Here is a 115,343-nt window from a genome sequence, read left to right as displayed (position 1 = left end):
AAATCGGTGATACCACAGAGACGGCTGAATATGAATTGTATGATTATCAATACGGGCCTGTGGAGGTAAAGAACATCGCCGAGGAACAGCCGGAAGTGCGGGCGATGCTTCAAGCCATTCTTGCACGGCATCCTGCTCCGGTGCCTTCGCGACCGCAAAGTCCGCGCAGGGAATAGTGTGGGGGCGCTTTGGATTCGCAACGCAACTGTAACGCTCCCTGCGGTCCGCGTCACTAGGTTGCTTTTGCGAATCCAAAGCGCTGGTGGGGGGTGTGGCAACTGTATGTGCCGGGATCGTTTCCGGTTTTCACCGGTATTACGTACTTTAGCGACTCGGGCATCAAAAAGTTGCCGGTAAAAAAATTCTAAATGGTTTCAATAGGAAAAAGACGTTACCAGTTGATGGTGGGCTTGTGCGTAATCGGCGTAATCGCATTTTTGTCTACCGCATATGCGCAGCAAGCCGCTAATCCCGTAACCTATCGGCTCATCGAAAACATAGGGTATAGATCGGGAAATAATAGCGATGTCTATGCCAAAGAACGGTGTGTTTTGGATATTTATTATCCCGAAAATAGGGAAGACTTCCCAACGGTGGTCTGGTTCCATGGCGGCGGAATCACCGGTGGCGAGAAGTTTATTCCCGAGGAGTTGAAGGACAAGGGCATTGCGGTCGTCGCGGTTAATTACCGGCTAAGCCCGAAAGTGAAGTCGCCGGTATATATCGATGATGCAGCGGCGGCCATAGCTTGGACGTTTAAGCACATTGAGGAGTATGGTGGGGATCCCAATAAGATCTTGATCTCCGGTCATTCGGCTGGAGGCTATTTGGTTGCCATGGTGGGGCTCGATAAATCCTGGCTGCATACGTATGGCGAGGATGCCGACCGACTGGCTGGGATTATCGACTTCAGTGGCCATGCGATCACGCACATGACGGTTCGAGCAGAGCGTGGAATAAAAGATACGCAACCCATTGTAGATGAATTGGCGCCGTTATATCATGTGCGGAAGGACGCGCCTCCTCTGGTACTGATTACGGGCGATCGTGAATTGGAGATGCTCGGCAGATACGAGGAAAACGCATACTTTTACCGCATGATGAAGGTTGCCGGACATCCCGATGTACACCTCTATGAGTTGGACGGTTTTGACCATGGCGCCATGGCTGCGCCGGCTTTCCATATCTTACTCCATTACGTTAAAGAATTGACAAAAACGACAAAATAAACTGATGAATAAGCCAACTGCAATTGCTGTCCTTTTAACATTTGCCTTGCCGCTTTTAATCTATGCGCAGGAAATAGGCAAGTCTTTTAACAACCCGCTGGACGTCGCCTTTGGCGATCCGTACGTTATCTATGACGATGCGACGGAGCGCTATTATATGTATGGTACCGGGGGAGGTGCCAAGAACGGTTTTGCAGTCTACTCTTCCAGTGATTTAGTGGACTGGAGGAGCGAAGGCCAGGTGTATTATGCCGATAACGAAAATGGCTGGAGCGATTCCACCGCGGCATGGGGTGGAGCGTATTGGGCGCCTGAAGTGTATGCACGGAACGGTAAGTTTTATCTATTCTATAGTGCACAATGGAAAGATAATCCGGGTAAGGAATTGGAGAACTTCCGTATTGGTGTGGCCGTGGCGGATAAACCCACTGGACCTTTTATCGACCTGCAAAACCGGCCCATCTTCGATCCTGGATACCCGATCATCGATGCCAATGTGTATTTTGCCGACGATGGCCGGGTATACCTTTACTATTCCCGCTGTTGTTATAAGCACGCCGTGAAAAGCGAGGTGGCCGACTGGGCGAAGCAGCAGGGCTGGTTTGACGAAATCGAGGAAAGTTGGGTGTACGGCGTCGAGTTGAAACCGGATTTTTCGGGTACAATCGGTGAGCCACGGCTGTTGCTGCGGCCGCCGGTTAAGCTGGATGATGTCCAAGCAGAGTGGGAAAGCCGCTCGGTAACCAGTCGCGAGGTGAACCGCCGTTGGACCGAGGGTTCTTTTACGTTCAAACGGGGTGATACCTACTACATGATGTATTCCGCCAATCACTTTGCCGGCGAGAATTACGCCGTGGGCTATGCGACGGCAAAACATCCGTTGGGTCCGTATACCAAGGCTGCCAATAACCCCGTTCTGGAAAAGAACACCGCAACAGGCGGGCACGTGTCCGGCACGGGGCACAACAGTGTCGTGTTCTTGCCGGATGGCCGGATGCTTTGTGTGTATCACGGCCGTACCGAGAAGACGGGCGATGAACGGGTGGTGTTTATTGACGAGATGAAAATCGATAAGCAGGGACTATTGACCGTATTGGGGCCAACTACCGCCGATCATTGACGATCCACGGGCCAACGGTCCGTTCGGAACGGAATTGCCGGCATACCCGCCTTGTTGAAAAGGGATGCAGTAGCGGTGTTATCGAAACCATAGCGGACGGCTACCGGGTTTTTGATTCCGGCATTCCAGAAAACCAACACGTTACCCCGAACCTTTACCTGGGCTTTGTGGAATACGCGATCTTTTCCCGCAATAAGGAAATGATGCTCGCTTGGGTTGACGATGTCGAGTCCGTTTTCCGCGTGGTCAAAGGCCACAAAAATGCTATCCTGATCAATGGACACGTGCTTATATATCGGATGTTGGTGTGTGATTTGCCGAAGACCGTAGTGTTGCGCGAGGGCGACGTTCGCCAAACGCATACCGACATCTTTTTTGTTGGTAGGGTGTACGTCGGTGGTGTCGGCAACTAGGTCAGTTGTCAGTACCATCGCGGTATTCGGCAACGAAAGTACGTTGGTTTGCGCTTCGCGTAGTAACGCTGCCGAAAGGGGCACGGGATAGCGGTAAGGAGCAATTTGTACCAAGTAAAACGGAAAGTCGTGCTGCCACTCACTTCGCCAAGTATGGATTAATGTGGTCAATAGACTGTCATAGTCAGACGAATATGGACCAACGTTGTTTTCCCCTTGATACCAGATTGTTCCCGCAATTTTGAACGGCGTTAAGGGAGCGATCATGCCATTAAAGGCCAACCCTGGTTTGGTTGGCCAGTGGTCGCTTGGTGTTATTTTTTCCGCGTTGTTCTTAAGCAGGGGACTCTTGGAAATTGCATGGGCAGGTGTCCACACTTCTGCTGATGTTCCTCCCCAAGCCGCTTCAATCAGGCCAATCGGAACTCCCAATGTGTCGGCGAGACGTTTGCCAAAAAAATAGCCAACGGCACTGAAGGTGTTCAGGGTGACGCTGTCGCAGACAGTCCAGTTTGCTTGGCAATCATCCTGACGATCGGAGGTACTTGTCCGGGGTATTTTGAAAAAGCGAATGTCGTTGCGATCAGCGCGAGGCAGTTCCTGTTGGATGTCTGTCAGACCCGATGTGCCATTCATGGCCATATTGGATTGTCCAGAACAAATCCATACTTCCCCAATTAAGACATTCGTCAATTCAATGGTGTTTTTGCCGCGGAATAAGATCGCGTAAGGGCCACCAGCACGGGGTGTGGCCATCCGAAGTTCCCAGCGGCCATCATCCGAAGCGATTATGCTATCGGTTTTTCCGTTCCATGAGGTAGTTACACGAACCCGTTCGCCGGGATCAGCCCAGCCCCAAAATTTTACCTGAGTATCTCGCTGGAGAACCATGTTGTTTCCCAAAAGATGTGGTAGGCGAATATCGGCAAATGACAGGGAAATGCTGCTTAAACATGTCCATGTGGCCGCAAAAAAAAGCTTAATGTTGGGGATATGGCTGTTCATTGCTCGTTTATTGATGGTATAGTTTGCGGTTTTATCGCACATATATCCGTGTTGGATACTGCAAATATAGGGTAATTTTTGTGTGTGAAATGAGATAGTGAGTAAATGTATGCTTATTTTATACATTTTTGATTTTTTGCGGTTTTATGTCTAAAAAATCGGAATAAATATTGCAAATATCTTATATATCGGTTATGTTTGTCGGAATAATGCCGGTTTGTATGATACGGCAAAAGTAAGCATTAACCAAATTATCATTTTATGAAGAGAGTATACGCGGCAGTTTGTATTTGGTCTCGCATGATACGGCCGACCCTTTTACACCTCGCGGGAGTAACTATGTTCCTGATGATTGCTATGCTGTCGTCAGCCCAAGAGGGAAAGCAAGTCTCGGGTCGGGTAACCGACGACAGTGGCCAGGCTATTTCGGGTGTATCTGTGGCGGTTAAGCATCGTTCACAGGTTGAGGTCGCAACCGACGATGAAGGACAGTTTTCAATCGTTGTTTCGTCGAATGACACGTTGCATTTTACTCATATTGGTTACGCATCGCAGGAAATTCCTGTAGACAATCGTATTGTGTTTAACGTGATTATGGTGGCTTCCGAGAGTATGATGGACGAAATTGCCGTAGTCGGTTATGGCACTCAGCGGAAAATAACATTCACAGGCGCGCAATCCACTCTTTCCATTCGCGAGATGGAAAAGACGTCCACGCCCTCGCTTTCGAACGCGATTGCGGGTAAGATGCCGGGTATCATTACCCGCCAATCCAGTGGTGAACCGGGCGCAGATGCCGCACAGGTTTTTATCAGGGGGTTGTCTACATTCGGAAACAACGCGCCGTTGGTATTAATTGATGGTGTGGAACGAAACATGAATCAGATCAATGCGCAGGAAATCGAAAGCTTTACGATTCTGAAAGACGCATCTGCGACCGCAGTCTATGGCGTCCGGGGCGCCAATGGTGTCATATTAATCAACACAAAACGGGGAACGGTTGGGAAGCCGACCATTATGTTCAGAAGCGAGGCTGCGTCGTTGACTGCATTGCGATTGCCCAATTACATTAATGGAGGTGAATATGCGCTGCTCATGAATGAAGCAAGGAATTATCAGGGTTTGCCTCCTCGTTGGTCTGATGAAGAACTCAATAAGTTTTTTGAACAGACGGACCCGTATTTATATCCCAATTCGGATTGGGCCGCAACCGTGTTGAATAAAGAGACCTGGCAGACAATCAGCAATCTAAGCGTCACGGGTGGATCCGAAATAATCAAGTATTATACAAACGTAGGATATACGGTGCAGAATGGTATTTATAAACAGGACCCAGCGAATAAATACAACACCAATGCCAATATCAAGCGATATAATTTCAGGAGCAATGTCGACGTCAACCTATCCAAAACGCTAACCATGCAGCTCGGGATAGGCGGTATTATTCAGAACGGAAATTACCCCGGGGCATCTGCTGGCCAGATATTCGACATGTTGCGTATTATCTCCCCAATTGCCTATCCCGTGCTCAATCCGGATGGTACACCGGGCGGCGCTTCTACATATGTAGGGGGGAATCCATGGGGACTGGCCACTCAATCGGGGTATTCTACACAAGACCATACCACGTTGCAGGCGACATTCGGCGGGCGGTGGGATCTCTCTTCGCTCATCACCGAGGGATTGTCGGTGCGCGGCCTTTTTTCTTATGACCGTTATGCGCTCACGAGCAATGTGCGGGCGAAAGAGTTTGAAGTAAAGCGCTATTTAGGCAAAGATCCGGATACCGGCGAAGATCTCTATAGTGCACCGTACCGGGAAGAAAAGCCGTTGGGCTATGGAATTAGCAATGCGGGTAATCGGGCGATTTACATGGAAGGTCAGGTTAATTATGAGCGGCAGTTTGATGCGCATTACCTGACAGCTATGCTGCTTTACAACCAACGAGACTATGTGGACCTTACCGCTGGCAGTTCGATATTGAACCTTCCGTTTCGAAAACAGGGGGTCTCCGGTAGGCTTACTTATGCATTCGATGACCGATATCTCGCAGAGGTGAATTTCGGATACAACGGATCTGAAAATTTTCCGAAAGGTAAACGGTTTGGCTTTTTCCCGGCTTTTTCTGCCGGCTGGGTGATTTCCAACGAAGATTTCTGGAATGTATCGGTAATCAATCACTTGAAGATCAGGGGATCACATGGAAAAGTGGGTAACGACCAGATTGGACAGCGCTTTCTGTTCCTGAATACCATCAATACCACCGGGCAGTCCTATTTGTTCGGACCGGATCAGCAGTTGTATTACGGGATGGAGGAAAATCAGATCGGGAATGATCGGATAACCTGGGAACGGGCCACGAAAAATAATTTGGGCATCGATCTGGGACTGTGGAATGATCGCGTTACCTTACAGGTGGATGCCTTCAACGAGCATCGTTCGGGGATACTGATGCGCCGATCGACGGTTCCTGATGTTGCGGGCTTTTTCCCGTGGTCCATTCCCTATGCCAACATTGGCGTGATGAAAAATAAGGGAATGGACGCGTTGTTAGAAGTTCGTAATTCCACAGCATCGGGATGGATGTATACCTTTCGTGGGAATTTCACGTTTGCCAAAAACGAAATCGTCGAAAACGATGAACCGGAACGTCGGTATCCCTACCTCTCGTCGAGGGGACTGGCCCTGGGGACGCATCACATGTATATCGCGGAAGGCTTATTTGCCAGCGAGGAGGAGATTAAAGCATGGCCCCGTCAGATTTTTTCGGTAACCCGGCCCGGTGATGTCAAATATCGTGATGTAAATGGCGATGGAATAATAGACTCGTACGATCAGGTGCCGGTTGGTTACCCCCGATTGCCGCAAATGTCTTTCGGATTCGGTGGCACCGTTGCGTACAAATGGTTTGATGTGAGTCTGTACTTTACCGGCGCGGCGCAATCAAGCATTTTTCTGAATGGTTACTCAATTTGGCCGTTTTATGACGGAGAGGGCGTCAACAACGTACTCCGCGAATATTACGACAATCGTTGGACGCCCGACCGGCCGGCCGCGCATTATCCAGCGATCGACAGGGGCAACAACCCGAATAATTTCCTGAATTCGACAATCTGGCTTCGCAACGGCAATTACTTACGGCTTCGCAACGCGGAAGTCGGTTTCAATGTGCCTGAGCAGATGACCCGCCGATTACACCTGAATGAGCTCCGATTGTTTGTTAATGGCATGAACTTATACACCTGGGATCATGTGAAGATTATCGATCCCGAATCAAACGACGGTACCGGCGGTTATCCACTGCAACGATCAATCAATTTTGGACTGCAAATCAAATTCAATTGACCACACTAACCACTATACAAATGAAGAAGTTCATTGCGCTTGGGCTGATCACAATTGCTCAGCTTATTAGCTCGTGCCAAAAAGGCTTTTTGGATAAGGCGCCCGAAGAGGATATCACCATTGAGGAAGCGTTTTTACAGCGGCGCTATGCCGAAGCGTTCCTGACCGATATCTACGCAGGGATTCCGAATGAAATTTACTTTACTGATATGGCTGAGATACAGCCGTTTGTTATCGCGTCGGATGAATTGAATGTGCCCTGGCCTGAAAAGTTCGCCAAGTTAATCAATCGCGGATCATGGAATGCCTTCAACGTAGCCGGACAGATTTGGAAGAACATGTATGAAGGAATCCGCAAGGCAAATATCTTTCTTAAGTACATCGAATTGACTCCCTTGGATGGTTCATTCACGCAAGTGGATAAGGATAGGTGGATCGGGGAAGCGATGTTTCTACGGGCCTTTTATCATTTCATCCTTATGCGTATCTATGGCCCGGTGCCAGTTATGGACTATGCCGCCAATTTAGATGACGATTTCCTGCAAATCAAGCGCCGCCCGTTGGATGGATGTGTGTCCTTCGTTGTCAGCCAATGTGACGAGGCCATCCGGCGCCTTCCGATGCGCGTAGTTGACAGCCGCCACTTGGGTCGCCCCACCGCGGCGGCCGCATTGGCTTTGAAGGCGAGGGTACTGCTTTACCATGCAAGTCCACTTTGGAATGGGAATCCAGATTATACGGGATTTGTCGACAACGAGGGTACGGCCTTGTTTTCAGCAGCCTATTCGCCTGAACGTTGGCGGATCGCTGCGGAAGCAAGCAAACAATGCATCGACCGTTGTGAAGAAGCCGGATACCAGTTATTCCGAACGGCCGGTAATGATCCGGTAGCCAATTACCAGCAATTGTTTATCACCAATAATAACGCAGAAGTACTTTTTGCGCGGAATAGCGGTCGTGACGGCTGGATGGAACGATGCGCGTTCCCGGGGAGTTTGGGAGGATGGAACGGCTGGAACCCAACCCAACGAATTATCGACGCCTACGAGATGGCCAATGGCTTGGCTCCGATAACGGGTTATTCGGGTAACGGCACGCCAATTATTAATGAGGCCTCCGGGTACCAAGAATCAGGTTATGCGGCATCGGATGATCCGTCAGGCAGGTGGCTGGCCGGGGTCCGTAATATGTATGTTGGTCGGGATCCGCGGTTTTATGCAACGATCAATTTCAATGGAGCCAGTTTTGGTGGCAGACGGCTCGAATTCTGGCAGACCGGTGCCGATGGTAGGGGAAACGCGGGCAGGGATTACAACACAACGGGTTACCTGTTGAAGAAATTTTTGGAACCTTCAGTGAACATATCGAGGGGCGAATACTCCTTGAAGACGTGGATTTTCTTTCGGTTGGGTGAGTTTTACCTTAACTATGCGGAGGCACTGAATGAGGCGGACGGCCCGGTATCCGATGTATATCGTTACGTGAATGCCATCCGGGATCGGGCGGGCATGCCCCCGCTCCCTGCAGGACTGTCGCAAGCACATATGCGCGAGCGTATCAGACACGAAAGGCGTATTGAACTGGCCTTTGAGACCCATAGATACTTCGATTGCCATCGGTGGAAAATTGCTCAACAGTCGGAAAGTGGAGCCTTTCATGGAATGAATATCGCAGCAGGTACGCATCTGCAGGACGATGCGTTTTACGAGCGGACGGTTTTTGAAACGCGTGTCTTTCAGGCGCCCACACACTATTTGTTTCCCATACCCCAATCCGAAATCGATAAAAACCCAAGCATTGTACAGAACCCTGGGTGGTAATTTGCTGTAGAAACCAGTTAACGTCATTGAAAATGAAGAAAAATGCAAATTTTGGGATGATAATCGCGTCGCTGCTGTTCATGGCAGGCTGTAGCGAAGAAGTCCGTATTGATGAAGATATGGCAACCGTGCAAGGGTTTGGCAAGGTGTATATTCCTCAAGCAAATTATCGCCCGCTTTCGGCGGCGGTGACCTTGACGGAAAATGAATTCCTGCTGAAATTCAATGTTTTTTACGGAGGGATGAAGAAAGCTGAGCACCGAATTCCGCTGTCATTCGTCACCAATGAGAACTTGGTCGACGAATACAACGAGAAATACGGAACAAATTATGCGAAGTTGCCGGAAGCGAGTTATGAGATGCCGCAATCGGTAGGTGCGATTGAATCCGGACAGAATTCAACGCCGCTCTTCAACGTCGTGATAAAGCCAAAAGGATATTTGGAACCCTTTAAGCCCTACTTGTTGCCGATCCGGGTACAGGCGGAGGGCACACCGGTCAACGAAGCGCTCCAAACGGTATATTTTGAGGTCATTGCCTCCTTTGGACCGGGGGAAGTACCCAGAGAAAATGTGTTATCGTTGGGAGGGGGCCAACCGGACCTGTTGATTCCGTTTGTCGATAACAAACTGGTTGTACGGAATGCGGACGGTAGGTTGCAGCTGTATACTGCTGACGACGCGGGGATATTTGGCAGTCCGACACAGATCGGTGAAGGTTGGCAGATTTTCAACCAGATCTTTTATTTTGAGCCGAATCGGATGGTGGGGATTGCTGCAGATGTCGTGCAATATCAAGTTGATGGTAATGGGGCGTTTGGAAACAGCCGAACTATTGGATGGGGCTGGAACATCTTTGAAAAGATTTTTCCGTACAAACATTTTTTGATCGGTGTCAGACCCGATGGTTTAACAACTGCCTATCCGTATAACGAGCAGGGCGACCTTGACGGAGCGAATATCCGCGATATCGCTTCGGACTGGAACCGATATATGCAACTTTTCGCTTACGGTTCTTCGCTATTGGGAATTGAAGCGGATGGTACACTATGGCAGATTCCTATGTCTGAAACAAATATGCCGCAGCAACGCGTTCAATTGGGAAGTGGGTGGGATATGTATGAGTCTGTGGTGGCGTCGGGAACTGATCTATTGGCGATCGATGAATCCGGTGATTTGTGGCGGTATAAATTTGAACCCCGGGGTTTTTGGCCTTTGGAGGCTGAATAATTCCTATTTAATTGCATGGAGCAAAATTCAAAAGAAGGGAATATAGTGCGATAAGAATCTGATTGTGACTGAAAGTATTCAGAACACGCAACTCGTCAGCAAACTAAAAGGATGTCTATTCGGTACCGTTATTTGCCCTTTTAACTGTTGTGATTTGCGTGTTTTTAAATGATTTTTTGCTTGAATAGTTATGTTGGGTTGCTTTCTTTGCTTTTTTCAAATAAAAAATTGCAGTTTGCTTGTTATTTTCGTTTTTGATACTATATATTTGCGTTTATTATGCGTGAATTAAAGCATTGATCTTCTGAAATGCGCATAATTATTGAGTTACTAACAGTTAATTATTAATCCACTAAATGTTATGAAAAGACAAAGGATAGTTAAATCCTGGAGGATTATGGGGGCTCTATATATCAAAATCGGCCTGTTGATGATGTTGATGCTAGCCTATGTTCACTTTAGTTCAGCGCAACCCATAAATCGGATCAGTGGTCGAGTGCTCAATGAAGCTGGTGAGGTGATGAAAGGTGTTTCTGTGGGATTTAAGCATAAGAATACAAGTACGTTTACTGATGAGCAAGGTCAATTTGTGATAGAAGCCGGGAAGCAAGATACACTTGTGTTTACCTATATGGGATTTGTTTCGCAGGAAGTCGCTGTGGAAAACAAAGAGCGATTGGACATTGTTATGGTTGAATCCCAAAATGCATTGGATGAGGTTGTCGTGGTGGGGTATGGAACGCAAAAGAAAGCGAACCTGACTGGTGCGGTAGCCACCATGGATTCCAAGCAACTATCCGTTGTTCCGGCTGCCAACGTGAGTGCGTTGATGGCTGGAAACCTGCCGGGACTAATGGCAGTTCAACGTAGCGGGGAACCAGGTAACGATGACGTCAGCTTCAATATCAGGGGATTTGGTTCAGCTCTTGTGGTAGTGGACGGTATCGTGGGCCGGAATTTTTCGAGGCTAGATCCCAATGAAATCGAAAGTATCACGGTACTAAAAGATGCTGCTTCCACGGCGGTATACGGTGTGAGTGGAGGGAATGGTGTGGTATTGGTTACAACGAAAAAGGGTACGGTGGGCAAGCCGGAGTTTAATTATACATTCAATTATGGGCTACAACATGTAACCAATTACCCTCGTTTTGTTACCTCGGAGGAATTTGCTATACTGAAAAACGAAGCAGCGGTAAACGCCGGAGGGTCACCTGTATTCACCCCGGAGGAGGTTGAAAAATTCCGTAACGGAAGTGATCCGTTGAACTACCCCAACGTTGACTATTACGACCTGTTTGTCCGCGATTATACGCCCCAAATCCAACACAACGCAACGGTGCGTGGCGGAAGTGACCGCATTAAGTACTTCTTTTTACTGGGTCAAACGGACCAGATGGCCATGTGGAAGGGGGGTAACCAAGATTACCGAAAGTACAATTTCCGGTCCAACGTGGACGCGCAGATTACCGACGGATTGCGTATTTCGCTCGATTTGGGCGCGCGCACCGAGAACCGCAATAATCTGGTGCAGGACGCTTACCTGATGGCGTCTTGGATGCAATATCAATGGCCGATCGTCAACCCGTATACACCCGATGGAAAGATCCAGAACAGCAACTATGGATTGATTGCTTACCTCGACCGGGATTTGACGGGTTACATCCGCAATCAAGTAAATGCCATACAGGGAAATTTGACGATTGATTATCAAATACCTTTTGTTCCGGGGCTAAGCGCGAAGGTAACGGGTGTAAGGGATCTGTATTTCGAAGACCGCAAGCAATGGATGAAGAAATATGGTCTTTATACCTGGGACCCGGCTACCCAGACCTCTACGCAAACCGGTGCCAGGGAAAACAATACATTGGACCTGAGCAATAGTAAGATGGTTGCATCCCGTATTCAGGCATCCTTGAATTACAGCAGGAGTTTCCAGGAAAATCATAACGTGGGGGCGATGGTACTGTACGAAGAAATGGAAGATATATCCACGTCACTGGGCGGTACACGGATTAATTATGTGGTGCCAATAGACCAAATTTTTGCTGGTCCGACACGCGATCAGACCAACAGGGGAACGGCGAGCGACAATGGCCGTCAAAGTATTGTTGGCAGATTCAATTATGACTATAAGAATAAATACCTCTTTGAATACAGCTTTCGCTACGACGGGTCCCCTCGGTTTCCGCCGGAATATCGTTGGGGGTATTTTTCGGGATATTCGGCAGGTTGGCGGATTTCGGATGAACAGTTTTTCAGCCGTTATACGTCCGTTGTGGATAACCTAAAGTTGCGAGCTTCGTACGGTCAGTTGGGTAACGATAATACCGGCAATTTTCAATTCATTACCGGTTATACATACCCAGTGCGTTCATACATCCTTGGCGGCTCGGCGGTTACAAACGGGTTTGTTGATGCCGGACTCGCCAATCCAAATATCACGTGGGAAGAAATTAATATGTTGAATCTCGGCCTGGATGTTGGTCTTTGGCGGGGATTGCTTACCATGGAGGTGGATGTGTTCAGCAGGTGGCGCAAGAACATCCTGGCCAAACGGGCGCTTCAAATCCCAATCACCTTTGGTGCCGCATTACCCGATGAAAACTTGAACGAAGATCTGGTCCGGGGATTTGAGATCACGTTGGGACATAACAACCGCATCAACGATGTTGCTTACAACATCTCAGGCAATGTTTCCTTTACCCGCGCAAAAATGACCCACGTGGAGCAGGGTGCGTTCAACTCCCAATACCACAATTGGCGCAATAACGAAGAGAACCGGTATACCAACCGGTTTAACGGGCTGAAAGCGATTGGCCAGTTCCAGTCTTACGATGAGATTAAAAGTGCGCCGATCCAGGACGGCTATACCAACTCGACATTGCGTCCGGGCGATATCAAATACGATGATTTTAATGGCGATGGTGTCATTAACACTGAAGATTATCAGCCTATTGGAAGAGGGTACAATCCTGAGATCAATTTTGGTATCAATATGGGGGGCAGCTGGAAAAACCTATCGGTCTCGATGTTATGGCAGGGCTCGGCTAACTTCAGTATGTATCAGGAGCATTACCTGATCCAGCCGTTTGCCAACGACATGAGTACCTACGCATATTTCATGGATAGATGGCACCTGTCGGATATCAACGATCCCAACTCGGAGTGGATTCCGGGGAAATACCCGGCTACCATCAACGATGGCGCGCCGAATAATAAGATGCTTTCCTCTTTTTGGCTACAGGATGCCTCTTACCTACGGTTAAAGTCACTGAATATTACCTATCGTTTTACCGCGAAGGCATTTTCTAAAATTGGTCTGAAAGATATGGCGTTTACGCTCAGTGGGTATAACCTGTTGACCTTCACAGGTATGGAGTATACCGATCCGGAAGCACCGACGGGGAGGTTGTCCTACTATCCACAGCAGAAAACCTATAATGCCGGCGTGAGCGTGACCTTTTAATTCCTTACAGAAATGAAAACAAAAACATTAGTCCTATTGCTCTCCCTTCTGCTTTCGTCTTGCATCAAGGATGTTTTGGACAGAAGGCCTTTGGACCGTATACCCGACGAAGAGGTTTGGATGTCTGCTCCGCTGATTGATCTTTACCTAGTAAGCTTGTATGACAACATTCCGATCGGTCATGCGAGAAACGGCAGTGTATTCGAATCCAACCTGACCGACGAAGCTTCTCACCCGTATGCAGGTGTGACGATTGTCAATAACTACGGCAACCAGTCGCTTACGTTGAATACGACCATGTACGAATGGATACGTCGGGCAAATGTGTTCCTGGAAAAAATCGGGACGAGCGTATTATCCGACGAGCAGAAGAAAGTGGTGACTTCGGAGTGCCGGTTTATCCGTGCGTACTATTACTTTGATCTCGTCAAAAAATACGGCGGAATGCCCTTGATTTTGGCGGCGCAGTCGCTGGATGACCCTGAAGGGCTTTTTGTGCCAAGAAATACCGAAGAGGAAGTATATGAATTCCTGCTGAGTGAGTTGGATGCCGCCACCGTAGACCTTCCTGAAAGCTGGGATGCCAACAATGCAAACCGAGCCACCAAGGCCGCTGCCCAGGCGCTGAAGGCACGGGCGATGCTTTATGCAGGGTCTATTGCCAAATTCGGGACGGTTCAACTGAACGGTCTGCTGGGTATACCTTCGGAAAAAGCGGATGACTATTTCAATGAGGCATATAAGGCGGCAAAGTATATCAAGGAAACCGGAAGGTTTTCGCTTTTCGATGATCTTTACGACCCGGTTACCCAATCAGGCAATCCCGCTGCGAATTTCGAAGCGATATTCCTCCAGAAAAACAACCAGGAAGTAATCTTTCAGAAAGCTTATAGTGCCGATAAGCTCCATAGTTACGATACGTACAACCTCCCGGATGGCTTCAAGCCCGGATGTTGTGGTAATGCGCAGGCTCCGCTACTTGCCATGGCAGAATCGTATGAATATGTTGATGGCACCGAGGGTAAGCTAGATTATGAGGGAAAGGAGTTCGATTCTCCAGATGAACTGTTCGCCGGGAAAGACCCTCGTTTCGCAGCGACCATTATGCGGTCGGAAACTCCGTTTATCGGCCGGAATGTACAGATTTATCGCGGAATATATGATACGGATGGCACGCTCTATCAAACCCGAAACGCACCGTTCGAGAAGGATCCGGGTACACTGCAGGTAGGGCGCGACGGGCCATATACGCTCGGAGATGTTGGGAAGACCGGGTTTTACCTAAAGAAATACCTGGACCCCGCCGGCGGTATAGTACCGGAGTCCCGTTCGACACAGAACTATATTGATTTCCGTTATGCCGAAATACTGCTTACATTGGCCGAAGCATCGTTTGAGGCTGGTATTGACCTGGCTGAATCGTTGGATGCCATCAACCTGGTGCGCAACCGTGCCGGAATGCCGGCGCTTACTCCCTCAGAGCTGACCCGTGAGCGCATCCGAAACGAACGTAAGGTTGAGTTGGCTTTTGAAGACAAGCGATTTTGGGATATCAAGCGTTATCGGATCGGTACCGATATTTTCCGCAATACGTATGTTTCGGGATTATGGCCGTACCTCAAATACACAGGAACGGGTTACAAGTATATTTTCAAGAAGGTCACAGGAGCTCCCTTAGATAATGGACAGCCCCGGGTTTTCCAGGAGCGCGATTACTATAGCAATCTCGCCGGTTATATCGCGTCAAACAGGCAAATTGTAAACAATCCAGGATGGTAAGCATGAAAATGAATAAGCAAAAACAAATCGTTATCGGCCTGATTGCGGCGATCGCATCTGCGGGTTGCGAGCTAGATAACTACAAAATGCCCGATTTGACTCTTTCCGGCAGAATCGTTGATGCAAGTACTGGAGAGCTGGTTGAGTCTGGGGGAATCAACGGTGGTACAATCGTGCAGTTGTTTGAATACAGCGATACTCAGCCCCAGAATCTGACAACGTTCCCCGATGGCACATTCGTAAATTCACGGGTTTTTCCGGGTAATTACACCTATACGGCAGTAGGCCCATTCACGTTGGTAAATCCTGATCGGGTAGCATTGGCCATTAAGGGTAATACCGATATTGATATCGAAGTATTACCTCATGTACGGCTAAAGATAACGGAGGTTACCGTCAATGGTACATCAGCTACTGTCAAGGTCGCCTACGAAAAAGTCAACGATACACAGACCCTTTCCCGGATCGGTGTGGCGTGGAACACGTATCAGAATCCGAACATATTGAGCGTCGGAGCAGGCAAATTTCAGGAAGAACAGGTGGAATCCCTGGACTTGGAATCCGGCGAGCGGGAGTATACCATTGATGGGCTGGCTGCAGGAGAAATAAACTATATCCGGGCGTTCGCGCGCACGAATAATCCGGGAAATTATTATAATTACAGTTCGCAAGTGACACAGCAAATTAATTAATTCAACAGATAAATGTTATGAAGAACAAATTCAATCGACGAGATTTTATTGGGACAGCAGCCATGGCAGGAGCAGGTGTAGCATTGGGAGGTCTTCCCAAGTGGTCATTCGCCAACGTTCAGGACGGCAAGCCTGCCATATTGGGCGGTAGCAAGGCCTATACCAGTGGCTTTAGTTCATGGCCATTGTTCGATAACCGCGAAGAGGAGGCGCTCATCTCCGTTTTGAAAAGCGGAAATTGGGGCCGCTTGAACGGTCGCGTGACGGCCGAATTCGAAAAAGCATACGCCAACCTCAATGGGGCCGGTCATTGTTTGGGCGTATCGAGTGGAACATCGGCGTTAACCACAATCTTAGGCGCATTGGGGATCGGCCCGGGAGATGAGGTGGTAATTCCCGTATACACCTTCATCGCAACTTATAATGTTGTGGTACTTAACTACGCATTGCCCATTTTGGTGGATACGGATATCGAAACATTCCAGATTGACGCTAAAAAAGCAGAAGCCGCAGTAACCGCCCAGACTAAAGCGATCATGCCCGTGCATATCGGTGGCACGCCCTTTAATATCGACGCATTCCTGGCACTGGGCCAGAAGACCGGTATTCCCCTTGTTGAGGATGCTTGTCAGGCGCACCTTGCAGAATGGAAAGGCAAAAAAGTAGGCAATTTCGGACTGGCTGGCGCGTTCAGTTTCCAATCGTCGAAAAATCTGAATTGTGCCGAAGGCGGAGCTATTTTGACCAATGATGCGGATTTTGCACGTGCGTGTTATACCTTCCACAACCAGGGGCAAGGTGGTACCGGTACGTCGTTTGGTACGGGGACGGGGACACGGGCGACAAACCTACGGCTTACTGAATTTCAGGGCAATTTGTTGTTAGCACAGATGACACGCCTGCAAGAGCAAGCAAAAACGAGGTCCGAAAACGCGAAATACCTGACCGAACTATTGACCGACATTCCGGGTATCGAACCGGCGAAGTGGTATCCGGGGACTACACAAAGTGCCTACCATTTGTATATGTTCCGATACCTGAAAGAACACTTTAACGGACTCAGCCGCGAGAAATTTGTAGAGGCGATCAGTGCAGAGGGAATTCCATGCAGTCCGGGCTACGGCCAGATGAACCGCGATGCATACGTCACCGGGCTGGCATCAAACCCACATTACTTGCGTATTTATGGAGAAAAGACCATGAAAGAATGGTTAGAACGCAATCAGTGTCCGCAAAACGATAAATTGACCAGCGAGCAGTCGCTATGGTTTTTCCAAACCATGTTGCTGGGAACACGGGAAAATATGGAGCAGATTGCAACCGCAATACGGAAAATCCAGAAACATGCCAAGCAAATCGCGAAGGCCTAATATCATGGCGCGGGGTTAAGTATTAAATTGAGAAAAAAGGAGAACACATGGAGTTAAGAGTTACGGAAAGCCCGTCTGTGCACAGGCATCTGGAAAAAAAATCAGTCGACGAGCTTATCGGATTAATCAATCAGGAGGATCAATCGGTTGCTTTTCAAATAAAGCAGGCCTTGCCGCAGCTTAGTCAGCTGATCAAGGCGATTGTGGAAAAAATCAGCGCCGGAGGTCGGTTATTTTATGTCGGTGCTGGTAGCGGGGGCAGGCTTTCCGTACTAGACGTTATTGAACTCCCAACCACTTACGGGATTCCTAAGGGAGTATTCAACGTAATTTTAGCAGGAGGAATCGATCGACTGGCTGATGCATTGGAAGAAAAGGAAGACGATACGGAGGAGGCATGGCAAAAATTGCAGGCGGCCAACATCACGCCTGGTGACATCGTCGTGGGTATTTCGGCAAGCGGTACCACCCCTTTTGTATTGGCAGCACTGAATCGGTGCAAGCAGCAGGGCATAGCTACGGGCTGTATCGTCAGTAATCCGGATTCACCCATCGCCGCTGCGTCGACGTTTCCTGTGGAGGTTGTTACCGGACCGGAGTTCATTACCGGTAGTACACGGATGAAATGCGGTACGGCACAAAAGATGATTTTTGACATGATAAGCACTACCACGATGATCCAATTGGGCAGGGTAGAAGATAACAGCATGGTCAACGTTGCACTGATTAATGATAAAATCACCGATCGAGCCGTGCGGATGCTGATGGAAAAGTCCGGGATTAGTGACTACGGGGATGCCAAGCACATCCTACTGGAACACGGCAGTGTGAAACAAGCATTGGAATATGTATCGAAAAGCATATAGGTGGGTAAGCCAAAGGCGGGGAATCGCGTTGGCTTGCTTAATTGGGTTTGCCGGATGGCTTATCCTCCCGCAGGCGGCATTTGCGCAATATGAATACCGCGTTGGCAAGGGTCAGGCATCCATTGAGCCGGACCAGCACATCCTTTCGCTGTCACTGGCCGGTTACGGCGCACCCCGTGAAGGACGTTTTTCCCTTGAATGGAAAGCGCGTGCAAGCTTGGGTAAGGCAGACGACGCTGCCTTGGTGGCCGATCGGTTATATCTGTTGCGCGGAGGTAAGGTTTGGCAGATTGGTTTGGATGATTTGGAAACGGATGCAATTGCCGTTGCACAATCCGCGGACATCCGTCTGATTGCAGGAGGTGGAAACCGCCTGTTAGCGCTCAGTTCCCGTAATGAATTGCTGGAAGCTAACGTCTCCCGTCAACATAAGTTGCGCTGGAGACGCAAAAGCGAGCTGCAACAAACACCAACATCTTTATCGTACTGGAAGGGCGGATTTGTTATGCTTGATACCGAGGGAGCGCTTTGGGTTGCGGAAGACCGGCGCGGCCCTTTGACCTGGGAGGTCCTGCCGCCGTGTCCGGGTGCCATCGATGTCATGGCAGCGCAAAATCACCTTTATGTGCTTACCGACAAGCAGGAAATCCTCCAATATGATCAATCAACCGGCTGGTTGCGGGTCGCAATAAAAAACGGAATCACCTACGATCAGGACATCCGGCTGCTGATGGCGTCGGATGCAGGATTTTGGGCCCTGGATGGCTCGGGTGAACTTTATCAGGCGCAGCACAACAGTACCCATCAGCTCTCCGTGAACGCGTTGGTGATTCAGCACGGAAAAGAGCGGGTCGCCATTTTAGGAGCCGATGTCTGTGGATTTGACGCCAACTTTGTGAATGCAATGAAGCGAGATATCCAGCGCACATTTGGCATATCCCCCAATGCGGTGATGGTGAATGCCTCACATACGCATTTTGCACCCGTTACGCAGAATTGGTCGACCTGGGGGCCTCATTGCCAAAGGCCGGATAGTACCTATCTTTATTCGGTAGTAAAGTCGGCCGTTATGGGTGCTATGCGTCAGGCTACGAAGGCCCTGCAGCCGGCAAACCTGCATGTCGGGAAGTCGGAGGTGGCGATCGGGCATAACCGGAACTTGCCGGGCACCGACTTGCCTTACGACAAAACCCTTGATGTGATCCGCGTCGATTACCGAAAACTCGAAAAAGACGATGTTATATTTCTGGCGGGGTGCCACCCCGTGTTCCAGAATGCCGGGCGGGAGGGCGTGACCCTCAGTCCGAATTACCCCGGTGTTGCCCGCGAAATGCTCTTACACCACTCAAAGGTGCGGTCGGCCATGTTCCTGCAAGGTTGCGGCGGCGATATCAATCCTGTCGATGCAGATCACCGCGTGACCGCTAAAAAGGTGGCATCGGCCGTGACTGATGTACTCGACCGGGATGCGATGCAACCCATACAGGGAGGAATCACCTTTTATCTGGATACCGTCCAGTTCGACAGCCGTCCCTGGCCTGAAGATAAAATCAAGGCATTCCGGAAGGCCAACGAAGGGCAGGAAGGCAATGTTGGTGCAGAGAAGAACGTCAGGTGGGCCGATCTGATGTTGCGATATATCAAGAACGACGAAATGCCGGCCACCATGCCGGTGTTTGTCCAGACACTCAACATCGGCAATTGGAAGCTCGTAGGAATTTCAAGGGAAACAACGACGGAGTACAGCTTGGGTATCAAAGCGCTATGGCCGGATAAATTGGTCACCGTAGCCGGCTATTGCAACGATGTATCCAGCTACCTCCCTACCAGCAGACACATCAAAGCCGGTATTTATGAGGGAAACGATTCGTTCTTTTGGTATGGCCAACCGAATATATTTCCCGAAAACGTCTACGAGACGATCATGGAATCCATTAAACTAAAAAATCGCTAATGTCGCAGCTTATCAATGTCGCATCACAGAAAAAGCAGGATTCCTTTCCACCGCTGGTCATCATCGGGGCCTTGTTTTTTATCTTCGGATTTATCACCTGGCTGAGTTCGGTGTTGATACCGTATCTTCAGATTGCTTGCGAGCTGAATAATTTTCAGTCGTATTTGGTGGCTTTTGCCTTTTATATTTCCTATTTCGTGATGGCGGTGCCATCCGGATGGTTGCTGAAATTTACTGGGTTCAAAAAAGGAATGTCGGCAGGGTTGCTTGCGGTAGCTGTCGGCTCCCTGATTTTTGTTCCGGCAGCTAGCTACCGGTCGTATCCATTGTTTCTTTTCGGCTTATTTATACAGGGGGCGGGATTGGCCATATTGCAAACCGCATCAAACCCGTACGTCACGATTCTTGGGCCGATGGAAAGCGCTGCAAAGCGAATCAGTATCATGGGCATCTGTAATGGCGTAGCCGGCATTCTGGCGCCGGCGATCCTCGGCGCTGTCGTGTTAAACAATGCAGACGAGATACAAGATCAGTTGCTTGCATTGACGGATGTGGAAAAGGTGGGGGTACTAAACGAACTCGCTGGAAAGGTCATTATCCCTTACCTGATTATCACCGCAATGTTGCTGGTGCTTTCGCTGTTGGTCTATCGTTCCAGTTTGCCGGAAATCGATGAGTCTGCGCTGGAGGCGGAAGGCGAGGGGGGCAATGTGAAGGAAACTGGAAAAACCAGTGTATTTCAATTCCCGCAGTTGCTTTTCGGTGTGCTCACCCTTTTTGTGTATACAGGCGTGGAAGTAATAGCGGGCAACACCATCATCAGTTACGGGTCTTTTTTGGGCATACCATTGTCTACCGCAAAATTTTTCACTTCGTTTACGCTTGTCGGTATGCTTGTCGGGTACTTGATCGGTATTATCTGCATACCCAAGTTTATCAGTCAGCGCACGGCGCTCACGTGGTCGGCGGGATTGGGGATTCTTTTCGGATTATTTGCCGTATTTACTGAAGGGATGGTATCCGTGGTTTTCGTAGCCTTACTGGGATTAGCCAATTCGTTGATCTGGCCGTCGGTATGGCCTTTAGCGATCGATGGATTGGGAAGGTTCACCAAGATCGGATCTTCCTTGTTGGTGATGGCCATTTCCGGTGCTGCTGTAATACCGCTACTTTATGGCTGGCTTGCCGATCGCTTTGACCCCCACCAAGCCTATTGGCTGGTCGTCCCATGTTACGTGGTGATCATTTGGTATGCAACCAGCGGCTACCGGTTGGGTACATCATTGAAAGGAGGGAATCCATCATGATTTTGGTTGCGGATAGCGGGTCGACAAAAACCGATTGGGGATTGATTTCGGATAATGGCTCGATTACGTATTTTTCGACATCCGGCTATAATCCGTTTTTCATGGATATTGATTCCATTCGGGACGCCATCTCATCGGAGTTGGGTGGACAATTGGACTTAGTTAAGGTGCAGCGTATTTTTTTTTATGGCGCGGGTTGCCAAGGGAACCAGGTTTCCAATATGGAGCAGGCGTTGCGCCAAGTATTTACCCGAGCTGTTGCCATCGAAGTGTCCGTTGATTTACTGGCAGCTGCGAAGGCATTGCTAGGCGATCGTCCGGGGTTTGCGGCGATATTGGGCACGGGTACCAACACGTGCTTATACGATGGTCGGGCGATCACATACCACATCGATTCCCTGGGCTTTTTGCTCGGCGATGAGGGAAGTGGAGCCGCTATGGGTAAGCGTATATTGACGGACTTTTTAAGAAACCAGATGGACGATGCCGTACGGAACGCATTTAATCGTAAATATGGGCTGGATGAAGCGGTCCTGATGGAACGAGTATACGCCTCGACGCACCCGAATCGGTATTGCGCTTCGTACACCCGGTTTTTGGATGAGCCGGAAGCCGCCGGAAACTACCGGAAGCAAGTGGTTGGGGAGGCTTTTCGGGTCTTCTTTGAGAAGCTGGTATGTTTATACCCTGCCTATCAGTCATTGACATTCAATTGTGTCGGTTCAATCGGCTATCATTTCAGCGATTTGCTGAAAATTGAGGCGGAGAACCGAGGTATGGAGGTAGGGTCCATACTGCCTACTGTCATTGAAAAACTGACCCTTTATCATCATTCAGTGGCGTAACCGTACGTGGTTCAAGTGGCTATGTGGCTGACGTGAAATTACACATCTTTGGTTTGGAATTATATCCCGAAGTGTGTAGCTTCACCCCTGAATAGTTACATGCGTTATGGGAAACCAATCCACTTTTATTGAAAAAATAACCGCCTCCTACAATCCGAAGGGGGCGTTTATTTTTCTGGGCGCCGGCCTGCTCGATGGCGAAGTCGTTGCCCCGGCTAAGGTCAATCTTGCCCTAAAGATGATGAATCGCCACGGCCTGATCGCCGGAGCCACGGGGACGGGAAAGACCCGTACGTTACAGTTGATAGCTGAACAGCTTTCGGACGCGGGTGTGCCGGTTTTCCTGCTGGACGTGAAGGGTGACCTTTCCGGCCTGCATCAAGCGGGCGAATCCAATCCAGCCCTGGTAGAACGCGGCGAAGCGTTGGCGTGGCCTTTCGAACCTTCGGGCTTTCCGGTTGAACTGTTTTCGCTGACCGGCAAAGTGGGCAATCCGATGCGGCTTACCGTTGAGGATTTCGGACCTGTCATGTTAGGACGGATACTGGAATTGAACGATACGCAGACCGGCGTATTGGCTGCGGTATTCAAATATGCGGAAGACAGTGAACTACCGCTGGTCAACTTTGCCGATCTGAAGAAGCTGCTCTCGTACCTAACGGATGGCCCAGGGGCGGAAGAGATTAAGGACAGCTATGGCCGCATCAGCAGCAGTACATCGGGAACGATCCTGCGCAAATTGGTGGCGCTGGAACAACAGGGCGTGTCGGATATTTTCGGTGAGAAGGAATTTGATATCGACGACCTGTTCGGACGCGTCGACGGAAAAGGGGTGATCAGCCTGTTGAATATATCGGATATCCAGGACCAACCTGTATTGTTTTCCACATTTCTGCTCAGTCTGCTTGCACAGCTGTTCAAGCGTCTGCCCGAGGTCGGCGATCTGGATAAGCCAAAGCTGGTATTTTTCTTTGAGGAAGCCCATTTGTTGTTCAAGGACGCGCCAAAGGCTTTCCTTACCCAGGTAGAGCAAATCGTGCGACTGATTCGTTCGAAAGGCATCGGGGTTTTCTTTTGCACGCAAGCCCCTACCGATATTCCCGAAAGTGTTCTGGGACAATTGGGTAACCGTGTACAGCATGCACTGAGGGCTTTTACACCTAATGACGCAGAGGCATTACGGAAAACGGTGAAAACCTATCCACGCTCCGACTTTTATGAAATCGACCGGGTACTTACCTCGTTAGGTACTGGCCAAGCACTCATCACGGTACTCAATGACAAAGGTATTCCGACGGAAGTGGTGGCCACGCATCTTATCCCGCCACGTGCCGTGATGGGGCCGGTAAACGCGCAGATATACAACGAATTGGTGCAAGCCTCACCCTTTTATGCCAAATACCATCGAGCTGTTGAAAGGCGGAGTGCATCAGAAATACTGGACGAAAAGATGCAAACCCATGCGGCGGAAGTTGCCAAAGCAGAGGACGAAAAGCAAAAGGCCAAAGGCAACGGTCGGAGAAGCACACGACAGACTCCTTTGGAAGCAGCGCAGAAGGCGGCGACGACGACGCTGGCCCGGGAAGGCACCAAACTATTGGCGAAACTCGCCAATGGTTTATTGACCGCCATGTTTCGGAGGAAACGTTGAGAATCTATTTCATATCAAGCGGAATTTAGCTAAGTTTGGCTGTTTCAAAAACGTTAATATGATAACTTTAATTTTCAGTAATGAGTAAACCCACCTTGTTGATTCTTGCGGCCGGAATGGCCAGCCGTTACGGGAGCATGAAGCAGATCGACCCCTTCGGTCCGAATGGCGAAACGATTATCGACTATTCCATCTATGACGCAATCAGAGCGGGATTCGGAAAAGTGAGCTTTATCATCCGCGAAGAATTTGCCGAAAAGTTTAAGGAAATCTTTGAACCCAAACTTGCCGGCAAAATCGAAACGGATTATGTTTTCCAAAGCTACGACCTATCGCCGTTTGGCATCGATAGACAGATTGAGCGCTCCAAACCGTGGGGTACCGCTCATGCGGTGCTTTCTGCCCGCAATCAGATTAACGAGCCTTTCTGCGTTATCAACGCGGATGATTTCTATGGCTATGAAGCGTTTGAAAAAATGGCGGAGTTCCTGAATCACGAAGTAACGGACAACGGGTTTTCCCTAATGGGTTACCAGATAGACAAGACCCTTTCCGATTACGGGTCCGTATCGCGTGGGGTATGTAAAGTGGACGACGCGGGTAATATGACCGAAATCAATGAACGGCTGAAGGTTTATTTCAAGGAAGTGGATGGCGAAAAGCGTATCTTCTTTGAGGAGGATGGCGTGGAGACAGAACTGCCCAGAAGCAGTCGGGTGTCCATGAACTTCTGGGGCTTTACGCCTGCTATTTTTGGTGTGAGCGAAGAACTGTTTAAAGCGTTTGTGCCCGCAAATGAAGACAATCCTAAATCGGAATTCCTGATTCCGAAAGTAGCCGATGAGCTTATCAAAAACGGGAAAGCAACGTTTAAGGTACTGCCTACATCGCAGAAGTGGTTTGGTGTAACGTATCCGGAAGACAAGCCGATCGTGCAAGAAAACATCGCGCAATTGGTAAAAGACGGGGTATATCCCGAAAAGTTGTTTTAGCGAGAGATTGCTAATTAGTACGGCGCTAAGGCCGATAAAAAAGCCCCGCAGGTTTTCACCGCGGGGCTTTAATTATTACCGTTAGTTATTATCGTGTCAATCGGCTACTTTTTGTCGTTGTCTTTTACTTCTTCGTATTCCACGTCGGTCACGTCGTCACCAGAATTGGCGTTGCTGCCGGCCGGCTGGCCTGCATCACCTGTGGTTTGCCCGTTGGCCGAAGCTTCTTGAGAAGCTTTGTACATCTCTTCAGAAGCCGCATTCCAGGCAGTCTGCAATTCAGCTTGTGCAGCTTCAATGGCGGCGAAATCTTTCGCTGCATATGCATCTTTCAGTTTCTTCAAGCCATCTTCGATAGGCGCCTTTTTGTCGGCACCGAGCTTGTCACCATACTCTTTCAGCTGCTTTTCAGTAGAGAAGATCAGGGCATCGGCTGCATTGAGCTTGTCGATTTCTTCTTTTGCCTTCTTATCTGCTTCTGCGTTGGCTTCCGCTTCCTGCTTCATCTTCTTAATCTCATCGTCGGTTAAACCGGAAGATGCCTCAATACGGATTTTTTGTTCTTTACCGGTCGCCTTGTCCTTAGCTGAAACATGCAGGATACCGTTCGCATCGATATCGAACGTTACTTCAATCTGCGGTACACCCCGTGGAGCAGGCGGAATACCGTCCAAGTGGAACCGTCCGATCGTCCGGTTTTGGGAAGCCATGGGCCGTTCGCCTTGTAAGATGTGGATTTCCACAGAAGGCTGGTTGTCAGAAGCTGTGGAGAATACTTCCGATTTCTTGGTTGGAATGGTCGTATTCGCTTCAATCAACTTGGTCATGACACCGCCCATCGTTTCGATACCCAAAGAAAGCGGGGTTACGTCAAGCAACAATACGTCTTTTACTTCGCCGGTAAGAACGCCACCTTGAATGGCAGCACCCAAAGCAACCACTTCATCTGGATTTACGCCTTTTGAGGGCTCCTTGCCGAAGAACTTCTTTACGGCATCTTGGATTGCGGGAATACGGGTAGAACCACCCACCAGAATGACTTCATCAATATCGGAAGGTGAATACCCCGCATTTTTCAACGCGGATCTACAAGGATCGATGGTCCGTTTGATCAAGTTGTCGGCCAGTTGTTCGAATTTCGCGCGGCTTAACGTGCGTACCAAGTGTTTCGGACCCGTTTGATCCGCCGTAATATAAGGCAGGTTAATTTCGGTGGATGAAGAACTGGAAAGTTCAATTTTAGCTTTCTCTGCAGCTTCCTTTAACCGTTGCAAGGCCATCGGGTCTTTGCTCAGGTCGAAGCCATTGTTATCGTTCTTGAATTCATCGTTCAGCCAGTCGATAATGACTTGGTCGAAGTCGTCACCACCCAGGTGCGTGTCGCCATCGGTAGACTTTACTTCAAATACTCCGTCACCCAACTCCAGGATAGATACGTCATGCGTACCGCCGCCGCAGTCGAATACCGCAATTTTCATATCCTTATTGGATTTATCCAATCCATAGGCCAACGCCGCTGCGGTGGGTTCGTTGATAATACGTTTTACATTCAACCCCGCAATTTCGCCCGCTTCTTTGGTAGCTTGGCGCTGCGCGTCGTTAAAGTAAGCAGGCACCGTGATAACAGCCTCCGTTACTTCGTGACCGAGGAAATCTTCGGCCGTCTTTTTCATTTTCTGCAATATCATCGCAGAGATTTCCTGGGGGGTATATTTGCGGTCGTCGATTTCTACACGGGGTGTGTTGTTGTCACCTTTAACTACCGCATAAGGTACTCGCTTTGCCTCTTTTGCTGCTTCGTCGTAGTTAGTACCCATAAACCGCTTGATGGAGTAAACGGTCTTTTTCGGATTGGTAATGGCTTGGCGCTTCGCTGGGTCACCCACTTTGCGCTCGCCATTCTCTACGAATGCCACAATAGAAGGCGTGGTACGCTTTCCTTCGTTGTTGGTGATGACTACCGGCTCGTTCCCCTCCATCACGGCTACGCAAGAGTTGGTAGTTCCTAAGTCGATTCCAATAATTTTTGCCATATCTATATTCCTTATTCTACGTTGATGATAAATCTTCTATTCTATTCCCTTGTAACAAGCCTTGTGCCAATAGCAGGTTGGATGCCAATTATGGGCAGATTGGGAAAAAGGGGCGGTTACGTGGGGTGTAAGCATGACAATGTGTCATTGTCTGGGATGCGAGACATGAGATTGGGGTTTTTGCCTTTTGATTTTTAACTTTTGACTTTTAACTTTACCCTATGCATATCGAACTACTGCGAGACTATTGCCTTGGTAAACCCGCGGTTACCGAAAGTTGTCCATTCGGACCGGATACGTTGGTATTCAAGGTGGCTGATAAAATGTTTTTGCTTACGGGATTGGATAGTCATCCGTTATCATTCAGTGCGAAGTGCGACCCTGAGCGTGCACTTGCCTTGCGCGACCGATATCCACGCTCGGTAAAGGGTGCGTATCACATGAATAAGCGTCATTGGAACGAAGTAATCTGCGATGGTGAATTGAGTGACTCGCAACTTTTGGGGCTTATTGACCACAGTTACGAACTGGTAGTGGCCGGATTGCCGGGGCGTGTGCGGAGCGCAATTGGGTGATTGAATCGATTTAACACCTCAGCGATACAAGCCCGGGTTCATACGATTTTTCTTTGCTTCCGACGCGTGAACAAGCCTAAATGATCTGGATGATCGATTGTCCGATCGCTTCGATGGTGTACTGAACAATCGTTTCGGGTGATCCCGTCGAAAAAATCCGTCTCTCATGTAATGTTTCCCCGTAGCGGATGGCATAAAACATCGTGCCGACCGGTTTTTCCGGCGTTTCACTTCCACCCGGCTTAGTTAAGCCGGTCACCGAAATGGATAAATCCGCCCGGATAACGTCTCCTAACCGCAATGCCATTTCCCGGGTAACTTCAGCAGATTCCGGTGAAAATTTTTCGATCATCCAGGAAGGAACGGAAAGAATATCCTCCTTCAGGCAGGCATCGTAGCAGACGAGTCCTCCTTTCAGAATGCTTCCCGCATGTTCGGTTTGGGAAAATGCATACGCGAGCCTTCCCGCTGTGGCGCTCTCAGCGAAGCTGATGGTAAGCCGTTTTTCGGCCAGTAGTCGCGCACAATTTTCAACGACTGACACTGGGTTTGCTATATTTTTCAAATGCGTTTATGCTGCTTGTCCTGTACTTGATTCGTTCATCACGTGGTCAGTCGGCAAACGGCCGGCTCCCCTTTCTTCAGTGGGCGCTGCGCCAAACAAGTCCACTGCTTCCTGGTGTTGCCTACGTTTTGCATCGTGAAGGTGCCCGTTTGGAGTCTTTTGTGAGTTGTTCTTTATATTTTCCATGGTTTCCGTTTTAAATAAGCCAGGGTTATGCGGAATCGTTTTGCCGACTTGCCGAAATGGCCAACAACACCGGAAGGGAAAGGTTTTGAAACATTGACATTTGGCCGACCTAAATCGGAGGCAGTCATCGTATTTTTGCCGGCGATTGATAAAACGATAAAAAAATGGATTTTTCCCAATACTTGCTCGTATTTGAAGATATATTACATACACAGACCCCTCCGGCTCCCTACGACAACGCCGCATACCTTGACTATGCCAAGCTCAACTGGTCTCGGATGAACCGGTGGCTGAAGAAAGGCGTGTTGTCCGAACAACTGATTGATGTAATCAGAAAGATTTCACAACCCCAGCAATGGATCGTCATCACCGAGCCCTGGTGTGGCGACGCCGCACATTCCGTTCCGTTTATCCAGTTGGCTGCGCAGCAAAACCCGTTGATTTCGGTAGCCTATGAATTGCGTGATTCATTGCCTTTCCGCATCAACGAGTACCTCACCAACGGGAGTAAATCAATACCGAAGTTGATTATACGCGATGCGGAAGGGAAGGGCCTGGCAACTTGGGGCCCCCGGCCGGCGGAGTGCCAAGTCCTGTTTGACAAGCTGAAAGCCGACGGCGCGGATTTCGAAACCCAGAAAGTAGCTCTGCAAAACTGGTACAATACAGATAAAGGGCATTCCGTGCAAGCTGAGCTTCACGGAATGCTCTCACTTATAGCCGTCTGATTCGGATGTTACGGAAGTACACGGCATCGCCGTGATCTTGTAAGCCAATACGACCCGAGCGTGTCAGTCCGTAATCAAGGTCGGCAAACTTACTGGCGGCAACCATTTTCTCCCATTCCGGGGTACCTAGTTCATAAGTTAAGATCAGTTGTCCGTTAAGCCAATGCTCGGCCCGACCCTCGTTGACAACAATCTTGGTTTGGTTCCACGATCCCGGTGGATTGGCGGCCGCCGTATCCGGGGCAATCACGTCGGAAAGCGAGCCTGTTTTTTGAGCAGGCGTAAGCGCTTGTGGATACCCGGTGTCGTCGATTAGTTGAAACTCCGGTCCGGTTTCATACATACGCTTGTACTTTGGGTCTTCTACGACGTAATAGAAAATACCGCTATTACCCCCTTCGTTGATTTTCCACTCGACCTCCAGTTCAAAGTTCGAGAAGGTATCGTTACTTACCAGGTCTCCGTTTTTGCCGGGCGTGGATAAAACGCCGTCGGTAATCTCCCAGCCGGCAACCGTATCCTGCAAATACGTATGCCAGTGTTGGTCAGGGGTTTGGCCGATTAAGGTAATCCACTCACCTTTTTCATCGCGTTCCACGGTATGCGTGTCTTGCCGGGACGCCTGATTGCACGACCAAAAGGTGCAGGCCGCTACACCCAGGTAGCAGGCCGCTTTTGTAATTGAATACCTCATGATCCGATTTGCATTTTTTCGGGATCCCAGGAAACGATCCGTTTTTCGAAATAACTGATGTTACCCGCTTCGGTTGGCCCACAAGCACGTAGACCGAATGTAGCGTCTTCCACTACCTTTTTGCCATTGCGGATGGCATCAAAGAAGTTAACAAAATGTTCGTATCGGTCGCCTTTGTAGTCTTTGGGCGTCTTATAGACAAACTCACGGGGGCCTTCCATCTCGTATTGCGTCGGATATTTTTTGGCATATTCTTCTTTAAATTTCTTTTGCATGGCTTCCGAAAAAGAACCAATGGACATGCCCGGCGCTTCGGGCCAGGGATTGCGCCTTACGATGAGGTTGTCCCAGCCTATGGAGATGTCGCCTTCTGAGCCGACAATGTGAAATAAATAATTTTCGCCGCCGCCGCTGGCAAAATTCGTGCGCAGCGCCAGGTTGAAAGCAGGGTGGGTGTCGGAGACCGGATAGTCAAATAAGCCCAGGTGGACGTCGGGTACGTCCCTGCCGTCTTTCCAGAAACGGATGCCTCCAGTAGACATAACACGTTCAGGGCCTTTGGAGTCCAGAACAAAGTGCAGCATGGAAAGCATATGCACATACAGATCACCTGCGACGCCGGTACCATAATCCTGATAATTTCTCCACCGGAAAAAGCGCAGGGGGTCCCAAGGACGTTTCGGAGCGTGCCCTAGGTATGTATCCCAGTCCACCGTTTCAGGAGAGGCGTCTGGGGGTATGGAGTATTGCCAAGCGCCTATGGCACTGTGGCGATCAATTTGAACTTCCACAAAGTTCACCTCACCGATATCCCCGGCTTTGATCAGTTCCTTTGCCTTCGCATGGATAATGGAGCTTACGAACTGGCTACCTACCTGAAAAACCTTTCCGGTTTTCTTTTCCGCGTCAATGATACGATGTCCCTCTGCTACCTTTTGAACCATTGGTTTTTCGCAGTATACGTGCTTTCCCCGCTGCATGGCATCTATCGAAATCTTTTCGTGCCAATGGTCTGTCGTTGCATTGATCACGGCATCCACATCATCGCGCTCCAGGATTTCGCGGTAGTCTTTGGTTACAAATAGGTGTTGTCCCCATAATTCTTTTGCACGGATGCGGCGTCCTTCATAAAGGTCGCACGCCGCTACGATTTCCACGCCGGGAACCTGCAGGGCGGTTTCCATGTCGCCGATTCCCATGCCTCCCGTTCCGATCAGTGCAATGCGGATGCGGTCATTCGCGGCGATGGGTTGTTTTTTAACAAGGTTCAAATATTCAAACCGCGATTCGGATGCAGCCTTTGACAATGCCGTTGGCGTTATGGCCATCACCGCGGCCGATTGTCCCAGTTGTTTTAAGAAGCCTCTTCGTGAATTTTCTGTTGATTTCGTCATGAATGTATAATGTTTAAAATTATCAATCGGTTTATACTCAATACCCCGGATTTTGCTCAAGATTTGGGTTGGCGTCTATAGCCGTCCGCGGAATGGGAAAAAGCAATTTCTGTGCGTTAAGGCTTCCCCTACCCACAGGCCCCGATACAGGCTCCAGAAAGGTGCCAAAACGGATCATGTCCTGTCGGCTTACCAACTCCCACGCAAACTCAAATCGGCGTTCCTCGTAGATATCCTGCAAGGTAACGTTATTTTTTAATTTCGCAGCGTCATCAAACGCCCGTGCCCGAACGTTATTCACCAGCGCCAACGCTTCGCCGGCATCCCCTCCGGAGCGCAGCAGCGCCTCGGCCTTCATCAAATATACGTCTGCGAGTCTGAAAATTGCAAAGTCATTTTCCATAGGGCCATTTACGCCCTTTTCGAATTCCCATTTATTACAGCGGGCGCCATCTTCCTGTTCCACCTGCCCCCAGCCATCGGCGTCCACGTTATATTTAAACGTAAAATCGATGAAATGATTCAAGGGACGGCCATGTGCCGTGATAAGCACCTGGCCGGTTGCCGGGTCAATCTGTGGGCCCCACAGAAAAGAACCCGCTTTGCGCTTATCCGCATCGTCATACGCATGCACGTAACCCGGCATCGCGTTGATGCCATTAAACCCACGGGGCAAAATGCCGAGTGCAATATTGGTAAGGTAGTGCAGCGTATGCTGGTGCATGATGTTTCCGCCATCAACCGTACTGAATACGATGGGAAAAATGATTTCTTTGGATGCTTCGTTGTGAACGGCAAAGCTTGCTTTCCAGTCAGGCTCCAGCACGTAGTCGAGCGCCATTACCGCATTGCAGGCAGCGATGCACTCTTCCCATTTCGGACCACCCTCCGGGTCCCATATTTCGGCGTTGAGGTAAATTTTGGCAAGCAACGTATAGACGGCTCCCTTGGTCATTTTTCCATAGCTGGCAGACGAAACGTCTTCCCGAATGAGGTCCTTAATCGCATTCAACTCCGAGACAATAAATCGAAAAACCTCTTTCCGGGAGGACGTAGCGGGATTGCTTGTATCGTTGAAATCGGTTACGATCGGCACATTCCCATAATTATCTACCAGGAAATAATACCAGAGTGCGCGGACGGCCCGTATTTCGGCGAGGATACTTTCCTTATTTTGGACCGCGGGGTTGGTATTTACCGTATGATAAATTTGATTACAGGTAGAGATGCCCCGCATACAGTTATCATACGTGTCTGTGATATACCGGTTTCCCGACGTCCAGGAACCAAAGCGAAATTCCTTGAACAATCCGCCTTCCCATCCGTCTCCCCCCTTCCGGGTGGGGGTGATGGCCATATCAGACGTGCCTTCTACCATGCAATAATAGGCTGGTGACCAAATGCCTTTGAGTGTACGGTAAATCGGCGCGATCAGCGCATTGATTTCCCGGTCGGTATTGCCAAACTGATCGGCCGGCAAGCGATCGAACAGCTGCTCATCCAAGTTGGTGCATGCTCCGCTGATGCAAAGCAAGAGAACGACTGCCGTTTTATATAGATACTTCATAACATTCATATTTAGGGTTAAAAACCGATATTTAGTCCCAAAGATACGGTCCGGGCTTTGGGGTAATAATTCCGTCCTTCCATACCCGGCGATAAACCATTCATATCCACCTCTGGATCCAAACCGCTGTAATTGGTGATCACGAAGAGGTTCTGTCCGGTGAAAAACACACGCAATTGATCAATGTTGCGAATTGCCCCGGGCTTAAACCGGTAGGAGAGACTCAGGTTGTCCAATCGTAAAAAGGATCCCTTTTCAATGTAATAGCTGCTGTATATCGGACTGTCTGATAGTCCGTTTGTCAATGCCTCTTGCAGCGCGTTGCCTCCGGGTAACCATAGTGTGGTGGCGTAAGACATCCGGGAAAAGTTGAGTACGTCATTGCCATAAACCCCGCGTAGAAAAAAAGACAGATCAAATTGTTTGTAGGTGAACGTATTGTTTATGCCATACGTCAGTTTTGGTTGTGCCGAGCCAATGTACGTACGATCGTCATCCGTCAGGCCGGGCTTACCATCCACCCCGTCGTCCATGATGTATTTCCCGTCTTCGTCCAGTCCGAGGCTGCGCCAACCATAAAAAGTTCCCACTTCCTTCCCTTCTTCGAGAATGTGGGTGGTGGTATGGGCGGCACCCCGCACACTGGCACTCCCCAACTTAATGGACGAGGTGGTAAATTCATTCCCGGAGAGTCGCGAAATGCGGTTTTTGTTGTGCGCCAGATTGACGTTTACCGACCACGAGAACATCGGCTTGTCCACCACGAGTCCATTAACCAGCAATTCCAGTCCTTTGTTGGACATTTCGCCTACATTGGCGATCATCGAGGGATAGAGGAAAGGGGGGACAGGCACCTGATACGTATATAGCAGGTCTTTCGTTTGTTTATCATAGTACTCCAAGGTTCCACTGATGCGGCCATTGGCAGTGCGGAAATCGATACCTACATTAAACATGCCGGTTTCTTCCCATTTCAGGTTAGGGTTGGGGTTCTGTCCGATTTGATAGGCTTGAAACCAGTTGCCGTTGTCGTAGTAACGGCCATTGGCGGCATAAAGCTGCAAGGTTTGGTAGGGATTGAGCCCTTCCTGATTGCCGACAACGCCGTAGCCAACACGTAGCTTTAATTCACTTAAAGTGCCCTGCAAAAAATCCTCGTCGGCAATATTCCACGCGGCGGAAACAGAGGGGAAGGTGCCCCATTTATGATGTTCGCCGAATTTCGATGACCCATCCCGCCGAAGTGTGGCGGTCAAAATGTATTTCTCCCGGTAGGCATAATCTGCACGGGCAAAGAAGGAGATGAGTTTGTACATGTTTTTCCCGGACCAAACATCACCCGCCCGCAGGATTTCTCCTGCTCCGAGGTTGTTATATTCGAACAAATCGGTAATAAATTGCCGGGACTGCCCGCCAGCATTCTGGTAATAACCGTCTTCATAGGAATAACCGCCCAACACTTCCAGATTATGCGCTTCCGATAAGTCCACGCGATAATTCAGGGTAGTTTCCATCAACTTCCGGTCGCGGGTCCAAAAACTTCGGGAAGCGAAACCCCGGTCGTCCCTTCCACGCTCGGTTTCCGAATCGTTATACGATCCGTAATCGCTGTTTTCCCGCTCTTTGTGGAGATTCAAAGATCCGGTAAGGCCGTCCAGGATACGTATTTTTGTTTGTGCGTTGAAATAATAGAGGCTGTTTTTATAGTCACGCCGGTTTTCCATGATGTTGTGTAGGGGATTCCCCTGATCATATCCCTGCACCTCGAACCACGAGCCGTCGTCGTTTTTAACCGGATACACGGGAATCATATTATAAGCCAGTACAAAGTTCCGGTCGTCCGTAGGACTATAATCCCGTTGCGTTATGGCGCCGGTAAGCGTGATGTCCAATCGGTCATTCAACGCTTTTTGATTAAATGTCAGACGGCCGTTCAGGTTGTCCAAGTCATTACCCTTGGCTATTCCCTGCCGCGAAAGGTAGTTGAACGAGGCGCGGTAGCTGTTGTTGGTTCCGCCGCCCGTTAGTGACAGGCTGTGGTTCTGTGACACGCCCCGGCGAAGGATTTCGTCAAACCAGTTTGTGTTACCGCCTAAATCCAATCCGGTTACATCCATGTCCTGTGTTGACACAAACTGGCGCCATTCGTCGGCCGTCAACATACGTGGTTTGTTGGAAACTGTTTCCAGCGCGCCATATCCTTCGTAGTTGATTCTCGCCTTCCCCTTTCCTGTCTTGGTTGTGATGAGGATTACGCCACTCGCCGAGCGCGATCCGTAAATGGCCGAAGCGGAGGCGTCTTTCAGCACACTGATGGACTCGATGTCTTGAGGCGCAACCGAACTCATCGGCAAGCCGGGGACACCGTCAATAACGACAAACGGCGCACTGCTTCCGGTTAGCGAGGCCGTGCCACGCAGCCGGATGGTCTCTCCGGACGATACGTCGCCACTGCCACTGGTGATGGTAAGTCCAGCTACTTTGCCCCTGAGCAATCCCGCCGCATCACGGTTTACGCCCGCATTAAAATCTTTCATCTGAACATTCGCGACCGATCCTGAAACCCGTTTTTGCGATTGCGTACCGTACCCGATAACGACCACCTCTTCCAGATCACTGATCGACTGACGCAAGGCCGCATTTACGGTGGTGGAGTGCCCCACGGAAATCTCCTGCTTTTCGTAACCCACGATGGTAAATATAAGCACCGTTCCCCCTTCGGGTAAGGTAACCCGATAGTTGCCGTCGGAATCTGTGATCAACGCAACCGATGTACCTTTCACGCTTACCGTCACCCCCTCGAGTGGATTTCCTTGTGCGTCTGTTACTTTTCCACTGATTATTCTTTCCTGGGGTTCGACGCGTTTAACGTCCAGCTGGATTGCTGGCTGTCCGGTCTTCATCCGATGGATCGCAATGGTGCTTCCTTCGATGTGGTATGACAATCGCTTTGGCCGAAGTAACCGGTCCAATACATCCGCCAAAGGCTCGCGGTTCACATCAACCGATACGAGCATCGTTGGTTTGACGAAGCGATCGTTGTACATAATCCGGTACCCCGTTTGCGTCTCGAGTGTGGCAAGCACTTCTGTCAACGGTTTGCTGTCCGCTTTCAGGGTAACCGTTTGGGAAAGCGAGGCGGCGCTGACATGCAGCGAGGCCCATAGTAATAAAAACGACATTAGTTTCATAATGCGCCATAATTGGTGGTTGTTCCCCGCCGACGGCAAGACGCGCCATACGGGAAATTCATAATTTATCATTATGTTTGTACGTTTGGATAAATAAGAAATTTGTTATTAAAGCTCGATTTATTGACGGATTGGGTCCAAACGAATTGGGGAGGTGTTGGCCGCACTTCCCTTCTTTTTTAGACCTGTGATGTAGGGGTTCTATGTTTTCATAAGCCTGTTTTTAAGTTTTTAATTGGATTCATATTCTGTTAGTTATTGGTCAGTGAACAATTAATTTGTTGCCGTCGGTAATTTCCACCTGAACGGCTGAAACATTCAGGAGTTTTAACGCAGCATTTAAGGTCAATTCCCGTCCCATTTTGCCGGAAAAAGCCTCTTGCGGTACTTCGCCCCTGTAAATCACCTCTACATCATACCAGCGTGCAAGCTGTCGCATCACCTCTTCGAAAGGCGTGTGCTTAAAATAAAAGTATCCATTCTTCCAGGCGATGTACGGCTCTGCGTCTACTTGTTGGATTTCCGTACTGGAGGCGTGGACTACGCTCTGCTCGTTTGGCAAGAGCCGGTTGATCGCTCCAGACTGTACGTTACGGATTTGTACACCGCCCTGGACCAACGTGGTTTTCGTTTCCGGCTCATCCGCATAGGCGCTGACATTGAATGCGGTGCCCAGCACTTGGATTTCTTGCTGCTTGCTGATCACTTTAAAGGGGTTTTGGGCGTTTTTTGCCACAGAAAAATAAGCCTCTCCGGAAATCGTCACCACACGCTCGGTTCCGAAAAAGCGCAATGGATAGGTTAATTCGGAGGCAGCGTTGAGCCATACCTCCGTGCCGTCCGGAAGGGTGACTTGATATGTGCCTCCATTGGGAGTGGCAAGTACCATGTAACCGACCGCATCCGGCGACAATCGAGCGATTTGCTTTGAGCGATCCGTATACGTAACCTGGTCATCATGGATGATGATGCCTGCTTCTGCTTCGCTCAACGCGATGGTCTTTCCGTCTGCAAGCGTAAGCATAGCGCGATTGCCGCCTGGTAGAATGTCTGTTGTAGCCGTCCGGGAATCCGGCATTGTTTGCGGTGTGTCGGTTAAAAGGAACCAAGCAATGCCCAATACACCGACAATCGCTGCTGCTGCGTAGGGTAGCCAACGCAATCGCTTCCGCGCGGGAAGTATCTGCGCGCGAATTCTCGAGAACACCCGATCCGTTCGGTGATCCAGGTGGTCGAGGTTGGGAATCGAATGTGTTTGGTTCAGGTAGGAGTCGATCAACTCGCCAAGGACCTCATCACCGGCATGCTCAAAAAACGTATACAATTCGACGCGTTCCGGGTCGGAAAGTTGATCATCGATGTATTTCTTGTACAGTTCCTTAAGATGTTCCAGCTGTCCCAAAGCAAATGTCTCTTTAGGGTATAACGCCCGGGAATATCATTCATACTACTGCCGCTGAAAAAAAATGCTAGAGGTACAACATGGCCGCGAGGAACAGCGCCAGCATTTCGGCACTGGGCGGAGTTTGCCGATTAACCACATATTCTTTAACGCTATGGGTTGCTTTGGCAACATGATTTTGAATGGTGAATGGGCTGACGCCCATGATTTCGGCCGCCTCTTTATAGGATTTTCCTTCGATCTTGCAAAGCTCGAACGCCTTACGCCGTTGCAAAGGTAATGCAGCAATTGCCTCGTCCAGCAGTTTACGGGCTTCGTTGCCCATCACGTCCTTTTCGGTGGTTTCGACAGCTTCCGACTGCCGTTGGCCGAGGTATTCGAATACGCGTGATCGGCGGGCAAGTCGCCGATAGTGATCAATGGACAGTTGTTTGGCAACTACATACAAGAAATTGACGAACGGAAGGTCCGGTTGAATTTTTGCGCGTGAATGCCATACCTTGATGAATAGTTCCTGCAGCAATTCCTCGGCAAGGTCAGCGTCTTTGACCATCTTGTCCAAGTGCCAGTACAACACTTTCGAATAGGAATGATATAAGATTTCAAAAGCTTCGTGGTCGCCCTTCTGCAATTGTTGCAACAATACCTTTTCGTCGGCAGCGCTCGCGTCGGTCATTTTGTCTTCCAAAGATGGACGTTTACATTTTCAGTCCGATCTCCCGTAATCGCTCATCCAGGTACTCGCCGGCAGTAACATCCGCATATGCCTTCGGGTGTTCCGCATCGATGCAGGAATCCAACGCTGCGAGGTTCATGTCTGCCTTCGGGTGAAGGAAAAATGGTACCGAAAACCGGGATGTCTTCATCAGTTCACTCGGTGGATTAACTACCCGGTGCGTGGTCGATTTCAGCTTGTTGTTGGTGAGCCGTTGCAGCATATCGCCCACGTTGACCACAATGTCCTCGCCCTGGGCCTTGACGGGATACCAGGAGCCATTACGGGTAAGCACTTCCAGCCCATCGGCGCTAGCGCCGATCAACAGGGTGATGAGGTTGATGTCTTCGTGCGCTCCGGCACGGACGGCATCCTCCGGTAAGCTGTCGGGATCTTCGATCGGAAAGTAATGGATAGCCCGGAGGATGGAGTTGCCCTGGATAACCTTTTCTTCAAAATAGTTTTCTTCCAATCCGAGATATACCGCTATGGCTTTGAGTAATTCACGTCCGGCAGTTTCCAGTCGTCTGTATACTTCGCCCGTCACTTCATCGAAGCTTGGCAATTCTTCGACAGCCGGGTTTTCGTCTTGTCCCCGTTGCCAAAATTCCTTTAGATCGGGTACCTTGGCGTCCTTAGCCTTTTCCTTGCCTTTTGAGGTATACCCGCGTTGCCCCGCAAGTCCGGGAATTTCGTATTTCCGTTTGGTGGTTTCGGGCAGGGAGAAAAACGCTTGGACGGTCTTGTACAGTTTATCAATCAACGCCTTGTCCATGCCGTGATTGGCAATGGTGACAAAGCCGGTTTCATTGAAAGCTTTGCCGATGTCTTGAGAGAATCGATGGCGTTGATCGACTGACCCTTGGGTGTAATCATGAAGGTCAAGCCTGGGGATGTTTATAATAGACATACTGCAATTTTTAGGTAAAGATAGGAGTTTCTGTTGATTTTTGCCATTTGGTTTAAGGTGTGTTCCAATTGCCGCGGAACCCTCGTTTTGATTTTTAGGCCTGCTTAGCGCGAAGGTGAAGAATGTTTGGGTGCGGATGGCTTAGGATATGCAATGCAGCTGTAACGCTCCCTTCGGTCCGCGTCACTAGGCTGCTTCTGCATATCCTAAGCCATCCTAGGTACTATCTATATGACTTACATCTCGTATTTTGCGCGTGCTGCAGAGCAAGCCCTGGCGAGACGCAAGCGAAGTGCGCGCGGATCATCGCTTGCGAGCAGTAGGTGTGGAATACCTCCCCGCGTAATCCTTGTCGAGAGGCTGCTGCAGGCCAGCTTATATCCGTCGCTAGTTATTTAATGCCACATAAACCCATCCATTCTCTACTTTGACCGGATAGGTTTTGATGGCGCATTCATCGCCGGATAAACATTCCCCGGTATCCAACGCAAAGGTTTTTTTGTGAAATGGGCAGGCCACCTTAGGCTTGTCGCCGAGCGAACCGATCATGCCGCGACTCAGGATCATTTGCCGTTTATGCGGGCATTCATTCTGTGTTGCATACCATTCATTCCGCCGTTTGAAATAAAACAGTGCAATTTGTCGGTCTTCCAGCTTCAGGCAAACTCCGCCATTCTCTATCGTGTCTTCCACACGACAGGCTAACTTCCAGGATGTTGATGTTGTTAACGTCTCCATAAATATGCATCAGAAAGGGTGATTATATCTGTTTAATGTGTTACTAAGGTGTTCCAGTCGGCAGCTTTTTTCTGTCCTCTTAATCTTTCAAAGCGTACGGTGTCGTCTTTTTCCTGCGGAGCGTTGACAAAATGGACAAACCGTTTGCGTATGTTGGGATCCCTAACCGCTACTTTCCACTCGCATTCATACGCGTCAACCAATTCCTGCATTTCCTTTTCCCAGGTTTCGGCCATGCCCAAGCTGTCGTTGACGACCACATTGCGCAAGTAGTCGATGCCGCCTTCCATCTTATTGAGCCACGTGGCCGTCCGTGTGAGCGGGTCGGCTGTTCGTATGTAAAACATGAGAAATCGATCGATGTACTTAATGCAAGTCGCAGAGTCGATATCGTTGGCAAGCAGAAGCGCATGCTGAGGTTTGCTGCCGCCGTTGCCGCACACATACAGGTTCCATCCTTTCTCAGTAGCGATGATGCCGAAATCTTTGCTTTGTGCCTCAGCGCATTCGCGGACACATCCACTAACAGCGGATTTAAGTTTGTGCGGTGCCCGCAATCCCCGGTAGCGCTCTTCGATCTGTATGGCGAACGAGACGCTATCGTGCAGTCCGAAACGGCACCAGGTGCTTCCCACACAACTTTTCACCGTCCGTAAGGCTTTTCCGTAGGCGTGGCCACTTTCAAAGCCGGCGGCAATCAGTTCTTCCCAGATTGCTGGTAGGTCATTTAGATGTGCACCGAACAGATCAATACGCTGTCCGCCCGTGATTTTTGTGTATAGTCCGTATTTTTTCGCCACCTGCCCGATGACAATCAGTTTGTCGGGGTGAATCTCACCCCCAGGGACCCGTGGCACCACGGAGTAGGTACCTCCGCGCTGGATATTGGCTAGAAAGCGATCGTTGCTATCCTGCGCCACATCATTGCCTCGGCCCAGGATCATCTCGTTCCAAAGGCTCGCGAGTATGGAGGCTACCAAAGGCTTGCAAGTTTCGCATCCGTCGCCTTTTCCCACACTATCCAATACGTCGTCGTAGCTTTTCAATTGGTGAATTTTTACGAGATCGTAAAGCTCCTGCCGACTGTAATTAAAGTGCTCGCAAATCGTCGTGCGTATGTATTTGCCCTGTTGTTTCATGGTGTAGGCAATCAGGTCCTTCACCATCGGTACGCAACCGGCGCAACCGGTGCCCGCTTTGGTGCATCTGCTCACGCTATCGAAGTTTTCGCAATCCTGATGGGTTACCGCGTTGCATATCTGTGCTTTCGTTACCCCCTCGCAACTGCAGATCAGCGCCGAATCGGGGAGGGATTCCAGTCCCAGGCCGGCAGATTTGCCGGCGGTTTTTTCGCCCAGTAGGAGTACCTCGGGATCCGGGGGGATAGGTAACTGGTTGTTGACGGTCTGCAAAAGCATGTTGTAACTGCTGGCTTCACCCACCAATATCCCGCCGAGTAGCCGATTGCCATCGGCGCTGATGTTTAGCCGCTTATATATACCTTTATTCGTATCCTCCAAAAGAATGGTTCTCGCATAAGGCTCGGCGATGAACGGATCACCGAAGCTGGCCACGTCCACCCCCATCAGCTTTAATTTGGTGCTCATGTCAAACCCGTTGAACGATTTTTTTTCGCTGCAAATCGTGCAGGCGGCGACTTCGGCCATCTCATATCCGGGAGCGACCAAGCCATAGATCATATCGTTTGACAAGGCACACTCGCCAATAGCTAATACAACCGGGTCTGACGTGCGCATCGTTTTATCGACGATGATGCCGCCACGCGGGCCCGTGTTCAGGCCGCAGGCTGTTGCTAACTCGTCGCGGGGTTTGATACCGGCGGAGATGACCAGTATATCTACATCGATCTGGGTGTTGTCTGAAAAAGATAGTCCGGTTATGCGGTCGTCGCCAAGTACCTGGCTTGTTGATTTCTGTAACAGGCAGGTAAGTCCCAGGTTATTCAGTTTGGTTTGCAGCGTACGGCTTGCACTTTCGTCTACTTGCCGGGGCATCAAGCGGGGTGCGAATTCGATGACCGTAGACGCTTCGATACCCAGGTCCACGAGCGCCTTAGCGGCTTCCAGGCCCAGAAGTCCCCCGCCAATGACGGCTCCTTTCCTGGCTTGAGCCGCATACTCCTTGATCAGATCGAGATCTTGGATGGTGCGGTACAAAAAAACACCCTTTTTGTCTACGCCCGGTATGGATGGTACGAAAGGAGTTGAGCCAGTCGCTAATACCAGAAAATCATATTCGAGCACGAGACCTTTTTGTGAAACGACCGACTTGCTGTCCCGATTAATAGCGATAACCGGATCATTCAAGTGCAGTTCGATACGGTTTTCATCGTACCACTGCTGACCGGATAGGAAAAGATCTTCAAGTGAGCTGGAGAAGTAATTTGTGAGATGTACCCGGTCGTAAGCCCTGATAGGTTCTTCTCCAAAAACTACAATTCTGGATTTTTTATCTTTTTTTCTGATTTTTTCACAGAATTTATGGCTTACCATCCCGTTTCCAACTACTATTATTGTCTTTGTCTTCATTTATTATTAATAAAATAATGAAAATGCTATTTTTTGTTATTTATTTCTGCTAAAATAGATATTTATTTTCGAATAAAAGCAATATTTGTTATTTATATCATAAAAATTATTAATTTTGAATGTGAATTTTGATACAAAACGAATATTATAATGTTAATTAGTCAAAATACGTTTTATATTTTGGGTGCAGGTCTTGGTGATATTGATTTATTAACGATTAAGGCGTACAAAATACTTGAAATTGCTGATGTTTTGCTGTTTGATAATTTAATAAATAACGATTTGTTAAATATTGTGCCTAAGGATTGTATAAAAATATACGTAGGTAAGGAGCCTTTTGGAAAATATGTGCCTCAATCTGATATTAATGGTTTAATAGCTTATTACTGCACGCAATATCCCAACGTAGTCCGACTGAAGGGGGGGGATCCGTATATATATGGACGAGGGTTCGAAGAATGGGCCGTCGCCAGACAGCTGGGAGTCAAGGTAACTTATGTGCCGGGTGTCACGAGCATGCAAGGCGTGGGTATGTGGGATATTCCGCTCACCCATCGGGGTACCAGCGAAGGTATCTGGGTGTTGACCGGCATGAAAAGCGATGGTAGCATGGCGTCGGATTTGTCACTGGCTGTGCAGAGCAATTCGACGGTGGTGATCTACATGGGTATGCGGAAGCTATCAGAGATCGCGCGGATGTATGTCATGCACGGAAAAGGTAACACACCCGCGGCCATCGTGCAGAATGCGACAAAGTCGGGCAGCCGGCGGGTGATGTGTGCCGTACGTGATCTGGCGAAATGCAGCCGGGAGGCCAATATGTGCAGTCCAGCGATTATCGTCATCGGCAACGTGGTTGCCTTGAGTGAACGTGTAGACTCCCTCTCCATAAAGCGTAACGTCGTATGAACATCCGTTTTTTCAATGATCACCTTCAGTTGCCGTTTATCGGCAGGTCGGGGATAGACAGGCTAAAAACCAAACGTGTGTTGGTAGTTGGTGCCGGTGGGCTGGGTTGCCCGGTAATTTCGGCGCTGGCTTCAAGTGGAATCGGACATATTGGAATCGCGGATGGCGATCGGGTGGAAACCACAAATCTGGCACGCCAATATTTATATACGCCCGATCAGGTTGGTGAATTCAAAACAACCGCAGCGTTAGCCTATTTACAAACCCGGTATCTCGATACTAAGTTTGAAGCATATCCTTTTTTCTTGGGTGCCAAGAACATCGATTCGTTGTTCGCTTCGTACGACCTGGTTGTCGATGCGACCGATAATTTCCTGTCGAGGTCACTGATTGCCCAATCGTGCCAAAGGCTGGGGCTCCCACAGGTCTATGGCGCAATTTTCCGGGCAGAGGGGCAAGTTACCGTTTTCAATTGTGGCGAGCCACAGGGGGCACTGGCCGATTTATTCGCTGTCGATCCCAGTACGATAGTGAGTTCGGCTTGTGCCGAATCAGGTACTTACATAATTGGCAGTACCGTCATCGGCTTGTTAATGGCCAACGAGGTGGTCAAGGTATTACTTGGGCTGCCCAACCTCCTGGCGGGCAAGTTGCTTCTTTTCGACGTACTAACACTTCAGCAGCGGGTCATCCGTTTTTCCAAACCGCTAGCTGATTCAACGCTTTTGAACCGACTGCATGAGAGACATAACCCATAAAATCAGTACACTGCGCAGCGCGCGGGCCAGTGCGGTCTTGTATATCACCGATCAGACCGCTTCAAAAATCAAACGGCATGAGCTGCCGAAGGGCAATCTATTTGATGTAGCCCGCGCAGCGGCATTTCTGGGGGCAAAGGCGACCCCGCAATTACTTCCTCATTGCCATCCGGTTAACATCGATGGGATGGACGTGGATTTCGAGTACGTATCTTCTGATTCCCATCCTGCGTATTTCACCGATGAACAGCTCGCTCGGGTGGGTATACAGCTTACCGTAACGGCCAGATCGATCGGCCGAACGGGTATAGAGATGGAAGCATTGACAGCGGTGTCGGTGGCTGCGCTTGAACTCTATGATATGCTGAAACCGATCGACGATCAGCTGGAGATCGGACACATCCGCCTGTTGGCCAAAACCGGCGGCAAGTCTGACAACGATCGCTTCCTCGCACCACTGGCGACCTGTGCTGTACTGGTGTGCTCGGATGCGACGGCGGCAGGGTCACGGCAGGATAACAGTGGCAAAAAAATCCAGGAAATGCTGCTGGCAACAGGTGCACAGGTAGTGGACTACCAAATTGTGGCGGATGAAAAAGCCGAGATTCAGCGAGCTGTCAAAGCGTGGGTCGGTGAGGGTGTTCAGTTTATATTCACTACCGGCGGGACGGGGCTGGGGCCACGCGATGTAACGGTGGAGGCGGTTTCTGAGCTGTTGGACAGAACAGCAAATGGTATCGCAGAGGCGATGCGGAGCCACGGTCAGCAACGCACACCGTTAGCGATGATGAGCCGTTCTGTTGCCGGCACCATCGGTGCCTCATTCATTGTAACCCTTCCGGGCAGCAGCAATGGGGTGAAAGAATGCCTGGACGCCGTTTTGCCGGCTTTGTTTCACGTGCGAAAGATGATGATGGGAGGGGGGCATTAACATGTTGAAATACCTTGAGGCCGTAGCAAAGATCCGTGGCCTTGCTAAACCATTCCCGGTAACAACTGTTCCGCTCGATTCGGCGACCAATCGCATATTGGCTAATCCCATTTTGGCGGACCGTGATTACCCGCCCTTCAACCGTTCGGCAATGGATGGAATAGCCATTCGAATAGCGGATTGGCAGCAGGGTATTCGTGAATTTCATGTCCGGGAAACCGTTTTTGCGGGGGTGGATGCTGTATTTGCACTGACTGAAGGCGAATGTTATCGGATCATGACGGGCGCAGCCTGCCCACCGACAGCCGATTCGGTGATCCGTAATGAAGACGTAAGCTATCTAACTGGTCAACGCGTTCATGTAGAAAGCAAACAGGTTTTGTATAGGCAGCACATTGCGCAGTTGGGAGAGGACCTGGCCAAGGGTAACCAGGCGCTTTCCGCGCCCTGTCGGTGCGATGCCCCCACCATCGGTACACTGGCTGCACTCGGGGTCAGGGATGTTCCCGTTTATGCGCATCCATCCGTTGCGATTGTCACAACCGGCAACGAGGTAGTAGCTATCGACCAACAACCCGATTGTTTTCAGATACGGAACAGCAACCAATATCTCCTGCGCGCTTTGTGTGCGCAGTGGCAGTTACCGGTAGTGCTTGTACAACATGTTCGGGATAAGCGTGGCGCGTTGTTAGAGACGCTTGGGGAAGCACTGGAGCATGACATCGTCATCATAAATGGCGGCGTATCGGCAGGGGATACCGATTATGTACCCGAAGTATTGGAGGAGCTCGGTGTGGATGTGTTATTTCACAAGGTGTTGATTAAACCGGGCAAACCGGTGCTGGTTGGAACCGCACCAAGTGGCAATGTCGTGTTTGCCTTGCCAGGAAATCCGCTGTCTTGCCTCGTGACCTTTAAGCTTTTCGTTGAAGAGTATCTGTGGTGTTGTTTTGGATTCGGGCACGCGCGGTTCAAAAAGGCGAAGTTATTGAACGATAAGTCAAAAAAAACGCCTGTGGATGAATTTTTTCCCGTTTTCCGGGAATCGCAAACCGATGGATATACGTGGCGATCCCACCATGGCTCAGGAGACATCACGGCTGCGCTAGGATGCCATGGCATCGGCTGGCATCCGCAGAACAAACGAGATATCAACGCAAATGAGGTGATTTCAATTCTTTCTTTGTCAAGTTTTTAAGCTAAAGTAGTCATGATTCAAAACCAGCAACCACTCACCAAGCTCAACATCTTTTCGTTCAAAGGCATCCAGATGCGGACTTTCCACATTACGTGGATTACGTTCTTTTTCTGTTTTTTCGGGTGGTTCGGCGCAGCTCCGCTAATGCCCATGATCCGTGACGAACTGGGCTTGACCAAAAGCGAAGTGGGCAACATCATCATTGCTTCCGTTTCGGCCACGATCATCGCGCGCATGCTGATCGGTAAGCTGTGCGACACATTGGGGCCGCGATTGACGTACACGATTTTACTGGTGGTGGGTGCTATCCCCGTGATGCTGATCGGGTTAAGCACGAGTTACGTATCGTTTTTGCTATTCCGGTTCGTTATTGGGATCGTAGGCGCCTCGTTTGTCATTACCCAGTTCCATACGTCGATGATGTTTGCGCCAAATATTGTCGGTACGGCCAATGCGGTGACCGGCGGATGGGGAAATCTGGGTGGGGGGGTTACGAACCTGGCGATGCCGTTGATTGCTGCTGGTTTTGCGGCGATGGGGTTGGTGAGCGAAGCGGATTCATGGCGGCTGGCGATGGTGGTGCCCGGTGTCATCCTGTTGCTGATGGCTTTTATTTACTACCGATACACCCTGGATACGCCTGCCGGAAATTTCAAGGATTTGGAAAAGACGGACGCCGCGGGGCAGCAGAAAAAAGGAAAAGGGTCGTTGATGGTGGCGTTGCGTGATTACCGGGTATGGGTGCTGATGCTGGCGTATGCGGCGTGTTTTGGTATTGAGATTACGGTGGACAACGTGGCCGCCACGTTTTTTATCGATCGATTTGGTACGGGTATCCTAATGGCTGGCGCCATGGCCAGTATATTCGGAGGCATGAATCTTTTTGCGCGGGCCTTGGGTGGGATCGTCAGTGACCAGGTCGGGAGGCGTTTCGGCCTTAAAGGAAAAGGGATATTATTGGGATTGCTTTTGGTGTTGGAAGGTGTCGGTATTGCGCTGTTCGCGGCGTCCGGCTCGTTGTTGGTTGCGGTGGTTTTCCTATTGATTTTTGCACTGTTCCTGAAAATGGCCAACGGCTGTACATACGGAATCGTGCCTTTTATCAGCAAAGACAACATCGGCGTGGTAAGCGGCGTGGTTGGTGCCGGTGGGAACATCGGTGCGATGCTGGTTGGGTTCCTGTTCAAGTCTGAGCACTTGACATATGCTGACGCCTTTCAATATATCGGAATTGGGGTGATTTTCGCCGGGCTGTTAGTGGTCGCCACGAAATTCCAGGCGAAGCCTGTACTCAACACCCGCCATATCCCATACGAAGTTTCGGAGATGGAATCAAGGAATGTAATGGATTGATTTAGCTGTGTTGAAATGAAAAAAACAGAAGTAACCAGTACTTGCTGTTATTGTGGGGTGGGTTGTGGGGTTAAGATCCGGTTGGATAAACATGACCTGATCACCGTGACCGGCGATGAGGACCATCCGGTTAACCGCGGGAAATTGTGTAGCAAAGGCATGAATTTACAATATACGGTCAACGACCGATCCGATCGCTTATCCTACCCGCAAATGCGCTATCATCGCAGCATGCCCTTGCAGCGCGTAAGCTGGGACAACGCCCTTACCCGCACTGCGGCGGTGTTCCGCACGTTAATTTCAACTTACGGGCCGGACTCCGTGGCTTTTTACGCATCGGGCCAATGCCTCACCGAAGAGTATTACGTAGTCAATAAACTCATCAAAGGATTTATAGGAAGCAACAATATCGATACGAATTCACGCCTATGCATGAGCAGTGCGGTAGCTGCCTACAAGATGAGCCTGGGTGAGGATTCGGTGCCGATATGTTACGACGACATTGAACTGGCGGATTGTCTGTTGGTTGAAGGGGCTAATCCGGCATGGTGCCATCCGATTCTTTGGCGCCGGGTGGAGGCCCACAAGGCAAAAAATCCAGACACGAAGATTATTGTCGTCGATCCGCGCAAAACAGATTCCGCGGCCATTGCTGATATCCATTTGCAGATCCAGCCTGGTACCGACATGGTGTTGAATTATGCCATCGGTCGGTTGCTGATTGAAAACGGCGACATCGATGCCGGCTTTATCGAAAATCATACGGAAGGGTTTGCAGCATATAAAGCGCGGGTATTTGAGCGGACCGTCGCGGAAGCCGCATGGATTTGCCGCGTTCCGGAAGAGGATATCCGTCAGGCCGCTACTTATATCGGTATCTCCAGATCACTCCTGACATTGTGGACGATGGGGCTCAACCAAAGTGCGAAGGGAGTCGACAAGAACTTATCGCTGATTGACCTCAACCTCATCACCGGCAGAATCGGAAAGCCCGGATCGGGGCCGTTTTCCTTAACGGGTCAACCCAATGCCATGGGGGGACGGGAAGTGGGTGGGTTAGCCAATTTGCTTCCGGCGCACCGCGACCTGATGAATGCTGCCCATCGGCAAGAAGTGGCCAATTTTTGGGGTGGTACGGTTATATCCGATAAGCCCGGGCTTACCGCGACCGACATGTTCGATGCGTTGGCCGAAGGGAAGCTGAAGGCCATCTGGATTCTGTGCACCAATCCGCTAACCAGCCTTCCGGACACGAGGAAGGTCGAACAGGCGCTGAAGAACGCCAAATTTGTTGTCGTGCAGGAAATCAGCAATAAGCCACAGACGCTGGATTACGCGGATGTGATATTGCCTGCCGCAGGCTGGGCGGAGAAAGAAGGAACAATGACCAATTCGGAACGGCGCATCAGTCGCCTGCACAAAATCATCGACCCACCGGGAGAAGCGCTTCCGGACGCCGAGATCATCTGCCGCTTTGCGCAAAAGATGGGGTACAGCGGATTTGACTACGCGAATCCGGAGGCAATATATAGCGAGCATGCCCGACTGACAGCGAAAACATCGATCCGGGTCGACGGGCTGGATTATGCGCGGATAGATCGCGATAAAACCATCCAATGGCCGTATCGGAAGCGGCGGGATACCGGCACATCCCGCTTATTTGAGGATCACCGGTTTTATACAGCAACAAAAAAAGCCATCATCCACAGTCCCGATACCGAAATGCGGAGTGAGCAGCCCGACAGGAATTTCCCATTCATTTTAACAACGGGCCGGGTTCGCGACCAATGGCACACGATGACCAAAACGGGGAAAGTAAGCAAGCTGAAACAACACATCAGCGAACCTCTGCTGGAAATTCATCATAACGATGCCGTGCGTTTAGGAATCGAAGACGGACAGTTGGTAGAAGTTACCTCGCGCCGGGGCAATGTACGGGTTAAAGCCACCATCGGTCATACCATAAAGCCCGGTTGTGTATTCCTGCCCATGCACTGGGGAAAACTCGGGGACTCGGATCTCAACCGGGCAAACAACCTGACCAATCCGTTAGTGGATCCGATTTCCAAAGAACCGGATTTCAAGTTTTGCGCCGTACAGGTGGCACCCTACCAAAAGAAGTTCGAGCGGATTGTAGTCGTTGGTGCCGGTGCCGGCGCTTTTGGATTTGTAAAAGCGTTCCGCGAAATCAACAAAACTGACGAAATCACCGTATTCAGTAATGAAGACCTTCCGTTTTATAACCGGGTTATGCTACCGCATTATGTGAGCGGCGACCAGCAGTGGGGGGAATTGATAAAAATGCAAGATGAGGAGGAGCGAGCTGTTTATCAGATTAACCATGTCCGCGGCGTCACAGTGACCCGTATCGACCGCTCAATGAAGTGCGTGGAAGATTCCAGGGGCGTAAAGACGCCCTATGACGTGTTGATTTTGGGTACTGGAAGTCGGCCGACGATGCCAAGGGACATTCCGACCATGCCGGGGATTTTCAGTATCAGGCGCCGGTCCGATGCGGATAACCTTCGCAAATTTCTTCGAAAGGACGCGTCGGTCGTTATTATCGGCGGCGGGCTATTGGGATTGGAAATGGCAGCGAGTTTACGGGAAATGGGTGTGAAAATTACCATCGTGCAGCGGGTTTCGCGCTTCCTGAACCGGCAATTGGATGTCTTGGGCAGCCAAATGCTCCACGAGGAGATGGTGGAGCAAGGATGCGATGTGTACTACAACGACGAGGTTCAGCTCTACTATGGCCGGAATAAGGTCAGCAAGGTCGAGTTGAAGAGCGGACGGCAGATTAAGTGCGATGCAGTTATTGTAGCGATCGGTACGACCCCCAACATCGAGCTGGCGAAGGCTGCCGGGCTTCAGTGCCAACGTGGGGTGGTTGTGAACAACCGGTTGCAGACCAGCGATCCGGCGATTTATGCCATTGGCGAAATCGCCGAGTTTGAGGGCGTGTTATATGGTATTACCGCTGCAGCGGAACAGCAAGGGGCGGTGGTAGCCAGGTTCCACCATGGCGATGTGGGGAGCATTTACCAGGGAACTGTGTTTATGAATATCATTAAGATACCGGGATTCGACCTCTGTAGTATGGGACTGGTTGACTGCCCTGATGATACGTATGAAGAGATTGTTTTCATCGACAAAGCCAAGCGCTATTATAAGAAATGCATCATTCGCCAAGACCGGCTGGTGGGCGCCATTTTAATCGGCGACAAAAATGAATTTCTGGAATTTAAAGACCTGATTACTAACAAAACGGAACTCAGCGAAAAACGTTTGCAGTTATTACGTAGCGGCTCAACGAAAGAGCCTGTGATTGGAAAGCTGGTATGCAGCTGTAGCCAGGTTGGCGAAGGAAACCTCGTTAACCTTATCCGATCGGGGTGTACCGACTTGAAGACGCTTTGTGTGGCCAGCGGTGCCGGAACGGGTTGTGGTTCCTGCCGACCGCAGGTGATGGCGATTTTGGACGGGATATTGGCAGAGACAGGAGAAATGGAGGCGGTCAATGGCTAAACAAGTCCAATCTGCGTTACAACGCATCAAAGTCAACCTGCCCGGCGGCTTTGTATCAATCGGCGATCTGAAGGCGCTTTTACTGGCAATCGAAGCGGCAGGGATTCGAACCATTAAGGTGGGAACCCGTCAACAGATCCTTTTCGCGGCGACCTCCGCGCAGCTCGAAGCGCTGACATACGATCTCTTTAATCAGGAATTGGTTCATGAAGTAAATACAGACTATTATCCCAACATTGTCAGTTCCTATGTGTCGGATGGCATATTTAACCAGTCCCGGTGGTTGAGGGAAGGCGTATACAAAGATATTCTGGCATCATTTGAGTTCGTGCCCAAACTGAAGGTAAACATTGTGGACGCGAATCAATCGCTGGTACCTTATTATACAGGCAATCTGAATTTTGTGTCGTCCGATGTCGGAAATTTCTGGCACGTCTTTGTCAGGTGGCCGAAAACCAATCAGATATTCGCGTGGTCTTCGCTTGTTTACTCCATGGATATCGGTGAAGTCTGCAGGCAATTGGAGCTGTTGATCCTCGACGGGGGCGGTTTGCCTAGGGCCGGTGAGGAGGCTTTGGGCGCATGTCTCGAGTCAAAGGTAAAGGAATTGGTGCAATTCCATTATCAGGACCCGGTTCAGCCCTTGGTCGAGTCGGAGTTCCGCTTGCCGTATTACGAAGGGTTCAACCGATACGATGAAAAATACTGGCTAGGCATTTACCGGCCGGACGAAACGTACACTGTTTCGTTCCTGCTTGCTATTTGTAACGCCTGCCAAACCTCGCGGATTGGACAGCTTTACACCACACCGTGGCGATCGTTGATTATCAAGGACATCCGGCAGGAAGACCGGAAGGCGTGGGATAGTATTCTGGATGCCCATCGTGTGAATCTACGCCATGCATCGAATGAGTTGAATTGGCAAGTCGAAGACTGGTGTGAACCTGCTCTCCTGCTGAAGCGGTCGATCGTCCGATACTTCGATCGGTTGAACATTCGAACCTATCGGCTGTGCTTCGGCATCAAGATGAGATCGAACAGTGGCATTTGGGGGTCTATTGTATTGAGGGAGACGATTGGCGAACGGGGGGAGTCGTATTTTGATATCTCGCACACGGAAGATTTTAATGCCAATTCCCGCGTCTTGATTCCTTATAAGCAGCGGGTTGCTAAAAGCGCGCTGCCCAAAACTCTCAGGCGGCTCTGCGATTACTTTTATGATTCAAAAGCGGATGATGGCGAAATGCCGGCCGACCGGTCGCTCACCCGTTTACCCGGGGTTTCCGAAGAGGCGCTTCTGCATCCACAGTTTCAGTGCGCCCATTGCTTAAGCATCTATGATCCGGCTTACGGCGATGCGCTGGCGGCAGTACCGCCTGGGTTGGAGTTTGCTGATTTACCGGAAGACTATACCTGTGGCGTGTGCGGGGCGACGAAGAAGGATTTTAATCCCATTAATCGAAGCAATAAAGCAGCATTAACAAGCTAACTATGGAACTATATATCGCACTGGCATTACTTGTTGTAGGTTTTCTGTACGCATCCGTTGGTCATGGTGGCGCCAGTGGATACCTTGCCATCTTTTCGATATTCGGCATTCCGGTGATCCACTATAAACCCCTTGTTTTGGTGCTTAATATGCTGGTTGCCGGTACCGGATTCATCCAGTTTTGGCGCGCGGGGCATTTCAAATGGTCGACATGCTGGCCCTTTCTGATCACCTCGATCCCCGCGGCATTTCTCGGTGCGCGGTTTGCCGTCGCCGAGCAGCTTTACTTCGTGCTTCTTGGCATCGCGTTGATCGTCCCAACCATTCGATTGCTGGGTATTACGCCAAAGGAACACGCACGCTCCAAACCGGTCAACGTGCCTTTAGCGTTGCTCATGGGCGCGTTTCTCGGCGGTTTATCGGGTATGCTTAACATAGGTGGCGGCATCTTTTTGAGTCCACTGCTCATTTTGTTGGGATGGGCGAACGCCAAAGAGGCGGCGGCATCTTCGGCAATTTTCATTACGTTGAATTCATTAAGCGGCTTATTTGGTAGTACATCGCCTATCCATATCGATCGCCAAATCTGCGTTTGTTTTTGCGCTGCCGCCGCTGGTGGATTTCTGGGAGCATATTTCGGAAGCGCACGCTTTCAAATGGCAACCGTTCGTACGTTACTGAGCTTCGTATTGGTGATTGCTTGCTGCAAACTGTTATTTTTTATGTGATAGAAAGGTGCTATGTGATGGATAAGTTAAAAGACCCGCTTGGCCGGTCGTTCCGTGTTTTACGTGTCAGTCTGTTGGATACATGCAATTTCGCATGCACGTACTGTGTGTGTGAAGACCCGCTTATCCCGGAAAAGATGGCAGAAACTACCTTGTCGGTGGGTGAGCTCATCCGATTGATTAGCAATTTGCATGAAACCCTAAACCTGCAAACGGTTCGTTTGACCGGCGGCGAGCCGTTGCTGTACCCGGATTTGGCAGCATTGATTGCCGGCATCCGTTCATTGGGTATCCGGGATATAAAAATGACGACGAATGGTTTCTTATTGGCAAGGAAAATCGAGGCGCTGAAGCGTGGTGGGCTCCGGTCGATCAATGTGTCGCTGGATGCGTTGGATGAAGAACGCTTTTTCCGGATGACGAGGCGGATGGGAGTGGCGCGCGTGGTGGAGGGGATTTTGGCTGCGAAAGAAGCGGGTGTGGACGTCAAGATCAATACCGTGGTAATGCGCGGCGAAAATGACAATGAAATATTGCCCCTGCTGGATTTCGCATTCCGCCATGGGCTTAAAATCCGTTTTTTGGAGCTGATGGGAATGGGACATTTACATGGAAATGCGGACGGCAAGTTTTTCTCGAAACAAGCGATGTTAACCAACATAGCCAGTCGGTATCTGGTCCGGGAATTGGCAAAGCGGCCAGGTGAAACCGCGACGTACTACCGGACTGCATGCGGAAATAGCTTTGGGATTATCGCGAATGAAAGCCAGCCCTTTTGCTCCGATTGTAACCGGTTGAGGTTGGACGTTAAGGGAAACATCTACGGCTGCCTAAGCAGTAATGTCCCCATCGCTATAGCCGACATCACGACGCAAAAGGGATTAGAGGCCAGTCTTTGCGCTGCATTGGCGCAAAAGCAATTGAAATTTTCAGGAAGCGAGTTGAGTATGTTAACAATTGGAGGATAACTAATGATTACATTGGAATTTTATGCAGCGCTAAAAGATCATTTTCCGCCTACATTGGAGGTCGATGAGAAGTTGCGTGATGTTCGCGATTTACGCAAGTACCTAGCTGATAATAAATTGTCGGCCTCGATGCTGCTAGCACAATGCCGGTTTGCAGTGGATGATTCGTTCGTTGACGAGGAACATGTACTTCGTCAGGGAGACGTGATTTTGGTGATTCCACCGAGCAGCGGGGGATAGCAGCATGAACCATCTTAGCACAGAAAATATCGATGTGTTTTCGCTTTGGAAGCGGAGTCATCATCCCGAAGCGGGGGGTATTGTCCTGTTTAGCGGCGAGGTAAGGGATAATCATCAAGGCAAGAAGGTCTCGCATCTTTATTATGAGGCCGCCGAGCCGATGGCCAACAAAATGATTGCCGAGTTGCTGAGAGAAGCAACGCAACGGTGGGGACTGCGAGTTGCGGTTGCCGTTCACCGGTTGGGCAGGGTGGCGGTCATGGAAACGGCGGTAGTAGTCATTACCGGTGCGGTCCACCGCAAGGAAGCTTACGCCGCAAACCAATATATCATAGACCGCATCAAGCACCATGTACCCATATGGAAATGTGAATACTTCGCCGATGGCGAGCGGATGTGGGGAGGGCACTGTTCCTGCTACGGCGAACAGAAAGAGAAAGGGTAATTTATAACGTTAATTAAACGAGATCACCGTGCGAAATTTGATTGGGCTCGTACTATGCGGCGGCAAAAGTAGCCGGATGGGAGCGGACAAGGGGATGCTGGTAAGGGATAATTGTACATGGGTTGAGCACATGAGCGCCAAGTTGAAATCCCTTGGTTTAAAAACCTACGTTTCGATTAATGCATTGCAGTTCGAAACCTATGGTCAATTCTTTTCTTCAACCGCATTGGTACTTGACCAAGTGGATGCGAAAGGACCTTTGTGCGGCTTACTGAGCGCACATCAGCGCTTTCCGAAAAAAGATATTCTTGTCGTTCCATGCGATATGGTCGACTTAGACAACTCACGATTGCGGCAGCTATGGAGCATCTACCAGCAAATTGTCGGAGCGGAACTATACGTATATGGACACGGCGGACTTATAGAGCCCTTATGTGCCATTTACGCAGCTTCTGGTCTTCGTAAATTGTTTTTGGATTACAGGAACGACAACCTGCGCAGCTTTTCGGTGCGACGTGCCACAAAATCGCTAAGCATGGTAAACCTGCCTATTCCCGAGAACACGAGTGATTTCCGAAACTTTAATACACCGGATTGCATCGTCAAGGGGCAGGAAATTTATATCGTTAACGAATAACCATTTGCGTGTGTTTTCGCAGCTATGTAGCTACATTCTATGGGTATCCGCCAATGCGGATAGCGCAGGTAGATTTTCAATCCGGATTTGACGGCCGTCGAGTGTGATCGCCTTTTCACTGGTCAGGTCATTTAACATACGGAATAGCGATTCGTAGGTTGTGCCTATGTAGGCAGCGAGGTCCTGCCGGCTTAGCTGGATATTGATGAATCCCGAGGTGGTCGTACCGAATTGGCACTGAAGCTGAATAAGGGCCGAAGCTAATCGATGCTTCACGGTCATATGAACGAGGTTGTACATTTTTTGCTCGGATTCTTTCAGCTCATCGGCATAGAATAGCATCAATTGATGGGTTAACTCCGTGTTTACCTTTAGGGTGGATAGAAAGAAATCCCGTTCAACAAAACAGAGAACGGTGGGCTCCAGCGTGGTTGCTGATATCGGAAACACACTGCCTTTCGTGGTTAAGCCACGATGTCCTACAATGGCTCCGTTATGTGCAAAACGGACGATAAGTTCCTTGTCGCCCCATTGCTTATGTACTTTCACCGTCCCGGAATAGACGAAATAAATGCCATCGACCGGATTCCCTTCTTGGATGAACCGGGCGCCTTTCTTCAATCGCATGTTTTTCTTTTTTGTATCTAAAAAAGAAACCCATTCCGGCATGACATGCCGGCACAGAAAGCAGGTTCTTAAATCACATTGTTTGGATGGTTTCACACGAGACGTCCTGATTGCACAAATAAACAGATAAATCGAACGTCTCGCAACCGCTCCCGCTTGAAATAATTAAAAAATTACGGCCAAAATTTGCTTGCCCAGAATATTTCTTCTAAATTTGCTATGCATGCATAATAAATGTATGCGATAAATCGGGCAACAAAGAGCCGCAGCTGATGATGAACGAAGACAATACCATTGATTATTACCTGAAGGCGGCGTGGCAGTCTGCGGCCAATAAATACAATCAAATCGCGGCCCGGTTTGGAATTACCCAAGCCACGGGGTATGTGCTGATTAATATCCATAAAGAGGGAACTCCGGTATCGCAGATTGCGAACCTGCTGGGAGTAAAGACTACCAGTCTGTCGCGGATTCTCAACAACTTGGAAACTTTGGGGTTGATTTACAGGGAGACGAATCATGCCGACAAGCGTTCCGTAAAGGTGTATCTTACGGAATTGGGCATGGAGAAACGCGAATTGGCAAAAGACGTCGTACGGAAATTCAATGCTTACCTGGATGAGCATATAGGGAACGAGGAACGGTTGATTCTCATCGACACACTGAAACGCATTAATCAGTTGGCTGTACAGTATAAACCAGAATGAAGGATCTGACTTTAGAAATGAGACTTTTAGACGTGAGATATGAGACACGAGACAATAGCTAAGAGGCGAATCAAAAAGGTAGCCGTATTGGGCTCTGGGGTGATGGGCTCCCGCATTGCCTGTCATTTCGCCAACATTGGCGTGGAGGTGCTGCTGCTCGATATCGTTCCCGGCGAATTGCAGCCTGCAGAAGAAGCAAAGGGCCTGACACTGGAAAGCAAGTCCGTACGTAACCGCATCGTCAATCAATCGCTGGAAACGGCTATCAAAACCAACCCGTCGCCTATCTTCAGCAAACGTACGTTGAAATGGATTACGACTGGCAATTTCGAAGACGATATGGCGGGCATTGCATCGGCAGATTGGGTAATTGAGGTGGTTGTAGAGCGGTTGGATATCAAAAAGCTGGTGTTTGACCGCGTGGAGCAGCATCGCAAGGCCGGTACACTGGTTACTTCCAATACTTCGGGCATTCCCATCCACTTGATGGCCGAGGGACGGAGCGATGATTTCAAGGCGCATTTCTGTGGTACGCATTTCTTTAATCCACCCCGTTACCTCCGGTTGCTTGAAATCATCCCCACTTCCCAGACCAAGCGGGATGTCGTGGATTTTTTGATGCATTACGGCGACAGGTTCCTGGGCAAGACAACGGTCCTCTGCAAGGATACCCCGGCTTTTATCGGCAATCGCATAGGCGTGTATTCCATGTTGGCACTTACTCATCTGGTGGATCAACTGGGATTAACGGTAGAGGAAGTCGATAAATTTACCGGTCCGGCGATGGGGCATCCCAAGTCGGCCACCTTCCGTACTGCGGATGTGGTGGGGCTGGATACGCTTGTAAATGTAGCCAACGGACTGGCTGAAAATGCCACGGGCGATGAAGCAGCGGGTGTATTCCAATTGCCCGCCTACCTCCAGCATATGGTGGAGAAAAAATGGCTGGGCGAGAAGAGTGGGCAGGGGTTCTACAAAAAAGTAAAGGACGACAAAGGCAATAGCGAGATCCTGGCGCTCGATCTGAAGACCCTGGAATACCGGAAGCAGGAAAAGGTAAAAGCGGAAACCCTGGAGGCGACCAAATCAGTGGATGATATCCGTAAGCGGATGAAAGTGTACGAACAGGGCAACGATAAAGCCGGTTCGTTTTTCCGGGCCATGCATTACCCGCTGTTCGAATATGTATCGCGGCGCGTGCCGGAAATTACCGACGAGTTCTTCCGTATTGACGATGCCATGCGGGCAGGCTTCGGTTGGGAACTCGGCCCGTTTGAGGTGTGGGATGCGTTGGGGGTAAAAGAAACCCTTGACAAAATTAAAGCGGAAGAGAAGCGGATACCGGGTCACAGTGGCGAGGTGGCCGAATGGGTTCGCGAAATGCTTGACGCAGGGAACGATTCGTTTTACCGGATCGAGAATGGCATCCGGCACTATTACGATATCAGCAGCAAATCCTATAAACCGATCCCCGGCACGGAGGGTTTCATCGTATTGGATCACATCCGGGAGCAGAAAACCGTCTGGAAGAACAGCGGTGTCACGGTGACCGACCTGGGTGACGGTATCCTCAATGCGGAAATCCACACGAAGATGAACACCATCGGAGGCGACGTTATTCAAGGGTTGCATAAAGCCATTGATTTGGCGGAAAAGGATTTCCTGGGTTTGGTGATCGGTAACGACGGCGCCAACTTTTCAGCCGGTGCAAATATCGGCATGATTTTCATGATGGCGGTCGAGCAGGATTACGACGAGTTGAATATGGCGGTAAAGACGTTTCAGGATACGTCGATGCGGCTCCGTTATTCGGCTATCCCGGTGGTGGCCGCACCATTTGCACTGACATTGGGCGGCGGATGCGAGTTTTCCATGCATGCTGATTTCGTACAGCTCCATGCCGAAACGTATATGGGCCTGGTGGAGTTCGGCGTGGGGGTCATTCCGGGCGGCGGCGGTTCGAAAGAGTTTGCTTTGCGGGCATCGGACGAAATGAAAGAAGGGCAGATCGAACAACAGGTGCTGCGTGATCGGTTTCTCACCATTGGACAGGCCAAGGTGTCCACCTCGGCATTGGAAGCGTTCGACTTGGGGTACCTACAGGCAGGAAAATATGCAATTAGCATGAACCGTAGCCGGTTGTTGGCCGATGCAAAGGCCAAAGCCATCGAACTTGCTGAAGCCGGTTATACACAGCCGATACCGCGTAAGGACATCAAGGTATTGGGTAAGCAGGGCCTCGGTATCGTCTATGTAGGGGCCAATTCCATGCGGTCCGGAAAATACATCTCAGAGCATGACCAAAAGATATCTGAAAAGCTCGGTTGGGTACTGTGCGGTGGGGACTTGTCGTCGCCTACGGAGGTTTCTGAGCAATATTTGCTGGATCTGGAACGGGAAGCCTTCCTGTCGTTGTGCGGCGAGCGCAAAACGTTGGAACGGATACAGCATATGTTGACCAAAGGTAAACCGTTGAGGAATTAGGTGGGAGAAGGGAGAATCTAAAAACAAAAACATATGGATGCATATATCGTTGCTGGATATCGAACTGCAGTTGGCAAAGCACCGCGTGGCGTATTCCGTTTTACGAGGGCGGATGACCTTGCGGCGGAAGTAATCAGGCATTTGGTAGCTTCCGTGCCGAACCTTGATAACGAACAAATCGATGACGTGATTGTCGGCAATGCGACACCGGAGGCGGAGCAAGGACTTAATATCGGCCGGCTCATTTCGCTGATGGGACTGGATACGGAGAAAGTGCCGGGCGTAACGGTAAACCGGTATTGTGCATCCGGTTTAGAGACGATTGCCACGGCGGTTGCCAAGATTAAAGCGGGTATGGCAGATGCCATCGTTGCCGGCGGCGTGGAGGTGATGTCAGGGATGCCTATGGGCGGTTGGAAAATCGTGCCGAATCCGGACGTGGCGAAACGGCACCCGGATTGGTATTGGAACATGGGGCTGACAGCGGAAGCAGTGGCAAAGCAGTATAACGTCAGCAGAGAGGACCAGGATGCGTTCTCACTGAAATCCCATCAGAAAGCGGTGGAGGCGACCAAAAATGGTCACCTCAAGGCGGGCGTATTGCCCATTACGGTTAAGGATAACCACTTGGAAGATGGAAAGCGCATCAAGACCCGTGAATACGTGGTGGACACCGATGAGGGTCCGCGTGCTGATACCAGCTTGGATGCCCTGGCTAAACTGAAGCCTGTGTTTGCCGCCGGTGGTTCGGTTACGGCCGGCAATTCGTCGCAGACCTCGGATGGAGCTGCGTTCGTGCTGGTGGTTTCCGATCGGAAATTAAAGGAACTGAATGTAGAGCCTATTGCCCGTTTGGTAAGTTATGGTGTGGCAGGCGTGCCGCCCCGGATTATGGGCATCGGCCCCATTGAGGCCATTCCCAAAGCGTTGAAAATGGCTGGTATGAAACTGGCAGACCTTAACCTGATCGAATTGAACGAGGCGTTTGCTTCACAGTCGCTGGCTGTCATACGCGAGTTGGACATCAATCCGGATATCTTGAACGTAAACGGCGGCGCGATTGCGCTGGGCCATCCGCTGGGATGCACGGGAGCAAAATTATCGGTGCAATTGTTTCATGAGCTGAAACGCAGGGAACAGCGGTACGGGATGGTGACGATGTGTGTGGGAACGGGGCAGGGCGCGGCCGGGATTTTTGAGATTTTATAACCGAAATAACCGAGTATATGGAAGCGATTAAGAAATCAGCAATAAAGGGAGGCGAATTCGTCATTCGTGAAACCTCGTTTGAAGACGTATTCATTCCGGAAGAATTCGACGAGGAACAGGTAATGATCCGGCAGACCTGCGAGGATTTTTTGGAGGCGGAAGTTTTTCCGAATCTGGACCGTATTGACGCGCAAGAGGAAGGGTTAATGGAAAGCTTGCTTGACAAAGCAGGCGAGCTGGGGCTGTTGGGTGTCTCGGTACCCGAAGCTTACGGTGGATTCGGAAAGAATTTCAATACGTCCATGCTGGTGGCTGATGTGATCGGCGCAGGGCATTCTTTTGCCGTGGCGCTTTCTGCACATACCGGAATCGGTACCTTGCCGATTCTGTATTATGGCAATGATGCCCAGAAGGACAAATACATTCCGAAGCTGGCTACGGGCGAATGGAAAGCGGCGTATTGCCTGACCGAACCCAACGCGGGGTCGGATGCGAACTCCGGGCGTACCCGTGCTAAGTTGAACGAAGAAGGCACGCATTACCTCATCAATGGCCAGAAAATGTGGATTACCAACGGAGGTTTTGCCGATGTGTTTATCGTGTTTGCCAAGATCGATGATGATAAGAATCACACGGCTTTTATTATCGAACGAAAGTTTGGCGGCATCACAATGAATCCCGAGGAACATAAACTCGGTATCAAGGGGTCGTCCACGCGGCAGGTGTTTTTCAATGATTGTCCCGTACCGGTGGAGAATGTGCTGTCTGAACGGGAAAACGGGTTCAAAATCGCTGTGAACATCCTTAATATCGGGCGTATCAAATTAGGGGCGGCCACGATCGGTTCCTCACGGCGCGTGATCAACCAGGCGGTCAACTATGCAAACGAACGCGTGCAATTTGGCCTACCTATCGCAAAATTCGGCGCGATACGCTATAAGTTGGCTGAAATGGCCGCACGAAACTTTGCCGTTGAAAGTGCCGCTTATCGTGCTGGCCAAAATATCGACGACGCGTATGAAGCCCTCGTGGCAAAGGGAATGGAGATTACGAAAGCGAAACTCAAAGCCACCGAGCAGTTTGCGATCGAATGCGCCATCCTGAAGGTGTGGGGATCGGAGATGCTGGATTACGTCGTAGATGAAGGGGTGCAAATTTATGGTGGGATGGGTTATTCGGCTGATGCACCAATGGAGCGAGCTTATCGCGACTCCCGGATCAACCGTATTTTCGAGGGTACCAATGAAGTGAATCGTTTACTGATCGTCGATATGCTGCTCAAGCGTGCGCTCAAAGGCGAACTTGACCTGATGGGACCGGCACAAGCCGTGGCAGAAGAATTGATGGCGATCCCGGATTTCGGGGAAAGGGATGAGGCTCCGTTTGCTTACGAAAAGAAGTTGATTGCCAACCTGAAGAAAGTCGGATTGCTGGTGGCCGGGGCAGCGGTGCAGAAACTGATGATGACCCTGCAAAAAGAACAGGAAATACTGATGAATATTGCCGATATCGTTGGGTATGTCTACCTCGCCGAATCGGTTTTATTGCGAGCAGAGAAATTAGTGGGCCGGCAGGACGCGGCAAGTGTCGAAGGACAGTTAGACATGGCACGGATTTATCTGTATAACGCCGTTGACAAGGTGTACCTGGCAGGGAAGGAGGCGCTTTTTTCGTTTGCTGAAGGCGACGAACTGAAAATGATGTTGGTTGGGTTGCGGCGTTTCACCAAAACGGAACCTTTTAACATTAAGGAAGCCCGTCAACGGGTAGCGAAAAGAATAATTGATGCAAATGGCTGGTGTTTTTAACCCATAATTCACAAACACATGATAGCAAGCCGGGGCGATGAATATCGTTCCGGCTTTTTTATGGAAACTACACGTATTGTGCATCCAATTTTTGAGATCACAGACAATTTCCCTAAGTTTGGATATGGGGTCAATACAGTGGTTTCATAAATAAATGCATTCGTGCTCGACGAAAAACATCTTTTAACGGAATACCGGAAAACGGGGGATCTGCAGTTGTTGGGTAAGCTGTATGAACCCTATATGCCTTTGATTTACGGGCTATGCTTTAAGTATTATAAGGATGAAACCAAGAGCGAGGATGCAGTGATGCAGATTTTTGAATCGCTCATTTCGAAACTACGGGTTCATGAGGTGAGTAACTTCAAAAGTTGGTTATATACGCTGGCTCGTAACCATTGCCTGATGGAGTTGCGCAGAGCAAACCGGGTTGCCACCGTAGATATCGAGGAGCACGTTATGGAAAGTGACGTTTTTCTGCATCAACAAAATGAGGGAGAGCAGATTCCAGAAGAACGGCTTATGTTGATGGAATCGTGCCTGGAAACACTCAGCGAGGAACAGCAGCGGTGCATCACGTTATTTTATCTTGAGCAGAAATGTTACAAAGACGTCGCAGAATTAACGGGGTATGATCTTGGTCAGGTGAAAAGCTATATTCAGAATGGCAAACGTAATTTAAAAATTTGCATGGAAAAGAGCAGGAATGAACAATAACTACCATATCATTCGGATCCAGCAGTATCTCAATGGCGAATTGAGTAAAGAAGAGATGTACCAGCTTGAGCGGGAAGCGCTTGATGATCCCTTGTTGCAGGATGCCATTGATGGCTATCGGATGCAGCAGGAAGTGAGCCACCGTCAGTTGAGTCTTTTGCAACAACGCTTGGCGGCCCGCATCGAAGGGAAGGTGCAGGAACGAGATGCTTTTTTCTTCGGGTGGCAGCGTTTGGGCGTAGCTGCCACGGCCTGTGTGTTGATGGTATTGGTGTTGGTTTTACTATGGATACGGAATCATCACCTACAATCGGGTTCGACAGGGAAGGAGGTGAACGTGGAATTGGCACCTACGGTACAGATACAAGCGCAGGCTGCGGGTGGTGAAACGGGCTTCGATGCCGCACCGGAAGGCGGATGGCAGCAGTTTAATACGTATCTAGCCGAGAATGCTGAGATTGCTGCCATCACGGGCAATGTCGTGTTGGTGTTTAAGATTGATCCTCAGGGGAAACCGTATGCCATTGAAGAAATAGGCAATGCAGATACCTCGCTGATAGACGAGTCAAAACGCTTATTGCAAGCAGGACCTTTGTGGAAAGGTTCCCGGGCCAAAATCGTTGTCTCGTTTAAATAGCCTGTGTTGGCTGCTTTTTCTTGCCGACCATCGGAGTATGACCTGCATTCGGTACAGCAGTCTCCGGCTGGTAATAGATGCCAGGCGTCAGCCAGTACATGAGGATAACACGTGAATACCGAAAATTCAATGGCGCCAATAGAATTACAGCTAACGTGGCGACCGTCAGGTATAGCCAAAAAGAATCGTCGTTTCCCGTAATCAAGTAAGTTGCCAAACAAGCAATGGTCATCTGCGCTACGCTGAGCGCATAACTTACAAACATCGATACGTAGAAGTGGCCGGGTCGCTGTTCAAATTTCAATTGGCAATGCGGGCAATATTCGTTCATTTTCTGCGCCTTCAAGCGGTAGGCTCTTCCGGTGAACATAGCGCCTGTGCGGCACCTGGGGCATTTCGCTTGGATGGCCGCTTGGTATTCACTTATTTCTTGGATGGTTTCCATAATGCAAAGGTACGGTAGCTTGGCAAAAGCGAATGGTACTTTATATGCGTTTAATGGTAATTAATGTAGCAATGGGTCGTGGGATTATTCCTCCCATCGTGTTTTTTCGAGGATGGGCTTGCGTGTCGCTACGCGTGCCGGCTCGTCGTGGAATCCCATGTAAAAGAAACCCAGGCATTCTTCATTCGCCGCCAATTTCAGGAAATCGCTCATGTGTTTGACGGTGCCCGGACTGCTCCAATAGCCACCGATACCGGCCGCGGAAGCGGCGAGCCATAGGTTCTGTACCGCGCAGGCCGTAGCGGCCAGTTCTTCCCATTGGGGCACCGCACCGCTGTAGGATACCACAATGGCGATGACTGCACCCGATTGAAGCACCTTCTCGCGGGTGTTTTCGTACTTTTTCTGCAGGAATTGCTCGGAGGGCGTATGGGTCTTGTAGTGTTCAGCAAGTTGGTCTGCCAGTTTCGATAGCCCATTTTCCCGGAAGACGATAAACCGCCATGGTTGCGTAAGCTTGTGTGTGGGTGCCATATTGGCGCAATCCAGCAATTCGATGAGCTGGGATTTGGAAATGTCTTTTCGAAGATAGCTGGGCGGAAAGATTGCACGCCGTTGGTTGATTACTTGTTTGATCGACTCGTAGACCGTATGTTGCATGATAAGTTCTTAGTTAAGTGTGTTCTTCAAGCGCGCTCTTCCCACAAGGCAGCGATATGGACGATTGTCCGTACCGCGCTTTCCATGTCCTGTACGGATACCCATTCCTGCTTGCCATGAAACGCATGGCCGCCGGCAAAGATGTTAGGGCAGGGGAGCCCCATGAACGAAAGCCTCGATCCATCGGTTCCTCCACGTATACTTCTCCGGAGCGGTTGCAATCCAACGCGCCGGATGGCTTCTAATCCGATTTCCATGATTTGTGGATGGTTATCAAGTACCTCCTTCATGTTTCGATACTGCTCGCTGACCTTGAATTGGTAGGAACAACCCGGGTGGCGGGAGATGACGGTTTTCACGAGATGTTCGAGTTCCCGTTCATGCGCTTTCAATTGATCGCTTGCGAAATCCCGTACAATGAAATCCAGGGTTACTTGCTCCACGCCGCCGCGGATGGATACCGGATGTAAAAATCCTTCCCGGCCGTGCGTGCTTTCCGGCGAGAGCCTGTCTTTGGGTAAGGATCCGATGATTTCCGAGGCAATTTTCAGGGCACTTTGCAGTTTCCCTTTGGCAAATCCTGGGTGTACGCTGACACCGTTGATGGTCAAGCTGACACCATCCGCGGAAAACGTTTCATCTTCGATGGAGCCGGCGGTTTCGCCATCGATGGTATAGGCGAAATCGGCGCCGAGTTTTGTCAAATCCACCTTGTCTACGCCGCGGCCGATTTCTTCATCGGGTGTGAATAGAATTTTGACGGTTCCGTGTTTGATTTCAGTGTGCGTCATGAGTAATTCGGCCGCAGTCATGATTTCGGCGATACCTGCTTTGTCGTCGGCGCCAAGGAGCGTCGTACCACTTGCCGTAATGATATCGTTGCCGAGTTGGTTTGCTAAATCAGGATGTTCGGCCCGTTTGATAACCACGGTCGGGTCGTCAGGCAAGACGATATCGTCGCCCTGGTAGTTTCGGTGAATTAGGGGTTTTACGTTCTTTCCTGAGCAGTCCGGCGAAGTATCCATGTGCGAGCAAAAGCAAACGGTGGGAACGGTTTTGTCAGTGTTTGCTGGGATGGTCGCATAGACATAGCCGTACTCGTCCAGCTGCGCATCCGCGATACCCATGGCCAACAACTCGCCGACCAACAGTCGGCCGAGGTTTTTCTGCTTCTCGGTGGAAGGGTGGGTGGACGATGAAGGGTCTGATTCCGTGTCGACTTGTACATATCGGAAGAACCGGTCTGCTACGCTGGATGCAGTTAAGGTGTTTATTTTTGAATCACTCATGTTTGCCAAAGATAGGAATTATCCAGTCGAGAAAGGGGAGTGATTTGGTGAACGGACTTCGGTGAATAATTTTTCCGCGCTATATTGTTTTTTCTAGTGTAGCAATTCGCTGCCGTAGTGCGTCAATGGTTATTTCTTGCGACCGAATCGTAGTTTCTTGAGAGGAGATTACTTGTTTAAGCGTTTGAATAAATTCATTTGTCAGTTTATCCGATTCCGACAAAGTGTAGTTTTGAAGTATGTCGTGCAAAATATCGGCTTTTTTCATTTCGCCTTCGCCTTTAAGCAACCATTCGGCAGAATATTGGGGATAATTTTCTGCTAATTTGATCAACCATTTGCTTTGGATGTCGGTTCCGTTCGCCAAAGCTCGTGAAAATACTCCTTTGCTGGCGCCAATCGATGCTTCCAATGCGGTAACACTTATTCCTTCTTGTTTGGATATTTCTTTAATTCTCTTCAGTATCGGATTCATTTAGAAAAAATATTCTTCAAAAACTTTGAATTGAAGAAAAATAGTCCTTAAATTTGATTCGTCGGAAATAATTAAATCTAAACTATCTTTCTTAAATCTGTAAAGCGATGAAAGTTAAGCAAAAGAACCTAAAAGCCGAAAATTTTCGGTATGTAATCAAGCGGGTGATCAAAAATCCCATGATCTACCTAGACAATTTCTTCCGGTATGAAACCTCAATCGATCATTGGATGCGGGATATCAGTTTTACCGTGAATGCAGGCGCCTATCCGGCGATGGCGTGTCCGGACGCAGTGGAGAACGGATACCATTGCAGGCAATTGATCGAGCAGGTGGAAGTAGCCTACGTGATCTTCAAGCAATGTGGTCTTAAAAAGCAGAAAGAACCGCTGGCTTTTTTTAAATCGCGGGATGATTATTATGCTTACGCCTCGCGTGGTGAATATTCCTTTGATGGTCAGATTAATCCCGCGGATACGCTGAGTAAATTTTTTTCATTTCAGTCGATGAGAAAGTGGTATGCCACACTGGATGATTTGTTGCTGGCACTTACTTGGAGACGAGCTCCCAACTACGAACAGTTCGGCGATAAAATCGTGGCTGTACACGAGCTATTGCTCCGGCTCGCGCAAGCGCTATACGTAATCTACCGAGAGGGTGGCTTGCCCTTACAGGTACCGTCGTATGTCATTGCCCAACCGACTGACAGGTTCGAAGGAAAGATGCCGCTATCCAGATTGGGTGAGCTTATGAATAACATCGCTGATAAGCGCCATGCAGAAGCTGCGGCTAAACTGGAGCCGATTTTTGAGAAGGCGGAGTTATGGGATAAGCATATGAAGGGGAACGATGGGACGGAGTTGGTGGATGGTGATGGTGACGAAGGAAGCAGCGAGGGAGAAGACGAAGGGATACCCATTAAGGATATAGAGCAGGAGCAGGAGTGAGCACGAAATGCGTATCCAACATAACCGACAACTTAACCAAATCCAAGAAGACGATGAATTCAAAGATTCTGATTCCCGACCCTGCGCTGGAACTCACCATCCGGCGCATCACAGAAAATCTGGCGGTCGAGGAGATATACGCCTACCCGTTTCGGACACAGGGCAAATTGTTCCATCAACTATACGTGCTGTTGCGTCACGAAAGTGGGCAAGAGATTATTTCTGCTCGTGCACTTTGTAACGTGGCTGTTTCTGAAAAAGCCGGTTACCATGCCTATGTATTATTTCCAGAAGACGTAAATCGCCAATTAAACCAGGGAAACATACGCGCTGCGCTGATTTTTCACCCCGACAACCGGGTTTACGAAAATCCAAGTCCGGGTACCCGGGTGGTCTTTCAGGAGGTCAATTACCAAAAAAGGTACAAAAAAGCTACCCAGTATTTCGAAAAAGAAATCACAAAATTACACGCATTTGAGCAGGGATATCGGCTTTATATGGATAGTGAAAATTATTCCCAAGCAAGTTTCATGTTGCATCAGGTCCTTGAGCTCGGGTTTCGTCTCGCTGAAAATTTAATCATGGGCAAAGCAAAAATGACACATTCCATCCGAAAGCATCAGGAGTATATCCGATCCTTTTCGGCGGAGATGGGATCGCTGTTTGCAGATGATGAGTGGAATATCCTCCGAAAATTGGACGAATCTTATAGTTCGGCACGGTACGATCACGATTTTTCCGTGTCAAAGGAGGACTTATTGTGGGCGGCAAGTAAGGCGAAGGAATTACTTACCTATCTAATGGCTTTCAACCAAGACCTGCTCGACGAAATCCAACGACGGCAGGTGGCATCCGGACTGATTAACAATGAGCCCGCAAATGGCAACCTGGCGATCGAAGAAGGAGGAGGTACAGAAAGGGACGACAATGATGGGGCAGCAGCTAACAGCCACAAGGAGCAGATTCTGTCAGCTATCGGCCGACAGATAGTCCCCACCTACGTGTTTTGCTTTGCGTATCAATCGCGGTGGGAGCGGTCGGTAAATCTCGTGACAGTCGACAAGAAAGAAGCGACCTATCATCGATATTATCTAGCTATCCTGACGGAGGAAACAATGGAACATCCGTTGCAGACACAACACAAAATAAATGAAATGCTGGGGAAGGAGCTGGAAATCGTGGCACTGTATGTTAGGATGAGTACGTTCAATAAAAAACTGGAGGAAGGGCTCGAATTTTTCCATTTTCTGGCCAATACGTCGGATCGGTGGTGGGGGGAAGAGGGGCAATTAAAGGTGACGAATACGCCTGGGCCTGTTGATCTGGAGAAACGGCGTTGGCAGTGGAAGCGATATTTCTGGAGTGCGGAAGGACTGATGGCGATGGTTCAAGATCAAATCGGTAGCAGATACGATGAAAGTTGCTCCGTCATCATGTCGCACGCCGTGGAACAACTTTGCTTGGGAACGCTGCACGCGATTTGGGGCTATAGACCAGATAACATCCTTAACCTAATGTACCTAATTCAGTTGACGGAGTCCATCACTCCGCTTGCCAGGGAATGCTTCTGCCTGGATGTACCGGAAGAAAAGGAGATGATGGTGGAACTTTCGAAAGCGCTAAGTGAGTTTAGGTATAATTCGGCCTTCGATGCGAATGGATTTACGTTATATATCCTGCGCGATCGCTTATTAACTTTTTCCAAAGGGCTCGAACAATTGGTCGACCTTCACTTCGAAAAGCTGGAAGCGGTTGGTCGATAACGGATTAATTTACGCAGATATCGAACGTGTTAATTACGCCACCGGCCGATTCTTCAATAACACAACGGGTACGTCGGCGATATTCAGTAATTTTTTGCTTACGCTGCTATGGAAAAGCCGCCTAAAAAATCCGTAGTTGCGCGAGGCCATGAGTATCAGGTCGATATGGTTTCTTTTTACGTAATCAAAAATCCCTTCTGCCTTGTTTACTGGCTCGCTGATTACTTCAAATACCGGATGTAGAGATTCCAACATTTTCAAAATCTCTTGTTTGCCCAGAATTTTTTCGGGAGTTTGTCCTTGTGTTGCTGGGTCTACATGTACTACGTGTGTTTCTGCTTCCAGTTGGCTAGCAAATCGGATGATGCTGGCGGCAGGGGTGACATGTTCGACGTTTTTTAAATCGGTAGCGTACACGACTTTATTTACCGGCTTGAAGGCGTGGTCGCGCGGTACGATCAATAGGGGGGCGGCCCCAGATTCCGCTACGGCCATCGTGTTCCGGCCGATCAGTGTGTTTTCGATGTCTGATAACCCGGCAATCCCCATGACGATCAGTGAAATCGCATGTCGGGCTACAATCGCTTCCACGCCCGTTTTTACAGGTTGGTCGTCCGCCAGAAAAATAAATTGCTCGACCGATAGCGGCGAAGGGACGTGGAGCTTCGAGGCCATTTTTTCCAGATGCCGAAGCGTGGTTTGCTGATATCCGGCATGTTCATCGTAACCCTCCGCCGGCCGGTGGGCATAAGAGTGGTAAAAAATTACCTTCTCCGCGTGGAGGTGTGCGGCCATATCTACCGCGTATTGAGCCGCCGTATACGATACATCCGAGAAGTCTACAGGAATTAAGAAGTTCTTCATACCCGGTCCTTATTTTTTCTGTTTGTCGGCGTAGCCAAATACCTTTTGCAGTAGCGGTGTTGTACGGGTGCCACCCAAATTATTGCGGATTTTAAGTTCTTCCGCGGCAACCTGAAGGAATAAGCCTTCAATGGCTTTTTGGGTGACGTATTTGTTTAAATCCGTTTCTATTTTGTCATTTACCAAGGGAATCTGGTTGTATTTGCTTACTACCGCACTCCAATACTGGGCAACTTTGTACTTACCGAGCGCGCCTTCGACGATCGGGCTGAACCGTTTGGTCAGCTCTGTTGTTGTTGCCCGTTTGAAAAAATCTGTGGCAGCATCGGGCTGCCCGCTCAGTAGAATATTCGTTGCATCGCGGATGGTCAATTGGGAAAGTGCCGACACAAAAACCGGAGTTGCTTCGCTCACTGCACTTTCTGCGGCACGGTTAAGGCTTTGGATCAGGTTATCACAGAGTGAACCCAGACCAATTCCTCGAAGGGCGCTTTCCACTTTTTGAGCCTCTGGGGGCATCAGAATCTTAACGGCGGCGTTGCCTAAAAAGCCATCCCGAACCGCGAGCGACTTGATGCTCCGATCCAATCCTTGGCTTAATGCCTGTTTGATTCCCGAAGCCGCTTCGCTCGAACTGATAGCAGTTGATGATGTTGTGGAAGAAGGCTGCCCCTGGGGTGATCCCGTACTGGTAGCCATTTGACTCAACGTATCGCATCGGCTGAATAATAGTAAGCAAAAAGCTATCGGAAACAACAGTAAACGGCTCATAAGGATTACAATTATTTGACTAAATAGAATATGGGCCAAACATAGGTACTTTGCGGGTCATATGCAAGTGTCAACGGACCTGAACCTCTGCCATAACAGGGAAGTGATCGGAAGGCACCTTGCCTTGATAGCTGTCGGTCAGGATGCCATACCTCGTTACCGTAAAAGGTTTCGATAAAAAGATGTGATCGATACGACTGTCGCCTGTTTTGCGGATGTCAAAACCGTTGAAAGTAGTGTTGGGTGCGTATTTTATAGGCGATAACTCATAGGCATCGGTTACTTCACCGCCGTCATTCAGCACGTGATAGCTCTCATTCCGTTGATCAACATTGAAGTCTCCGGTGATGATCATCGGAACGCCGCTGCCTAACTCATGGGCTTTTCGGACAATGAGTTTGGCGCTCTCTTTACGTGCTTCCACGCCTATGTGATCGAAGTGTGTATTGAAGAAGAAAAACTCAAAACCGGTTTGCTTTTCCCTGAAGAGTCCCCATGTGCAGATCCGAGGCAGTGCGGCATCCCATCCCTTGTTTGGAATCTCGGTATTTTCGGCGAGCCAAAAATTACCCTGCTTCAGTACCTCAAATTTATCAATGTTATAAAATATGGCCGCATGCTCGCCCTTTTCTTTTCCGTCGTCCCGGCCTACGCCGATGTAATCGAAGCCCGGTAGGTTTTTCTTGATGTCTTCCAATTGATGCTTAAGTCCTTCCTGAGTGCCGAATATATCAAAGCCATGGAATTGGATAAGCTGCACCAGGTGTGGATACCGATCCTTCCAAAGGTTGCCCACATCGCTTGAAGCAGGATAGCGAATGTTGTATGTAGCCACGATAAACTGCTGTGCAAAACCAAAGGCCACACAGATAAACAGCAAACATAGGGTGCTCAGAAACCTTTTCATTGATTATTTGGTATTACGGATAACGTCCAGCAACAATGCGGGTTGGTCGGTGGTAATGAACTCTACATCCTGATCCAATAGATTGGTCATTTCCTCCTGGGTATTTACGGTCCAGACATTGACAACAAGTCCAAGGTTTTTAGCTTCGCGTATCCATGTTGGGTTTTTCTTATAAACGTTGAAGTGATAGTCCAGACCGAACAACCCATCCTTTTTGGCTTCGGCCGGCGTTTTGTCGCCATTGAGGTAGTATACTTTTGCTTTGGGATCAAGTTCAATTATGCGCTTGCAGGCATCGTAATCAAATGCGATGTATTCCACCCATTCTTCAGCTCCCAACTTTTTGACGAGTTGTACCGTCAAGTCGGCTGAATGCAGCGTACGTTCCTTACCGAGTTTTGAGGTCTTCAGTTCGTAGATAAGTTTTGTTTTCTTTTGTTTCATCCCTTCCCGCAGGTAGGCTTCGGCAGTGGGGATAGACTCTCCATTGGGATGTTTTTTTGCAAGCAGTTCTGCGTAAGTGGCCGTGGCAATATCGATTCCATAATAATCGTTGTCGTGGTTGACAACCAATACATCATCTTTGGTAAGATGCACATCGAATTCCGAACCGGCGCAACCGAGTTCTACGGCACGTTCTAATGATGCGATCGAATTTTGGGGTAGATCCTCTACCTTCCACGCACCGCGGTGTGCGATGACCTGATTTTGGTTAAATTGGGCAGCAGATACATGCCACATGGCACAAACAGTTAACGTCAGAAAAATACGGATTACAGTTTTCATTAATAATTATTTGTTTTTAACCTTCGGAACCTCCATATCTGCGCTTATTTGCTGACAGGGGTAACTACAGCCTTGTTAGTTAAGATGGGTTAAAGGTAATCATTTTGTTAAGCCAATAAAATCGATAGAACGATAAATTGGAAAACAATTGTAACTTTATCTGTTATAAAACATCTGATAAAACATCGGGGAACATAACGATGCAACGCAAGCAGATATTTCAAAAATTGCCGATTGAAGCGGGATGTTGGGTAGCGGCGTTGATACTGCTTTATTTTTCCGATCCGTACAGCCACCATTCTACGTTATGTCCATTGGAGAATATGGGGTTGGATTGGTGTCCGGGATGTGGATTGGGCCGTTCGATCGCGCTTTTTTTGCGGGGCGAAATCGGAGCATCGTTTGCCATGCATTGGCTAGGGATACCCGCATTTTTTGTAATTATTCATCGGATTTATAAACTTTCAAAATACACGTACAATTACTGGACAACACCTTATTATCATGAATAATCGTAATATACTTATGGGGATTCCGGGAATTTCGCCCGACGAGTTAATGTATCTTCAACATGCTACCGCTCCGTTGAATGAGGACCAACTGAAGAATTTTGTATTCCTCTACAATGGTAAACGGAAAAATGCGCAGGACATCCTGTTATTCACGCTATTGGGTTTCCTTGGTTTCGCCGGTATCCAGCGCTTTGTGCTCAATCAAGTGGCGATGGGAATCATTTATTTCCTTACCATCGGGTTTTGCTGGATAGGGACAATCGTGGACCTCATCAATCATAAAAGCATGACCGACGAATACAATCAACGGGTCACTCGCGAATGTCTGCAAATGGTTATGGGCGGTTTTTAGTTACCTTCCCATTCTCGATAAAACTGTTCGAGATATTGCTCCATAAACCGATGTCTTCCTTCGGCGATCTGCTTGGCCGTGTCCGTATTCATCTTCTCCTTTAATAGAAGGAGCTTCTCATAAAAATGGTTAATTGTGGGAGCCGTACTATTCTTGTAAGTTTCTTTATCCTGATTGATGTTTGGAGCGATTGCGGGGTCATAGAGGGTTCGGTTTTTAAATCCGCCATAATGGAATGCCCGTGCGATTCCGATGGCCCCGATGGCATCCAGCCGGTCGGCGTCCTGTACGATTTCAAGTTCCTTGGAACGAAAGGTTACAACACCCAAACTCGCCTTATATGACATATGGAGGATGATATTCTTAACATGCTCTACGCAATCTTCGGGTACATCGATGCTGCTTAAGAATTCGCCCGCGATAGTTGGTCCTAAGGTTTCATCGCCACCATGGAATTTGCTGTCGGCGATGTCGTGTAGCAGCGCGGCCAGTTCACACGTTGTGCGATCAGCCTTCTCGTATCTGAGTAAGGTTTTCACATTATTCCAAACGCGCAGTATGTGCCACCAATCGTGGCCTGCTTCGGCGTCCGAGAGTCGTTGGCGAACAAAGTCGGCTGTCTGGTCAATGTAGATCTGCATCGGTCTTCTTTTCACTTTTTGTTCTGCGGCTTCCTTCGTAGATTTCGTATTCCAATAAGCGGCAATCGAGTTTGCCGTTGTAGAATTCGATTTTCCGGGAAGCATGGAGGCCGATCTTTTTTGCGAGGTCGGGATTGCCTGTGAACACGTAGCCACGTTTCCCACCACAGTACTGTTTCAGGAAGTCACCGATCCGGCGATACGTGGCTTCGAGTTTCGTATGAATTCCCATCCGTTCGCCGTATTCTGGATTGAATACCACAACTCCCGCACCGGCCGGCAGGGGTGCCTCGGCAAAGTCGGCCGTATGGAATTCGATGAGCTGGTCCACGCCGGCCGTTTTGGCATTCATGCGCGCGATCTGGACGGCTTCCTTCGATAAATCAGAGGCAATGATTTTCGCGGAAGTTGTTTTCTTTACCTGCTCCTTTAACTTTCGCCGTTCGGCAAAGAATATTTGTTCGTCGTAGCCGAGGATGTGCATGAACGCATAGTTCATCCGGAAAAGGCCAGGCTTGCGGTGGGTTGCGATAAGTGCGGCTTCGATGGCTAGTGTTCCGGATCCACACATGGGGTTTGCGAAAACCGTTTGTCCGTCCCAACCAGTGGCGTAAACTACACCTGCTGCGAGGGCTTCCAGCATGGGCGCCTTTCCCGGATGTTTACGGTAACCATGTTTGGCCAGGGTCTCTCCGGAGGTGTCCAAAAAGATTTCTGCCTGGTTGTCCTGCCAATACAGATGAATGACTGTTTTATGCAAATCGGGGCCACTGTCGGGCCGTAATCCCTTTTTGCTTTTAATTCGATCTGCAATCGCATCTTTCACCTTAAGGTTGGCAAATAGCGGTGTGGTGATGGTTGGGTTATTAACGTTGGAAGTTACGGAGACGTAACCGTCAAACGCAACCAAATCTTCCCAAGGAATGGTTGAAAGCGCATCGTAAAGCTCTTCCGGATTGCGTGCGGTGAAAGATGTCAGCGAATACAGAACCTGACTAGCACAATGAAGATTGAGGTTAAGACGGATGCAGTCGTTGACCGTCGCCAAAAGTTCGATGCCGGTAGCGAAGCTGCGCTTGATATCGAATCCTAGGTGCCTAATTTCTTCTTGCAGATACGGAGAAAGCCGCCTGTTGCAGGTAATGATGACTTTACGGGGGGTGTTGAAAACTTCCATAAAAATTTAGCAAAGGTACTTATATAGTAAGTAAAAAATATGTAATTTTACAGTTTCATCAGAATATTATAATTTGTTAAGGAAAACGCCGGACACTTGTTTGCGGTTCAACGCGGGTCTGGTAAAAAGAAGTAAGTAATGGAAATACGAGGAAAAGTGCATGAAATTGGTGCTGTACAGCAAGTTACCGATACGTTTAAGAAGCGGGATTTGATTATACAATATGCGGAGAACCCCCAATTTGTCGAATACATACGTTTTGAAGCGACCCAAGACCGGACGTCGTTATTTGACAATTTGAATGTAGGTGACGAAGTGGAGGTTTCCTTCAATCTTCGGGGTCGGCCGTGGACCAATAGAGATGGGGTAACCAGTTATTTCAATTCACTTGTTGCTTGGCGGGTGGCGAAAGTCACGACCTCGGCAGCAGATTCCAGTGGGCAATCCGCTTCCGGTCCGCAGGCGTTTAATGCGCCCTCACCGGTGGATATTTCCGCTGACGATGGAAAAGACGATGATTTGCCGTTTTGATCAATAATATAGTTTTAGTTGATAATAAATCTGGAAAAGGTGGTGCTACGCGTGCTGCCTTTTTGTTTTTAGGTATATCCCATTACCTGCTTCATTCCCATCGTTTTTTCGGTTGACAAGTGATGTCAGCGGTTTTTCGCAGTAGGAGGGGGCGCTGGTCATAACGGCTTTCCAGTACAAGAGAATCGATGGAATACCGGACGATTTTAAACCGCGGAAGATACTGTCCGACACGGTAGCAACCGGATATTTTCTGTCTCCAATCTGATTTTGTATATAGGCCATCCACAATCAGACTGTCCCCACGCACTACGTAGATACCCTTGGCATATTCGGTCCATTGTCCGTTTCCATAACACGAATCGGCAATGTTCCGCGTCTTCGCATTGACATGCATGGTTGCATAAATTGAGTCGCAAGTAAACTTAAATTCATGCAGGGTGTACGTTAGCAAGGCATCTTGCATCGGAATGCTATCCTGAACCCATATTCCCTGCAGGTAGTGGGCACCTTCACTTTGGATGTCAGGATTGAATCGGCAACTGATGGCACATAGAACGAGCATACCGGCTATGGATAACCGGTATGCCGCGTTGTACAACGGTATATATGTGTTATGACCGATCACTTGAGTCCGCCGATCATATCCTCGGGGCGAACCCATTCATCAAACTGCTCATTGGTTAAGAGGCCTAGTTCAAGGGCCGCTTCCCGCAATGATTTGTTTTCCTTATGGGCTTTTTTGGCGATTTTGGCTGCGTTTTCGTAGCCGATATGCGGATTAAGTGCCGTAACCAGCATGAGAGAATTTTCGAGGTGTTTCTTGATCCCGTCGTAATTGGGTTCGATACCGATGGCACAATGATCATTGAATGATATACAGGCATCGCCGATTAGTTGAGCGGACTGCAGGAAATTGGCAGCCATGACGGGTTTAAATACATTCAGTTCATAGTGTCCGTTCGCCCCACCGAATGCGATGGTTACATCGTTGCCGATAACCTGCGCGGCCACCATGGTGAGCGCCTCGCATTGTGTTGGATTTACCTTGCCGGGCATGATGGATGAACCGGGTTCATTTTCCGGAATCAGGATTTCGCCGATACCCGAACGCGGACCGGAAGCTAGCATACGGATATCATTGGCAATTTTATGTAAGGATACGGCAAGCTGTTTCAACGCACCGTGGCTTTCCACGATGGCATCGTGAGAAGCGAGCGCCTCGAACTTGTTGGGTGCGGTGCGGAAAGGCAGGCCCGTGAAATCCGCGATATACCGGGCTACACTTTCAGCATAGCCTTTGGGCGTGTTGATGCCCGTGCCTACAGCGGTACCGCCCAATGCCAATTCCGAAAGGTGGGCCAGTGTATGCTTAAGCGCTTTCAAACCATAGTCAAGCTGAGCCACATAGCCGGAAAATTCCTGGCCCAAGGTAAGGGGAGTTGCGTCCATCAGGTGGGTACGGCCGATTTTTACGACCTCATTGAATGCCTCAGATTTAGCTTTCAGTGTATCCCGCAGTTTTTCCACGCCCGGGATGGTCACCTCCATTACCTTTTTGTGGGCGGCAATGTGCATGGCTGTGGGGTATGTATCGTTAGATGACTGGGATTTATTCACGTCGTCATTGGGATGGATGAACGGCTTTCCTTCACCCAATTTATGCCCCTGTAGGACGTGAGCCCGGTTTGACACCACCTCGTTAACATTCATGTTGGATTGTGTGCCGGATCCGGTCTGCCAGATGACCAAGGGAAATTGATCGTCCAACTGACCCGTCAGGATCTCATCGCATGCCTGTGCGATCAGATCTCGCTTTTCGGCGGGCAATATGCCGGCGTCGGTATTGGTGTAAGCCGCTGCTTTTTTTAGGTAAGCAAAGGCTGCAATAATCTCTTTGGGCATGGATGCTGCCGGTCCGATTTTAAAGTTATTGCGTGAGCGTTCGGTCTGCGCACCCCAATACTTATCAGCAGGCACCTGTACCTCACCCATCGTATCGTGTTCTATTCTATATGACATGGAATTGTTGTTTTGATTACCTTACAAACTTAGATAAATTGACTTTTATATGCAATATAAACAGCCTCCAGACACGTCCAGTGCTGGAGGCTGTCATCGTATACGGAAAGCCGCCCTTATTTACTCAGATACATGGATTTCTTGGCATACATTTCCCGGAAAAACGGATCGTCCAAGTCCTTAATGAAACGGATGGCCTCGCCTGTGGATTTCATTTCCGGACCGAGTTGTTTATCGACATCGGGAAATTTATCAAAGGAAAAAATGGGTTCCTTGATGGCATAGCCCGTAAGTCGGCGTTCGATGGTGAAATCTTTCAGTTTATTGACACCAAGCATGATTTTAGTGGCAATATTGATGTAAGGTACGTCATAGGCTTTGGCGATGAAAGGCACCGTACGCGATGCACGTGGATTGGCTTCGATAACGTATACTTTTTCATCCTTGATGGCAAACTGGATGTTTAGTAGGCCTCTTACATTAAGCGCTTTGGCTAATTTAATTGTATACTCCTCCATTTTGCGCTGAACGTTTTCCGAGAGGCTGAAAGGAGGAAGCACGGCGCTCGAATCACCCGAGTGGATTCCCGCAGGTTCGATATGCTCCATCATGCCGATGATGTGTACATCTTCACCGTCACAGATGGAATCAGATTCAGCCTCTTCTGCGCGATCGAGGAAGTGGTCGATCAGCACGCGGTTACCCGGCAGGTTGCGCAGCAGTTTTACGACCGCTTTTTCCAACTCCTCGTCATTGATGACAATGCTCATGCGCTCGCCGCCCAATACGTAGCTGGGACGAACGAGCACGGGATACCCCACTTCTTTGGCTACTCTCAACGCCTCTTCCGCGCTCTCCGCTACACCGTATTTTGGATAAGGGATATCCAGCGATTTGAGGAGGTCAGAGAAACGTCCGCGATCTTCGGCTAAATCCATATCCTTGAAGGAAGTGCCGATGATCTTGATGCTATTTGACTCCAGTTGTTCCGCCATTTTCAACGCCGTCTGTCCCCCTAATTGTACGATTACACCTTCGGGTTTTTCCAGCTCAATGATTTCGCGGACATGCTCCCAGTAAACGGGCTCGAAATAGAGTTTGTCCGCCATGTTAAAATCCGTAGAGACCGTTTCGGGGTTGCAGTTAATCATAACCGATTCGTATCCCGCTTCTTTTGCGGCCAGCAAACCGTGTACGCAGGAGTAATCAAATTCTATTCCCTGTCCGATGCGGTTGGGGCCTGACCCAAGCACAATGATTTTCTTCTTGTTGGATACGGTGGATTCATTCTCTTCTTCGAACGTCGAGTAATAGTAGGGTGTTTGTGCCGGAAACTCTGCGGCGCAGGTGTCCACCATCTTGTATACTCTGCGTATACCCAATTCCTTACGACGGTTATAGACCTCATCTTCCGTGACGTTGCCTAATAGCCAGGCGATCTGCACGTCGGAATATCCCTTTTGTTTTAACGTAAGGAAGAAATCCTTTGGAATGTTGTTTAATTGATATCGGCGCAACTCGGCCTCCAGGGTAACCAGTTCCTGGATCTGCTGAAGAAACCATTTGTCGATGTGGGTTGCCTTGCGAATGGATTCGAGTGGTACCCCCAACTCAAAGGCATCCTTGATGTGGAAAATACGGTCGCTGCTCGGGTGTTCGAGGCTGGACATGATTTCCTCAAGATCGCGCAGTTGTTTACCGTCGGCGCCCAAGCCATGGCGGCCCGTTTCCAGGCTTTGACAGGCTTTCTGCAGGGCTTCGATGAATGTGCGGCCGATGGCCATTACTTCTCCGACTGACTTCATTTGCAGGCCGAGTTCCCGATTGGCGCCCTTGAACTTTGCGAAGTTCCAACGCGGTACTTTCACGATTACATAATCAAGCGTGGGCTCGAAATAAGCCGATGTCGTTTTCGTAATTTGATTTTCAATTTCATCCAGGTTATAACCGATAGCCAACTTGGATGCGATTTTTGCAATGGGGTATCCGGTGGCTTTGGACGCCAGTGCCGAAGAGCGGGATACACGAGGATTAATTTCGATCGCTATGATTTCTTCATTTTCCGGATTAACCGAGAACTGGACGTTGCACCCCCCGGCGAAGTTACCGATGGCACGCATCATCTTAATAGCTTGATTGCGCATCTGTTGGTAGCAGCGATCGCTCAACGTCATACCGGGAGCCACCGTAATCGAGTCGCCCGTGTGGATGCCCATTGGATCAAAGTTTTCAATGGTACAGATGATAATAACATTATCGTTGCTATCTCGTAGCAGTTCCAATTCAAATTCTTTCCAGCCCAACACCGCTTGTTCCACAAGAACTTCGTGAGTGGGGGAAGCCTGTAATCCGCGGCTCAACGCAGCTTCAAATTCTTCCTTTTTATGGACAAATCCACCCCCGGTGCCGCCCAGGGTGTAGGACGGCCGGATAACAAGTGGAAATCCAATTTGTTGGGCGGCCTCTTTCCCTTCCAGGAATGAGTTGGCAATTTTTGATTTAGCCACGCCTACGCCGATATCCACCATTAGTCGGCGGAACTCCTCGCGGTTTTCTGTTTTCTCAATGGCAGCTACGTCTACGCCGATAACCTTAACTCCATATTTCTCCCAAAGGCCGCGCTCGGAGGCTTCTATGCAGAGGTTGAGTGCCGTTTGGCCACCCATGGTGGGCAATACTGCATCGATATGCTGCTCTTGCAGGATTTTTTCGATGCTCTCACATGTGAGCGGTAATAAGTAAACGTGATCGGCAATCACTTTGTCGGTCATAATGGTTGCCGGATTGGAATTGATAATGGATACTTTGATACCTTCTTCCTTCAGTGAAAGAGAAGCCTGTGATCCAGAATAATCAAACTCGCAAGCCTGTCCAATGACGATGGGGCCTGAGCCGATGATTAAAACAGAATTGATGGAAGTGTTTCTGGGCATTATGTGGTGAAAAACGTTAATAATATTTCAACGATCTGTTAATGCCAAAACAGCGAAAAATGCCTGCGATAATTAAGGAAGGTATTCCGACTGTTTTGTCGGAGTGCAAAGGTATGTTTTTTAATGGAATAATTGAGTAATAATTTTTGATAAGATGTTCCCCCTTGCTGATCCGTATAAGTTCACACTACCCATTTTTAGGTATTTTTTCTTAATTGTTTAAATTGTTTTTCCGCTAATCATGGAATATCTTACTTTTGGGCGTAAATTTAAAAATTTAGAACTATGAAGATTAAATTGACGTTACTATCGTTTTTCGCCGTATTTGCTTTGACGGCATCAGCACAAAGTGATTACAAAAACTCCATCGGTATCCGGTTTGGCGGAGGGTATTACGATTTGTTTGGTGCTGCTTTTAAAACTTTTATATCTGAACCGGCGGCTTTGGAATTCGATTTGGGTGTTAAGCCGAGCATTGGTTATGGTGTTTATAGCGACGGAATTACGAATTTATCGTTGTCCGGCGCGTACCAACATCATTTTCCCATCGGCACTATCGAAGGATTTAAGTGGTTTGTAGGTGGCGGTGCAATCATTGCCAATACGTTTTCTGACTATGACGATTGGGCTGGCGTTTCAGTGGGTATTTTCCCTACGGGGGGTGTTGACTACAAGTTAAAAAATGCACCGTTTGCTTTTTCGGCTGACGTCAGGCCTACTGCGCACTTTGTTAAGTCCTATGGCGGAATCAACGGTTTCTTGTTTAACGGTGGTTTGACCGCTCGTTACGTTTTTTAAAGAAAGCCCTGAAAATTTAATAAGTTTGCCATTGGTGCTAGCACCAATGGCATTTCTTTTTATGGTAAAAATAGCGGTGGTCGGACCGGAATCAACGGGCAAATCGACCATAGCCGAAAGGTTAGCGGAGCAATATGGTACTGTATGTGTACCGGAATATGCCCGGGAATATTGCCGTGATCTCAATCGGGAGTATTCGCTTCAGGATGAATTGAATATGTTTTATGGGCAGCTGGCCTTGGAGCGTAGCCTCATCCCGCTTGCACATAATAACTTGTTGGTCTGCGACACGATGTTTTTAACAATTAAGGTGTGGTGTGACCATCTATTCGGCGGCACACCTGCTGTGGTGACGGATGCGCTCAAAACCGTGTCGTACGATTTATATCTGCTAATGGATATCGATTTGCCCTGGGTAGATGATCCCTTGCGGGATTTCCCGCATTTGCGTGAGCATTTTATGCAGGTCTGGCATGATGAGCTGCGGGCCATTCGTGCAAATTACGTCGTGATTTCCGGATTAGGTGAAGATCGGTTTGCGAACGCGTTGGCGGCGACGTCTGGTTTTTTATCTGCAAACAATCAGAGATTGTTGTAAGGAACTCTACGCGGTTTGATTTTTAGTGGATTTCAGTGAAAAGTCCGGATGTTAGATAGGTGCTTCTAGCCTCTGACGGTAAAAATCATTGGTGGAATTTTGATACAACTACACATCGTTCCCGCATTGGTTTATGCCATGCGGAAATGATGTATAGTGTGATTAGCGGACTGTTAATAGCGATAGTGATCGGGTTTGTAAGGTCCCTCTACCGGTACACCTATATAAGATGCCTGACCCGGGTCTAATTCGTCTAATTCTACGCCGATTTTAGCGAGATGCAGGCGCGCTACTTTTTCATCGAGGTGTTTCGGAAGTGTATACACCTTGTTCTCGTAGTTTTGGCTATTTGCCCATAATTCAATTTGAGCCAAGGTTTGGTTGGTAAATGAGTTACTCATGACGAAAGAAGGGTGGCCTGTGGCACAGCCAAGGTTTACAAGCCGGCCTTCGGCCAACAGAATTACATCCTTACCTTCTATGGTGTACTTATCAACTTGAGGCTTGATTTCTACTTTGGTATGACCGTAATTTTGATTGAGCCACGCCACATCGATCTCGTTGTCGAAGTGGCCAATGTTACACACCACCGCTTTGTCTTTTAACGCTTTGAAATGTTCCGCACGGACAATATCGCGGTTGCCCGTCGCCGTAACCACAATATCCGCTTCTTTAACGGCGTTGGCAAACTTTTTCACTTCGTAGCCTTCCATTGCAGCTTGAAGGGCACATATGGGATCTATTTCGGTGACGATGACCCGAACGCCCGCACTACGCAAAGATTCTGCGGAACCTTTGCCAACGTCACCGTATCCGGCCACCACGGCTACTTTTCCAGCCAACATGAGATCCGTGGCACGGCGAATAGCGTCTACCAATGACTCACGGCAACCGTATTTGTTGTCAAATTTGGATTTCGTCACCGAGTCGTTGACATTGATAGCAGGAAGATGTAAAGTCCCGTTTTTCATGCGTTCGTATAAACGGTGCACGCCGGTTGTTGTTTCTTCGGACAAGCCTTTAATGCCACCGATTAACTCCGGATATTTGTCGAAAACCATATTGGTCAGGTCACCGCCATCGTCCAGGATCATATTAAGTGGCTTGCGTTCTTCGCCGAAAAAGAGTGTCTGTTCAATGCACCAGTTAAACTCGGCCTCACTCATTCCTTTCCAGGCATAAACGGGTATGCCGGCTGCAGCAATGGCCGCAGCGGCGTGGTCTTGCGTAGAAAAGATGTTGCAGGATGACCACGTGACATCAGCACCCAATTCGATCAGTGTCTCGATCAGTACAGCGGTTTGGATAGTCATGTGTAAGCAGCCTGCGATGCGCGCACCCGTGAGGGGTTTGGAAACACCAAACTCTTCCCGGAGGGCCATAAGTCCCGGCATCTCAGCTTCAGCTAATTCAATTTCTTTGCGGCCCCACTCGGCGAGGCTTATATCCTTTACTTTGTAGGGAGTATATGCGGTGTCTACGGACATAACAATAATTATTTATATTGAGCCGACAAAGATACTATTTTCACGAACGACTCACAAATCTGACATTCAACTGAGTGATTATACTTGCTTAAGGTCTGGAAGCACCTTATCTTTGCAGATCATTCATTAACATATAAATAGAAAGGACTAAACGCTATGTATCCCGAATACCTGGTAGCGCCGATGCGCAAAGAATTGACAGACGTCGGTTTTGAAGAATTAAAAACACCTAAAGAAGTTGATGCGGCCATTAAGCAGGATGGGACCGTATTTGTCGTGGTGAATTCAGTATGCGGTTGCGCTGCGGCTAATGCACGCCCTGCTGCAGTCGCTTCCTTGAAGCACGAGAAACGGCCGGATAAAGTGGTTACCGTCTTTGCGGGGATGGAAAAGGATGCGGTAGACCAAGCGCGCAGCTATATGTTGCCCTATCCACCCTCTTCACCCGCCATGGCGTTGTTCAAGGACGGCAAATTGGTGCACATGATTGAGCGGCATCAAATTGAAGGGCGGCCGGCACAGATGATTGCAGACAATCTAGTTGCCGCGTTTGATGCGTATTGTTAATAATCGACAGTTGACAATTGATGATGCAACTAAAAAATCCCGGCTGACTTCAGCCGGGATTTTTTGCAGTTAGTTATTTGCTATCGGAAACTTACGCCTAGTACTCGATGGGCATATTCAATTCCACCCGGCTGCCCCGTTGCGGCACACCCACAATACGGACAATGCCCCGTTCGGAATCGCCTAACGCCGATTCGACTTCGTCCGCGTTATTTACTGGCTTTCCGTTGATGTGCGTAATCACTAATCCGCGTTGTACGTTGAAATAATCAAACAATCCTCCTTGATGCACTTGGGTCACCACCACGCCGGAAGATATACCCAGTTCTTTCTTTTTTGCATCGTTGGCGGGCACGAAACCAGCCCCAAGCTTGTTATAGATTTCGGTAGCGCTGCGTTTGGTTTCTTTATCCTCTTCAGCTTGGCGTTCAGCTGCACGGGTGTCCTCTTTCAAGGTTACGGTTACATCCCGCTCTTTGCCGTTTCGTTTGTAAGTTAGTTTTACCTTGTCGCCGGGTCGTAACCGATAAATTCGCTCCTGTAAATCCGACGATGAGGTAATGGCCCGACCATCCAGCTTCGTGATAATATCACCTTCTTTAAGACCAGCTTCCTCCGCGGCACCGTTGGCAACCACATCTCTTATATATAGACCATTTACATCGGTAATCTCGAGTTCCTTGGCCATCGCGGGATTGAGTTCCGTAAATGTGATGCCAATCAAACCTCTTTTAACCCGGCCGAATTTGATGAAGTCATCGGCAATTTTCTTCACTAAATTGACGGGAACCGCGAAACCATACCCCGCATAGGTGCCGGTAGGCGTCATAATATTGGAGTTGATGCCAATCAGTTCACCGTTGGCGTTCACAAGTGGTCCACCGCTGTTTCCTTTGTTGATGACGGCGTCCGTTTGGATAAACGATTCTACTGCTGTGTTGAGCATGGGCTCTTCATCCGATTGCGGGTAGCCACGTTGCTGATACTGCCTTTGTTGCAACTCGCGGGCAATGATTCCTGTAGAGCGTCCCGTTGCACTGACAATCCCTGCGGTCACCGTAGATTCAAGACCCAGGGGATAACCTACGGCAAGTACCCATTCGCCGATCCGGACTTCATCTGAATTGCCAAATCGGACGAAAGGAAGTCCTTTTTCGTTAATTTTGATCAATGCAAGATCGGTATTCGGATCGCGGCCAATAATTTTGGCTTCGACCGTGCGCTTGTCCGTTAACTGTACCTCTATTTTATTGGCATCGACCACGACGTGGTTGTTCGTGACGATGTACCCATCTTCGGAAATAATCACACCTGATCCCGTGGCTTGCGCTGGCGGCTGCGTGCGTTGTTGCCGCTGGCGCGGCATGCCGAAAAATTCTTCAAACAAATCCATAGGGTCACCATAACCGCTTGATCCCGTACGGCCCGGATAAGTTGTCGTAATATGCACTACGGCTGGTGCCACCATAGCCGCAGCCTGTGTGAAATCCGGATTACCGGTTGAAGACACGACATTTGGCACTGGATTATTTGCATAATGCAATTCCTGGCGTTCTTCAAACGACAATTTGCTCTCACGTTTGCTTTCAAACAGTTTATAGCCGCCCACAGCTATCAAGCCTCCAATCAGCGCGGTCAATAACGTTAATCCAAATTTTTTCATTCGTATACTAATTTGTTTTTTAATTGCCTCATGGAACCTGCATTTACATAGCTTTTGCTGAAGTTGCAGACATGGCAGGTTTCATGTTATTCCTATCGTTATAAGTCGAACTTTTTATTGTTGCAAAAAGTTGTTCAAATGTAATACCATTTGCCACTCCAAAGCAAGTAAATGGCCGGACTTTTCTGTTAAATAATGTTAAAGCATCTCCGTAGTTATCGTTACCTTTGACACGCAATAAATAAAGATAGATGAATACGCATACGTTTTATAAATATCAGGGCGCGGGCAATGATTTTATAATTTTCGACAATAGAAATGGAGCATTTGAACGGGATAACGTTGATTTAGTGCGACATCTCTGTGATCGTAGATTCGGTATTGGCGGGGATGGTTTGATGCTTTTACAGGACAAGGAAGCTTATGATTTCGAAATGGTGTACTTTAATGCAGACGGCCGTGAGGGGAGCATGTGCGGGAACGGTGGCAGGTGTATCGTAGCCTTTGCGCAAGATCAAGGGATTATTGGTTCGGAAACTGACTTTTTGGCAGCAGACGGGGCGCATCATGCGCGTTTGCATAAAACAGTCGGTTGGATCAGTTTAAAAATGGGAGATGTTGCCGAGATTAGGAGGGTCGGAGATGCCTACTTATTAAATACGGGATCTCCGCATTATGTCCAATCCGTAACCGGGCTGGCTACGTATCCGGTAGTTGAGGAAGGGCGTCGAATCCGCTACAGTGACACCTTTCGGAAGGATGGCATCAACGTGAACTTTGTTGAGCCGGACGGGGATGGGTATTATCTGCGTACGTACGAACGCGGCGTTGAGGACGAAACACTGGCATGTGGAACGGGAGCGACCGCCGTAGCCTTGGCGATGGCATGGCATAATCGAATGGAAGGTATAAGGGAAACTCCGATACGTGTAGCGGGCGGGAGACTGGTCATTCGATTTAATGGTGCTGGCGATCGTTTTACCGATGTTTTTTTGGAAGGGCCGGCCGAATTCGTTTATAAGGGAGAAATCACGTGGTGAAATGACCCTTTCGCGCTTTGTTATATATTACCACTTGTTCGGTATAGGAGTGGCCTGTACAGCGGTTGCCTTGTCCGCTGGGTTTCCGGATACGCCGGTACTCAGCCCTCACTTTTGGTTGCTTTTTGTAGTGGTATTCGCGTTGACATTGATTGCGTATATATTAAGTGATCTGGGAATTCGGAAAGGAGGCGAATTATCGGTTTATAGCCTGCTTGGTGGGCTTTTTATCAAACTATTTATCTGTTTGGCTGTAGTGGCTATCTTGATAATTAAATATCCTGAAAATAAGATGCTTACAGCCTTGAATTTTTTTTCACTATATTTCTTGTTCACGGTCTTTGAAGTTACTTATTTGTTACGTAACTTGCGCGACCAAAATCAGACGTAAAAAATTGGGAATAGATGGATTTTAGGCACTTTTTCGATTCAAAAAAAATCAGCTTCATAGCAATTTTCGCCGTTTTAGCGACCTTTTCCGTTACAAATACTGCCAAAGCGGCAATGGCTGATACGGCCGCTTCCGTCAGTCATGAAGCACATGGAGAAGAAGAATTTGAGCCTACCAAAGTAATTATGGAGCACATCAGTGATGCGCACGATTGGCATCTTTGGGGACATACATCGATTCCGCTTCCCGTTATTCTGTATACTGATAAGGGGATGGAGGTCTTTTTATCTTCGGAATTTCATCATGGCGAGCAGGATTACCAGGGGAAGCACTATACGTACCGGCTGGTCGACAAAAAGAAAATTCGGGTAGTTGGGGCTTCCGGCGAAGTAGACGAAGCGGCTTCTCAAAAAGTTTGGGATTTTTCTATTACGAAGAACGTAGCGTCGATGTTCTTGGCGGTAATTATTATGTTGCTCATATTTACCTCCGTAGCTCGCGCATATAAGAAGCGGGAAGGCAAAGCACCGAGGGGGCTTCAGTCGTTTCTGGAACCTATTATTCTTTTTGTCAGAGATGACATAGCGCGTCCCAACATTGGACATACCTATGCGCGCTTTATGCCGCTTTTATTAACGATATTCTTTTTTATCTGGTTGAATAACCTGATGGGGTTGATTCCCATTTTTCCGGGAGCGGCCAACGTGACCGGAAACATAGCGGTTACCTTTGTATTGGCATTCATTGTATTAATTGTGGTCAATATCAATGGAAACAAGTACTATTGGAAACACATTCTGATGCCTGATGTGCCGTGGTGGCTCTATCCCATTATGATTCCGGTAGAATTGGTGGGAGTAATATCCAAACCATTTGCATTGATGATTCGCTTATTCGCAAACATTACTGCTGGACATATTATCATCCTAAGTTTGATTTCGTTGATTTTCGTGTTTAAATCTTTGGCGATTGCTCCGGTCTCGTTGGCGTTTGTGCTTTTTATGAACGTACTGGAGTTGCTGGTTGCGGCACTGCAAGCGTTTATATTTACGCTGTTAACCGCCTTGTTTATCGGGATGGCGGTAGAAGAGCATCATTAAGTTGTAACTCCTTATATTAACTATATATTAAATTAAAATTGTTATGGTAGGTTCAATTGCGGCAATAGGTGCCGGATTAGCAGTGATTGGTGCCGGGCTCGGCATCGGACAGGTAGGTGGCAAAGCAATGGAAGGTATTGCTCGGCAACCTGAGGCTGCGTCAAAAATTCAGACCGCTATGATTATTGCAGCGGCCCTTATTGAAGGTGCTGCCCTGTTTGCAATCGTAGTATCTTTGATGGGGTTGTAAGATCTTTTTGCAAAGAAAACTGAATTAAAAAGGCCGGGCCCCTAACGGTTGGTTTGGTGTCCGGCCTTGCTTCAAACATGACATTGGAATTTTAGATACTGAACTATGAGTTTTGATATTGGTAATCCGAGCATCGGATTGGTATTTTGGACTGCGGTTGCCTTTCTTTTATTATTGGTTCTTTTGCGAAAGTTCGCTTGGAAGCCCATTATGGAGGCGATCGGTGAGCGGGAAAAATCCATTGAGGATGCATTGGCATCTGCTGAGAAGGCCAAGGATGAGATGGCGCGCCTTACGAATGAAAACGAGCAGTTGCTTAAAACTGCCCGTGCGGAACGCGATGTCATCCTGAAAGAGGCGAAGGAATTGAAAGACCAAATTGTGGCAGATGCAAAAGTCGCTGCGCAGGCCGAAGGTGCGAAATTGGTTGAACAAGCGAGGAAGGAGATCGATGATCAGAAAAAGCGGGCGCTTGCCGAAGTAAAGAATCAAGTATCTTCGCTTTCTCTCGAAATTGCGCGCAAGGTGTTGGAAAAGGAGTTTGAAGACGGGCAAAAGCAAGAGGCGTTGGTAGCCGATTTGCTAAAAGATGTGAAGTTGAACTAATTGGCAAAAAGCTAACGGAAAGATCATGTCGGAATTCAAAGTTGCATCGCGATACGCAAAGTCCCTGATTGATTTGGCACAGGAGCAGGGAAATCTCGAATCGGTAAAACAGGATATGGAACAGTTCATCGCGGTACTGAAATCCAACAAGGAACTGCAAGCGGTGCTGAAGAACCCTATCATGAAACAAGATAAAAAGGCCAATATTCTCGATGCATTGTTTGAGAAAAAGATAAATCCTTCTATCACGGCTTTTTTTCATATTATGGTCCGCAAGGGGCGTGCCGGAATTTTATATGCGACCGCTCAGGAGTTTATCCGGGAATATGATGAAGTGAAGGGAATTGCTCATGCGACGGTGATTTCAGCGGCGGCACTTTCACCGGAGAACCTGGATACTTTGCGAAATGTAATCGCGAGTGAAATAAAGGCGGAAGTGATTTTGAGGAACGAAGTCAATCCTTCATTGATTGGCGGGTTCGTTGTCAAAATCGGCGATCGGCAGATCGATGCCAGCATCGCCGGTAAACTGAAAAAACTGGAGCGTCATTTCGGATCGCACATTATAAATTGATAATCATTATTAGATCGCTAAAACCCCTAATACAACAACAATGATAGAGGTAAGACCAGATGAAGTATCGGCAATTCTAAGAGAACAATTGTCGGGCTTTAAATCAGAAGCCGAGTTAGAGGAAGTCGGTACCGTATTACAGATAGGAGACGGTATCGCACGTATATACGGCTTAACCAAGGTACAGTCCGGCGAATTGGTTGAATTTGACAACGGATTGCAGGGTATTGTATTGAACCTTGAAGAAGATAACGTGGGCGTCGTATTGCTTGGCCAATCTGATGAAATCAAAGAAGGTGATACCATAAAGCGTACCCGGCGCATCGCTTCCATCAAGGTGGGAGAAGGGATGCTGGGACGTGTGGTAAATACACTGGGGCAACCTATTGATGGCAAGGGTCCGATTTTGGGTGATACATATGAAATGCCCATTGAACGTAAGGCACCGGGAGTAATTTACCGGCAACCGGTTAATGAGCCTTTGCAGACCGGGATCAAGGCGATCGATGCGATGATTCCGATTGGGCGTGGTCAACGAGAGCTGGTGATTGGCGACCGTCAAACAGGTAAAACGGCGGTATGTATTGATACCATCATCAATCAGAAGGAATTCTACGATGCCGGTGAACCGGTATTCTGTATTTATGTGGCTGTCGGACAAAAGAATTCAACGGTTGCAAATATCGTTCGCACGTTGGAAGAAAGTGGGGCGATGCCTTATACTATTGTCGTATCCGCTTCCGCAGCCGACCCAGCGCCTATGCAGTTTTATGCTCCTATGGCTGGCGCTGCCATCGGGGAGTTTTTCAGAGACACTGGTCGGCCGGCTTTGATTATTTACGACGACTTATCTAAGCAAGCGGTAGCTTACCGCGAAGTTTCGTTGCTTCTCCGCCGCCCTCCGGGACGCGAAGCGTATCCCGGCGACGTGTTTTATCTTCACAGCCGCTTGCTGGAGCGCGCTGCGAAAATCAACGCATCCGACGAGATTGCACGCCAGATGAACGACCTTCCGGAATCGTTGCGGCCACTTGTCAAAGGAGGTGGCTCTCTCACTGCGCTGCCGATCATTGAGACACAGGCGGGAGATGTTTCGGCATACATTCCTACTAACGTAATTTCCATTACTGATGGGCAAATCTTCTTGGAATCTAATTTGTTTAACGCAGGTGTGCGGCCGGCGATCAACGTAGGTATTTCAGTATCGCGCGTGGGAGGTAATGCGCAGATTAAATCCATGAAAAAGGTTGCCGGTACCTTGAAGCTTGATCAAGCCCAATATCGCGAATTGGAGGCGTTCGCCAAGTTTGGTTCCGATTTGGACGCTGCTACCAAGGCAGTGTTGGATAAGGGTGTCCGTAACGTGGAAATTCTTAAGCAGGGGCAGTTTTCGCCGGTTCCAGTCGAAAAGCAAGTTGCCATTATTTACGCAGGAACTAAAGGTTTATTCCGCAGTGTACCCGTCAATAAGGTAAAGGAATTTGAGGCGGAATACTTGCATCAACTGGAATTGCGTCATCCGGAAGTCCTGAAGGCACTAAAGGAGGGAAAATTCACCGACGAACTTACCGGTGTACTGGATAAGGTTGCTAAGGAATTGGCTGATAAATATTAATTGATTGACGGTTGGCGATTAATGACTTCGAATCAGTTTAGGATCGTCAATCCAAAATCTAACATTAAAGTATGGCAAATTTAAAGGAAGTACGGAACCGTATCGCGTCGGTTACTTCTACGCAACAAATTACAAAGGCCATGAAAATGGTTTCCGCAGCCAAACTTAAGCGGGCGACCAATGCGATCGTACAGCTACGGCCTTATGCAGAAAAGCTGAGGGAAATATTGGCGAATGTGTCGGCTAGTGTAGAGGATGGAGCTTCGCCGTTTACGGTCGATCGCAAGCCTAATAAGGTATTGGTTGTGGTAATTGCGTCAAACAGAGGGTTGGCTGGCGCCTTTAATGCGAATGCGATTAAGACGGCCAACCAACTGATTGCTGGTAGATACAGTGAACAGATGCGTACAGGGAATGTTAGTGTGGTTGCCATTGGAAAACGCGCTCAGGATTACTTTTCGAGACGTAAGTATCGCGTGATCGGTGATAATAATGAACTGTTTTCAGCGCTTAATTTTGAAAATACGTCCAAAATTACGGAAGCAATCATGAAGGGCTTTTCCGATGGGGAGTATGATCGGGTAGAATTGGTTTATAATCGGTTCCGCAACGCTGCCGTACAGATTTTGACGACTGAGCAGCTTTTGCCCCTTTTGCCAGCCACTGTTGAAACTAGTTCTGCGAAAAACGATGTGGACTACATCGTTGAGCCGTCGAAAGAAAAGATCATTAATGAGTTGATTCCCAAAGCTATCAAAGTACAACTTTATAAGGCTGTGTTGGATTCGTATGCTTCTGAACATGGCGCGCGCATGACCGCGATGGATAAAGCCACGGATAATGCAGGTGAGTTGTTAAAATCACTCAAGTTGTCTTATAACCAAGCACGGCAAGCAGCCATCACAACCGAACTTACTGAGATTGTGAGCGGCGCTGCTGCCTTGTCTAACGGTTAGCACGTTCACGTATCGAAAGAAGTCTATGGGCCCATTAGGGCCCTTTTTGTTGCGTTTGGTGGTAAAATACCCACTATTAGGTATATTTTCGCATAAACAATTCGAATAGTTTTGTGTTGTTATTTCGCTAAATGGGTTAGAACCTCTTTTGGCAGGATTATTGAGCATGAAGAAGTGGCCCACGCATTGGGGACATTTGATCAAAAATAATTATTCAGTACATGTGATAAGGGTGGGTTGATTTAGTCAATCTGGTGAAGGAAGGAGGAAACTACATTGATTAAACTTACATGAAAGAACGTATTTTTCGATTCAAAACCGTACCTCGGTGGGCAATCCTACTGTTGGATCTACTGATATTAACCTGGTCCTTTACGCTTTCATATTTTGTAGCAAAGCAATTTAATTTCCACGATATCATCCGGGGGCATTTTTTTGTTTATACCGGGGTTTATATAGGAATTGCTTTACCTGTTTTTTTCTTCATGCGGATACATACAGGATTGATCCGCTATTCCGATACCCGCGATATGCTGAAAATATTTTCGGCGATGTTGATTAATTCAGGGATTTATGTAGCGGCGGTTTATTTGATTCTTGGGCCACTGTTGCATATAAAGGATGGACAACTGGGGCTGGTCTTGCTGATCAACTTTTTCGTGGCCACTTCGTTTCTCGTCATGCTTCGGATTGCGGTCAAAAGTATTTATTTTATGTTGATGAGGCGGATGCGGGATGTGGACACGGTGCGGGTTTTGATTTATGGAGCGGATCAAAATGCAATCATGGCCAAGCAAGCTCTCGAGAATAGCACCGAATCCAAGTTTATTATTGTCGGTTTTATCGACACCAATAGAAGTAAATTAAATAGCTACATCGAGCGAAAGCGTGTTTATCACGTAAAGGACCTCGCTGCGTTAAAAGATAAATATGCGATCGACCAAATGATTTTTGTGAAAGATCATTTGGGAAGTCGAGACAAAAAGGTGATTGTCGAACGTTGTCTTCGAATGGGGATTAAAGTACTGACAATACCTCCCGCATCGGAATGGATATCCGGAAGACTGCGGCTAAGACAGATAAAGAACCTCAGGATAGAAGATCTTTTGCAGCGTGCGCCGATTAAAATTAATAACGATAAAATCTGTGAAGATCTATGTGACAAGCGGATCTTAATTACGGGCGCAGCGGGATCGATTGGTTCCGAAATCGTGCGTCAGGTTTTACGTTATGAGCCTCAAATGCTCATCCTTTGTGATCAAGCGGAATCCCCAATGCATGAAATTCAGTTGGAAATCGAAGAAGTGTTTCCTTCCAGCAATGTCGTTGTCGCGATCGCCGATATCCGCAATCTCGAGCGCATGCATCAGATATTCAATGACTATCGACCCGAGATCGTGTATCATGCCGCTGCTTATAAGCATGTACCGATGATGGAAAAAAATCCGGGAGAAGCCGTAAGTACCAACGTTGGGGGTACAAAAAATGTTGCTGATCTATCGGTGCTTTTTGGGGTTAAGAAGTTTGTGATGATATCAACGGATAAAGCCGTGAATCCTACCAATGTTATGGGAGCGTCCAAGCGTATTGCGGAAGTCTATACGCAAAGTCTCGATTCACAACAATCCGTGCATTTAGTCGACGCTTCTGCAGGAAGAGCGACACAGGTTAAAGGTACCCGTTTCATCACCACGCGTTTTGGTAATGTGTTGGGATCCAATGGCTCGGTAATACCGCGATTTTCTGCGCAAATTGAAAAAGGCGGTCCATTAACCGTAACTCATCCGGAAATTACGAGATACTTTATGACGATTCCGGAAGCAGTGCAATTGGTCTTGGAGGCGGGGACTATGGGTAAAGGTGGTGAGATTTATGTGTTTGATATGGGAAAACCTGTCAAAATCGTTGACCTTGCGAGAAAGATGATTCAGCTTGCTGGACTTAAACCCGACAAAGACATCGAGATAGTGTACACGGGATTACGCAGCGGAGAAAAATTGTATGAAGAGCTGTTAAATGACGGCGAAAAGGTACTTCCCACTCATCACGACAAGATACACATAGCCCGGGTCAATTCACTACCTCATGAACATGCCAAGCGTCTAGTTTATGAACTGATCGCATTAAATGAGCGAAAAAATAGCAGTGGTGTGGTACGGAAGATGAAAGAAATCGTGCCTGAGTTTATCAGCAAAAATTCGCCATTTGAAGCCCTCGACACGGTAAAATAACCATTGCTCGTTATCGAAGCGGGAGGGAAAGCTGACGACTAAGATTACCACCTGATCAATGCACTAGCCCACGTAAATCCTGAACCAAAGGCGGCTAAGCAGACCAGATCGCCGTCGCTGATTTTTCCAATCTCCCATGCTTCGCATAAAGCAATGGGGACGGATGCCGCGGTGGTATTGCCATATTTTTGTATATTGTTGAAAACTTGACCATCGGTTAGACCTAGCAATTTTTGGACGTATTGGCTGATGCGAAGATTGGCCTGGTGAGGGATCAGCAAGTCGATGTCTTTTTCGGAGAGGTTGTTGGCAGCCAGTGCTTCCTTGATGACCTCTGGAAATTTAACGATGGCTTTTTTGAATACCCCTGGGCCGTCCATATAAGGGAGCGCGGCGCCACTTTCGAGTTGCTCGGTTGTGAGGAACAGACCACCTAACTCTTGATCCGGAAACGGTGGTTTATCCTTAAGCCATTTGTTAGCATGTGCTCCCGGATAATACATGGCCAATATTTCTGCATCTGCACCATCACTATGAAGATGGGTACTTAAGATACCCCGGTTTTTTTCTTCGGTAGGTTGGAGGACAACCGCCCCTGCGCCATCCCCGAATATCACGGATACATTTCGGCTTCGGGTCTGAAAATCCATCGCAAAAGAATGCTTCTCACTTCCGACAACCAGTATGTTTCGATAGGTACCGGTTTTTATAAACTGGTCGGCCACAGAAAGCGCATACACAAAGCCCGAACACTGGTTTCGTACATCCAACGCACCTATTTCGCGCATACCCATTTCGCGTTGGAGCAGCACGCCGCAACCTGGAAAATAGTAATCCGGACTTAATGTCGCAAAAACAATGAAATCGATATCGTGGGCGGTCACACCTGCCCGGTTCATCGCGATTTGGGCCGCTTCGATCGCCATGGTGGTCGTCGTCTCCTCAGTACGGTCTGCAAACCGGCGTTCCTTTATTCCGGTCCGCTCTTGTATCCATTCATCGCTCGTGTCCATAAAGCGCGTTAAATCCTCATTTGTATAGACGTTTTTAGGAACATAGTAGCCCATTCCAGCTATTTTCGATCGGTACATATCTGCGCGATAAAAAAGGATAATTAACACAATGTTACGGAATTTTTTTAAAAAGACGTAGCTTTGTAAGATGACTGTCGAAACACAGGAAGAAACCTTTACATTGGAAGAGGTGCTAGCCGCAGTAACACCCAACCATCGTTTAATACTCTGGAATGACGATACCAATACTTTCGAACATGTGATCAATTGTCTCGTCAAACACCTGCAATACACCGAGGCACAGGCGGAAAAAATTGCATGGAAAGTGCATACGGAAGGAAAGTGTCCCGTGTTGGAAGGGAGTTATACCGAGGTCGATATTTACCGTAAGATCCTTAAATCGGAAGGGCTGACGGTAAGTGTTGAATGATTCAATGCCGCTTATTAAGTAACAATCTAGGCGAACCTATGCCTGAGCTGTAATATTGCGGTTACCATGCGTGCTCGGTTGCAATAAAAGCATAATCTTTGCGGCAACTATTCAGATACTAATTTTTTACGATACGAGATGTATTTTGTAGGCAGAATCAAGATCGGTTACCTTATTTTAGTAGGCATTTTTACGTTACCGTTGGGTTTGAATGCGCAGCCAGGTAAGGCCTCTATATCGGCAGTGGTTGTCGACCAAATTTCGGGCGATCCGGTTGGGTTCGCCAGTGCGGCTTTATTAGTTCAGGAATCCAATGCATACGTAAAGGGTATGCAAACGGTAGATGATGGCAAAGTGTTATTTACGGATGTTGCACCGGGTGTATATACGGTGCGGGTTACCTACGTGGGATACCAAGATTATGTAGCCGAGAATGTGAAGGTTGCGGAGGGAGCGCGTGTTGATTTGGGTAATATTTCGTTAAAGCGAGCCGGAGAATTGTTAGAGGAGGTAGTGGTGCAAGGTGCCCCGCCGGCCATGGAATTGGGTATAGACCGAAAGATATTCAATGTAGCCGAGAGCACGCTTAGTGTAGGCGGAACAGCCACCGATTTATTGGCAAACGTCCCATCGCTACAAGTAGATATGGATGGCACGGTGAGTTTACGCGGGTCCAGCAGCGTCCGCATTTTGATCAATGGACGCGAATCAGCGTTAGCCGGAAGCGACGTTGCCCAGTTTCTTCAATCCTTGCCGGCCAATTCTGTGGAGCGAATTGAGGTGGTCACCAACCCTTCCTCTAAATACGATGCTGAAGGGCAATCGGGTATTATTAATATTGTCTTGAAGAAAAATACATACCTTGGATTTAATGGATCTGCTAACTTTTCGGGCGGTTCTTACAATAATTACCTAGCGGGTGCCAACCTAAATTTCCGGAATAAGAACTTCAACTATTACGGTGGCTATACATTCAACCGGCGCAACATGGTTGGTGGCGGAGTGAATAATACCGAGCTACTGGCTAATAACAGCCTGACCAACAATGTTAGTGAAAATTCGCGTTTGGGTCTTAATCACAATGTACAACTCGGTTTGGATTATTACCTCGGAGAAAAGACGTTCATTGGGCTGGCCGGCAATCTCAGTGTCCGAGGCAATGACCGTAATGAAGACCTATTTTACAATTATTTGAATCATCCGCAATTATCAGGTAGCAGCAGCCGTTTCTCCCGTCAGGACGAGGACGACTTTGGATACGAGATCGCGCTGGACGTGAGGCGGGATTTCGCGCATGAAGGCGAAGAAATGTTGGCCAATTTTACGTTTGGATACGACGGAGAGGAAGGTGTTAATGCCTTTAGTCAGGATTATTCGGCTCCCCCGTCGGGGATGTACGAGCTGGCAAGGATTAACGATACAAAGGAAGATGGACGCAATGTTAACGTTCAGCTGGATTACGTCAGGCCATTCGGCCAAAACCATAAACTGGAGGCGGGATATCGTACGATGATCCGTCGGAGCATGGACTACCAGTACTCCCAGGTTGACTCTACTCAGGGACTGTTGCCCGATTACCGAGTGAGCAACGATTTTGATATGACAAGCAGTGTGCACGCATTGTATGTGAATTACCAAAACAAATTGACGGATAAATTAGGTTATCAAGTAGGGCTTCGTGCAGAGCAAGCTTATCTGGATACCGAATTGGGATTGCTTACGCCCGGTTTACCGGCGGATGAACAGACCATTACCGGACAGTTGGATTATTTCCGCGTGTATCCCAGTTTGTTTCTCACCCAGGAATTTGGTGATAAAAATCAACTTCAGTTAAGCTATACGCGTCGGGTAAGTCGGCCGAGGGGTTGGCAAGTAAATCCGTTTGTAGACGTATCCGATAATTTGAATCATCGGCAGGGTAATCCCAATCTGTTACCCGAAGATATACACTCGTTTGAATTGGGATATACGAAAACCTGGGAGTCGTTGTTGGTTACCTCTTCTGTATATCATCGCATGGTTAATGACGTAACCCAACCGATTATTCAGGAAGTGGATGAAAATACGGGGGTCACATTGATGCAATGGCAGAACATTAGCCGCAATGAATCAACCGGGCTCGAATTGATATCCCGGTTGGATATCTCTAAAAGATGGGATGTCATGGCGAATGTCAATGCATTTCATACGCGATTCAAGGGAAGTGACGAGTTTAATGTCGAACCTTCCGAAGGATTCAGTTGGAACGCCAATGCAACCACGAATTATCGTTTTAGTCCCTTGTTTTCTCTTCAGGCTCGTTTTGAATACGAGGCGCCCCGGATTATGGCACAAGGAAAAGGGATTGATAACTATGTAATCGATGCCGGACTGAAGCTGGATGTATTAAACCGCAAAGGAAGTATTATGTTTAATGCACGGGACTTGCTGAATCAGCGGCGCTTCGGTGGATATACCCAAAGCAACGGTGTTTACCGCTATTTTGAGTATCGATGGATGCGCCGGACATTTATGCTTTCATTTAGTTACCGTTTTGGTAATCAGACGCTAAAGCGGGAAGAGCGGAAGCGGGATGGTGCCGAAGATTATGACGGCGGCGGAGAACAGCAGTTTTAGGCTGCGAACCGACTAATACACGGGCTAAAAGATCCTGGTAAGCTCGCTGAGCGTGCCAATGCTACGCTTGATATCCATAGGAACGGCTTCATTTTTGGGGTTAAAGTAAATGGCATCCATCCCTACATTTTGGGCTCCGCGTATATCCGCGTCGAGACTGTCGCCAACCATTACGCTATCGGGAATTGCTGTTTTCGCGTTTCTTACCGCATGATGGAAAATTCGCGGATCGGGCTTATGAACGCCGACGGTTTCCGAAATCACAATCGTGGCGAAATATTTTTTAAGACCGCATTTGGTGACCTTGATTTCCGCAGCATCCCCAAAACCATTCGAGATGAGGTGAAGTGTGTATTTTTCCTGCAGGTAGCTAAGTGTTTCATGAGCATGGGGAAAAAGGTGAGTCTTTTGCGGGCATAATTTTAGATATTCCTCTTCAAACGCTTTAGGGAATAACCGGGGATCGATCCCTAGCTCGTGAAATGTGTCGGCAAAACGTGCTTCACGAAGCTCCGTCTTGGTGATTTTACCGTGATGATAGAGTGCCCATAGCCGATGGTTGTTGCGGTTATACGTCTCTATAAATGAAATTACAGAAGTAATCCCCAACGCTTCGAAATTGTGGATTGCAAACAACTCCGTCAACGCCTCTCCGGCGTTTTCTTCGAAATCCCAAAGGGTATGGTCCAGATCGAAAAAGATGTCTTTTTTCTTGGAATGCCGCATGGTGCAAAGATACGGTTTTTGCTACGTTTGTTGTGGTCGCGTCATAATCCGCTCCCACATTTGCTTTTAATGGGGGTAAATCGATACTTTTGTGATTGCTTTTTAGGATCTTGGTATGAGGAAGCCATTGGTGCTATTTTATTTTTTGGTTTTTTATGCTACCGCACAGCTGGTGTGGTGGGGTGTGTTGCTTATTGAGAGTCAGCCCGACCGGAAGGCCATGATTATCGGCGAGGGAATTTTTTTCATGCTCATATTTGTCGTGGGGGCGCTTAAGCTGAAGAAGGCATTTGTGCGCGAACATAAAATCCAACAACAACAGCAAAACTTTCTGTTGGCAGTTACTCACGAGTTGAAGTCCCCGCTTGCATCCATTAAACTGGCTATTCAGACCATTCTGAAACGAGACTTGAGCAAAGAACAACGCGATCAGTTCCTGTCCAATTCGTTGAAAGATATCGAACGATTGGATGACCTGGTGGGAAATGTGCTGATTGCTACCAAACTGGAAAATCTGCGCTATAATTTTCCCAAGGAACAAATCGATCTTACGGAGCTGGTAAAAAATGTGGCGGGAAGACTTCAAATCCACTCTTGTACTTCGCAGGTGATCAAAACAGAGCTACAACCCAACATTCTGATTGAAGGTGATCGGTTTGCGATTACCAATGTAGTGACCAATTTAATTGAGAACGCGGTCAAATATTCTCCACCTTGTGCACATGTGGTGGTAAAGCTAACTACCGAGGAAGGGAGTGTATTATTCAGCGTTGCCGACCATGGTATTGGTATTGCCGACAACGAAAAGAAACTTATTTTTAACAAGTTTTACCGGGTAGGAAACGAAGATACCCGTAAAACCAAAGGTACTGGATTGGGGTTATATATAGTAAAAACTGTATTGGAAAGACATCGTGCTCAAATCAGCGTCAAGGATAACACACCCTCCGGAAGCATTTTCGAAGTGACATTTAATAATCATTATGCAACAAACTAAGCATCGGATCTTACTGGTAGAAGATGAAGAACACTTGTTGGATGCCATCAAACTCAATCTAGAGTTGGAAGGTTACCGGGTCTCTACAGCCACGGATGGCAAAAAGGCATTGAAAATATTCAAAGAAGAACGATTTAACCTGGTTATTCTAGATGTCATGATTCCTGAGATCGATGGTTTCCAGGTGGCCGAAACGATACGTTTACAGAATACGGAAGTGCCTATCATGTTCCTGACGGCAAAAAATAGCAGTGAGGATCGCATCACAGGACTCCGGAAAGGAGCGGATGATTATCTGGTTAAACCGTTTAATCTGGAGGAGTTGATCCTTCGCGTAGGAATACTCGTGCGACGGGGTATGAAAGGGGACGAGTTAAAAGAACTGAATTCGTATACCATCGGCGACAAGACCATCTATTTCAATTCGTTTGAACTGCATCATGCCGATGGGTCGGTGACTTCGCTGACTAAAAAGGAGGCCATGCTGTTAAAGCTATTGATTGAACGGCGAAACGAGGCGGTCTCGCGTGAACAGATCCTGGAAACGGTGTGGAATTACGATGTGTATCCCTCTACCCGCACCATCGACAATTTTATTCTGACGTTCCGGAAATATTTTGAGCCAGACCAGAAGCACCCCGTATATTTCCATTCCATTCGCGGTGTAGGTTATAAATTTACAGACAATCCGCAGAGCTCATGATGACCGCCAGGGTACGTGCGTTGGTGTTGGTGATCTCGTTTTTTTTCTTGGCGTGGACGGTATATACACGTGCTTATCAGTTGGCGGCTATGGTGATTGGGTTCATGGGCTATTTAACGTGGAGTCACTACCGGGAAGGTACGGTGTTTATCGCTACTCAAGCCTTTCAAAGGCAGGATTTTGAAAAGGCACGGTACTTACTTGCTGACATCAAAAAGCCGGAAGCGCTACGCAAGGGCAGGCGTAATTATTATGAATTTATGATGGGGAATCTGGCTCTGAAGGCGGAAGATTACGAAGCGGCGGAACGGCACTTCCAGATTGCTTCCCGCTTGCCATTCAGGAGACCCAACGACAAGGCCATTATCTTGGTGAACTTGGCCAACATCAACCTTAGACGGAAGGATTACGAGCGGGTACGTGCGTATGTGGACGTGGCTCGTAAGCTGGAGGTAACGTCCCGGGTTGCACATATTATTGACAAAATCGAAAACGAGATACCTAAAGATCAATCGTGATTAACAATTTACAGAACAATTTGCTGATTCGGGCGGCTTTTTCCCAATCCACCGAACGCCCACCGGTGTGGATGATGCGCCAAGCGGGTCGCTTTATGAAGGAATACTGGGATATAAAAAACAAGTATTCTTTTTTGGAAATGTGTAAAACACCTGAAATTGCGGCCGACGTAACCATGCTGCCCGTTGAGTTGCTGGGAGTGGATGCAGCCATTCTATTTTCTGATATTCTTGTGACCGCCGAGGCCATGGGCGGACAGCTTAGCTTTGAGCAGGGGGTAGGTCCTTTGTTTGCGAACCCCATCCGCAGTTATGCGGATGCGGAAGGCTTAAAAACGGATGTCTCGGATAAATTGCAATATGTCGGTGATGCCATTGGCGTGATTCAGCAACGTTTGCAAGGTGCGATTCCACTGATTGGTTTTGCCGGGGCTCCATTTACGGTTCTTAGTTACCTTGTCGAAGGCGGCTCGTCAAAAGATTTTAAACGAACCAAATTACTGCTTCATAACGAGCCGGAATTGGCGCATCTGATTCTGCAAAAAATTGCGGACGTCACAATCGATTACCTAAATATGCAGATTGCCGCAGGGGTGAATGCCATCCAATTGTTTGATAGCTGGGCATTGGCCCTTTCTTGGGATGATTACAAGACGTTCGCCCATGAGTATAATGCCTATATTTTTTCGAGACTGAATCGGAACGGTGTGCCGGTGATTTCGTTTTGTAAGGGAAGTTCTGTCTTTGCACCCTTGATGGCAGAAGCTGGCCCGGATGTGGTTTCGGTGGACTGGAATGCGGATCTGAGACAGCTGAAAGAGGGACTACCGCAGGGAGTGGCCGTACAAGGCAATCTCGATCCATTTGTTCTATATGCCGACAAAAAAGTGATCAAGGAGAAAATCCTGCATTTATTCGAGCGCATGCGTGGCCAAGATGGCTTTATCTTTAATTTGGGACATGGGATCATGCCCGATATTCCGTTTGAGAATGTAAAATATGCCATTGAGGTGGTAAAGGAGTTTAGCTATTGATGTTATACCTCTACGCAAAAGCCGTGCACATTATCTTCGTCATCACCTGGATGGCGGGATTATTTTATATGGTGCGGCTTTTCATTTACCATACTGAGGCTAAGCAAAAGCCTGAAAAAGAATATCATGTTCTGCACAGGCAGTTTATGATAATGGAAAGTAAATTGTGGTGGATTATCACGACGCCTTCCATGTATCTAGCGGTGTTGGCCGGCCTGACAATGCTTTACCTTGCACCGGGGCTCTTAAAAGCTGGATGGATGCATGTGAAATTGGTTTTTGTACTCGGGCTGGTGGTATATCACTTCATCTGCCAACGGATTATGTTCAGGCTTAGGGAAGAAACCAGCCGTTGGACATCCCTACGACTAAGGTTGTGGAATGAACTGGCTACGGTCATACTTTTCGCGATCGTTTTTGCGGTAGTGCTTAAAAGCGCGGTCAATTGGATCTACGGGGTGGTGGGCCTCTTGGTATTGGCTTCTATGCTCATGATTGCGGTGAAATGGTACAAGAAAGTCCGAGAGCGTTAGCTGCCAAAACATAAGTATTTCAATTCCGTATACTCATCGAGACCGTGTTTGGAACCCTCCCGCCCGATCCCGGATTGTTTGATCCCACCGAAAGGAGCTACCGCATTGGACAGCAACCCGGTATTGATACCCACCATTCCCGCCTCCAATTGTTCGGAAACCCGCCAGCACCGGTTGATATTAGTGCTGTAGAAATAGGCAGCTAAGCCAAATTCGGTATCGTTGGCCATGGCAATGGCTTCATCTTCTGTTGTAAACCGGAATAATGCACAGATGGGGCCGAACGTTTCTTCGCGAGCGATAAAGGACGACATGGGTACATCTGCCAAAACGGTGGGCTGATAAAACAGGTTTTTTTTGACTTTGCCTCCGGTAAGTAGCGTAGCACCTTTTTCGATGGCATCTTTTACGTGGGTTTTCACCTTGTTCAGCCCATCGTTGTTAATGAGTGGCCCTACCTGTATTCCTTCTTCCAGACCATTTCCAACTTTGAGTTTCTTTACAGCAGCGGTCAGTTTCTTGGCAAAGTTCTCAAATACCGCGTCCTGTACGTAAAATCGGTTAATAGATACGCACGTTTGTCCGGAGTTACGGAATTTGCCCGCGATTGCCCCTTCTACAGCCGCATCAAGGTCGGCGTCGTCGAATACCAGGAAAGGTGCATTTCCCCCCAGCTCCAGTGATACCTTTTTTATGGTTCCGGCTGCTTGGGCCATCAGCGATCGGCCTACTTCCGTAGAGCCGGTGAACGATATTTTGCGTATCAACTCGTTTGTCGCAAATTCCTCGCCCATACCTTTACTATCCTTGCCCGTGACTACGTTGAATACACCCTGAGGAAATCCGGCCTCATGAGCCAGTTTTGCGACGGCAAGTGCAGTAAGCGGCGTTTGTGAAGCTGGCCTTAAGACCACCGTACAACCGCAGGCGAGGGCAGGGGCTACCTTGCGGGTAATCATGGCGAGGGGGAAATTCCAGGGGGTGATGGCAGCGACCACACCGATGGGTTGCCGGATCGTAATGAGCCTTTGCCCATTTTTCGGCGGTGGGATGGTTTCACCGTAGGCACGTTTTGCTTCTTCGGCAAACCATTCGATAAAGGAGGCGCCGTACTCCACCTCCGTAAGGCTTTCCGCCAGTGGCTTTCCGCTCTCTTGAGTCATGATCCGTGCGATTTCCTGCTTGTTCGCTACAATCAATTCGTACCACTTGCGTACGGTGCGGCTCCGCGTGGTGGTATCGGTATCCCGCCAAATCGGCCATGCAGCATGTGCGTAATCGATAGCTTTTCGGCAATCCGATCTAGTGAGGTCCGGCACGGAGGCGATGGTCTCGCCTGTAGCCGGATTGATAACCTCAAAGGCTTTTTTGCCTTTAGTGAATTTACCGTTAAGATAAGCCATTGTTTGCATTCTATCCATGGGTTCCTATTAAAAGCCTATATAGGGTAACAGTTTCGCTAAGAAAATGTGTGGATGAATTCGAATCCCATTCAAAATTAGGTAATCCTTGTTGTTAATCAAGTCAGTGGATACTAAATAGTCACATTAACATCTTTTCTTTTACTTTTGTATGTGATTCAAGTTATCGTTTTCCTTCTCAGCATATTTGTTAAATAAGGGTAGGAACCAAATCATCTATGGACAAACAAAGGAATGAACAGGATTAGGGAAAACTACTTTTACAACGTGTTAATTAACGTGTTGAATACCTTACTTCCTATACTAAGTTTTCCTTATATCAGTAGAGTTTTAATGCCTGAAGGCGTTGGTAAAGCTCAGTTTTTATTAAGCGTAGCACAGAATTTCGTAGTATTGGCGGTATTGGGGATACCCGTGTATGGAGTCCGTGAAATAGCCAAAGTGAGGGGCCAGCCACAATTGTTATCTCGTGTATTTTGGGAGATTTTTATCATTAATGTGCTGTCGGCTGCCTTGGTTTCGTGTTTTTATTTGGGTGTGATTTTAACTTACAGGCCCTTTGCTGGAGAATTATCGTCTTTTATGCTGGTGGGTACCTTGGTTTTTTTTAGTTTCATGAATATCGACTGGCTCTATTCTGGCCTTGAAATGTTTAAACAGATTTCGTTGCGCTCGATGTGCGTCAAATTGATCTCGCTTATTGCTTTATTTCTTTTCGTTAAAAATAAAGAGGACATGGTCCTTTATTTATTAATTGTTGTCTTTTCATTTTTGGGGAATCAAATCTGGAATTTTTTTATCTTAAGGAAGTACATAAGTTTCCCGCCAGTTGAATTACATCCACTACAGCATATCAAACCTATTTTGCTTAATTTTGGTGTGCTGTTCGCAATTAGTATCTATACAGTTTTCGATACCATTTTGTTGGGATTGCTGTCCAGTGACAAGGAGGTGGGATATTACACTGCGGCCGTTAAAGTTAGTAAAGTTGTTATACCGGTGGTGACGGCATTGGGGGTGGTACTTTTACCAAGGTTATCGGTTGCCATGAATCGAGACGATAGAGCTGAAGTACAGAATTTGGCTAATCAATCATTTTGGTATGTCGGCACACTAGCTGTCCCTATTGCGGTTGGTTTGTTTGCTTTTGCAGATGAATTTGTTCTGTTGTTCAGTGGCCCGGCATATGTTAATGCTATTCTGCCTATGAAGCTGATGTCTCCGTTGGTCTTGGTGATCGGACTGGCACACATATTTGCATTTCAACTACTAATTCCTGCCAAAAAAGAAAAATGGTATTTATTGGCCGTAATAATCGGTGGAGTTTGTTGCGTTGTGCTGAATATTATGCTTGTACCTCGTTTTTACAGTGTGGGCGCTGCGTTTGCCAACTTAATCACGGAAGTGTTTATTGCCGCATTGTCCTTTTTGTTTGTTCGGCGATTCTTTTCTATTGATTTAAATTGGCGCAAGTTCTTTGTGAAGATAGGTTACGTTAGCGTGTTATTTGTTTTAGTGGCAACTTTCTTAAGATGGATGGACTTTAGCTCGTTAGTCGTATTATCATTAGGGATTCCGGTTTGTGCAGCCTCGTATTTTTTTGTGCTCATATTTGTGGAGAAAGACCGTCATTTGATGAATGAGTTTATGATATTATGCCAAAAGCTTACCAAATATAAAATCAAAATTTGATAGTCTATGGTATAAATATGGATTTTAAGAAGCCAGTCATGTCCAATAACGTTAGATTAATTGCCTATTACCTTCCACAATTCCACCCCATTCCAGAAAACAATTTATGGCATGGAGAGGGATTTACGGAATGGACAAATGTCAGAAAGGCAAAACCCCTGTTTAAAGGTCATTACCAACCAAGAGTTCCAGCCGATTTGGGTTATTATGACTTAAGGGAACCCGATGTACGAATTCGGCAAGCGGAAATGGCCGAAGCGTACGGGATAACTGGTTTTTGCTACTGGCATTATTGGTTTGGGAGGGGAAAGCGACTGTTAGAACGACCATTTAATGAAGTATTGACCTCGGGACAACCAGATTTCCCTTTTTGTTTAGGTTGGGCAAACGAGACTTGGCGGGGCGTTTGGCATGGAGTATCGAAAGGTAAGGTGCTAATCGAGCAACAATATCCAGGAAAAGAGGATTATATTGCCCATTTTAATGCATTATTGCCGGCATTCCGCGATGAGCGATATTTAACTATTGATGATAGGCCGATTTTTGTTATATATATGCCTGATCGGGTGCCCGATTTTGAATTGATGCGGGAGATATGGAATGATTTAGCGATAAAAAATGGCCTAAAAGGTATTTATTTTATAGGGCATAGTGTGCACAGCCGAGAAGTGGACGGTTTATTGGCCGATGGTTACGATGCGGTAAATTTGCTGCGCCTTTACCATATTAGAGATTCAAAAATTACGTCATGGGCAGACCGGCTGTTTAATAAATTAGATGGGAAGCGCTATAACATTTTCCCTTATAGCGAAGCCATGAAGTTTTTTTCCGGACCGGAAGATAGTTTGGAACGTTGTTATCCTACGCTTATCCCCAATTGGGATCATTCTCCTCGAAGTGGCAACAAGGCATATATATTAACCGGATCCACCCCCGCATTGTTTGGTAAACATATCAGAACGACGCTGGATACAATTAAAAATAAGTCAAGTGAACATCGAGTTGCTTTTATTAAATCTTGGAATGAATGGGGCGAGGGAAACTATTTGGAACCTGACGTCGACTTTGGACGACAATATTTAGAAACGTTGAAAAGCGAAGTGGAAAGATTTGCCATATGATGTTGAAATGTTTGAATCTATGGATTGCTCAGAAAAGAAAAGAATACTTATCGTATTTGGAACGCGTCCCGAAGCGATAAAGATGGCACCTTTGGCCAAAGCACTGATGCAAGATGATAATTTTGAGGTTGGGGTATGTGTTACTGCGCAACATAGACAACTATTGGATAAGGTCATGGACTTTTTCGATATCCGTCCCGACTATGACCTGAATTTGATGAAAGCTAATCAAAGCCTCGCTTCACTCTCTGCCGATATTATCCGCGATATGGATAAAATTATCGGCGAATTTAATCCTCATATGGTATTGGTACACGGAGATACCTCTACATCGACATTTTCAGCCTTAGCAGCATTTTATCGAAAAGTTCCTGTGGGCCATGTCGAAGCAGGACTGCGGACGCATCAACGATATGCACCATTCCCTGAAGAAATCAATAGGCAGTTAACGGGACGTATCGCTGATCTGCATTTTTCTCCGACGGCCAGCGCTAGAGAAAATCTTATTCGAGAAGGTGTCGACGCATCACGAATCTTCGTAACCGGGAATACAGTTATTGATGCACTTTTTTGGGCAAAAGACAAACTAAGAACATATCGGGATGCAGAAATTGATGCACTTGAATCCTTGCTCGATTCGGCTAAGAAAACAGTACTGGTAACCGCACATAGACGTGAGAGCTTCGGCCAGGGTATGAAAGAAATTTGTACTGCACTAGCGCAATTGGCGAGACGGCAAGACATTATAATCTTATTCCCTGTTCACCCTAATCCGAATGTACGGGATTTAATGTATGAAAGATTAGGTGAAATAAAAAGCATTCATTTAATTGAGCCGTTGGGATATCCTGCATTCGCCTGGTTGATGGCTCGTGCTTACTTGATTATCACGGATAGTGGTGGTATTCAGGAAGAAGCTCCAAGCTTGGGAAAACCTGTACTTGTGTTACGTGAAGTGTCTGAAAGACCAGAGGCAATCGTTTCCGGTGGGGTAATCCTTGTGGGAACTGATGCGCAAAGAATTGTGACCGAAGCTATGCAATTGTTGGACGTCGAGTCTCGATATACGGCTATGGCTTCAACCCAAAATCCGTATGGTGATGGGCATAGTGTTCCACGTGTTGTATCGTTAGTGAAGAAGTTTTTCAATTTATAGTTTCAAACCATGCACCTATTTTTGGCCAATTATCCGATCGCTGAAAACATTCGGGAAGGAATGTCCCAGCGGATGGTTGCAATTGACCGCCAATTTGATAAAGTCGATAGAGCTTACCTGTTTGTGTCATACCGATTTTTTCGGAAAAAGCAGGTGGTGAAGATCAGTGAAAGTGTGACCCAATATCGCTGTAACATGCTGATTCATTTCTTCTTTATCTTACGCCTAATGCGATCAGCAGATACGTTTTTTTTCCATTCAGTCATCAATGTCTTACCTGTATTACCTTTTTTGGTATTTATTCCCAGCCAGACCCGATGGATACTCGATGTACACGGTGTCGTTCCGGAGGAAATGAAACTGGCGCGGCTAAAGATGAAGAGTTTCCTGTATGGCTTTAGCGAGCGGTTTATCTTCCGTCGGCTTGACGTGGCCATTGTGGTTTCGCGAACAATGGAAAACCATTTGAGACAAAAGTACCCAAATTCGACCTCCCGTTATGTAACCTATTTTATTGTGCCGGTACATATCGGGAAATTGCCTGAAATAAAGGAGGTTATGCAATTTAAATCATCAAAATTGGTCGTGGTTTACAGTGGTAATACGCAACGTTGGCAGCATATAGATCTAATGCTGGAAATCATTAAACGAAATCGAGCGAGTCATGTTTGCTACTATTTATTGACAGGTGAACCCGAACGAATGAATAAACTGCTAGCCGCCCATGGAATGATTCCGGACGAAAATCTCAATGTGAAATCGGTCACTCCTGAATCTTTGCATGAGTATTATCAAATTGCACATTTTGGATTTGTGTTACGTGATGACATTGTGGTTAATCAAGTGGCATGCCCAACCAAATTGGTTGAGTATCTTTATTACGGTATGACACCAATTGTCAAAAGTCGGTCGATAGGGGACTTCGAATCGTTAGGTTATGAATGTGTCAATTATCGTGATTTTTCGATCGATGCACTTCCTCAGAAGAGCTCCGTAAACTGTCGGATCGTGCGTACCATGCTTGCTGAGAACGAGAATACGAATTTATTAACTTTGCTAGCCAAGAATGCTTAATCCACCTGTTGTCATATTAATGGCCACTTTCAATGGGGCACCTCATCTTCGTGAGCAACTGGATTCGTTAATCCGGCAAACGTACAGAGCATGGCGGTTGATAGTCCACGATGACGGCTCGACCGATGATACTTTGGCGATACTCGATGAATACCGACAAGTAGACTCACGAATAACAGTAATGGATGATGGGATCGTCGGTCTTGGTGCTGCGGGTAATTTTCTTCATTTGATGCGGCATGTGAAAGGAGCATATTACATGTTCTGCGATCAAGATGATATTTGGCTGGAGGAGAAAATAGCACGGCTAGTCGCAGTTATTTCAAACTACGAGGGGCCTACTGTAGTCTATGCCAATTCCTATTTGTATCTAAATGGTGATGTAATACCACAAAAATCGACGCTTTTACATCCCAACTCCCTCCGCGATACCTTGTTTTTTAACTCCGGTATCCAAGGGTGCGCTATGATATTTAATCATTCATTGATGGACCGGCTGACACCTTTTCCTGAGCGCGTTGCGATGCATGATCATTTAGTAACCATGGGAGCCGTAGCGTTTGGGCAAATGATTTATTTGGATCAGCCGTTAGTTTTATACCGACAACATAGTCAAAATGCAACGGGAAACCAGCCGCTTGGGGTTTTTCGAAGGTCGGTTTCCTTCTTGTTTGGCGGTAAACCAGTAATTAACCGCAGTCACTATAATGCCAATTTAGCTTTCTTCCAACGTTATCAGTCGAAGCTTGACTTGAGCAGTCAGAAGTTGTTCAAAGCATACTTCCGTTACGTAAACAGTCGGTCCGTCTTTGAACGATTATTCATTTTGTTGAGAAATAGATTTACCTTAGGCAATAAACGGGGGCTTCTTCTGTATAAAACCTTAGTAAGAAGACCTATCAATTGATCAGAGGATGCGCGAATCACTCAATCCATACGTCACCGTTTTTACGCCGGTTTATAACAGAGCTCGATATCTTGGCTTGCTTTATGAGAGTTTGATCGAGCAGCATTTCCATAATTTTGAATGGATTATTGTAGACGACGGAAGTACCGATGGTACTCGGGAGATCGTAGCTCGGTTTGTGGACGAGGGGAGGGTCCGAATCCGTTATCACTATCAGGAAAACGCCGGTAAACATGTAGCCGTTAACAGGGGCGTCCAATTGGCGAAAGGCGAACTATTTTTTATCGTGGACAGTGATGATACGTTGACGGCGCACGCATTGTCAACCATTGTCCAACAGTGGCAAACCGTGCTTAAATTACCAGACTCGGATAAATTTGCCGGAGTCTGCGGATTACGTATTCACAAGGATGGAACGGTTATCGGAGGGGATGTGGATTACGAAACACTTGATGTATCGTGTGTGGATTACCGATTTAAATACCACTACAAAGGGGATCGGGCAGAGGTGATACTTACGACGATAATGCAACAGTATCCCTACCCTCAGATCGCAGGCGAGCGGTTTTGTGCAGATGCGTTGGTTTGGAATCGGATTGGCAAGTCGTACATGCTACGCTATTTTAATGAGGGCATATATGTATGTGAGTACTTGCGGGGAGGGATTACGGATACATCAGTGTTCCTTCGGAAATCCAGTCCGAAGGGGGCGAGCTTATATTATGCAGAGATGGCAGGCTTGCGCGGGTTGACGGAATTTCAGCGGCTCAAAGCTATAGTCAATTTTTGGCGGTTCGCTGTATATGACTCGGATGATTCCTTTTCCGTCAAGAGAAGGATGATTCGCTCCAATTGGTCCTTTCTGATATATCCGCTTGCATGGACGTTAAGGCTTTTGCGAGTAAAAGTCAAACTTAAAGAATAGTACATGCTGCCTTATTATTTGCTAGTCATCGTCACGTTCTTGTTCACAATTTTCGATTTTGTGAATTCGAGAAATACCCGTTTGTTAGTTTATATACCGTTGTGCACATTGCTGGTGGCGTTTGTAGGCGCACGGGCTGTTGGTATAGATAACGATGGTATAGCTTATGAGGATGCGTTTAATTTAGCCGGTGGCATGTCTTGGCCCGATTTATTTACGGGCAATTATCCTGAAACCATGGAGCGTGGATACTTGTTGCTTAATAAAGTTGTCGATGCATCGGGGGGGGATATCCATGTCGTCTTTGTGCTGATGGCGTTAATAACGGGTTTGGTTAATTATACCTTGTTTTTTCGAAAGAGTCCAATGCCCTTTTTATCAGTGCTAATCTATGTTGGTTTTTTTTATTTCTATCGCGATTTTACACAGATACGTTATGCGTTTGCAGCAGGGTTAGGCATGTGGGCACTTTTCTGGTTTATCGAGCGTAAATACGTCGCCTTTTTTTTGTTCGTTTTTGTAGGTGCATTTTTTCATGCATCGGTATTGGTTGTTCTGGTGCCAGCGTTTGTATCGCTTTTTTTTAGAAACCCTTGGTTTTTTTTGTTTTTGCCGATAATAGGGTTGATTGGGGGAATGTTTAATCCGATTATGTTCCTTTTTCAATTGGGCGGATTACCGCCAGTTTTGACAAACTATGTTATGGTGGATGAAATTGGGCAGGGTGGATATGTGATTTCGGCAATTGCACAGATATTGTTGGTGGCATTACTTATATTCCGTAAAGAGTTGCTCGAACACTATCCCAAGCGGTTACTTGATGTGTTTTATATAGCACTTTCTTTGTCTTCATTTATTAATCTTTTGTTTATCTCGTTTGCGATCATGCAACGCTTATCTTTATTGCTGTTTGGCGTTACACTCTTTCTTTTACCTTATCTTTGTGACCTCTTGGAGAGGCGTCGTGCCGACCAATACATAGCATTATCCGTACGGGGGGTATTTATGCTTTATTCGCTTTATTATGGGCTAAAAATGATAGGCCCAGGACTTATGCAACCTTATATGATTTGGTTGATGCAATGATACAAAAACGGAAACTAGCATATTTTTTACATGATATTGCTATCGGCGGAGCGGAAATAGCGTTTCTATCGGCATTACCGGAACTACATCAACGGTTTGATCTAAAGGTGTTTGTTCTAGGAAATGCGGATTCCAAATTGTTGGAGCGGCTAGCGGATCCCATAAGGCAGGACATCGTGTGTTTAAATATCCCAAGGTGGGCACTTATTTTTCATTTATTTCGTATTTATAGTCGACTTAAATCGTTTGAACCCGAGATTTTAATCAGTTCGCTATGGCGTTCAACGATTCCAGCGGTGTTATATAAATGGTTAAATCGAACACGGGTTACATACTTTGTGTTAATGCATAGTAATGGCTTTTTCCATCGGGCTGATCGTTTCTTTACTCGTCAGGCAATACGCATAGGCGATGCGGTGTTTGCAGACGCGCGTGCGACAATGGAATTTGCGAGTACGCTGGTCGGAAAACGGAAAATACCCATCGTGACCCTTTCGTATTTAACGAATCCTACATCGGAAGGGATGGCGCTGCACGACTACAACGGCCAGAAAAAGTTCTGTTACTTGGGAAAATTAAATTCCATCAAACGTGTCGACCTTGCTATTTCAGTTATCGCGTGGCTTCGGTCACAGGGTGTGGATGCAACGTTAGCTGTTTTTGGACGAGATGAAGGGGAGGGTGCTAATATCTCGGCTCAGATCGACCGCCTGGGGTTGCAACAACAGGTTCAGATACATTCGGAGGTATCGCCGGTTGATAAGCAGGCTATTTTCCGGTCGTTTCCTTTTTACATTCAACTGAGTGCACAGGAAGGGATGGCCATGAGCGTAGCCGAGGCCATGCAAAATGGGCTGGTTTGCGTGGTTACGGCGGTTGGAGAAATAGGTAACTACGCAAAGGATGGCGTGTCTGCTGTTTTGTTAGATCCTACTACTGCTGAATCATGGGAAGAGTCGCTCGATAAATTATTAAATGTGCTGAAAAGTGAGGAAATGTGCCGCTCTATCTCCAATTCCGCGTATCAAGTATTTAAGGGGGCGCCAGTTTTTTCGGAATCGCTTGTTGCTGCGATCAATCAGTTTACGAAATGAAGTCGTCTCAAAAAATATGTCTTGTTTCGAATACAGCTTGGAGTTTTACCCGCTTCCGCCCCGACTTGTTGAAGGCATTGGTCAACAGAGGATACGATGTATTGCTATTGGCGCCCGAGGATGAGTATGTCGGCCAGTTACGTGCATTTGGGGTTCGATTCCGAGAGATAACCAAACTATCGGGAAAAGGTATGAACCCGTTTCAAGATTTGATGTATTATCGTGAGTTAAGGCTGGCGTATCGACAGGAGCGACCCGATGCAGTAATTCATTATACCATCAAGCCCAATATCTATGGCACATTGGCCGCGCATAGTCTTGACATCCCGGTAATATCTGTGATAACGGGGTTGGGGTACACGTTTATTGCCGGTGGACTGCTCTCGAAAATAGCGGCAAAATTGTATCGATTTGCTTTAAAAAGAGCGGACCGCGTATGGTTTTTAAACCACGACGACTTAGCTTTCTTTACTCAACACCAATTAGTTGCTGTTCAGCAGACAAAATGTATTCCTGGGGAAGGTGTCAACGTTACAGACATGTTCAATCCAGAACTGGTCAAGCAGGAACGTGGCGATCGAACAGGGTTTACTTTCTTGTTTATAGGTAGGTTGCTATATGATAAAGGTGTTCGAGAATTTGTCGCTGCTGCTAAAGAAATAAAGAAGAAGTACACGAAAGTAGATTTTCAGCTATTGGGCTATCTGAACGTAGATAATCCCGCGGCTGTTGATGAAGCTGAACTGGCTACTTGGTTGCGTGATGGAACCGTTACCTATTTAGGTTCGGTGATTGATGTCCGGCCGTATATCGCGATTGCTGATTGCGTAGTATTACCTTCTTATCGAGAAGGGATGTCCACTACCTTGCAGGAAAGTGCAGCTATGGCAAAGCCACTTATCGCTAGCGACATAGCGGGTTGCAAAGAGATAGTAGACGATGGTATTACCGGATTTCTTTGTCGGGTGAAGGATGTAAAAAGCCTCGTTGGATGTATGGAGCGGTTATTAAAATTAACCCCTTATCAGCGTGATGAGATGGGAAGACAGGGCAGACAAAAAATGATCCGTGAGTTTTCGGTGGATCGGATTATCGATTACTACTTTAAAGAGCTTGATGCAGTGTTCTGCGATGGATAATTTAAGATAGGCATGTTTTTTGATTACAAATGCTATCTATTGGCGTGATGATTGGCTGATTAACCATTTCTATTATACACACTCAATATGCACCAGCATTTACGATTTGAAATTACGTTTTTTCAACGCATATTTTTTGCTTTGACATTAGTCGGACTTGCCAACATCTTTCCTTTGAAAGCTCAGGTCTTACCGGTTGGCACACCTGTTTTGGAAGATAAATATAGGCGTGATCAGCTACTGGGTTTGATTGACTCTTCGGTTTCATTTACCATCCGGCCGCTCAGTGCCCTAGCACTGAGACGTACTAATGTTTTTATTACTGACAGTGTCACAGAACAACAGGGAATATTTTACTCATCAGATGGCAAAGGATACGCTCAGTTGATGCCGGCAAGCGCCGTGATTCAAATAAACTCTGAATACCCATATGGATGGAACGACGGACCAATGATTCCGTCTCGTGGCGCACAACTGAAACTTTCAGCCGGAATTTTTGCCAAA

The 115,343-nt window shown here is 48.1% G+C and carries 101 protein-coding genes (2 of these 101 cut by a window edge); 69 read left to right on the top strand and 32 right to left on the bottom strand.

Going from position 1 to position 115,343, the window contains the following annotated elements:
• From ACFQRK_RS17275 to ACFQRK_RS17265, 3 genes are all read left to right on the top strand, one after another.
• Nucleotides 1-176, top strand: the 3' end of a protein-coding gene (locus tag ACFQRK_RS17275; RefSeq protein ID WP_379008937.1) for a sulfatase. The gene continues 1,360 nt to the left of window position 1, outside the view; the window shows 176 of its 1,536 coding nt (coding positions 1,361-1,536); the start codon falls outside the window, past its left edge; its stop codon occupies nucleotides 174-176.
• 192 nt (nucleotides 177-368) lie between these two features.
• A complete protein-coding gene (locus ACFQRK_RS17270; RefSeq protein WP_379008935.1) occupies nucleotides 369-1,229 on the top strand; it encodes an alpha/beta hydrolase in 861 nt (286 codons plus the stop codon).
• Between the two features lie 4 nt (nucleotides 1,230-1,233).
• A complete protein-coding gene (locus tag ACFQRK_RS17265) occupies nucleotides 1,234-2,349 on the top strand; it encodes a glycoside hydrolase family 43 protein (protein ID WP_379008934.1) in 1,116 nt (371 codons plus the stop codon).
• Here the strand turns inward: ACFQRK_RS17265 and ACFQRK_RS17260 are convergent.
• Nucleotides 2,343-3,809 carry a sialate O-acetylesterase gene (locus tag ACFQRK_RS17260; RefSeq protein ID WP_379008933.1) on the bottom strand — a complete coding sequence of 489 codons (1,467 nt, stop codon included), beginning with the start codon at nucleotides 3,807-3,809 and terminating at the stop codon, nucleotides 2,343-2,345. The genes ACFQRK_RS17265 and ACFQRK_RS17260 overlap by 7 nt on opposite strands.
• Before the next feature lie 219 nt (nucleotides 3,810-4,028).
• On the opposite strand from ACFQRK_RS17260, the gene ACFQRK_RS17255 reads away from it, so the two are divergent.
• The 13 genes from ACFQRK_RS17255 to ACFQRK_RS17195 all read left to right on the top strand — a co-directional run bounded on the left by ACFQRK_RS17255 (nucleotide 4,029) and on the right by ACFQRK_RS17195 (nucleotide 25,083).
• A complete protein-coding gene (locus ACFQRK_RS17255) occupies nucleotides 4,029-7,112 on the top strand; it encodes a SusC/RagA family TonB-linked outer membrane protein (protein WP_379008931.1) in 3,084 nt (1,027 codons plus the stop codon).
• 20 nt (nucleotides 7,113-7,132) lie between these two features.
• On the top strand, nucleotides 7,133-8,932 hold the full coding sequence (locus tag ACFQRK_RS17250; protein ID WP_379008930.1) for a RagB/SusD family nutrient uptake outer membrane protein: 1,800 nt from the start codon (nucleotides 7,133-7,135) through the stop codon (nucleotides 8,930-8,932).
• A gap of 32 nt (nucleotides 8,933-8,964) precedes the next feature.
• Nucleotides 8,965-10,161, top strand: coding sequence for a DUF1735 domain-containing protein (locus ACFQRK_RS17245; protein ID WP_379008928.1), 1,197 nt, complete (start codon nucleotides 8,965-8,967; stop codon nucleotides 10,159-10,161).
• Between the two features lie 397 nt (nucleotides 10,162-10,558).
• Nucleotides 10,559-13,627 carry a SusC/RagA family TonB-linked outer membrane protein gene (locus ACFQRK_RS17240; protein ID WP_379008927.1) on the top strand — a complete coding sequence of 1,023 codons (3,069 nt, stop codon included), beginning with the start codon at nucleotides 10,559-10,561 and terminating at the stop codon, nucleotides 13,625-13,627.
• Between the two features lie 12 nt (nucleotides 13,628-13,639).
• Nucleotides 13,640-15,406 (top strand): RagB/SusD family nutrient uptake outer membrane protein, encoded by a 1,767-nt coding sequence (locus ACFQRK_RS17235; protein ID WP_379008925.1) that lies wholly within the window; start codon nucleotides 13,640-13,642, stop codon nucleotides 15,404-15,406.
• Between the two features lie 8 nt (nucleotides 15,407-15,414).
• On the top strand, nucleotides 15,415-16,098 hold the full coding sequence (locus ACFQRK_RS17230; protein ID WP_379008923.1) for a DUF3823 domain-containing protein: 684 nt from the start codon (nucleotides 15,415-15,417) through the stop codon (nucleotides 16,096-16,098).
• A 17-nt stretch (nucleotides 16,099-16,115) separates the two neighbouring features.
• Nucleotides 16,116-17,468 carry an aminotransferase class I/II-fold pyridoxal phosphate-dependent enzyme gene (locus ACFQRK_RS17225; protein ID WP_379008921.1) on the top strand — a complete coding sequence of 451 codons (1,353 nt, stop codon included), beginning with the start codon at nucleotides 16,116-16,118 and terminating at the stop codon, nucleotides 17,466-17,468.
• 47 nt (nucleotides 17,469-17,515) lie between these two features.
• Entirely contained in the window at nucleotides 17,516-18,334 is an 819-nt protein-coding gene (locus ACFQRK_RS17220; RefSeq protein WP_379008919.1) for an N-acetylmuramic acid 6-phosphate etherase, read from the top strand.
• Nucleotides 18,315-20,288: a hypothetical protein gene (locus ACFQRK_RS17215; protein WP_379008917.1), complete on the top strand. Its 1,974-nt coding sequence runs from the start codon at nucleotides 18,315-18,317 to the stop codon at nucleotides 20,286-20,288. Before ACFQRK_RS17220 ends, ACFQRK_RS17215 begins: the two co-directional genes overlap by 20 nt.
• Nucleotides 20,288-21,595 carry a sugar MFS transporter gene (locus tag ACFQRK_RS17210; RefSeq protein ID WP_379008916.1) on the top strand — a complete coding sequence of 436 codons (1,308 nt, stop codon included), beginning with the start codon at nucleotides 20,288-20,290 and terminating at the stop codon, nucleotides 21,593-21,595. The genes ACFQRK_RS17215 and ACFQRK_RS17210 overlap by 1 nt, the downstream gene beginning before the upstream one ends.
• Complete coding sequence (locus ACFQRK_RS17205) at nucleotides 21,592-22,440, top strand: BadF/BadG/BcrA/BcrD ATPase family protein (RefSeq protein ID WP_379008915.1); 849 nt, start codon at nucleotides 21,592-21,594, stop codon at nucleotides 22,438-22,440. Before ACFQRK_RS17210 ends, ACFQRK_RS17205 begins: the two co-directional genes overlap by 4 nt.
• A gap of 106 nt (nucleotides 22,441-22,546) precedes the next feature.
• Nucleotides 22,547-24,091 (top strand): helicase HerA-like domain-containing protein, encoded by a 1,545-nt coding sequence (locus ACFQRK_RS17200; protein ID WP_379008913.1) that lies wholly within the window; start codon nucleotides 22,547-22,549, stop codon nucleotides 24,089-24,091.
• 80 nt (nucleotides 24,092-24,171) lie between these two features.
• Nucleotides 24,172-25,083 carry an NDP-sugar synthase gene (locus ACFQRK_RS17195; protein WP_379008912.1) on the top strand — a complete coding sequence of 304 codons (912 nt, stop codon included), beginning with the start codon at nucleotides 24,172-24,174 and terminating at the stop codon, nucleotides 25,081-25,083.
• A gap of 104 nt (nucleotides 25,084-25,187) precedes the next feature.
• On the opposite strand, the gene dnaK is transcribed toward ACFQRK_RS17195, so the two are convergent.
• Nucleotides 25,188-27,116, bottom strand: a complete 1,929-nt coding sequence (gene dnaK, locus ACFQRK_RS17190) for a molecular chaperone DnaK (RefSeq protein WP_379008910.1) — start codon at nucleotides 27,114-27,116, stop codon at nucleotides 25,188-25,190.
• Between the two features lie 221 nt (nucleotides 27,117-27,337).
• Between dnaK and ACFQRK_RS17185 the strand changes: the two genes are divergently transcribed.
• The gene (locus ACFQRK_RS17185; protein WP_379008908.1) at nucleotides 27,338-27,691 is read left to right on the top strand and encodes an MmcQ/YjbR family DNA-binding protein; all 354 of its coding nucleotides are present in this window, start codon (nucleotides 27,338-27,340) and stop codon (nucleotides 27,689-27,691) included.
• A gap of 76 nt (nucleotides 27,692-27,767) precedes the next feature.
• Here the strand turns inward: ACFQRK_RS17185 and ACFQRK_RS17180 are convergent, their stop codons facing one another.
• On the bottom strand, nucleotides 27,768-28,235 hold the full coding sequence (locus tag ACFQRK_RS17180) for a CinA family protein (RefSeq protein WP_379008906.1): 468 nt from the start codon (nucleotides 28,233-28,235) through the stop codon (nucleotides 27,768-27,770).
• A gap of 27 nt (nucleotides 28,236-28,262) precedes the next feature.
• Nucleotides 28,263-28,442, bottom strand: coding sequence for a hypothetical protein (locus ACFQRK_RS17175; RefSeq protein ID WP_379008905.1), 180 nt, complete (start codon nucleotides 28,440-28,442; stop codon nucleotides 28,263-28,265).
• A 164-nt stretch (nucleotides 28,443-28,606) separates the two neighbouring features.
• Between ACFQRK_RS17175 and ACFQRK_RS17170 the strand changes: the two genes are divergently transcribed.
• Nucleotides 28,607-29,170, top strand: coding sequence for a thioredoxin family protein (locus tag ACFQRK_RS17170; RefSeq protein ID WP_379008903.1), 564 nt, complete (start codon nucleotides 28,607-28,609; stop codon nucleotides 29,168-29,170).
• On the opposite strand, the gene ACFQRK_RS17165 is transcribed toward ACFQRK_RS17170, so the two are convergent.
• From ACFQRK_RS17165 to nirB, 9 genes are all read right to left on the bottom strand, one after another.
• Nucleotides 29,157-29,864, bottom strand: a complete 708-nt coding sequence (locus ACFQRK_RS17165; protein ID WP_379008901.1) for a DUF1080 domain-containing protein — start codon at nucleotides 29,862-29,864, stop codon at nucleotides 29,157-29,159. The genes ACFQRK_RS17170 and ACFQRK_RS17165 overlap by 14 nt on opposite strands.
• The gene (locus ACFQRK_RS17160) at nucleotides 29,861-31,258 is read right to left on the bottom strand and encodes a Gfo/Idh/MocA family protein (protein WP_379008900.1); all 1,398 of its coding nucleotides are present in this window, start codon (nucleotides 31,256-31,258) and stop codon (nucleotides 29,861-29,863) included. Before ACFQRK_RS17160 ends, ACFQRK_RS17165 begins: the two co-directional genes overlap by 4 nt.
• Before the next feature lie 37 nt (nucleotides 31,259-31,295).
• A complete protein-coding gene (locus tag ACFQRK_RS17155) occupies nucleotides 31,296-32,825 on the bottom strand; it encodes a RagB/SusD family nutrient uptake outer membrane protein (RefSeq protein ID WP_379008898.1) in 1,530 nt (509 codons plus the stop codon).
• A gap of 17 nt (nucleotides 32,826-32,842) precedes the next feature.
• Entirely contained in the window at nucleotides 32,843-36,007 is a 3,165-nt protein-coding gene (locus tag ACFQRK_RS17150) for a TonB-dependent receptor (protein ID WP_379008897.1), read from the bottom strand.
• A gap of 271 nt (nucleotides 36,008-36,278) precedes the next feature.
• Nucleotides 36,279-37,418 (bottom strand): FecR domain-containing protein, encoded by a 1,140-nt coding sequence (locus tag ACFQRK_RS17145; RefSeq protein WP_379008895.1) that lies wholly within the window; start codon nucleotides 37,416-37,418, stop codon nucleotides 36,279-36,281.
• A gap of 67 nt (nucleotides 37,419-37,485) precedes the next feature.
• Entirely contained in the window at nucleotides 37,486-38,106 is a 621-nt protein-coding gene (locus ACFQRK_RS17140) for an RNA polymerase sigma factor (RefSeq protein WP_379008894.1), read from the bottom strand.
• A gap of 10 nt (nucleotides 38,107-38,116) precedes the next feature.
• Complete coding sequence (locus ACFQRK_RS17135) at nucleotides 38,117-39,043, bottom strand: isopenicillin N synthase family dioxygenase (RefSeq protein ID WP_379008892.1); 927 nt, start codon at nucleotides 39,041-39,043, stop codon at nucleotides 38,117-38,119.
• A 387-nt stretch (nucleotides 39,044-39,430) separates the two neighbouring features.
• A complete protein-coding gene (nirD, locus tag ACFQRK_RS17130; protein WP_379008891.1) occupies nucleotides 39,431-39,781 on the bottom strand; it encodes a nitrite reductase small subunit NirD in 351 nt (116 codons plus the stop codon).
• A 32-nt stretch (nucleotides 39,782-39,813) separates the two neighbouring features.
• Entirely contained in the window at nucleotides 39,814-42,330 is a 2,517-nt protein-coding gene (gene nirB, locus ACFQRK_RS17125; RefSeq protein WP_379008889.1) for a nitrite reductase large subunit NirB, read from the bottom strand.
• A 150-nt stretch (nucleotides 42,331-42,480) separates the two neighbouring features.
• Between nirB and cobA the strand changes: the two genes are divergently transcribed.
• From cobA to ACFQRK_RS17065, 12 genes are read left to right on the top strand one after another with little or no spacing between them, the layout of a single operon-like run.
• On the top strand, nucleotides 42,481-43,239 hold the full coding sequence (gene cobA / locus ACFQRK_RS17120; RefSeq protein ID WP_379008887.1) for a uroporphyrinogen-III C-methyltransferase: 759 nt from the start codon (nucleotides 42,481-42,483) through the stop codon (nucleotides 43,237-43,239).
• A complete protein-coding gene (locus ACFQRK_RS17115; RefSeq protein WP_379008886.1) occupies nucleotides 43,236-43,997 on the top strand; it encodes a HesA/MoeB/ThiF family protein in 762 nt (253 codons plus the stop codon). Before cobA ends, ACFQRK_RS17115 begins: the two co-directional genes overlap by 4 nt.
• The gene (moaCB, locus tag ACFQRK_RS17110) at nucleotides 43,978-44,928 is read left to right on the top strand and encodes a bifunctional molybdenum cofactor biosynthesis protein MoaC/MoaB (protein ID WP_379008884.1); all 951 of its coding nucleotides are present in this window, start codon (nucleotides 43,978-43,980) and stop codon (nucleotides 44,926-44,928) included. Before ACFQRK_RS17115 ends, moaCB begins: the two co-directional genes overlap by 20 nt.
• Nucleotide 44,929: 1 nt before the next feature.
• A complete protein-coding gene (locus ACFQRK_RS17105) occupies nucleotides 44,930-46,126 on the top strand; it encodes a molybdopterin molybdotransferase MoeA (protein ID WP_379008883.1) in 1,197 nt (398 codons plus the stop codon).
• Nucleotides 46,127-46,138: 12 nt separating this feature from the next.
• Nucleotides 46,139-47,479: an MFS transporter gene (locus tag ACFQRK_RS17100; protein ID WP_379008882.1), complete on the top strand. Its 1,341-nt coding sequence runs from the start codon at nucleotides 46,139-46,141 to the stop codon at nucleotides 47,477-47,479.
• Between the two features lie 15 nt (nucleotides 47,480-47,494).
• Nucleotides 47,495-51,007, top strand: coding sequence for a molybdopterin-dependent oxidoreductase (locus tag ACFQRK_RS17095; protein ID WP_379008880.1), 3,513 nt, complete (start codon nucleotides 47,495-47,497; stop codon nucleotides 51,005-51,007).
• Nucleotides 51,000-52,496, top strand: coding sequence for a rubredoxin (locus ACFQRK_RS17090; protein WP_379008878.1), 1,497 nt, complete (start codon nucleotides 51,000-51,002; stop codon nucleotides 52,494-52,496). Before ACFQRK_RS17095 ends, ACFQRK_RS17090 begins: the two co-directional genes overlap by 8 nt.
• A 2-nt stretch (nucleotides 52,497-52,498) precedes the next feature.
• Nucleotides 52,499-53,224: a sulfite exporter TauE/SafE family protein gene (locus ACFQRK_RS17085; RefSeq protein ID WP_379008876.1), complete on the top strand. Its 726-nt coding sequence runs from the start codon at nucleotides 52,499-52,501 to the stop codon at nucleotides 53,222-53,224.
• 17 nt (nucleotides 53,225-53,241) lie between these two features.
• Nucleotides 53,242-54,192 (top strand): GTP 3',8-cyclase MoaA, encoded by a 951-nt coding sequence (locus ACFQRK_RS17080; RefSeq protein WP_379008875.1) that lies wholly within the window; start codon nucleotides 53,242-53,244, stop codon nucleotides 54,190-54,192.
• Between the two features lie 3 nt (nucleotides 54,193-54,195).
• Nucleotides 54,196-54,432 (top strand): MoaD/ThiS family protein, encoded by a 237-nt coding sequence (locus ACFQRK_RS17075; RefSeq protein ID WP_379008873.1) that lies wholly within the window; start codon nucleotides 54,196-54,198, stop codon nucleotides 54,430-54,432.
• A 4-nt stretch (nucleotides 54,433-54,436) separates the two neighbouring features.
• Nucleotides 54,437-54,877, top strand: coding sequence for a molybdenum cofactor biosynthesis protein MoaE (locus ACFQRK_RS17070; RefSeq protein WP_379008872.1), 441 nt, complete (start codon nucleotides 54,437-54,439; stop codon nucleotides 54,875-54,877).
• A 28-nt stretch (nucleotides 54,878-54,905) separates the two neighbouring features.
• Entirely contained in the window at nucleotides 54,906-55,514 is a 609-nt protein-coding gene (locus tag ACFQRK_RS17065; RefSeq protein WP_379008870.1) for a molybdenum cofactor guanylyltransferase, read from the top strand.
• Between the two features lie 30 nt (nucleotides 55,515-55,544).
• Here the strand turns inward: ACFQRK_RS17065 and ACFQRK_RS17060 are convergent, their stop codons facing one another.
• On the bottom strand, nucleotides 55,545-56,141 hold the full coding sequence (locus tag ACFQRK_RS17060) for a Crp/Fnr family transcriptional regulator (protein ID WP_379008868.1): 597 nt from the start codon (nucleotides 56,139-56,141) through the stop codon (nucleotides 55,545-55,547).
• Nucleotides 56,142-56,416: 275 nt separating this feature from the next.
• On the opposite strand from ACFQRK_RS17060, the gene ACFQRK_RS17055 reads away from it, so the two are divergent.
• The 6 genes from ACFQRK_RS17055 (at nucleotide 56,417) to ACFQRK_RS17030 (ending at nucleotide 63,703) form a co-directional block, all read left to right on the top strand.
• Nucleotides 56,417-56,848, top strand: a complete 432-nt coding sequence (locus ACFQRK_RS17055) for a MarR family winged helix-turn-helix transcriptional regulator (protein ID WP_379009086.1) — start codon at nucleotides 56,417-56,419, stop codon at nucleotides 56,846-56,848.
• 39 nt (nucleotides 56,849-56,887) lie between these two features.
• The gene (locus ACFQRK_RS17050; RefSeq protein WP_379008867.1) at nucleotides 56,888-59,332 is read left to right on the top strand and encodes a 3-hydroxyacyl-CoA dehydrogenase NAD-binding domain-containing protein; all 2,445 of its coding nucleotides are present in this window, start codon (nucleotides 56,888-56,890) and stop codon (nucleotides 59,330-59,332) included.
• Nucleotides 59,333-59,365: 33 nt separating this feature from the next.
• Entirely contained in the window at nucleotides 59,366-60,541 is a 1,176-nt protein-coding gene (locus tag ACFQRK_RS17045; RefSeq protein ID WP_379008866.1) for an acetyl-CoA C-acyltransferase, read from the top strand.
• Between the two features lie 17 nt (nucleotides 60,542-60,558).
• A complete protein-coding gene (locus ACFQRK_RS17040; RefSeq protein ID WP_379008864.1) occupies nucleotides 60,559-62,349 on the top strand; it encodes an acyl-CoA dehydrogenase family protein in 1,791 nt (596 codons plus the stop codon).
• A gap of 162 nt (nucleotides 62,350-62,511) precedes the next feature.
• Nucleotides 62,512-63,066: an RNA polymerase sigma factor gene (locus tag ACFQRK_RS17035; RefSeq protein WP_379008862.1), complete on the top strand. Its 555-nt coding sequence runs from the start codon at nucleotides 62,512-62,514 to the stop codon at nucleotides 63,064-63,066.
• Nucleotides 63,056-63,703: a hypothetical protein gene (locus tag ACFQRK_RS17030; RefSeq protein WP_379008861.1), complete on the top strand. Its 648-nt coding sequence runs from the start codon at nucleotides 63,056-63,058 to the stop codon at nucleotides 63,701-63,703. Before ACFQRK_RS17035 ends, ACFQRK_RS17030 begins: the two co-directional genes overlap by 11 nt.
• Here the strand turns inward: ACFQRK_RS17030 and ACFQRK_RS17025 are convergent.
• The 4 genes from ACFQRK_RS17025 to ACFQRK_RS17010 form a co-directional block, all read right to left on the bottom strand.
• Complete coding sequence (locus tag ACFQRK_RS17025; RefSeq protein WP_379008859.1) at nucleotides 63,696-64,148, bottom strand: DUF983 domain-containing protein; 453 nt, start codon at nucleotides 64,146-64,148, stop codon at nucleotides 63,696-63,698. The two genes, ACFQRK_RS17030 and ACFQRK_RS17025, sit on opposite strands and share 8 nt — an antisense overlap.
• Before the next feature lie 84 nt (nucleotides 64,149-64,232).
• Nucleotides 64,233-64,808: a nitroreductase gene (locus ACFQRK_RS17020; RefSeq protein WP_379008857.1), complete on the bottom strand. Its 576-nt coding sequence runs from the start codon at nucleotides 64,806-64,808 to the stop codon at nucleotides 64,233-64,235.
• Nucleotides 64,809-64,834: 26 nt separating this feature from the next.
• Nucleotides 64,835-66,097, bottom strand: coding sequence for a peptidase T (gene pepT / locus ACFQRK_RS17015; protein ID WP_379008855.1), 1,263 nt, complete (start codon nucleotides 66,095-66,097; stop codon nucleotides 64,835-64,837).
• Between the two features lie 79 nt (nucleotides 66,098-66,176).
• Nucleotides 66,177-66,572: a hypothetical protein gene (locus tag ACFQRK_RS17010; protein ID WP_379008853.1), complete on the bottom strand. Its 396-nt coding sequence runs from the start codon at nucleotides 66,570-66,572 to the stop codon at nucleotides 66,177-66,179.
• Between the two features lie 107 nt (nucleotides 66,573-66,679).
• Between ACFQRK_RS17010 and ACFQRK_RS17005 the strand changes: the two genes are divergently transcribed.
• Nucleotides 66,680-67,519, top strand: a complete 840-nt coding sequence (locus ACFQRK_RS17005; protein WP_379008851.1) for a hypothetical protein — start codon at nucleotides 66,680-66,682, stop codon at nucleotides 67,517-67,519.
• Nucleotides 67,520-67,572: 53 nt separating this feature from the next.
• Complete coding sequence (locus ACFQRK_RS17000; protein ID WP_379008849.1) at nucleotides 67,573-69,282, top strand: HEPN domain-containing protein; 1,710 nt, start codon at nucleotides 67,573-67,575, stop codon at nucleotides 69,280-69,282.
• A gap of 33 nt (nucleotides 69,283-69,315) precedes the next feature.
• On the opposite strand, the gene ACFQRK_RS16995 is transcribed toward ACFQRK_RS17000, so the two are convergent.
• From ACFQRK_RS16995 to ACFQRK_RS16980, 4 genes are all read right to left on the bottom strand, one after another.
• On the bottom strand, nucleotides 69,316-70,146 hold the full coding sequence (locus tag ACFQRK_RS16995; RefSeq protein WP_379008848.1) for a universal stress protein: 831 nt from the start codon (nucleotides 70,144-70,146) through the stop codon (nucleotides 69,316-69,318).
• Nucleotides 70,147-70,155: 9 nt separating this feature from the next.
• A complete protein-coding gene (locus ACFQRK_RS16990; RefSeq protein WP_379008847.1) occupies nucleotides 70,156-70,845 on the bottom strand; it encodes a DUF4197 domain-containing protein in 690 nt (229 codons plus the stop codon).
• 142 nt (nucleotides 70,846-70,987) lie between these two features.
• On the bottom strand, nucleotides 70,988-71,824 hold the full coding sequence (locus ACFQRK_RS16985) for an endonuclease/exonuclease/phosphatase family protein (protein WP_379008845.1): 837 nt from the start codon (nucleotides 71,822-71,824) through the stop codon (nucleotides 70,988-70,990).
• 3 nt (nucleotides 71,825-71,827) lie between these two features.
• Entirely contained in the window at nucleotides 71,828-72,610 is a 783-nt protein-coding gene (locus tag ACFQRK_RS16980; RefSeq protein WP_379008844.1) for a glycerophosphodiester phosphodiesterase, read from the bottom strand.
• 200 nt (nucleotides 72,611-72,810) lie between these two features.
• Here ACFQRK_RS16980 and ACFQRK_RS16975 point away from each other — a divergent pair, with 200 nt between their 5' ends.
• Both ACFQRK_RS16975 and ACFQRK_RS16970 read left to right on the top strand, forming a co-directional pair.
• Nucleotides 72,811-73,122 (top strand): DUF2752 domain-containing protein, encoded by a 312-nt coding sequence (locus ACFQRK_RS16975; RefSeq protein ID WP_379008842.1) that lies wholly within the window; start codon nucleotides 72,811-72,813, stop codon nucleotides 73,120-73,122.
• Complete coding sequence (locus tag ACFQRK_RS16970; protein ID WP_379008840.1) at nucleotides 73,115-73,474, top strand: NINE protein; 360 nt, start codon at nucleotides 73,115-73,117, stop codon at nucleotides 73,472-73,474. Before ACFQRK_RS16975 ends, ACFQRK_RS16970 begins: the two co-directional genes overlap by 8 nt.
• Here ACFQRK_RS16970 and ACFQRK_RS16965 read toward each other — a convergent pair.
• Together ACFQRK_RS16965 and ACFQRK_RS16960 are read right to left on the bottom strand one after the other, a co-directional pair.
• The gene (locus tag ACFQRK_RS16965; protein WP_379008838.1) at nucleotides 73,471-74,115 is read right to left on the bottom strand and encodes an HD domain-containing protein; all 645 of its coding nucleotides are present in this window, start codon (nucleotides 74,113-74,115) and stop codon (nucleotides 73,471-73,473) included. The genes ACFQRK_RS16970 and ACFQRK_RS16965 overlap by 4 nt on opposite strands.
• The gene (locus ACFQRK_RS16960) at nucleotides 74,099-75,292 is read right to left on the bottom strand and encodes a class I SAM-dependent RNA methyltransferase (RefSeq protein WP_379008836.1); all 1,194 of its coding nucleotides are present in this window, start codon (nucleotides 75,290-75,292) and stop codon (nucleotides 74,099-74,101) included. The genes ACFQRK_RS16965 and ACFQRK_RS16960 overlap by 17 nt, the downstream gene beginning before the upstream one ends.
• A gap of 138 nt (nucleotides 75,293-75,430) precedes the next feature.
• Between ACFQRK_RS16960 and ACFQRK_RS16955 the strand changes: the two genes are divergently transcribed.
• The gene (locus tag ACFQRK_RS16955) at nucleotides 75,431-75,823 is read left to right on the top strand and encodes a DUF3127 domain-containing protein (RefSeq protein WP_379008835.1); all 393 of its coding nucleotides are present in this window, start codon (nucleotides 75,431-75,433) and stop codon (nucleotides 75,821-75,823) included.
• Between the two features lie 91 nt (nucleotides 75,824-75,914).
• On the opposite strand, the gene ACFQRK_RS16950 is transcribed toward ACFQRK_RS16955, so the two are convergent.
• From ACFQRK_RS16950 to carB, 3 genes are all read right to left on the bottom strand, one after another.
• The gene (locus ACFQRK_RS16950; protein WP_379008833.1) at nucleotides 75,915-76,388 is read right to left on the bottom strand and encodes a fumarate hydratase; all 474 of its coding nucleotides are present in this window, start codon (nucleotides 76,386-76,388) and stop codon (nucleotides 75,915-75,917) included.
• A gap of 59 nt (nucleotides 76,389-76,447) precedes the next feature.
• Complete coding sequence (gene fumC, locus ACFQRK_RS16945) at nucleotides 76,448-77,845, bottom strand: class II fumarate hydratase (protein ID WP_379008832.1); 1,398 nt, start codon at nucleotides 77,843-77,845, stop codon at nucleotides 76,448-76,450.
• Between the two features lie 116 nt (nucleotides 77,846-77,961).
• The gene (gene carB / locus ACFQRK_RS16940) at nucleotides 77,962-80,778 is read right to left on the bottom strand and encodes a carbamoyl-phosphate synthase large subunit (RefSeq protein ID WP_379008830.1); all 2,817 of its coding nucleotides are present in this window, start codon (nucleotides 80,776-80,778) and stop codon (nucleotides 77,962-77,964) included.
• Between the two features lie 285 nt (nucleotides 80,779-81,063).
• Between carB and ACFQRK_RS16935 the strand changes: the two genes are divergently transcribed.
• Nucleotides 81,064-81,576, top strand: a complete 513-nt coding sequence (locus ACFQRK_RS16935) for a hypothetical protein (RefSeq protein WP_379008828.1) — start codon at nucleotides 81,064-81,066, stop codon at nucleotides 81,574-81,576.
• 46 nt (nucleotides 81,577-81,622) lie between these two features.
• Complete coding sequence (locus tag ACFQRK_RS16930; protein ID WP_379008827.1) at nucleotides 81,623-82,174, top strand: AAA family ATPase; 552 nt, start codon at nucleotides 81,623-81,625, stop codon at nucleotides 82,172-82,174.
• A 173-nt stretch (nucleotides 82,175-82,347) separates the two neighbouring features.
• On the opposite strand, the gene ahcY is transcribed toward ACFQRK_RS16930, so the two are convergent.
• Nucleotides 82,348-83,661, bottom strand: coding sequence for an adenosylhomocysteinase (ahcY, locus tag ACFQRK_RS16925; RefSeq protein ID WP_379008825.1), 1,314 nt, complete (start codon nucleotides 83,659-83,661; stop codon nucleotides 82,348-82,350).
• A 156-nt stretch (nucleotides 83,662-83,817) separates the two neighbouring features.
• Here ahcY and ACFQRK_RS16920 point away from each other — a divergent pair, with 156 nt between their 5' ends.
• Entirely contained in the window at nucleotides 83,818-84,228 is a 411-nt protein-coding gene (locus ACFQRK_RS16920; RefSeq protein ID WP_379008823.1) for a BrxA/BrxB family bacilliredoxin, read from the top strand.
• A 97-nt stretch (nucleotides 84,229-84,325) separates the two neighbouring features.
• Here ACFQRK_RS16920 and ACFQRK_RS16915 read toward each other — a convergent pair whose 3' ends face one another.
• Nucleotides 84,326-85,891, bottom strand: coding sequence for a Do family serine endopeptidase (locus ACFQRK_RS16915; protein ID WP_379008822.1), 1,566 nt, complete (start codon nucleotides 85,889-85,891; stop codon nucleotides 84,326-84,328).
• A 251-nt stretch (nucleotides 85,892-86,142) separates the two neighbouring features.
• On the opposite strand from ACFQRK_RS16915, the gene dapF reads away from it, so the two are divergent.
• From dapF to ACFQRK_RS16875, 8 genes are all read left to right on the top strand, one after another.
• A complete protein-coding gene (gene dapF / locus ACFQRK_RS16910; RefSeq protein ID WP_379008821.1) occupies nucleotides 86,143-86,931 on the top strand; it encodes a diaminopimelate epimerase in 789 nt (262 codons plus the stop codon).
• 405 nt (nucleotides 86,932-87,336) lie between these two features.
• Nucleotides 87,337-88,422 (top strand): F0F1 ATP synthase subunit A, encoded by a 1,086-nt coding sequence (gene atpB, locus ACFQRK_RS16905; RefSeq protein WP_379008819.1) that lies wholly within the window; start codon nucleotides 87,337-87,339, stop codon nucleotides 88,420-88,422.
• 43 nt (nucleotides 88,423-88,465) lie between these two features.
• Nucleotides 88,466-88,672, top strand: a complete 207-nt coding sequence (atpE, locus tag ACFQRK_RS16900; RefSeq protein WP_079716302.1) for an ATP synthase F0 subunit C — start codon at nucleotides 88,466-88,468, stop codon at nucleotides 88,670-88,672.
• 105 nt (nucleotides 88,673-88,777) lie between these two features.
• Nucleotides 88,778-89,278: a F0F1 ATP synthase subunit B gene (locus tag ACFQRK_RS16895; RefSeq protein WP_379008817.1), complete on the top strand. Its 501-nt coding sequence runs from the start codon at nucleotides 88,778-88,780 to the stop codon at nucleotides 89,276-89,278.
• Between the two features lie 25 nt (nucleotides 89,279-89,303).
• A complete protein-coding gene (gene atpH, locus ACFQRK_RS16890) occupies nucleotides 89,304-89,852 on the top strand; it encodes an ATP synthase F1 subunit delta (RefSeq protein ID WP_379008815.1) in 549 nt (182 codons plus the stop codon).
• A gap of 40 nt (nucleotides 89,853-89,892) precedes the next feature.
• Entirely contained in the window at nucleotides 89,893-91,467 is a 1,575-nt protein-coding gene (atpA, locus tag ACFQRK_RS16885) for a F0F1 ATP synthase subunit alpha (RefSeq protein ID WP_379008813.1), read from the top strand.
• Between the two features lie 71 nt (nucleotides 91,468-91,538).
• The gene (atpG, locus tag ACFQRK_RS16880; RefSeq protein WP_379008812.1) at nucleotides 91,539-92,423 is read left to right on the top strand and encodes an ATP synthase F1 subunit gamma; all 885 of its coding nucleotides are present in this window, start codon (nucleotides 91,539-91,541) and stop codon (nucleotides 92,421-92,423) included.
• A gap of 785 nt (nucleotides 92,424-93,208) precedes the next feature.
• A complete protein-coding gene (locus tag ACFQRK_RS16875) occupies nucleotides 93,209-94,654 on the top strand; it encodes a polysaccharide biosynthesis protein (RefSeq protein ID WP_379008810.1) in 1,446 nt (481 codons plus the stop codon).
• A 44-nt stretch (nucleotides 94,655-94,698) separates the two neighbouring features.
• Here ACFQRK_RS16875 and ACFQRK_RS16870 read toward each other — a convergent pair whose 3' ends face one another.
• Nucleotides 94,699-95,745 (bottom strand): 3-oxoacyl-ACP synthase III family protein, encoded by a 1,047-nt coding sequence (locus tag ACFQRK_RS16870; protein ID WP_379008808.1) that lies wholly within the window; start codon nucleotides 95,743-95,745, stop codon nucleotides 94,699-94,701.
• A gap of 70 nt (nucleotides 95,746-95,815) precedes the next feature.
• Here ACFQRK_RS16870 and ACFQRK_RS16865 point away from each other — a divergent pair, with 70 nt between their 5' ends.
• Together ACFQRK_RS16865 and ACFQRK_RS16860 are read left to right on the top strand one after the other, a co-directional pair.
• Nucleotides 95,816-96,097, top strand: coding sequence for an ATP-dependent Clp protease adaptor ClpS (locus ACFQRK_RS16865; RefSeq protein WP_379008806.1), 282 nt, complete (start codon nucleotides 95,816-95,818; stop codon nucleotides 96,095-96,097).
• A gap of 138 nt (nucleotides 96,098-96,235) precedes the next feature.
• Nucleotides 96,236-98,713 carry a TonB-dependent receptor domain-containing protein gene (locus tag ACFQRK_RS16860; RefSeq protein ID WP_379008804.1) on the top strand — a complete coding sequence of 826 codons (2,478 nt, stop codon included), beginning with the start codon at nucleotides 96,236-96,238 and terminating at the stop codon, nucleotides 98,711-98,713.
• Between the two features lie 24 nt (nucleotides 98,714-98,737).
• On the opposite strand, the gene ACFQRK_RS16855 is transcribed toward ACFQRK_RS16860, so the two are convergent.
• Nucleotides 98,738-99,439 (bottom strand): YjjG family noncanonical pyrimidine nucleotidase, encoded by a 702-nt coding sequence (locus tag ACFQRK_RS16855; protein WP_379008802.1) that lies wholly within the window; start codon nucleotides 99,437-99,439, stop codon nucleotides 98,738-98,740.
• 115 nt (nucleotides 99,440-99,554) lie between these two features.
• Between ACFQRK_RS16855 and ACFQRK_RS16850 the strand changes: the two genes are divergently transcribed.
• The 5 genes from ACFQRK_RS16850 to ACFQRK_RS16830 are packed head-to-tail and all read left to right on the top strand — an operon-like array spanning nucleotide 99,555 to nucleotide 103,224.
• Entirely contained in the window at nucleotides 99,555-100,436 is an 882-nt protein-coding gene (locus tag ACFQRK_RS16850; RefSeq protein ID WP_379008801.1) for a sensor histidine kinase, read from the top strand.
• Nucleotides 100,423-101,139 (top strand): response regulator transcription factor, encoded by a 717-nt coding sequence (locus ACFQRK_RS16845; protein WP_379008799.1) that lies wholly within the window; start codon nucleotides 100,423-100,425, stop codon nucleotides 101,137-101,139. Before ACFQRK_RS16850 ends, ACFQRK_RS16845 begins: the two co-directional genes overlap by 14 nt.
• Nucleotides 101,136-101,657, top strand: a complete 522-nt coding sequence (locus ACFQRK_RS16840) for a tetratricopeptide repeat protein (RefSeq protein ID WP_379008797.1) — start codon at nucleotides 101,136-101,138, stop codon at nucleotides 101,655-101,657. Before ACFQRK_RS16845 ends, ACFQRK_RS16840 begins: the two co-directional genes overlap by 4 nt.
• Nucleotides 101,654-102,691 (top strand): uroporphyrinogen decarboxylase, encoded by a 1,038-nt coding sequence (gene hemE / locus ACFQRK_RS16835; protein ID WP_379008796.1) that lies wholly within the window; start codon nucleotides 101,654-101,656, stop codon nucleotides 102,689-102,691. The genes ACFQRK_RS16840 and hemE overlap by 4 nt, the downstream gene beginning before the upstream one ends.
• Nucleotides 102,691-103,224, top strand: a complete 534-nt coding sequence (locus ACFQRK_RS16830; protein WP_379008794.1) for a CopD family protein — start codon at nucleotides 102,691-102,693, stop codon at nucleotides 103,222-103,224. Before hemE ends, ACFQRK_RS16830 begins: the two co-directional genes overlap by 1 nt.
• Here the strand turns inward: ACFQRK_RS16830 and ACFQRK_RS16825 are convergent.
• Nucleotides 103,221-104,645: an NAD-dependent succinate-semialdehyde dehydrogenase gene (locus ACFQRK_RS16825; RefSeq protein WP_379008792.1), complete on the bottom strand. Its 1,425-nt coding sequence runs from the start codon at nucleotides 104,643-104,645 to the stop codon at nucleotides 103,221-103,223. The genes ACFQRK_RS16830 and ACFQRK_RS16825 overlap by 4 nt on opposite strands.
• A 234-nt stretch (nucleotides 104,646-104,879) precedes the next feature.
• Here ACFQRK_RS16825 and ACFQRK_RS16820 point away from each other — a divergent pair, with 234 nt between their 5' ends.
• From ACFQRK_RS16820 to ACFQRK_RS16775, 10 genes are all read left to right on the top strand, one after another.
• Nucleotides 104,880-106,337: a flippase gene (locus ACFQRK_RS16820; RefSeq protein ID WP_379008790.1), complete on the top strand. Its 1,458-nt coding sequence runs from the start codon at nucleotides 104,880-104,882 to the stop codon at nucleotides 106,335-106,337.
• A 17-nt stretch (nucleotides 106,338-106,354) separates the two neighbouring features.
• Nucleotides 106,355-107,458 (top strand): glycoside hydrolase family 99-like domain-containing protein, encoded by a 1,104-nt coding sequence (locus ACFQRK_RS16815; RefSeq protein ID WP_379008789.1) that lies wholly within the window; start codon nucleotides 106,355-106,357, stop codon nucleotides 107,456-107,458.
• 19 nt (nucleotides 107,459-107,477) lie between these two features.
• On the top strand, nucleotides 107,478-108,614 hold the full coding sequence (wecB, locus tag ACFQRK_RS16810; protein WP_379008787.1) for a non-hydrolyzing UDP-N-acetylglucosamine 2-epimerase: 1,137 nt from the start codon (nucleotides 107,478-107,480) through the stop codon (nucleotides 108,612-108,614).
• A 9-nt stretch (nucleotides 108,615-108,623) separates the two neighbouring features.
• Nucleotides 108,624-109,688, top strand: a complete 1,065-nt coding sequence (locus tag ACFQRK_RS16805) for a hypothetical protein (protein ID WP_379008785.1) — start codon at nucleotides 108,624-108,626, stop codon at nucleotides 109,686-109,688.
• Nucleotides 109,681-110,595, top strand: coding sequence for a glycosyltransferase family 2 protein (locus tag ACFQRK_RS16800; RefSeq protein WP_379008784.1), 915 nt, complete (start codon nucleotides 109,681-109,683; stop codon nucleotides 110,593-110,595). Before ACFQRK_RS16805 ends, ACFQRK_RS16800 begins: the two co-directional genes overlap by 8 nt.
• A gap of 7 nt (nucleotides 110,596-110,602) precedes the next feature.
• Complete coding sequence (locus ACFQRK_RS16795; RefSeq protein ID WP_379008783.1) at nucleotides 110,603-111,520, top strand: glycosyltransferase; 918 nt, start codon at nucleotides 110,603-110,605, stop codon at nucleotides 111,518-111,520.
• 3 nt (nucleotides 111,521-111,523) lie between these two features.
• Nucleotides 111,524-112,606, top strand: a complete 1,083-nt coding sequence (locus tag ACFQRK_RS16790) for an EpsG family protein (protein WP_379008782.1) — start codon at nucleotides 111,524-111,526, stop codon at nucleotides 112,604-112,606.
• Nucleotides 112,603-113,700, top strand: coding sequence for a glycosyltransferase family 4 protein (locus tag ACFQRK_RS16785; RefSeq protein ID WP_379008781.1), 1,098 nt, complete (start codon nucleotides 112,603-112,605; stop codon nucleotides 113,698-113,700). Before ACFQRK_RS16790 ends, ACFQRK_RS16785 begins: the two co-directional genes overlap by 4 nt.
• The gene (locus ACFQRK_RS16780) at nucleotides 113,697-114,839 is read left to right on the top strand and encodes a glycosyltransferase family 4 protein (RefSeq protein ID WP_379008780.1); all 1,143 of its coding nucleotides are present in this window, start codon (nucleotides 113,697-113,699) and stop codon (nucleotides 114,837-114,839) included. The genes ACFQRK_RS16785 and ACFQRK_RS16780 overlap by 4 nt, the downstream gene beginning before the upstream one ends.
• Nucleotides 114,840-114,926: 87 nt before the next feature.
• Nucleotides 114,927-115,343 carry the beginning of a capsule assembly Wzi family protein gene (locus ACFQRK_RS16775; RefSeq protein WP_379008779.1) on the top strand. The gene runs 1,317 nt beyond the window's last position, so 417 of the gene's 1,734 nt are visible here — the first part of the coding sequence; its start codon is at nucleotides 114,927-114,929; its stop codon lies beyond the right edge, outside the window.

The sequence above is a fragment of the Parapedobacter sp. GCM10030251 genome (assembly GCF_042666505.1).
Classification (GTDB): domain Bacteria; phylum Bacteroidota; class Bacteroidia; order Sphingobacteriales; family Sphingobacteriaceae; genus Parapedobacter.
Note: the sequence above shows the minus strand (reverse complement) of the source record. Positions and strands in the feature narration are given on the sequence as shown.

What these genes read in the sequence shown, in the direction of transcription:
- cobA (WP_379008887.1), top strand. Translation starts at nt 42,481, where the DNA reads ATGTTAATTAGTCAAAATACGTTTTATATTTTGGGTGCAGGTCTTGGT.
- ACFQRK_RS16790 (WP_379008782.1), top strand. Translation starts at nt 111,524, where the DNA reads ATGCTGCCTTATTATTTGCTAGTCATCGTCACGTTCTTGTTCACAATT.
- ACFQRK_RS17205 (WP_379008915.1), top strand. Translation starts at nt 21,592, where the DNA reads ATGATTTTGGTTGCGGATAGCGGGTCGACAAAAACCGATTGGGGATTG.
- pepT (WP_379008855.1), bottom strand. Translation starts at nt 66,097, where the DNA reads ATGAGTGATTCAAAAATAAACACCTTAACTGCATCCAGCGTAGCAGAC.
- ACFQRK_RS16975 (WP_379008842.1), top strand. Translation starts at nt 72,811, where the DNA reads ATGCAACGCAAGCAGATATTTCAAAAATTGCCGATTGAAGCGGGATGT.
- ACFQRK_RS17050 (WP_379008867.1), top strand. Translation starts at nt 56,888, where the DNA reads ATGAGACACGAGACAATAGCTAAGAGGCGAATCAAAAAGGTAGCCGTA.
- ACFQRK_RS17240 (WP_379008927.1), top strand. Translation starts at nt 10,559, where the DNA reads ATGGGGGCTCTATATATCAAAATCGGCCTGTTGATGATGTTGATGCTA.
- dnaK (WP_379008910.1), bottom strand. Translation starts at nt 27,116, where the DNA reads ATGGCAAAAATTATTGGAATCGACTTAGGAACTACCAACTCTTGCGTA.
- ACFQRK_RS16780 (WP_379008780.1), top strand. Translation starts at nt 113,697, where the DNA reads ATGAAGTCGTCTCAAAAAATATGTCTTGTTTCGAATACAGCTTGGAGT.
- ACFQRK_RS16985 (WP_379008845.1), bottom strand. Translation starts at nt 71,824, where the DNA reads ATGAAAAGGTTTCTGAGCACCCTATGTTTGCTGTTTATCTGTGTGGCC.
- ACFQRK_RS17075 (WP_379008873.1), top strand. Translation starts at nt 54,196, where the DNA reads ATGATTACATTGGAATTTTATGCAGCGCTAAAAGATCATTTTCCGCCT.
- atpH (WP_379008815.1), top strand. Translation starts at nt 89,304, where the DNA reads ATGTCGGAATTCAAAGTTGCATCGCGATACGCAAAGTCCCTGATTGAT.
- ACFQRK_RS16865 (WP_379008806.1), top strand. Translation starts at nt 95,816, where the DNA reads ATGACTGTCGAAACACAGGAAGAAACCTTTACATTGGAAGAGGTGCTA.
- ACFQRK_RS17090 (WP_379008878.1), top strand. Translation starts at nt 51,000, where the DNA reads ATGGCTAAACAAGTCCAATCTGCGTTACAACGCATCAAAGTCAACCTG.
- ACFQRK_RS17245 (WP_379008928.1), top strand. Translation starts at nt 8,965, where the DNA reads ATGAAGAAAAATGCAAATTTTGGGATGATAATCGCGTCGCTGCTGTTC.
- ACFQRK_RS17215 (WP_379008917.1), top strand. Translation starts at nt 18,315, where the DNA reads ATGTATCGAAAAGCATATAGGTGGGTAAGCCAAAGGCGGGGAATCGCG.
- ACFQRK_RS17000 (WP_379008849.1), top strand. Translation starts at nt 67,573, where the DNA reads ATGAATTCAAAGATTCTGATTCCCGACCCTGCGCTGGAACTCACCATC.
- ACFQRK_RS16845 (WP_379008799.1), top strand. Translation starts at nt 100,423, where the DNA reads ATGCAACAAACTAAGCATCGGATCTTACTGGTAGAAGATGAAGAACAC.
- ACFQRK_RS17010 (WP_379008853.1), bottom strand. Translation starts at nt 66,572, where the DNA reads ATGAATCCGATACTGAAGAGAATTAAAGAAATATCCAAACAAGAAGGA.
- ACFQRK_RS16800 (WP_379008784.1), top strand. Translation starts at nt 109,681, where the DNA reads ATGCTTAATCCACCTGTTGTCATATTAATGGCCACTTTCAATGGGGCA.
- ACFQRK_RS16970 (WP_379008840.1), top strand. Translation starts at nt 73,115, where the DNA reads ATGAATAATCGTAATATACTTATGGGGATTCCGGGAATTTCGCCCGAC.
- ACFQRK_RS17165 (WP_379008901.1), bottom strand. Translation starts at nt 29,864, where the DNA reads ATGAGGTATTCAATTACAAAAGCGGCCTGCTACCTGGGTGTAGCGGCC.
- ACFQRK_RS17170 (WP_379008903.1), top strand. Translation starts at nt 28,607, where the DNA reads ATGGATTTTTCCCAATACTTGCTCGTATTTGAAGATATATTACATACA.
- ACFQRK_RS16870 (WP_379008808.1), bottom strand. Translation starts at nt 95,745, where the DNA reads ATGTACCGATCGAAAATAGCTGGAATGGGCTACTATGTTCCTAAAAAC.
- ACFQRK_RS16830 (WP_379008794.1), top strand. Translation starts at nt 102,691, where the DNA reads ATGTTATACCTCTACGCAAAAGCCGTGCACATTATCTTCGTCATCACC.
- ACFQRK_RS16995 (WP_379008848.1), bottom strand. Translation starts at nt 70,146, where the DNA reads ATGAAGAACTTCTTAATTCCTGTAGACTTCTCGGATGTATCGTATACG.
- ACFQRK_RS17225 (WP_379008921.1), top strand. Translation starts at nt 16,116, where the DNA reads ATGAAGAACAAATTCAATCGACGAGATTTTATTGGGACAGCAGCCATG.
- ACFQRK_RS17160 (WP_379008900.1), bottom strand. Translation starts at nt 31,258, where the DNA reads ATGACGAAATCAACAGAAAATTCACGAAGAGGCTTCTTAAAACAACTG.
- dapF (WP_379008821.1), top strand. Translation starts at nt 86,143, where the DNA reads ATGAATACGCATACGTTTTATAAATATCAGGGCGCGGGCAATGATTTT.
- ACFQRK_RS17200 (WP_379008913.1), top strand. Translation starts at nt 22,547, where the DNA reads ATGGGAAACCAATCCACTTTTATTGAAAAAATAACCGCCTCCTACAAT.
- ACFQRK_RS17235 (WP_379008925.1), top strand. Translation starts at nt 13,640, where the DNA reads ATGAAAACAAAAACATTAGTCCTATTGCTCTCCCTTCTGCTTTCGTCT.
- ACFQRK_RS17210 (WP_379008916.1), top strand. Translation starts at nt 20,288, where the DNA reads ATGTCGCAGCTTATCAATGTCGCATCACAGAAAAAGCAGGATTCCTTT.
- ACFQRK_RS17095 (WP_379008880.1), top strand. Translation starts at nt 47,495, where the DNA reads ATGAAAAAAACAGAAGTAACCAGTACTTGCTGTTATTGTGGGGTGGGT.
- ACFQRK_RS16785 (WP_379008781.1), top strand. Translation starts at nt 112,603, where the DNA reads ATGATACAAAAACGGAAACTAGCATATTTTTTACATGATATTGCTATC.
- ACFQRK_RS17060 (WP_379008868.1), bottom strand. Translation starts at nt 56,141, where the DNA reads ATGCGATTGAAGAAAGGCGCCCGGTTCATCCAAGAAGGGAATCCGGTC.
- ACFQRK_RS17220 (WP_379008919.1), top strand. Translation starts at nt 17,516, where the DNA reads ATGGAGTTAAGAGTTACGGAAAGCCCGTCTGTGCACAGGCATCTGGAA.
- ACFQRK_RS17100 (WP_379008882.1), top strand. Translation starts at nt 46,139, where the DNA reads ATGATTCAAAACCAGCAACCACTCACCAAGCTCAACATCTTTTCGTTC.
- ACFQRK_RS17045 (WP_379008866.1), top strand. Translation starts at nt 59,366, where the DNA reads ATGGATGCATATATCGTTGCTGGATATCGAACTGCAGTTGGCAAAGCA.
- ACFQRK_RS16920 (WP_379008823.1), top strand. Translation starts at nt 83,818, where the DNA reads ATGTATCCCGAATACCTGGTAGCGCCGATGCGCAAAGAATTGACAGAC.
- ACFQRK_RS17070 (WP_379008872.1), top strand. Translation starts at nt 54,437, where the DNA reads ATGAACCATCTTAGCACAGAAAATATCGATGTGTTTTCGCTTTGGAAG.
- ACFQRK_RS17105 (WP_379008883.1), top strand. Translation starts at nt 44,930, where the DNA reads ATGTTGAAATACCTTGAGGCCGTAGCAAAGATCCGTGGCCTTGCTAAA.
- ACFQRK_RS16825 (WP_379008792.1), bottom strand. Translation starts at nt 104,645, where the DNA reads ATGGATAGAATGCAAACAATGGCTTATCTTAACGGTAAATTCACTAAA.
- ACFQRK_RS16895 (WP_379008817.1), top strand. Translation starts at nt 88,778, where the DNA reads ATGAGTTTTGATATTGGTAATCCGAGCATCGGATTGGTATTTTGGACT.
- ACFQRK_RS17135 (WP_379008892.1), bottom strand. Translation starts at nt 39,043, where the DNA reads ATGTCTATTATAAACATCCCCAGGCTTGACCTTCATGATTACACCCAA.
- atpA (WP_379008813.1), top strand. Translation starts at nt 89,893, where the DNA reads ATGATAGAGGTAAGACCAGATGAAGTATCGGCAATTCTAAGAGAACAA.
- atpB (WP_379008819.1), top strand. Translation starts at nt 87,337, where the DNA reads ATGGATTTTAGGCACTTTTTCGATTCAAAAAAAATCAGCTTCATAGCA.
- ACFQRK_RS17025 (WP_379008859.1), bottom strand. Translation starts at nt 64,148, where the DNA reads ATGGAAACCATCCAAGAAATAAGTGAATACCAAGCGGCCATCCAAGCG.
- fumC (WP_379008832.1), bottom strand. Translation starts at nt 77,845, where the DNA reads ATGTCATATAGAATAGAACACGATACGATGGGTGAGGTACAGGTGCCT.
- nirB (WP_379008889.1), bottom strand. Translation starts at nt 42,330, where the DNA reads ATGAAGACAAAGACAATAATAGTAGTTGGAAACGGGATGGTAAGCCAT.
- ACFQRK_RS16860 (WP_379008804.1), top strand. Translation starts at nt 96,236, where the DNA reads ATGTATTTTGTAGGCAGAATCAAGATCGGTTACCTTATTTTAGTAGGC.
- ACFQRK_RS16935 (WP_379008828.1), top strand. Translation starts at nt 81,064, where the DNA reads ATGAAGATTAAATTGACGTTACTATCGTTTTTCGCCGTATTTGCTTTG.
- ACFQRK_RS16850 (WP_379008801.1), top strand. Translation starts at nt 99,555, where the DNA reads ATGAGGAAGCCATTGGTGCTATTTTATTTTTTGGTTTTTTATGCTACC.
- moaCB (WP_379008884.1), top strand. Translation starts at nt 43,978, where the DNA reads ATGAGAGACATAACCCATAAAATCAGTACACTGCGCAGCGCGCGGGCC.
- ACFQRK_RS16965 (WP_379008838.1), bottom strand. Translation starts at nt 74,115, where the DNA reads ATGCAGATCTACATTGACCAGACAGCCGACTTTGTTCGCCAACGACTC.
- ACFQRK_RS16855 (WP_379008802.1), bottom strand. Translation starts at nt 99,439, where the DNA reads ATGCGGCATTCCAAGAAAAAAGACATCTTTTTCGATCTGGACCATACC.
- ACFQRK_RS17270 (WP_379008935.1), top strand. Translation starts at nt 369, where the DNA reads ATGGTTTCAATAGGAAAAAGACGTTACCAGTTGATGGTGGGCTTGTGC.
- ACFQRK_RS17030 (WP_379008861.1), top strand. Translation starts at nt 63,056, where the DNA reads ATGAACAATAACTACCATATCATTCGGATCCAGCAGTATCTCAATGGC.
- atpG (WP_379008812.1), top strand. Translation starts at nt 91,539, where the DNA reads ATGGCAAATTTAAAGGAAGTACGGAACCGTATCGCGTCGGTTACTTCT.
- ACFQRK_RS16805 (WP_379008785.1), top strand. Translation starts at nt 108,624, where the DNA reads ATGCACCTATTTTTGGCCAATTATCCGATCGCTGAAAACATTCGGGAA.
- ACFQRK_RS16960 (WP_379008836.1), bottom strand. Translation starts at nt 75,292, where the DNA reads ATGGAAGTTTTCAACACCCCCCGTAAAGTCATCATTACCTGCAACAGG.
- carB (WP_379008830.1), bottom strand. Translation starts at nt 80,778, where the DNA reads ATGCCCAGAAACACTTCCATCAATTCTGTTTTAATCATCGGCTCAGGC.
- atpE (WP_079716302.1), top strand. Translation starts at nt 88,466, where the DNA reads ATGGTAGGTTCAATTGCGGCAATAGGTGCCGGATTAGCAGTGATTGGT.
- ACFQRK_RS17085 (WP_379008876.1), top strand. Translation starts at nt 52,499, where the DNA reads ATGGAACTATATATCGCACTGGCATTACTTGTTGTAGGTTTTCTGTAC.
- ACFQRK_RS17265 (WP_379008934.1), top strand. Translation starts at nt 1,234, where the DNA reads ATGAATAAGCCAACTGCAATTGCTGTCCTTTTAACATTTGCCTTGCCG.
- ACFQRK_RS17005 (WP_379008851.1), top strand. Translation starts at nt 66,680, where the DNA reads ATGAAAGTTAAGCAAAAGAACCTAAAAGCCGAAAATTTTCGGTATGTA.
- wecB (WP_379008787.1), top strand. Translation starts at nt 107,478, where the DNA reads ATGGATTGCTCAGAAAAGAAAAGAATACTTATCGTATTTGGAACGCGT.
- ACFQRK_RS16950 (WP_379008833.1), bottom strand. Translation starts at nt 76,388, where the DNA reads ATGCTCGTTCTATGTGCCATCAGTTGCCGATTCAATCCTGACATCCAA.
- ACFQRK_RS17020 (WP_379008857.1), bottom strand. Translation starts at nt 64,808, where the DNA reads ATGCAACATACGGTCTACGAGTCGATCAAACAAGTAATCAACCAACGG.
- ACFQRK_RS17150 (WP_379008897.1), bottom strand. Translation starts at nt 36,007, where the DNA reads ATGTCGTTTTTATTACTATGGGCCTCGCTGCATGTCAGCGCCGCCTCG.
- ACFQRK_RS16990 (WP_379008847.1), bottom strand. Translation starts at nt 70,845, where the DNA reads ATGGCTACCAGTACGGGATCACCCCAGGGGCAGCCTTCTTCCACAACA.
- ACFQRK_RS16795 (WP_379008783.1), top strand. Translation starts at nt 110,603, where the DNA reads ATGCGCGAATCACTCAATCCATACGTCACCGTTTTTACGCCGGTTTAT.
- ACFQRK_RS17230 (WP_379008923.1), top strand. Translation starts at nt 15,415, where the DNA reads ATGAATAAGCAAAAACAAATCGTTATCGGCCTGATTGCGGCGATCGCA.
- ACFQRK_RS17080 (WP_379008875.1), top strand. Translation starts at nt 53,242, where the DNA reads ATGGATAAGTTAAAAGACCCGCTTGGCCGGTCGTTCCGTGTTTTACGT.
- ACFQRK_RS16915 (WP_379008822.1), bottom strand. Translation starts at nt 85,891, where the DNA reads ATGAAAAAATTTGGATTAACGTTATTGACCGCGCTGATTGGAGGCTTG.
- ACFQRK_RS16875 (WP_379008810.1), top strand. Translation starts at nt 93,209, where the DNA reads ATGGCCAAGCAAGCTCTCGAGAATAGCACCGAATCCAAGTTTATTATT.
- ACFQRK_RS17255 (WP_379008931.1), top strand. Translation starts at nt 4,029, where the DNA reads ATGAAGAGAGTATACGCGGCAGTTTGTATTTGGTCTCGCATGATACGG.
- ACFQRK_RS17195 (WP_379008912.1), top strand. Translation starts at nt 24,172, where the DNA reads ATGAGTAAACCCACCTTGTTGATTCTTGCGGCCGGAATGGCCAGCCGT.
- ACFQRK_RS17260 (WP_379008933.1), bottom strand. Translation starts at nt 3,809, where the DNA reads ATGTGCGATAAAACCGCAAACTATACCATCAATAAACGAGCAATGAAC.
- ACFQRK_RS16840 (WP_379008797.1), top strand. Translation starts at nt 101,136, where the DNA reads ATGATGACCGCCAGGGTACGTGCGTTGGTGTTGGTGATCTCGTTTTTT.
- ACFQRK_RS16980 (WP_379008844.1), bottom strand. Translation starts at nt 72,610, where the DNA reads ATGAAAACTGTAATCCGTATTTTTCTGACGTTAACTGTTTGTGCCATG.
- ACFQRK_RS16820 (WP_379008790.1), top strand. Translation starts at nt 104,880, where the DNA reads ATGAACAGGATTAGGGAAAACTACTTTTACAACGTGTTAATTAACGTG.
- ACFQRK_RS17040 (WP_379008864.1), top strand. Translation starts at nt 60,559, where the DNA reads ATGGAAGCGATTAAGAAATCAGCAATAAAGGGAGGCGAATTCGTCATT.
- ACFQRK_RS17115 (WP_379008886.1), top strand. Translation starts at nt 43,236, where the DNA reads ATGAACATCCGTTTTTTCAATGATCACCTTCAGTTGCCGTTTATCGGC.
- ACFQRK_RS17185 (WP_379008908.1), top strand. Translation starts at nt 27,338, where the DNA reads ATGCATATCGAACTACTGCGAGACTATTGCCTTGGTAAACCCGCGGTT.
- ACFQRK_RS16955 (WP_379008835.1), top strand. Translation starts at nt 75,431, where the DNA reads ATGGAAATACGAGGAAAAGTGCATGAAATTGGTGCTGTACAGCAAGTT.
- nirD (WP_379008891.1), bottom strand. Translation starts at nt 39,781, where the DNA reads ATGGAGACGTTAACAACATCAACATCCTGGAAGTTAGCCTGTCGTGTG.
- ACFQRK_RS16815 (WP_379008789.1), top strand. Translation starts at nt 106,355, where the DNA reads ATGGATTTTAAGAAGCCAGTCATGTCCAATAACGTTAGATTAATTGCC.
- ACFQRK_RS17055 (WP_379009086.1), top strand. Translation starts at nt 56,417, where the DNA reads ATGAACGAAGACAATACCATTGATTATTACCTGAAGGCGGCGTGGCAG.
- ahcY (WP_379008825.1), bottom strand. Translation starts at nt 83,661, where the DNA reads ATGTCCGTAGACACCGCATATACTCCCTACAAAGTAAAGGATATAAGC.
- ACFQRK_RS17155 (WP_379008898.1), bottom strand. Translation starts at nt 32,825, where the DNA reads ATGAAGTATCTATATAAAACGGCAGTCGTTCTCTTGCTTTGCATCAGC.
- ACFQRK_RS17250 (WP_379008930.1), top strand. Translation starts at nt 7,133, where the DNA reads ATGAAGAAGTTCATTGCGCTTGGGCTGATCACAATTGCTCAGCTTATT.
- ACFQRK_RS16930 (WP_379008827.1), top strand. Translation starts at nt 81,623, where the DNA reads ATGGCATTTCTTTTTATGGTAAAAATAGCGGTGGTCGGACCGGAATCA.
- ACFQRK_RS17175 (WP_379008905.1), bottom strand. Translation starts at nt 28,442, where the DNA reads ATGGAAAATATAAAGAACAACTCACAAAAGACTCCAAACGGGCACCTT.